Origin of the sequence: Bacteroides sp. ET336 (assembly GCF_024733815.1) — a bacterium.
In the GTDB taxonomy this organism is placed as follows: Bacteria; Bacteroidota; Bacteroidia; order Bacteroidales; family Bacteroidaceae; genus Phocaeicola; species Phocaeicola cellulolyticus.
The window spans coordinates 1-115343 of sequence record NZ_JANRHK010000005.1; the positions used below are offsets into that span (position 1 = coordinate 1).

Here is a 115343-nt window from a genome sequence, read left to right on the forward strand (position 1 = left end):
GGATAATAGTAAATACAAAAGTTCCTATTCTGAACAAGGTCTTTGGGATAAAATTGCAAAATTCGCAGGTAAAGCTGGGCGAGAACTGGTTGTAAATGTTTTAAAGTTATATTATGCGATGGCTTTAGGAAAAGCAACTCCAGCGCAGGTAGCAGCAATAATAGGTGCCTTGGGTTATTTTATATCACCTGTAGATGCTGTTCCTGATGTGTTGCCTGGTGGTTATGTAGATGATGCTGGTGTTATAGGTTTAGCTGTTTCTACGTTAGCATGTTGTTCAGATCCTGAAGTAGTACGTGCAGCTAAAGCAAAGGCTAGTGAGTGGTTTGATTAAATTAGTCTGTTATAAATTGAAAAAAATATGATTGATAAAATGATTTTTATATAGTAATATTAAAATAGTTAAAAATGAATAATAGTTTAATTTCACCAGAAAAAATTATAGAAATGGCCAAGAATGGTTGGGGGGCTATTGTTGAAATGTATAAGAATTCAACTCCAGAACAGCGCGAAAAAATTATTAAAGCATTATCAGGCTTAGTTGGTTTTGGAGCATTATTACGATATTTAAAGAGTTTATAGAATCTCATGAAGGTGTGTCGTAATTGATATGAACACACCTTCATTAATTAATAAAAGTTTGACTTCTATAGTTTACTGAATGCTTACTTCTATTTATTGTTGTATACAATAAAATATGCATAGAAATATTTTGATAATCTAATGTTTATCAGAATGTGTGAATTTCGGCTCATTTAATATGTTAGAATTTGACACAGTTTGAATTTTAGTCCCTTACAACATTATTTTATATTACCATTATTTTCGCAAGATATTCATAGGTGTTTTTTATAGCATATATTTTGTTTAAATGTTCAAACAGGTTAAAATTTTCATTCTTTTCTTGTGATAGCTTTTCTCTAATTTCGTTTATGTCAGATAAAATATTATGCTTAAGTATATCTGAGTTTACAAAAGGTAATTTCGAGAACCATTCATTTTTATCAAATAAATTTACAATATGTTCAATATTCTCTTTGTAAGGATAGTAAGGTAATAATTCCTGAGATATATAATATATATAAGGAATTATATTACTGTATGAATAGTTGAAATTTTGAATTTGATTTAGTAATATATTAAGATCTTCTGGTGTTACATTTTTATCTTTTTTTATAGATGTGTATATATTGTCTATACTATCTGCTAACGATGATAATTTATTATCTTCTATTATATTAGAGTATGATTTGCAAAATTTAATAATAAAATGATGATAATCTTGAAATTCATTATATAATACAGACAAGAATCTCCATCTCATATTTAATGTATTACATATCTTTCCTTTTGTAGCATTTGTTTTGTTTCCCCAGTCTTTCAATAAGTTAACCTTATTAAATGTTTCATGAATGTATTTATCTTTTAAGCTGTACTCATATAATTTATTTACGATTGAAATATTTAAGTCAAAAAAGTTAAAACTGTAATTAGGCTTTGTTTTTTTGTTGATTACTAAATAATTAATATGAAAATATGATATAAACAGAACAAAATAAGCTAAATTGTTAATATTTAAAATTTTATTACCATTTGAGGTTAAATCAACAGTCTCTGAGATATTTTCTGTTGGATTTATTGCTTGATTTAGTTCATTTAATTCATTTGAATAATCATAGATTGACCTCTTTAATAAACCAATGAAAGCTTCTTTAGTTGAGTTATTCAGATTTATTGAATTGTTGTTTTCTATTTCTTTGATTAGATATTCAAAAATTTCCTTTTTAGATTTTAAGCTAAATAAATATGAGAGTGAAAAATTATCTGAACCATTTAATAATTCGGAGATATTTCTTGAGAACTCACGGACATCTTTGTAATTCTGAAGGTCAATATAGTATATCTTTTCAATTAAATAAGTCTCAATTTTAGGTGCTACTGATGCTCCGGCTTCTAATTTATTTATAAACGATTGGTTAACTTTTTCTTCTTTTAGTGATAAAACTTCATTAAGTTCATTGGCTATATCTGTCTGGGTCAATGCAAACAATTCCCTAAACTCCGGTAGAAATTCCAATATATTTTTTCTTTCCATAATAATTATTATTTTTTTGCAAATATAGTAATAATAGTGATAATTTTATTCTTATCTAATTAATTTATTATATTCTTGTTTTTAATTATAATCGATGGTATTATAAATAATCAATTTATATGATAAAAATAAAAAACCGAATAAAAATATTGTGATTTTAAAAATAAAGCTGTAACTTTGTCCGCAAATGATTGAAAAAAAATAAAAATTATGGAAAAAGGAAATTGGTTAGTACTAACTGGTACTTTAGTGTCTGCCATTGGAGGCGGTTTAATTTATATTGGAAACGTTTTATTAACAGCTAAAAGAGATTAAAATGAAACTTAAAACTAAAAATCAGAATCTGGTCAACACCACAAGCAATGGTGTTCCATACATAAAGAAGTGTTTCATCCTTTACGGAATAGAAGTTTGTGGTGTATTCCCTGTGTTTGAGGGAATAAAAGTGACGTTAGACGGTACTGTTGATTCAATCTATAAGGAACTTGGTAACACGGATTATGCGTTTTATCATGGAACGATGAAATTGGCAACAAAAAAACTTAAACGGATTATTATGGAAAGACCTGACATCAGAAGACGGTTTTCAGCAGTGCAAATCAAAGATATTGAAGCTGAGAAAGAAAAAATATCAGGACTTATCTGGCATCATTATGAGGAACTGGATGGAGAAAGTCCTATTATGCAGCTTGTGGATGAGAAGTTACATACGGCATGTTCGCATACCGGTGGCTCATATACCTGGAACAGAAAACATCTGGTATAACAACGAAATATTGAAAGTATGAAAACAAGAAGTACATTCTAATAATTATGTTTTCGCTTGCCAACGAAACATGTGCAAGCCACCTATACCTTTGCATCATAGAACTAAAACTATTATAAATATGAAGAAAGTATTATTATTTATTGTATTGCTGCTTGGTGTAGTGGCAATCAATGCACAGGTAAGGAAGGAAACATTTAAGAATGTATTTGTTGCTAATGCCGCTATGGCTGGCATTAGTGGCGATGAAGCTTTGAAAAACACTCAATTGGTTACTTCTAAGGGGGCGACTGTTCTTTTTGACAAGGCTAATAAACAGATAACCATAAAGATTCTTCTGCCGGAAAAGACTGATGTGTTGAAGATTGAGGAAATTACAGAAGATGAGACTTATGTTATCTATTCGTGTACCGGTACCGAAGGTCAGGGTAAGGTGATGGTTTTTGAATATAAGAAGGAAGATTGTATAATGATGGGGTTTGCTGATGCAGGTGCGATATTCGTATTTACTGATTTGGATAAGGCGCAAATGTTGGGACTATATTAATATTTAGGGTGTTATGGAAGGTAAAGTGAAATTTGTGCGCCGTGATGTTTGGTTTATAGAAAACCAAGAATACAGTAATGATTCGGATATACACGCAAGAAGATGTACCGCCAATTATGCTGTACTGTATAATTATGACGAGGTGGAGATTGACGAGGATGATATTAGGGATTATTATGATACCAGGTATCTTACAGCCGGTGTAATCTCTGCATTGAACGAAAGTCTTCATAATGTATATATAGACTATTATGAGGACGAGGATGGGGATTATTGTCTTGATGGCTGTTTGGAAGATTATATTTAGCCCGAATTGATTGGCTGGAAACGAAATCTGATATTGTGTTTGTTTGTAATGCAGTATCGGATTTCTATTTTATCTCGTTTTGTCGATTGCATGTAATGTTTGCATCTGTTTGGTGATTATTCAGATGATAATACTGAGTAGCTGCAGAACAATAGAATAAAGTTTTATTAGTAGAGTTGCAATAATATGAAAACAAATAATCAAGGATCTATACTGTTCTATAAGAGTGAGGACGGTAACACTGAGTTGAATGTAAGATTAGAAAAAGATACTGTGTGGCTTACACAATCTCAAATGGCAAATCTGTTTGGGGTTGATAGAACTGTAATCGTCAGACATATTCGGAATATCTACAAATCGGAAGAACTATATGAAGATGCAACCTGTGCAAAAAATGCACAAGTTCAAGAAGAAGGTGGGAGAAAGGTCAGAAGAACTCTACCTTATTATAATTTAGATATGATTATTTCCGTAGGATATAGGGTTAACTCGAAAAATGCAACTCAATTCAGAGTTTGGGCAACTTCTATATTAAAACAATATCTTATCAAAGGTTATGCTCTTAACAACGAACGTCTTCAACAGCTAGGTGAAGTTATACGAATAATGAAACGCACCCAAAATGAGCTTGACGCCAAACAGGTGCTTAGCGTAATCGAGAATTATAATACTGCACTTTCTTTGCTTGACGATTACGACCATCAATGTATGAAACGTCCCGAGGGAAGTAAGGCTACATACATTTTAAGCTATGAGGAATGTAGAAGTCTGATAGACCAAATGCGTTTTAATCCAGATTCTAATCTGTTTGGTCATGAGAAAGATGATTCTTTTAAAGGTAGTATAGGTAATATTTACCAGAGTTTTGGAGGTGAAGAAATTTATCCTACGTTAGAGGAGAAAGCTGCCAATTTGCTTTACTTTGTTACCAAGAACCATAGTTTCAGTGATGGAAACAAGCGTATAGCTGCAACGGTATTCTTGTATTTTCTAGATAAAAACGGTATTCTTTATGATGAAGATGGTAATAAAAGAATAGCTGATTACACTCTTGTAGCACTAACAATCATGATTGCTGAATCAAGGATTGAGGAAAAGGAAATGATGGTAAGTATAATTATGAACTGTATCTGAAATATATCGAAGAAAGATAGCTGATTTGCGATATTTTATCTCTTATGCACATAATACATGTGCAAGCCCGCCGTACCTTTGCGTCATAATCAAGGAAGTAAATAACATTAATACTTATAATCATGAGCACAAAGCGTATGAATCTTTTGGAGTGTATAGAGGTGATTGCTGATAAGGCTGAGAATTCGCATCTGAGTGATGAGTTCTTCAATGAGGTTGAAGGACAGATTGGTTATGTATCGCGCAAGTTGGGTATCAACAGAATGCAGGCTGTTGTGCTGGCTCTGATGGTGAACAGAAGTTTTGATACAAGGATTGAACTCAATGATTTGTCGGACTACCTGAACTGTAAGTATATAAAGATGCTCAAGTACTCGGCCGATGTGGATGGACTTGTGAAATCTCATCTTATTGCCTGTACAAGGGGAAGAAGGGATGATAATCTTACTTACAGGGTACCTCCTGTGGTAATAGAGCATCTCAAGAATAACAAGGCGTATAAGTATGAGGTGCCTAAGAGTTTGACGACAAGTGAGTTTTTCGGCAAGCTCAACGAATATATTGATTGCCGTGTGAATGAGGAATGCAGTATAGAGGGCTTTCAGAACGATGTGGTGGAGTTAATTGAGAACAATCTCCATCTGGATTTTGCAAGCAGGACTAAGGCATTGGAACTTGACGTCAATAATCTGGCTCTCTTCTTGTTTGTGTGTGACGCGTTTATTCAGAACAGAGAGGAAAATGTAAGGCAGCAGGACCTTGCTGATATGTGTTGTAACAAATATCATTTCAAGTCTGTCTGCAATCTGCTGATGGAGGGTAAGCACTGTCTTCAGAAGTTGAATCTGATAGAGTTCTGTAATGAAGACGGGATGGTGAACAGGGAAGAATATAAGCTTACTGAGGATACGAAGAGAACTTTTCTGTTCGGGGTGAAGGCTGGTGGTTCGGACAACTCATCCGAAAATTTCTCCTCTTTGCTTATGGACTGCAGGTCTTTGCCCGCAAAGGAACTGTTCTATAACAGAAGGGTGACTGATTCTATAAACCAGCTGGCAGGTCTGCTGGAACAGAACAATTTTTCTGATATTTGCGGGCGTCTAAAGGAAAAGGGACTTCGCAGTGGATTTGCATGTCTTTTCTACGGTGCTCCGGGAACGGGAAAGACGGAGACGGTTTATCAGCTGGCGAGACGGACCGGGAGAAACATCATGCGTGTGAATATCTCTGAGATTAAGAGTAGCTGGGTGGGCGAAAGCGAGAAGAATATAAAGAATGTATTCAATAAGTACAGGTATCTTGTGGAGAGGTCGGAGGTGGCTCCTATTCTGTTGTTCAACGAGGCTGACGCTATTCTCGGCAAGAGAATGGAGGGAGCTGAGCGTGCCGTGGACAGGATGGAGAACTCTATTCAGAATATCATCCTGCAGGAAATAGAGAATATGGAGGGTATTCTGATTGCTACCACGAATATAGCGGGAAATCTTGACAAGGCTTTTGAAAGGAGGTTTTTATACAAGATTGAGTTTGAAAGACCGGATATTCAGGCGAAGTGTGCTATATGGAAGTCGATGATACCTGAACTGAATGAGGATGAGGCTGAATGTCTGGCATTGAGATATGATTTCAGTGGAGGGCAGATTGAGAATATCTGTAGGAAAAGAACTATAGATTCTATTTTATGGGGAAGCGAAAACCTGGATTTTGAAAAGCTGAAAGAGCATTGCGAATCGGAAATAATCCAGCCGGGAAAAACGGAAAGAAGAAAGATTGGTTTCAGGTAAATCAGTCTTTCTTTTTTTATAACCTTGCCAAAGAAACAGGTGCAAGCCGCACATACCTTTGTATCATCGAACTAAAACTATGTTGATATGAAGAAACTGATTAATTTTTTGTTTGTCGTGGTATGTGTTATTATGACAACAGCTTGCGAGAGTGAACTGAAGGATATGGCTTATAGCTATACCAACAAGTCGAATGGTGATGTTACTGTTATCCGTCTTTACAAGGATGGCAAGGTGCTTATTAATAGATTTACAAAATGGGATGTTGAAGACAAGGATGAGATTTATATGTATAAAGGTAAAAATATTATAGGGGCTTCTTATAGTAGGATAGACAGTATTATCAACATAAAGAATGAGTATGAAGTTTATGATAAGATTATTGTTCAGAAGGATGGAGGCATCAGGTATAAGGCTGATGTTTACAGACCGGACAAGCGTTTTAAGGATATAAAGCCTGTGGGTAAGTATGGAGGCAGGGCTTATGAATCGAAGGGTGATGACGGTAATATGTATATGTGCTTTATAGATGAAAAGACTGTGTTGCTGGCAACTGAGGGTGGATTGGATTATTATGATTATGAAATTTCAAATGGTAAAATTCTGATAAGTGGTAAAAATCTTATTTTTAAGCCTGAAGGGGATAATTACCTTGTCCTGGAGAGTAATTGGACTTCGCTTGTTATGAAGTATAAAGGAATTGTTGATGATTATAAACTTTGGAACTATGTCTTATCCGATTTCGAATAATTCTGTTGATGGTGGAATGACAGATTTAAGGGGTGATATGATGGAGGATTTTATAGCTTTGGGTATCATCTTTACTGTAAATTGTTATATCGCACTTATACTCTGTAATGTGATAGAAGGTATTGATGGGTTTATTCTATCATTAACTGGAATGCAAGCAATAGGAATGTTATTGGGTATTTCTTTGTTTCAATTAATGATAGAAATATGTGTAAGGCATATTAAAACGAGATTGGGGTTCGTCCTGGCAAGATTGATGTTGGGAGGATATATAATTTTCGCGAGTTATACTTTATGTCTTCTTACAGGTGGTACTTCCGGTTATGACGATAGAATAGGAGAAATGAGTGCTTGGGATTACCATAATCTTCTTGGTATTGAATTTATGTACTTTTGTATTGTTGTGATTTTGGGCAGAGTAAGGAGGCGCAAAAGTGTGAAATTAGATTTATAAATGTGGTGATCTGTCTAACTAAATGAATAACGAATATGTTTTGTAGTTAGAATTACCTTTTGAATGATGTTTGCAAAATGTTTGCAAAGGTTTTGCAAGGATTGGGTGGTTGTCGCAAATTTTGCGACAACCTGAATTTTTTATTTATACAACTCGTTCATTTCACCAATAGTCTTGCGGATTTCTTTAATCAGACAGTCAGGACTGAGAACCTGAAGGCTGGAACCGTATGATAATAGTTCCTGAACCAGGTCGAGAGTGATTTTCATATGCATCTTAAAGATGATAAAATTTTCATCGTGAGATATTACTTCCTGTGTATGGTGCAGCGGTCTTGTCTGTATGTACTGGCCTTGCTTGGTAGTGAACTTTAAAAGTATATCGTGGGCTTTGGTGTTTTCTTCGCCATGGATAATCCCGAAATTGTCATTATATAATACCTGTGGATAGTTCTTTTCCTTCATCGTGAAACTTTTGTCGCTTATGGTTGCACTGTCCATCCTGTCGAGTGAATATACACGTAGGGCATTTCTCTCGTGGCAATGGCCGATCAGATACCATCTCTGGCGGAAAAATTTAATGAAGTAAGGTTCTACAGTGAAGCTCTGTGCATCCATCCAGTACGAATGATAGGTGATGTTTATGCACTTGCTACGTGACATGGCGTCGGTTATAGCATCAAGATGTTCCTCACCTCCGAAAGTAGTTTCGAGGATGATTCTGTCGGCAAGGCGTTTACGTCTGGAAATAACATCTGTGGATGATGCAGCCTGTATAAGCCACTGGTTTATAGGGGAGTTGTTTATTTCCTCAGGATACTCGATATAATATTCGTTTGTGCTGCGGTTGCAATTGATGTTGATGTCGAACATCTCTTCGGCTTTTCGTTTGTACGACATGAAGGTGTTACGGTGCAATGTAATGCTGTAGTCAGCATTGTGTGCTCTCCATTCTTCCTGGATTTCATTAAGTGTCATTCTTTTTCTTCTTAGAAGTAGATTGACAAGCCAAATACATATTCTATTCTTCATTAATTCAGCTTTTTATGATAATGTTGCAAATTTACGGAATGTATGCACCGAAAACAAGTGCAAGCGATAACTTCTATAAAATAGGTTTCAGGATGAGATGTCAGAGAAGAAAAATCTTACTTATGATTTTAAGGACGGTTTTCGCTTTGTTTCAGATATGAAAAAAGATAAACAGCATTAACCCACAATTTTTATTCTTTTTGCAAAGCTTTTGAAAACCTTTTCTTTTTATTCTCTATTTTTTCTTATAAATTTGCAGCCTAAATTTAGGAAGGCTATATGCCAAGATATAAGATAATTAGATAAAACAACATAAACTATGAGTAGTAAATTTACTGAATATTCTCAGCTGAACCTGTCTGAGGTGAATAAAGAAGTGCTGAAGAAATGGGATGAGAATGATGTATTCTCAAAGAGTATGACTGAACGTGAAGGTTATCCTTCGTTTGTTTTCTATGAAGGACCTCCATCGGCTAACGGTATGCCAGGTATTCACCACGTTATGGCTCGTACTATTAAGGATACGTTCTGCCGTTTCAAAACCATGAAAGGTTTTCAGGTTAAGCGTAAGGCTGGATGGGATACACACGGATTGCCGGTTGAACTTGGTGTTGAAAAGGCTCTGGGTATTACTAAAGAGGATATCGGTAAAACTATCTCTGTGGCAGAATACAATCATCACTGCCGTACTGACGTCATGAAGTTTACTAAGGAATGGACTGACCTTACTCACAAGATGGGTTACTGGGTGGACCTTGAAAATCCTTATATCACATATGATAACCGTTATATCGAAACTTTGTGGTGGCTCCTGAAACAGCTTTACGGAAAAGGCTTGTTGTACAAAGGTTATACAATCCAGCCATATTCTCCTGCTGCAGGTACAGGACTTAGCTCTCACGAACTTAACCAGCCTGGTTGCTACCGCGACGTGAAGGATACAACTGTTGTAGGACAGTTCAAGATGAAGAACCCGAAACCTGAAATGGCTCAGTGGGGTACTCCTTATTTCATAGCTTGGACTACTACTCCTTGGACATTGCCTTCAAATACAGCTCTTTGCGTTGGTCCGAAGATTGACTACGTAGCTGTACAGACTTATAACGGTTATACAGGCGAGAAGATGACTGTAGTTTTGGCAAAACCTCTTCTTTACACTCATTTCAACAAGAAAGCTGAAGATATAGCTCTTGAAGACTATAAACCGGGCGACAAACTTATTCCGTTCAAGGTGGTAGGCGAGTACAAAGGTACTGACCTTGTAGGTATGGAATACGAACAGCTTATCCCATGGGTTAAGCCGGTTGAGGCTACTGCTGATGGATGGGTTGAGGCATCTGCTAAGGCTTTCCGCGTAATCCCTGGTGATTATGTAACAACAGAAGACGGTACAGGTATCGTACATATCGCTCCTACATTCGGTGCTGATGACGCCAATGTGGCTCGTGCGGCAGGAATTCCTTCACTGTTCATGATTAATAAGAAAGGCGAGACTCGTCCTATGGTTGACCTGACAGGTAAGTTCTATCTGTTGGACGAACTTGATGAGGCTTTTGTGAAGGAGTGTGTAAATGTTGACGCTTATAAAGAATATCAGGGACGTTGGGTTAAGAATGCATACGACCCTCAGTTCACTGTTGACGGTAAGTATGACGAAAAAGCTGCTCAGGCTGCAGAATCGCTTGATATCTATATCTGCATGATGATGAAGCAGAACAATCAGGCATTCAAGATAGAGAAGCATGTACACAACTATCCTCACTGCTGGCGTACAGACAAACCGGTGCTTTATTATCCGTTGGACAGCTGGTTTATCCGTTCTACTGCAGCTAAAGACCGTATGATAGAACTGAACAAGACTATCAACTGGAAGCCAGAATCAACTGGTACAGGACGTTTCGGCAAGTGGCTTGAAAACCTGAACGACTGGAACTTGAGTCGTTCCCGTTATTGGGGTACTCCTCTTCCAATCTGGCGTAACGATGAAGGCGAAGAGTTGTGCATCGGTTCTGTAGAAGAACTTTATAATGAAATAGAAAAGTCTGTAGCTGCTGGCTTCATGACAGAAAATCCATATAAGAAGCTTGGTTTCGTTCCAGGACAGTACAGCAAGGAAAACTACGATAAGATAGATTTGCACCGTCCTTACGTTGACGATATCATCCTTGTTTCTGAAAGCGGCAAGCCGATGAAACGTGAATCAGACCTTATCGACGTTTGGTTCGACTCTGGTGCTATGCCATATGCACAGCTTCACTATCCGTTCGAAAATAAGGAAATAGTTGACAACCGTACTTACTATCCTGCCGATTTCATTGCTGAAGGTGTTGACCAGACTCGTGGATGGTTCTTTACACTTCATGCAATCGCTACTATGGTGTTCGACAGTGTGGCTTACAAGAATGTTATCTCTAATGGTCTTGTACTCGACAAGAACGGTAACAAGATGTCTAAGCGTCTTGGTAATGCGGTAGATCCGTTCGCTACAATCGAGAAGTTCGGTTCAGACCCATTGCGCTGGTATATGATTACCAATGCTTCTCCATGGGATAACCTGAAGTTCGATACTGAAGGTGTGGACGAAGTGAGACGTAAATTCTTCGGAACACTTTACAATACATATTCATTCTTTGCACTTTATGCAAATGTCGATGGCTTCTGCTATGCAGAGAAAGATGTACCGATGGAAGAACGTCCTGAAATCGACAGATGGATATTGTCATTGCTAAACTCTTTGATTAAGGATGTTGATGCTTGCTATAATGATTATGAACCAACCAAGGCAGGTCGTCTGATTACAGACTTCGTGAACGACAATTTGAGTAACTGGTATGTACGTCTGAACCGTAAGCGTTTCTGGGGAAGCTCAATGTCAACAGACAAGCTTTCTGCTTATCAGACTCTGTATGTATGTCTTGAGACAGTTGCCAAACTGATGGCTCCTATAGCTCCGTTCTATGCAGACCGTCTGTATATGGATCTTGTAAATGTTACAGGACGCGACAATGTGGTTTCTGTTCACCTTGCTAAATTCCCTGTTGCTGACGAAAGTCTGATAAACAAGGAACTTGAAGCACGTATGCAGATGGCACAGGATGTCACTTCAATGGTGCTTGCACTTCGCCGTAAGGTTAATATCAAGGTGCGTCAGCCGCTGCAGTGTATCATGGTTCCTGTTGTTGACGAAGATCAGAAACGTCATATCGAGGCAGTCAAGGATTTGATTCTTAGTGAAGTTAACGTTAAGGAAATCAAGTTCGTTGAAGGAGCATCAGGCGTATTGGTTAAGAAAGTTAAGTGTGATTTCAAGAAACTTGGTCCTAAGTTCGGAAAACAGATGAAAGCTGTAGCCGCTGCTGTTGCAGAAATGTCGCAGGAAGCAATTGCAGAACTTGAAAAGAACGGTTCTTACACATTTGCTCTTGACGGAGGTAACGCCGTTATCGAAACTGCCGATGTTGAAATCTTCAGCGAAGACATTCCGGGATGGCTTGTTGCCAACGAAGGTCGTCTGACTGTGGCTCTTGAAGTGACTATAACTGAAGAACTCAGACGCGAAGGTATAGCACGTGAACTTGTAAATCGTATTCAGAACATCAGAAAGAGTAGCGGATTTGAAATAACTGATAAAATAAATATCACTTTATCAAGAAATTCCAACACTGATGATGCTGTAAATGAATATAATAATTATATTTGCAACCAAGTTTTGGCTAACTCACTTGAATTGGCAGATGAAGTTGCCGAAGGTACAGAACTTAACTTTGACGACTTCTCTCTGTTTGTGAAAGTTACCAAACAGTGATAAATGTTCTCATCTGCCGGGTGTTGTAACATCTGGCAGGTACTATTATTAATTTTAAAACTTAAACACTATGGCTGAGAAAACAAGGTATTCTGACGCAGAACTCGAAGAGTTCCGTGCCATTATAATGGAAAAGCTTCAGCTCGCAGAACGCGACTATGAGAAACTTAAAAGCAGCATTATGAATGCTGACGGTAATGATACAGACGATACATCACCTACGTATAAAGTATTGGAAGAAGGTGCCAGCACTTTGTCGAAGGAAGAAACAACGCGTCTGGCATCTCGTCAGCTTAAATTTATTCAGAACCTGCAGGCAGCTTTGGTACGTATAGAAAACAAGACATACGGTATTTGCCGTGAAACGGGTAAGCTGATACCTAAGGAACGTCTTCGTGCAGTACCACATGCAACATTAAGTATCGAAGCTAAACAACAAGGAAAGAAGTAATTTTTTATTATTTTATGAAATTGAGAATCGAAGTATTTCGGTTCTCAATTTTTTAGGATTATTTTCAGGTTTATGGTGTTTTAAGTTTTACAGACAACATAGGTATTGATATGAACAGAATTTTTTCTCAAGGCAGAATGTCTGCCGCCATAGTGGTGGCGGTATTGATTATCGATCAGATAATTAAGATATGGGTTAAAACATCAATGTTCCTGCATCAGAATTATAAGATAACAGACTGGTTTTATATTTATTTCACCGAAAACAATGGAATGGCTTTCGGTCTGGAAATATTTGCCAAACTTTTTCTCACCATTTTCCGTATTGTAGCGGTTATATTGATTACATGGTATATATCCAAGCTTGTGCGTCAGCCTGAAAAAGTGAAAAACGGATACATAGTCTGTCTGTCATTGGTGCTTGCCGGAGCGATAGGTAATATTATCGACTGTGTGTTTTATGGAGAAATTTTCAGCGAGAGTACCAGAACTCAGATAGCAAATTTCGTACCTCTGGGTGAAGGTTATGCCGATTGGCTGCACGGTAAGGTTGTCGATATGTTTTATTTCCCGATAATTGATACTTATTGGCCTGATTGGATGCCGTTTGTCGGGGGCGAGCATTTCATATTTTTCAGTCCTATATTTAATTTTGCAGATGCTGCAATTAGTTGTGGAATCATAGCATTGCTTGTTTTTTATAGCAAATATCTTAATTCTTTGTCTCATACAGATAAAAAATAACCAATACACATATATAATGAAGAAGTATTTACGTTTATTGTTTTTTGTAGCTGTCGTGTTTTTGGTATCTTGTGGAAAACAGATACCTGGTGATATTATACAGCCGTCAGAAATGGAAGAGCTGCTATATGACTATCACTTGGCTCTTACTATGGGCAATGATTTGAGTTATACAGAAAGATACAAACGTGAATCTTATAAGAATTATGTGTTCAAGAAACATGGTGTGACCGAGGCTGAGTTTGACTCTTCAATGGTTTGGTACACCAGAAACAGCAAGATGCTTACAGATATATACAAGAACTTGCAGAAGCGTTATGAGATGGAAGAAGAGCAGATGAGGTCTGAACTGAACAAACGAAGCGGACAGATTTCCGTATCCTTGTCTGGAGATTCTGTTGATGTATGGTCGGACAGAAACCTTTATTGGCTTACGTCATCACCTCTTACAAACAGGCTTATGTTTGACCTCAAGGCGGATACTACATTCCATGAAAATGATATTCTGGTATTCGAAGCCGATTATAAGTTCCTTTCATATGTTCAGAACAGTGCAAAGGCTGTAGTGGCAATGAATATAACATTCAAGAACGACAGCACCCTGGGAATTTCCAGAGTGATAGAAAAATCAGGTAAGGAGCAGCTTATTCTTAGTCCTGACTCTGCTTATGAATATAAGAGTGTCAATGGATTTGTGTATTTCAGCAATCCTGACAGTGCTGACGTTTCAGTTCTTGTAAACAATATCAGACTTGTGCGTTACAGAAAGGGAAGTTATAATGTCCGTTCTTCGAATGCTCCTGCAGCCGTGTCGAAAGAGCCCAAGGAAAGACGTGTAAAATCCGAAGAAGAAAAAACGGAAAAGGAAGAACTACGCGTATCCGACAGAAAAGTCAGGGTAATGGCAGAGCCTCAGGAAATAAAACAGGTGGCAAAATGATTGTACGATGAGAAAGTTTGCTTCCCATAGGTTGTATATTCCTCATTTGGACTTGTTACTTAGAAATCATACTGTAGAGATTGGTGATACAGGTCAAGTCGTTAGGTATTATCCGTTTGAAGGGGAAACCTGTTTCACAGAATGGCTTAACGGATTGATAGTGTTGTCATGTGATTCTCCTGAGATTTCTTTTGATTCAAGACATGATTCTGTAGCTTCTTCTACGGTATTGTTCGTAGATGAGAATAAAAATATCAGGAGTGTATTATCTGAAAATTCCGATAATTCACTCCTGACATTAAATGCATATTATGTAACCATGTTTAATGTTTCTGATATGTCTTTCTCGAAAGAAAGCAGAATCATACGTTTAGGTTAGAGTTGTCGTCTTCTGAATTCCGAACATACGATGGCTGTTGCTATTGCCACGTTTAGCGAGTCCGTCGTCTCGTTTCCCTGCGGGTAGTTTGGTATCAGAATTCTTTTGTTTATAAGTGCCGATACCTCTTTGCTTATTCCGTTTCCTTCATTTCCCATTACTATAAGTCCGTTGGCCGACAGTTCGCTTTCATATATGTTGTTCCCGTCAAGAAAAGTGCCGAAAACAGGTACGTCGTCAAGGTCTGAAATAAGTTTTTTAATGTCGCAGTAATGTATCTTTACCCTTGCCAGAGCTCCCATGGTTGCCTGTACAGTCTTCGGGCTGAAAGCATCTGCCGTACCATGTGAACAATATATGTTTTTTATTCCGAACCAGTCGGCTATCCTTATTATTGTTCCCAGGTTTCCAGGATCTTGTATGTCGTCAAGCGCCAGACATAATTCTTTTTTAGGATTATCGTTCGATGCCTCATAGTGAGGCATTTCGAATACAGCCAGAACATCCTGTGGGGTTTTAAGCAGGCTTGCACGCGACAACTCTTCTTTTTCTACTGCTATTGTTTCATCTGCATTTATGTTTTTGTTAGAATCCAGCCATTGCGAAGTAGCTACCAAAAGTTTGCATTTGAAGTGTGCCGAAAGTTCTGAAACAAGTTTGTTGCCTTCTGCCAGAAATACTCCGTTCTCCTTTCTGTTCTTTTTCATCTCCAGCGAACGGATGAATTTTATTTTGTTTTTACTGAGCATATTTGTATTTGAAATGTTTTGTCGGCAAAGCTAAGAAGATATTTTTAATTAATTGTTATCTTGCCGTTTATAAATTATATAAATTCATCCCTTACTATGTGTTGTTAGTGGATTTTTTGTACATTTGCAAATAAATTTGTTTACTTTTCGGAATGGTGGATTTGGTTCGTAAATATATATATATCGTAGTTACGGCATTATTGCTCGTCGGGTGTTCCGTAAGTAAATTTGTTCCTGAAGGAAAATATTTGCTCGATGAGGTGCATATCAGCAGTGACAATAAGGAAATCAAGTCCTCCGAAATGTATTCCTACGTACGTCAAAAGCCAAATTCCAAATGGTTTAGTCTAGTCAAGCTTCCAATGTACATATATTGTTCGTCTGGCAAGGATTCTACAAAATGGATTAATAAGATTCTTCGTAAGATGGGCGATGCTCCAAGGATATACGATGCCCGTGTAGCCGAGGAAACCCGTATGCAGATACTTGGTGCTGTTCAGAATAAGGGTTATCTTGGTGCTCAGGTATCTCTTGAAGAAAAGATAAAAAAGAACAAGCTTGACACATATTACAGGATATCATCCGGTAAGCCGTATATCATATCTTCCATAGATTATAATGTAGAGGATTATGTTATCAGAGATCTGCTTATGAATGACTCAATACATAGCGGACTGAAAGTGGGAGAGAGGTTTGACGTAAACCAGCTTGAAGAGGAAAGAAACAAGATAACCCAATTTCTGTTGAATAGGGGATATTATCGTTTTAACAAAGACTATATTACTTTTCAGGCAGATACAGTGAACGGAACTTACCGCATAGATCTTACTATGAATATAGGTCTGAACAATATGCCCAACAGTTCCGAGACTTCATTGCATCGTCAATACAGTATCAGAAATGTCAATTATCTTATGGATGTAGATTTTTCTCCCAATAATGGTGTTAATCTTGATACGATGTCTTACGGAGGAATAAATATCCTATATGACAAGAAACTGTTCTTGCGTCCGGGGGTTATTGACTCACACAACAGAATTGTTCCTGGAAAACTGTATTCTAACCGTGATGTAATGTCCACTTATTCTTCTTTGTCAAGATTGGGAATATTGAAATATTCTAACATAAGGTTTGTCGAACATCTGGAGAATGATTCTGCCTATCTTGACGCTTTTGTATCTTTGTCAAAAAACAAAAACAAGATGCTTTCTTTTCAGGTAGAAGGAACCAACTCTGCTGGTGATTTGGGAGCTGCAGCTTCAGTAACATATACACATCGTAATCTGTTCAAGGGTTCCGAGACTTTTACAATCAAGGTGAGAGGTGCGTACGAGGCTGTTACGGGACTTGAAGGTTATGCCAACAATAACTATACTGAATATGGAGTGGAGAGCAGTTTGGACTTCCCGGAATTTATGTTCCCTTTCCTGACATCGGATTTCAAAAAAAGAGTAAATGCGAAATCGGAAGTAAGCATAAAATATAATTGGCAGATCAGGCCGGAATTCGAGCGTACACTGGCTTCGGCAGCATGGAGCTACAGATGGAATAGTGGAAGAAGGGCCAATCACAGACTCGATGTGCTTGACATAAACTATATTTATATGCCGTACAGGTCGAACACCTTCATTGAATATCTTAATTATATGGACGAAGTCAATCCGTTGCTGAGATATAGTTATGAAGATCTGTTTATAGTAAGGCTAGGCTATACATATACGTATAACAGTGCCGGAGTCACAACCCAGCAGACAGCCAAGAAAAGTTCATATTCCATACGTTTCAATATCGAAGAATCAGGTAATCTGATATATGGATTTTCAAAACTGATACATAAAAAACCTTCGGATGGAGAATCCTTCAGGATGGGTAACATCAGTTTTGCACAATATGTGAAAACAGATTTCGATTTCGCCAAGAATATCATGATTGATGATAGAAACTCACTTGTATTCCATATAGCTACAGGAGTGGCAATACCATATGGCAATTCAAAGAGTTTGCCTTTCGAAAAGCTCTATTTCTCGGGAGGTGCAAATAGTGTAAGAGGATGGAGTGTGCGTTCGTTGGGGCCAGGCAGGTATCATGGCAATTCAGGATCATTGGATTATGTGAATCATACAGGAGATATAAAACTGGATTTGAACGTAGAATATAGGACACATTTGTTCTGGAAACTGAATGGAGCAGCATTCATCGATGCCGGAAATGTATGGACTCTGAAAAGCAGATATACGGATGATACCGGTCAGTTTGCATTCAACCGTTTCTATAAGGAAATTGCGGTGTCATACGGTCTTGGAGTCCGTTTTGATTTGGATTTCCTGATATTGAGATTTGATGGAGGTATGAAGGCTATAAATCCTATGGAAAGTGGAGCTGACAGATTTCCTGTGATCAGACCCGATTTCTCTCGTGATTTCGCATTCCACTTTGCGGTGGGTTATCCTTTCTAATTAATTCAGATAAACAAAAAAACAGTAATATGGCAAAAATAACATTGAAGTTATACACGCATGAAGAGCTTCTTGAACTGGAGGAATGGTTTAAAAAAATAGATCTTCCGGAGTCTATACAGCTTGATAAGGCTACTTATATCCCGGATTTGAAAGATACGATAAACCGACTTTTTGTACAGGCTGAGATAAATTATGAAAATCCTAAGATGCAGGGAGCCATATATCTTCTGGAACGCCTAAAGGCAAAGCTGGAAGAAACTCAAAAGTGAATATAATTGCATAAGTCAAAAACATGTACTAACTTTGTCGTTCAAAAGATTAAAAATACTCTTAATATGTTTAGAAGTCATACTTGTGGCGAGTTGAGACTTGCCGATGCAGGCAAAAATGTTACGCTTTCCGGATGGGTACAGCGTACACGTAAGATGGGAGGAATGACATTCGTTGACCTCCGCGACCGTTATGGTATCACACAGTTGGTTTTCAATACCGATGTGAATGCCGACCTTTGTGAAAAAGCCAATCATCTGGGACGTGAGTTCGTTATTCAGGTAAAAGGTACCGTGAACGAACGTTCAAGCAAAAACAATAATATTCCTACAGGTGATATCGAAATCATCGTTTCTGAGCTTAACATTCTGAATTCTGCTCAGACTCCTCCTTTCACTATCGAAGATAATACTGATGGTGGCGATGACCTTCGTATGAAGTACCGTTACCTTGACCTTCGTCGTACGGCTGTTCGCAAGAACTTGGAATTGCGTCACCGCATGACAATGGAAGTACGCCGTTATCTTGACAGCAAAGGATTCCTTGAAGTGGAAACTCCTATGCTTATCGGTTCTACTCCGGAAGGTGCGCGCGACTTTGTCGTTCCGTCACGTATGAACCCGGGACAGTTCTATGCACTTCCACAGTCACCTCAGACATTGAAGCAGCTGTTGATGGTTTCAGGTTTCGACCGTTACTTCCAGATTGTGAAATGTTTCCGCGATGAAGACCTTCGTGCCGACCGTCAGCCTGAGTTTACTCAGATTGACTGCGAGATGAGCTTCGTTGAACAGGAAGATATTATCAACATGTTCGAAGGTATGGCAAAACACCTGTTTAAGGAATTGCGCGGTGTTGAACTTACTGAACCGTTTATCCGTATGCCTTGGGCAGATGCAATGAAATATTACGGTAGCGATAAACCTGACTTGCGTTTCGGAATGAAGTTTGTCGAACTGATGGATATCCTCAAAGGTTATGGTTTCTCTGTATTTGATAATGCTGCATATATCGGTGGTATCTGTGCCGAAGGTGCCGCTACATATACACGCAAGCAGCTTGACCAGTTGACTGAATTCGTTAAACGTCCTCAGATCGGTGCTAAGGGATTGGTTTATGCACGTGTTGAGGCTGACGGTAATGTGAAGTCAAGCGTTGACAAGTTCTATTCACAGGAAGTACTGCAGAAGATGAAAGAAGCATTCGGTGCAAAACCGGGCGATTTGATTCTTATCCTCAGCGGTGACGATGTGATGAAAACTCGCAAGCAGCTTTGTGAACTCCGTCTCGAAATGGGTAATCAGTTGGGATTGCGCGACAAGAATAAATTTGCTTGTCTGTGGGTTGTTGACTTCCCGATGTTCGAGTGGAGCGAAGAAGAAGGCCGCTTGATGGCTATGCACCATCCGTTCACTCATCCTAAGGATGAAGATATCGCACTTCTTGATACTGACCCTGCTGCAGTTCGTGCAGATGCATACGATATGGTTATCAACGGTGTTGAAGTAGGAGGTGGTTCAATCCGTATCCACGACTCTCAGCTTCAGGCCAAGATGTTTGAAATCCTTGGATTTACTCCTGAAAAGGCACAGGAACAGTTTGGCTTCCTGATGAACGCCTTCAAGTTCGGTGCACCTCCTCACGGTGGTCTTGCATACGGTCTTGACCGTTGGGTATCACTCTTTGCCGGTCTGGATTCAATCCGCGACTGTATAGCATTCCCTAAGAACAACTCAGGAAGAGACGTTATGCTTGATGCTCCTGGTTATCTTGACCAGAAACAGCTTGACGAGCTTAACCTGGTAGTTGACATCAAGGAAAAGAACTGATAAAACTTCTTTAAATATAATTAGGCACGGATATAGGTGTGTTTGGATTATACCTGTTTCCGTGCCGTATTTTTGAATTTCATTAATGAAAGAAACAGTACGTATCATAAGGTTTGTCATAGTGGGTACTCTCAATGCGGTGATTGCTGCGTTGGTGGTATGGGTGCTTATGCATATTTGCAGACTTGACTATATGATAGCCAATATTTCTGCATATACGGCCGCACAGATAAACAACTTCCTTTGGTGCAAGTACTGGATTTTTCCTTTGGACAAGGAAACAAAAAAGAACAGCATCCAGCGTCAGATACTGTTCTTCCTTATAGCTTTTGTCATGGCCTACAGCGCCCAGTTTGTGTTCCTTCTTGTATTGGTGGAGCTTCTTCATATCAATGAATATCTTGCTCAGTTCCTTGGACTCTTTGTATATGGCGCTGTAAATTTTATAAGCAACAAGATGATTACTTTCAAGTAATTCATATTGCATTTGTTTATGCCATATTGTACAAGTCTTTATCTTCCAGATAACTCATATTGTTCTTTGTAATTACATCTCTTGTCTTTTCAGCATCGTCTGTGCGGAAAACAAGGATACCCTTTCCTGCCAGTAGGAATGAATACAGGTATGATATGCCTATGCCTGCGTCTGTGAAGCTTTTTATTGCATCGGCAGCTCTTCCCGGATAATTGTCGAGTGTTATGGCAAATACTTCCGAAACATTTGCTGAAATTCCAGCCTTGCTTAGTGTCTGAAAGGCTCTTTCAGGATCGGAGCATATTATTCTGTAGATTCCGTATTCCACAGTATCGGAAATGGTAGAGGCTATTAACTGAATTTCTGCCTCTTTCAGCAGTTCGAGAACTTTTAGGAGAGTTCCCGATTTATTTTCTACAAAAACAGATAATTGATGTACTGTCATGATGTATATGTCTTTAAATTAATGTTTTACGTAAATCTTTCACTCTCACAGCCTTTCCTTCCTGTTTTGGCAGACTTCCTTTCGGTATCAGTTTTACGATTGGGGTAATCAGAATTTCGTCTTTCAGCTGGCGAGTAATTTCCTTTGTAAGTTTCTGCAGTGAACCGAAATCGTCGGTAAATTCGTTCAGTTCCACTTCTACCGTCATCTCGTCGTTTGCATCAAGGTTGGTGAGTGTAATCAGATAGTCGGAACCAAGCTCCTTGAATTGCATCAGTATGGTTTCTATCTGGATAGGGAAGATGTTTACTCCCTTCAGTATTATCATGTCGTCACTTCTTCCCTTCATGCGGTCAAGGCGTCTGTGATGGCGTCCGCACTTGCATTCTCCTGGTAGGAATCTTGTAAGGTCTCTTGTTCTGTATCTTAACAGTGGCATTGCCTCGCGGTTTATTGTTGTAAGGACAAGTTCACCCACTTCGCCGTCCGGCACAGGTTCCAGTGTTTCAGGATCTACTATTTCAACTATATAATAGTCCTCCCATATGTGCAGACCGTTCTGTTCTGTACATTCGAAAGCCACTCCCGGACCGCACATTTCCGACATTCCGAAGGAGTTGTAGGCCTTCACTCCGAGCATTTTTTCTATTCTTTTCCTTTGTTCTTCAGAGTGTGGTTCGGCGCCTATTATCAGTGTTCTCAATTTTGTATCCTTAACCGGGTCTATTCCCATTTCTTCCATAACCTCATGCAGACGCCCTGCATAGCTTGGTATGGCGTGAAGTGCTGTGGTTCCGAAGTCTGTTATGAATTTAATCTGTCTTTTTGTGTTTCCTGCTGCAGCCGGTACGGTCAGCATTCCAAGTCTTTCAGCGCCATACTGAAATCCCAATCCACCGGTAAACATACCGTATCCGGATGAGTTCTGGAATATATCTCCGGCTCTCAGTCCAACCATGTGCAGACAGCGTGCCACGGCATTTGCCCATTCGTCAAGGTCTTTTTGTGTATGGAGTATTACTGTAGGTGTTCCTGTCGTACCGCTTGATGAATGCAGTCTTACCACGTCTTTCAGTGGTACTGCGGCAAGTCCGTAAGGATAGTTGTCGCGTAAATCCTGTTTTGTCGTGAACGGTATTTTTCTTATGTCGTCAAGTGATTTTATATCTTCAGGTTTCAGATTACACTCTTCGAATCTTTTCTTATAGAAAGGAGAGTTCATGCAATGTTTTACTGTCTTTTTCAGTCTTTCCAGTTGCAGCTTCTCTATTTCCTCTCTCGTCATTGTTTCCATCTCCGGATGGAGATATTTGCAGTCGTTTTCCATTATGACAATTATTTGTAAGGTTTATGTTTTTATCGGAATATTATTCTGAAATGTTATGTTGAAATTCCTATGACTGCAAAATTAGAAAAAATCATCAAAACAGCAAGGAAAAATTTCATTTTTACTGTTTTGATGATTTAATAATATCAATTTGTCTTCAATATGCGTTAGTTTTCTATCTTTTTTAAGTATCCTACCGGCATTTCCACTATTGCACACCCCAGCATATTCAGTCTGACTGATACCTGACATTTTCCGTCTGTTTCCATCAGTTCTCCTTTCAGTCCGTTCAGAGGTCCTTTTATAACCTCTACCTTTTCTCCAGGTTTAAGTGTTTCTGTAGTGAAAGAGACTGCACTTTCCGAATAGTCCAGCATAAACATGAATCGTTCCATCTCGTCATCCCTTATAACAGCCGGTTTGTGGGTTGTCCGGTCTATCATCGTACCGTTTATTGATGGTATGGTCTTCAAAATCTCAATTCTTGTTTTTTCATCCGTATTTATAAATATCATCATAGGTATTACCACTTCCTTTACCTTCTTTTTCCTGTCACTCCATTGTTTTACCCTTTCCTGTAGTGGTAGGAAGTTTCTTATACCCATATTATAAAGTTTTTCAGCTGTTTTTTTTTCGTGATGCATCTTTACATACATCGCATACCAGTGATTATTTTCCATCTTGTTCTTTATAAGTGGTTTAATAGTCGTTAGATTACCGTTCAATATATTCTACGGCGTATAAATCAATACAAATGTATAAATAAAAATCAATACCGTTATTTAAATCTGTAAAACTTTCTTTTTTGTTTGATGATATTATTCAGCCGAATATAGTATATACTATGTTTTTTTTATTAATTTTGTTCTATTATAAGTTTTGCTGTTGATTGTAAAATAGCAGCAAAATGTCATTTTAATCATATAAGGAGTTTATATATGAATGAAGTTGAGCTTCGTATAATAGGAGTGTCGGATTTGTTAAGGCCTTCTACATCGCATGCGTTGATATTGGAAGAAGTGTTTGGTTATGAAGAGAAAAGACGTTTGGCTTTGATTATAGGGGATAGGGAGGCTGCGGATATCAGGTTATGTATGCACAATTATGATACCCCCCGTCCTATGACTTTCGATTTGATGAATTCTATAATAACAGAAGCCGGTATGATAGTGGAAAAGGCTGTAATTTATGATGTGGACGGTGGTATATTCAGTTCATATATATATTTCACACGTTCTGACGGAAGTGAATTTAAAGTTGATTCCCGTACAACCGATGCTTTTTCCATGTCTTTAAAGATGGGTTTTCCTGTATATGTTCTTGAGGATTTGCTGGAAAAAGAAAAAATCCGTATCGTTAGTGCCGACGGTGCAGGCTTCAGTATGCCTCTTAATTCTGTAGGGACAGATATGCTGAAATTGGATTTGCAAGCGGCTATCAATAACGAGGATTATGAAAGGGCAGCAATGCTAAGAGATGAAATATCCAGAAGGGAGGGGAATAATAAGTGTTAATAAATATATTATAAAGCTATGATAAATTTCCTTATTATAAAATAAAGTTAAATATATGGGTTTTTCTTGATGTTTTATATGTTACATAACATAAAACCCGTATATTTGCACTGTGTTTTTCATGGTATTAGATTTAAGGTTAATGAAGATTGGGAGTCTGGGAAGATTCCCTTTTTTTATGCCTCATATTTTGCCGGAAAAACTACAGTTCATTTTTTTGAAACGTATCAACCGGATTATTATGGAAACAGAAACTATAAAATTATTGAAAGAGTGGGCAGCCACTTACCATTGTGCATCGTTCATTCCCGACGATCCTGTACAGTTCCCTCACAGATATACCGAACAGTGTGACATAGAGATTTCAGGTCTGCTTACGGCTGTCCTCAGCTTCGGCAACCGCAAGATGATACTCCGCAAGGCGGACGAGCTGGACGCAATTATGGGACATTCACCTTTGCAATATATCCTTTCTGAGAAATGGAGAGATGATTTCCGTGCCGATGACAAGAGCAGTTTCTACAGGATGGTGTCGCATTCCGATTTCCGTTTTTATCTTGAAAAACTTTATTCTGTCTATTCCGAAGGAAAGACTTTGGAAGACAAACTTTTGGAATATGCCGGAACACCTATGCAGAAACTATGCGCGTTTCTTGAGGCGTCCGACCGTTCGCCTCAGAAAAAGCTAAACATGTTCTTGCGCTGGATGGTGCGTCAGGACTCGCCGGTTGACTTCGGTGTGTGGAAAAGAATGTCTGCTTCCGACCTGATTATCCCTCTTGATACCCACGTATGCCGTGTGGCGCATCTTCTCGGTCTTACGGACAAGCCTGTGTTCTCACTCACAAACGCCAAAAGAATAACGAACGCCTTAGCCGAGATATTTCCCGGTGACCCTTGTATGGGCGATTTCTCTCTCTTCGGCTATGGGGTGAACAACAAGTATTAATAAGATATGTACAATCTATCCAATAACTGTACTTTTAGTTCAGTAATGAATGATTGAAAATGTGGCAGAAGAAATCATCAGTTCTTTTTATTTTTCTGCCTATTTTTGTATCTTTGTTCCAAACGTACATCGGTTTTGTTCCTAATTATTAATTTTTAATTCTTAATTGACCGACATGAAATATCCCATAGGAATCCAGAGTTTTGAACGTATAATCGAAGACGGTTATGTCTATATCGACAAGACCGACCTTATATACAGTCTTACCCACGGTGGCAGCATTTATTTTCTTAGCCGTCCGCGCCGTTTCGGTAAAAGCCTTCTTGTCTCCACACTGAAGAACTATTACCTGGGGAATAAGGAACTTTTCAAGGGATTGAAGATAGACCGTTTGGAGAAGGACTGGAATGTGCATCCTGTGTTTCATGTGGATTTCAACGGGGCGAATTTCACTCAGGCTGGTGTTTTGGAGACCATGCTTGATGATTATATTGATAAATGGGAAAAACAGTATGATATTCATACTGATCCGGGACTTGGGGTAGGACTTCGTTTTCGTGATATACTTTGCGCTGTACATGAGCAGACAGGCCGTCGTGCCGTAGTCCTGATAGACGAGTACGACAAGCCTATCCTTGATGTGCTTGATGTTGATACATTATTGGAAGACCGTCACCGCAATGTTCTTAAGGCATTCTATTCCGTGTTTAAGGTAGCAGACAGTCATCTCCAGTTCGTACTTCTTACCGGTGTGACCAAATTCTCTCAGGTGAGTGTGTTCAGCGGTTTCAACCAGCCTAAGGATATCAGTATGGATGTTCGCTACGAGACACTTTGCGGTATTACACAGGAAGAGCTTGACGGCTATTTTGTCGAGCCTGTATCTGCCATGGCTGAAAGGAACCGTTGCTCTTTTGAGGAAATGAAATCTCTTTTAAAACAGAAATACGACGGTTACCATTTCAGTGACAATATGACTGATGTCTATAATCCGTTCAGCCTGCTCAATGCCTTAGATAGTCTTCGTCTTCAGGATTATTGGTTCAGTTCTGGAACTCCTACGTACTTGATTCGTCTGCTTGCTCATTTCAAGGAGAACATGAATGAACTGACAGGCAGATATTATAGCCCGGAAGAATTCATTGATTATAAGGCCGATGTGGAACAGCCTTTACCCATGATTTACCAGAGCGGATACCTGACCATCAAGGACTACAATATGCGCCGTAATACTTTTCTTCTTGATTTTCCGAATAATGAGGTAAAGAACGGTTTTCTTACTGCCATTGCTACATCTTATCTACAGCCTAAGAAGCGTGTTGAGGGTTGGATTTTTGATGTGCTGGATACTTTGGAGGGTGGCGATACCGACAGACTGTGCAGCCTTTTCACCTCATTTCTTTCGAGCATCCCTTATACTATGCGCCGCAAGGATGATGAGAGGGAGCGCGAACGCTATTTCCAATATACATTCTACCTGATTCTCCGCCTGATAAGCGTCTATACGGTTTATGTTGAGAAGCAACAGAGTCACGGTCGTGTGGACTGTGTGCTGGAAACGCCTCAATATGTGTATATCTTCGAGTTCAAACTCGACGGAACTGCTGAAGAGGCCTTGCGTCAGATAGAAGAAAAGGGTTATGCTGGTGAATACGCCTCAGATACACGTACACTTTATAAGATAGGTGCGAGTTTCTCTTCCGAAACAGGAACGATAGGAGATTGGAAAACAGTCTGATGAAAATAAATATTACCTTTATCAGAAATTCATTGAAGCATAAACGCCGTAATGACGGTCACCTGCTACAGGGCTTATCGTAAGATTATGTTTCTTTGCAAATGGTCGTGTGAATATGTATGAGCTGGCTGTACCTATAACGGCTCCTGCCGCAACATCCCACCAGTCATGTTTCTTGCCATAAACGCGACTCCAGCCTACATACGTTGACAGTACATATGCCGGTGCTCCCCATTTCCAGCCATAGCGACGCTGGATGAAAGACGCTGCCGCGAATGATACTGACGTATGCATGGAAGGGAAGGAGTGGAAATCGCTATGATCAGGACGTTCTTTCTTTACGGCATATTTCAGTGCGTATGTCACTCCCAGTGTGGTTATGCCTGAAAATACTCCTTGTTTCAACCCCTGCCAATCCTTGTTTATAAGAATGGCTGTCAGTCCGGCTACAGGCAAAAGCACTGCACCTATATCGCCTGATGTTCGGACTGCCTTACGGCTACCGGTAATTTCGATGGTTTGTGCGCTTATGGAGAATGACAGCAGGCAAACCATAAATAATATGCTGATTCTTTTAATCATATTCTCTTTATCATTTTGTATAGAAACGCAAACTTCAGCGTGTCTGTTTAGCTGAATATTTCCATTATTTTAGGTATAAATATAATCAGTCCGACTATGGCTGCTGATATGGCAAGTATAAGCACTGCTCCTGCAGCAAGATCCTTGGTACGTTTGATAGCTTCATTATATCCCGGTGAAACAAGGTCTGCAATGGCTTCTATTGACGAGTTTACAGCTTCTGCTGCAAGTACTGTGCCTATGGCGAAAGTTACAGCTATCCATTCAGTAGTGGATATGTCGAAAGCAAATCCCGCTATTATTACGCATACAGCCGCAAAACAATGTATCCATGCATTGTGTTCACGGGTAATGAGCAATATTATGCCGTTAAAGGCAAACTTGAAGCTCTTCAGCCTTTTTTTGAGTGTAAACCCGTCGTTCTTCATCTCTATATTATAAATCGATGGTTACTTCCACCGGACAGTGGTCCGAACCGAATATTTCTGTATGTATTTTTGCTCCCTGAAGTTTATCAGCAAGGCGTGCAGAAGCCACGAAATAGTCAATACGCCACCCTGCGTTCTTTTCGCGTGCCTTGAAACGGTATGACCACCAGGAATAGATATTCTCCATGTCAGGATAGAAATGGCGGAAAGTATCAATGAAACCGGCATCGAGTAATGTCTGGAATTTTTCTCTTTCCTGGTCGGTAAATCCGGCATTCATACGGTTAGTCTTTGGATTTTTCAGGTCTATTTCCTTGTGTGCTACATTCAGGTCTCCGCAAACCAGTACCGGTTTTTTGCTGTCAAGGTTCTTGATGTATGCCCTGAAATCGTCTTCCCATGTCATTCGGTAGTCAAGACGTTTCAAACCGTCCTGTGAATTAGGAGTATATACTGTTACAAGGAAAAAGTTTTCCATTTCTAGTGTTATCACACGTCCTTCGTGGTCATGTTCGTCAATGCCTATGCCGTATGTTACGTTCAGAGGCTGGTGACGAGTGAATATTGCTGTACCTGAATAGCCTTTCTTTTCGGCATAATTCCAGTATGATGTGTATCCTTCGAAACTGAGGTCAAGTTGTCCTTCCTGCATCTTTGTTTCCTGCAGGCAAAAGAAATCGGCATCAAGTGCCTTGAATGAATCACGGAAACCCTTGTCGCAGCAGGCGCGGATTCCGTTTACGTTCCATGAAATAAGGCGCATATTTAATTAATAATTAAGAATTAATAATTGAAAGTTACGGGTTGTTGGTTGTTAGTTGTCATAACCATTCGGACAGAAACTAACAACTAAAAACTAACATCTCACTTCGTTATATCAAAAAGATAAGTGATTTTACCGCATATGTAAGTATGTGCTGAACGTGAGAAATAATCTTTCTTTGTTGTGTTGAAGAAATCGCTAAGTCCGAAATAGTATCTGCCTTCAAGAAGGAAATGTCCTATGCCGGTACGTATCTCCAGACCTCCACCTCCAATCAGTCCATAGTCGAAACCGTTTTCTGCAGCTTTGCCGTATTGCTCATTTTGTATTGAAGGAATGGCATGAGTTTCCTTTTCATTAAGAAGGAAACCTATTTGCGGACCGAGGTTAAGGATGAAACGTGCTCCGTTGCCATATTCTTTTCCGAACGCCAGATGAGCCATGAGCGGTATTTCTACATAGTTCATAGCTCGTTGATAGCTGTCACCGCTTCCGTCTTCTATCACCTCTTTCCATCCACGCTGGGAGTAGTTGACCTCCGCCTGAATACCGCAAATCATGCTGAAATATTTCTCTGATATATATCTGGCGGTAAATCCCATTTGCGGGCCTATTAAGTAACCTTGTTTTATTCTTGGGGAGAAATCAACGTTTCCCAGATTGACTCCTCCGCTTATACCTACGGAAAAGTTATGTTTCTGTTCCTGCAACTGAGCGTTGGCTGTAGAAACATTAAGGCCAAGGATAATACCAAGCAAATAGAGTATATATATTTTTTTTATCATTCAAAGTCAAGTTTTATCAGTTCATAATCCTTAGAGAAGTGTACGAAGAATACTTTTCGGTTAATAAATCCTCCCCAGTTGTTTACCCTTTCAAACTTGAAACCGGTCTGTATAGGTGTCACCTGTATTGAGTTCAGATTTTCCTCCATCTTGTTTCCGTATTTAGACAGACCTTTTAGGAAGAAATATCCTGTGTCGTATCCCAACATTCCGTATTTCGGGTATATGTTTGCCATGTCCTTACTATACCAGCGGCGGTATGAGTTGGTGAAATGGACAGCAGCTGGGAAAAGATTGTTTGTATAGAATGACGAATAGAAATATGTATCTATTTCGTAAAAGCTTGCAAGATAGTCGTTTGTATAAGTCTGCCATTCAGGATAGCCGAACAGGTTCATCATATAGTTTGGATGTTCGCGTCGGATCTGTGTCAATTGTGGAAGAATTTTTACCAGTGCGGTACTTTTTCCTGAAGTAGGTATGAATATGTTGTTTCTCAGCGTATCCATAACAGTGGTTATCTCATAAAAATTATCAGTTACGGTAAAATCGCGATAGCTTATGCCATTGTTCCTTAATTCTGTCTTCATACCTTTGATGAACTCATCCTTTTCTCTGTCACCATTGCTTGCGTTCAGGAATATCACGTTGCTGTCGCTGAACTTGCGTGTAAAGTGTTCGTAAACCTCGGAATACAGATATGACTGTGGAGTATTTATCTGATAGATGTGAGGATTTTTGAAAACCTCATCTACCTTAGGAGCAAACGGGACTACCAGGCGTATGTTGTTATTGTCGGCGAATGTTGCCAGAACATCAATATCCTGTGCCTTTGCCGGACCGAATATTATGTCCATATTCTTCATTTCCTTTTTTGAGAGGATGCTGTTCAGGGTAGCTTCTCTTCCTTTCGTGTCGTATGTGTAAAGATCTATGGATACACCTTGTTTTTTCAGACTATCCACTGCCATAAGGAAGCCTTCGTAATATTCCACCATTCGTACTTGCTCATCCATATTGGTGCTTGTACCTGCCATAAAAGGTAACATTACTGCCGCTTTGATAGTCTTTATGTCTTTTTTCAGTTCTTCGTTCTGGCTGAAAACCTCTTCGTTGGTAAGTTCTTTTGTTGTAGGTTGTGATTCTGACTCTTGTTTCTTGTCATTCTTTCCGTATGGTATGAAAAGGAATGTACCTTTTTTCAGTTTTCCTGTCTTTAATTCAGGGTTTGCTGCTATCAATTCTTCTTCTGTTATGCCATATTCGCGGCTGATGCTGAAAATGGTTTCTTTCCTTTCCACTTTATGCATGTCTTTCCAGTCGTTCATCTTCACGTTTGTGTTCTCCTGTTCTTCGATTTTAGGAGTCTCTTTTTGTGGCTTGGAATCAGACTGTACCGGAATTATTATTACCTGTCCCGAGCGGAAATTCTCTGTACTCAGTCCTGGATTGGCTTCGCATATAGCCTGTGTGGTGACATTATATTTCACCGATAGACGGTATAAAGTCTCGCCTGCCTGTATTGTGTGGAATACAGGTTTGTCGGAGTTTGTTGTAGCTGCCTGTGGAATTTTAAGTGCAGCTCCCTCTCGGATTTGCTTGTCGCTGCCTGGATTGAGACGTACAATGTCGTCAATGGTGACATTATACATACTTGATATAGAGTATAGGCTTTGGCCTTTGGTTACTGTGTGAAGGAAATATCCGCTCTCGGCTGTAGCCTGAGCCATTACTTTGATGCTGCTTCCGGCAATGATTGCCAGTGCAAGAAATACAGATTGAATAAATTTCATTTTTCAGCTATATGATTATTTACGGGCAAAAGTACGAAAAAAGCATTATCTTTGCAATGTTTCACTGAATATTAAGATATGACAGAAGGAAAAGAAACGATAAGCGTGCAGGGAGCACGTGTACATAATCTGAAAAATATAGATGTCGAAATACCGCGTAACAGCCTTACGGTTATCACTGGGCTGAGTGGAAGCGGTAAGTCGTCGCTTGCATTCGATACAATCTTCGCCGAGGGACAGCGCAGGTATATAGAGACATTCTCCGCATATGCCAGAAATTTCCTTGGTGGAATGGAACGTCCTGATGTTGACAAGATTACAGGACTGAGTCCGGTTATCTCAATTGAGCAGAAGACGACCAACAAGAATCCGCGTTCCACTGTGGGTACAACTACCGAGATATACGACTATCTGCGTCTGCTCTATGCGCGTGCAGCTACGGCATATTCCTATCTTTCGGGAGAGAAGATGGTGAAATATACCGAGGAACAAATCATAGAACTTATAAACCGTGATTATAAGGGGAAGCGTATATTTATACTTTCTCCATTGGTTCGTACCCGAAAGGGACATTATAAGGAGCTGTTCGAACAAGTCAGGAAAAAAGGCTATCTTTATGTGAGAGTTGACGGTGAAGTGAAGGAAATCACTCACGGAATGAAACTGGACAGATACAAGAACCATGACATAGAAGTTGTGGTAGATAAAACAGTTGTAACCGAGAAAGAGGATAAAAGGTTGCGACAGAGTGTGGCCACTGCCATGCGACTGGGAGACGGTTTGCTTATGATACTGGATGCGCAGACAGAAAGTGTGCGTCATTACAGTAAGCGTCTGATGTGTCCTGTGACAGGACTTTCTTATCGTGAGCCGGCACCACACAATTTTTCTTTTAACTCTCCGCAGGGTGCATGTCCGCGATGCAAGGGATTGGGATATGTCAATCTGATAGATGTTGACAAGGTAATTCCGGACCGTACGCTTTCTGTGTATGAAGGGGCAATAGCACCACTTGGAAAATATAAGAATGCTATGATCTTCTGGCAACTCAGCGCATTGCTCGAACGTCATGAAGCTACACTGAAAACTCCTGTAAGCGAATTGCCTGACGATGCCATAAATGAAATCCTTTACGGTTGCGACGAGCGCCTGAAGATAGACAGATCGCTTGTACACACTTCGTCCGACTATTTTGTGGAGTACGAAGGTATAGTGAAATATATACAGATGATGCAGGAGAAAGACGCTTCTGCCACTGCTCAGAAATGGGCTGAGCAATTTGCCAAGACCGATGTATGTCCTGAGTGTAAGGGGATGAGGCTGAATAAGGAGGCTCTTCATTTCCGTCTGCACGACAAGAATATCTACGAACTGGCTTCGATGGACATAAATGAACTTTATGAATGGTTGCAGGGAGTGGAGGAACACCTTGACAGCAAACAGAAAGTAATAGCGCAGGAGATTCTGAAAGAGATACGTACCCGACTGAAATTCCTGCTCGATGTGGGACTGGATTACCTCTCTCTCAACCGTACTTCCGTCAGTCTGTCGGGTGGTGAGAGCCAGCGTATCCGCCTTGCAACACAGATTGGTTCGCAGCTTGTAAATGTACTTTATATCCTTGATGAACCTAGTATCGGACTTCATCAGAGAGATAATGTCCGACTGATAAACTCCCTGAAAAGTCTTAGAGATATAGGCAACTCGGTAATAGTAGTAGAGCATGACAAGGACATGATGCTTGCATCGGACTATATTGTAGATATGGGACCGAAGGCAGGACGATTGGGCGGTGAAGTGGTATTTGCAGGAACTCCGCAGGAGATGCTGAAGACACACACTATGACATCGCAGTATCTGAACGTAGAGATGAAGATAGAGGTACCGACGCAGAGAAGACCGGGCAACGGCAAGAAACTTTCTCTGTTCGGAGCAAGAGGAAATAATCTGAAAGGAGTGGACGTGGAATTCCCGTTGGGAACACTCATCTGTGTGACAGGTGTTTCGGGAAGCGGTAAGTCAACTCTTATCAACGACACTCTCCAACCTATACTATCGCAGCATTTCTATCGCTCACTTCAGGACCCTTTGCCGTACGACCGTATAGAAGGACTTGAGAATATAGATAAGGTGGTGAATGTGGACCAGTCGCCGCTTGGACGTACTCCGCGTTCAAATCCTGCTACATATACCGGAGTGTTCTCGGATATAAGAAATCTGTTCGTAGGTCTGCCGGAAGCAAAGATACGTGGTTACAAGCCTGGACGTTTTTCGTTCAATGTAGCCGGAGGACGCTGTGAGGCTTGCGGAGGAAACGGATATAAGACCATAGAAATGAACTTCCTGCCTGATGTGCTTGTTCCTTGCGAGGTATGTCATGGAAAGCGATATAACCGTGAGACATTGGAAGTAAGATACAAAGGCAAGTCGATAGCCGATGTGCTTGATATGACCATAAACCGCGCTGTGGAGTTTTTCGAGAATGTTCCACAGATTCTGAACAAGATAAAAGTGCTTCAGGATGTAGGATTGGGATATATCAAGTTGGGGCAGCCTTCGACAACACTTTCGGGCGGAGAAAGCCAACGTGTGAAGCTTGCTACCGAACTCTCGAAGAAAGATACAGGAAAGACTTTCTACATCCTTGACGAACCTACTACTGGATTGCATTTCGAGGATATCCGTGTATTGATGAACGTACTCAACCGTCTGGTGGACAAAGGAAATACAGTTCTTGTGATTGAACATAACCTTGATGTTATAAAGATGGCAGACTATATTATTGATATGGGACCTGAAGGCGGAAAGGGTGGAGGACAGCTTCTTTCGTGCGGAACACCTGAGGAAGTGGCTATGTCTGATAAAGGATATACACCTAAATTCCTTAAAGAAGAATTAAATCAGAAATAAATTGTTTAATCTATACAAACGTAATTATGAATGCTGTTTAACCAGCTTTTAAAAAGTATTTAAATAGCTTTTAAACGGCATTTAAACATTGTTTAAAATTATACATTATAAATTATGGCTAAAGAAAAAATATCCAAGACCAATGTGGCAAGACTGTTGGACAAGGATAAGATAAAATACGAACTCGTGCCATACGAGGTCGATGAGAATGATTTGAGTTGCGTGCATGTAGCCGCTACGCTCGGTGAGAATATAGAACAGGTATTCAAGACACTTGTCCTTCATGGCGATAAGTCTGGATATTTCGTATGTGTGATTCCGGGAGAACATGAAATAGACTTGAAACTGGCAGCCAAGCTGTCCGGAAACAAGAAATGCGACCTTATCCCGATGAAAGAACTTCTTCCGCTTACGGGATATATTCGCGGTGGATGCTCGCCGATAGGTATGAAGAAACATTTCCCTACGTATATCCATCACACATGTAATGATTTCGATTATATCTATGTTAGTGCCGGAGTACGCGGATTGCAGGTTAAGATAGCTCCTGCAGATTTGATTAAGGTGAGCCGTGCGGAAGTCTGCACATTATTTGAGTGATGTGTTTCAAACCTGACATAACCTGATGTGCTCATGTCTCTGGCTTCAAACTATAGTTTTACACACTTCAAACTACAGTTTTACGCATTACAAACAATAGTTTTACGCACTTCACACTACAGTTTTACGTAAAAAACGAACAGTCGTTTTTCCTATTTTTTATAATAACCATAATTAAAAACTATAACAATGATATTTACAGCAGAGAATATCCTTTTGATAGGATCGGTACTTATTTTCACCAGTATATTGATAAGCAAGACTGGTTATCGTTTCGGAATACCTACGTTGTTGCTTTTCCTCCTTGTCGGAATGCTGTTCGGTAGCGATGGATTAGGGTTGCAGTTCAACAGTGCCGAAGATGCCCAGTTCATAGGAATGATGGCACTCAGTATCATTCTTTTTACCGGAGGTATGGAGACTAAGTTCACAGACATTAAGCCTGTTCTTAAAGAAGGTATAGTTCTTTCTACCGTAGGAGTTCTTCTGACGACTTTACTTACCGGACTGTTTATCTTCTATATTTCGGGATGGAACAGCACGAATATCGAGCTGACATTCATGGTATCGCTGCTTCTGGCGGCTACAATGTCTTCTACCGATTCAGCCTCTGTGTTCAGTCTTCTTCGTTCGCAGAAAATGAATCTGAAGGAAAACCTTCGTCCTATGCTGGAGTTGGAAAGTGGAAGTAACGATCCTATGGCATATATGCTTACTATAGTTCTGATTCAGGTTATTTCAAGCGGCAGTTCTCTCAGTATTGGTCTTCTGATTAAAGACTTGTTTGTGCAGTTTCTTATAGGTGGTGCTTTGGGATATTCCATGGGACGATTCATGTCGTGGCTTACCAATAAGATAGGACTGTCAAATTCATCTCTTTATTCCATACTTCTTCTCAGTATGGTATTCATCACCTTCACGGCTACAGATATGCTGAAAGGAAATGGCTATCTGGCAGTTTACATTGCAGGTGTTGTGGTAGGCAACATGAAACTGTCATACCGAAAGGAGATAAATACATTTATGAATGGTCTCACATGGTTGTTTCAGATTATAATGTTCATTACTTTGGGATTGTTGGTAAATCCTCATGAGATGCTTGATACGGCTGTAGTGGCATTGCTTATCGGTGTGTTTATGATTGTAGTTGCGCGTCCGTTGAGTGTATTTGCATGCCTGCTCCCTTTCAGAAAAATAAGTACCAAGGCGAAACTTTTTGTGTCGTGGGTAGGACTGCGCGGTGCCGTGCCTATCATATTTGCCACATACCCTGTTATTGCGAATATCGAGGGTTCGAACCAGCTTTTCAATATAGTGTTCTTCATCACTTTGCTTTCACTCGTTATTCAAGGCATGACAATCTCTTCTGTGGCACGCTGGCTTAAACTTGATTTACCCTTGGAGAAGGAAGGAAACGAGTTTGGAGTGGAATTACCTGACGAGATAGATTCGCAGCTGCATGATATTACTCTCAATGAAGAAATGTTGGTACACGGTAACCGTCTGGCTGATATGAATATTCCTAAGGGGTCGCTAGTGATGCTCATCAAACGCGGAAACGAGTTTCTGATTCCGAACGGACAGATGGAACTGCATGTGGGTGACAAATTATTGTTTATAACGGAGAATACGAAAGATTAAATTTAAAATATGGTATTTTATTTTTCAGCTACAGGCAATTCTTTATGGGTTGCACAATACATATCCAATGCTTTCAATGAACCTTTATGTGAAGTCTCCGGGTTTATACGGAAACATTCGGCTGAAGGTCTGAAATATACGTTGCGTGATGAGGCGGAAATGTTGTTTTTCGTATTCCCTGTACATTCCTGGGGACCGGCATTGGTCATGCTGCATTTTATCAGGGAGTTACAGTTGTCCGGATTGAAAGGAAACTGTGTATTCGCCATTGGTACATGTGGTGACGATTGTGGATATACAGACCGGATAGTGCGTAAGGAACTTGCAGACAAATGTATTCCTCTGGAAGCCTTCTTTTCGCTGAAAATGCCAAATAACTATATTCTTATGCGTGGTTTCGGTGTAGATCCTGAGCCGGTGAAGGATGAAAAACTTGCTATGGCTCCAAGTAGTATGGAACAGATTGTAAAAGCTATAAATACACGTAGTTATTCTGAATCTCAGATTCTCCGTACAGGAATGTCGTGGCTGAAGAGTTATGTGGTCTATCCTGTATTTAAGAGATTTGTTATAGGCAGGCAGTCTTTCCGGAGTACTGATGCGTGTATTTCCTGCGGACTGTGCGCTAAGGTCTGTCCAACAGGTATGATAGTTATGCAGAACGGCAAACCGGTATGGCAAGGAAGGGATTGTGTACAGTGTACGGCATGCATACACCGTTGTCCGGCTAAGGCTATTGAGTTTGGCAAGGTGTCGGTGGGCAAGGGAAGATATGTTCATCCGGTACTTGCAGGAAAATGATAATAAATAAACCATAAACTATAGATATGAATAACACATTGAAAAGCGACAGAATAGAAGTTGTCGATGCCTTACGAGGTGTTGCATTGTTTGCAATAGTGATTTTACATTGTTTTGAGCACTATAATCTTTATTATATGCCGGATTGTCAGCCTCATTGGCTTACGGCTCTTGATAAAGGGGTTTGGGATACGGTATGGTTCTTGTTTGGAGGAAAAGCCTTTTCCACTTTTTCTATTCTTTTTGGACTTAGCTTTTTTATTCAGTTTGATAATGCAAAAAAACGTGGACTTCCTTTCCGATGGAGATTTGTGTGGAGAATGATTCTTTTGATGCTTTTTTCTCAGCTTCATTCCTTATTTTATAACGGGGATATTCTTTTGTTGTATTCCGTTATGGGAATTTTCCTTGTATCAGTATCAGGTCTTTCCACAAAATCTGTGCTTATATTGGCTTCGGTTATGATTATTCAGCCTGTTGAATGGATAAGACTGATTTGTATCGGATGCGACATTCCTTTTCTGGAATATGGGAATAACTGGGTAGTGTATGGTAATCTGGCAAAGCCTGTAATGGAGTCCGGTAGTTTTCTGGAAATTCTGAGGTCAAATATCACCGACGGGCAGTTGTATGGTAATTTATGGCAGATAGAAAACGGTCGTGTTTTTCAAATAGGAGGACTGTTTCTGTTTGGAATGGCAGCGGGAAGGCTTTCTTTATTCAAGAAATCTGATTATTCTGTCATGATATGGAAAAAAGTATTGTTGTGGTCTGTAAGCCTGTTTGTAGTTTTCAATATAATCAAGATGACATATCCGGAAATGGTAGCCGGTAATGAAGCTCTAATGGTACCGTTGAATATTGCAGTACCGTCTATATGCAACTTTCTTTTTATGGCATTGCTGGTTTCATTCTTTGTTTTGATATGGTGGTTCGGAGTAGGAAACGGATATAGATTCCAACGTATATTTATCCCTTATGGGAAAATGAGTCTGACAAACTATATTGTGCAGTCAATAATAGGTGTATCTTTATTTTATGGCTTCGGCTTTGGATTATATAAATATACAGGAGCAACTTCGTGCTTGGTTATAGCGATATTTGTATTTATGATACAGTTGTCATTTAGCAGGTGGTGGCTTTCATCTCACAGACATGGACCGTTGGAGTGGATATGGAAGAAACTTACATGGATTACTGTCAGGTAAGTGTATTGTATTTAATAATTATATAAGCTTTTAAAGAAATGACTGAAAAGGAAAAATGCCATAAAGGGCTGCTCTATGATGCTAATTATGATGAAGAACTGTTGCGTGAGAGGGCAGTATGTAAAGATTTATGCTATGAATATAACTCTTTGAGACCGTCAATGATTGCCGAACGTACTGAAATAATACGACGACTGTTCGGAAAAACGAGAAATAACTTTCTGATAGAGCAGCCTTTTTATTGCGACTATGGCTATAATATCGAAATAGGTGAGAACTTCTATATGAATGTGAATTGCGTCATTCTCGATGGTGCAAAGGTGACATTTGGTGATAATGTTTTTGTCGCTCCTAATTGTGGCTTCTATTCGGCAGGTCATCCTCTTGATGCTGAGAAAAGAAATATGGGACTGGAATATGCTTTCCCTATTACAGTAGGTAATAATGTTTGGATAGGGGCAAACGTGACTGTTCTGCCTGGAGTGTCGATAGGCGATGATGCGGTTATAGGAGCGGGAAGTGTAGTTACAAAAAAGATACCTTCGGGAGTTTTGGCAGCCGGTAATCCTTGCAGAGTAATTCGTGAACTGACCGAGGATGATAAAAACAAATACAGAATGGAATAAACACATAAAGCATTATAAATATGAAGAAACTGATTTTAAGTTTGTTTGGAATTATGGCTCTTTCGTCGGTAGCGGCGCAGAGCCTTGAAAAGATGAACTGGTTCAATGAGCCGGAAAAATGGGAGATAAAGGACAGCAAAACCATGACTATGTTTGTTACTCCTCAGAGTGACTATTGGCGTATATCACATTATGGTTTTACTGTAGACGATGCTCCTTTCTACTATGCTACATACGGAGGTGAGTTTGAAGCAAAAGTAAAGGTGTCGGGAGAATACAAGACACGATTTGACCAGGCTGGTATAATGTTGAGAATAGACCATGAGAATTACATCAAGGCAGGAATTGAATTTGTCGATGGCAAGTACAATCTTAGTACAGTGGTTACTCATAAGACATCCGACTGGAGTGTCATTACTCTTGACAAACCTGTTCCTTATATCTGGATTAAGGCTGTAAGAAGACTTGATGCTGTAGAGGTGTTCTATTCTTTCGATGATAAAGAATACACAATGATGCGCAATGCGTGGATGCAGGACAATGTTCCGATGAAGGTCGGTATCATGGCAGCATCTCCTGATGGAGACGGATTTGAAGCCAAATTTGAGAACTTCACTGTGAAACATTTGCCGGACATGCGCAGATTGGAATGGCTGAAAAAGAATGCGGCAGAATAATTACATAACAAATGTTATAATGTAAATAATTGATAGGATTAATCATTCAGATGATTAATTTTGTCAATTATTTTTTTGTATCCTTTTAATGTAAAAACATAGATGAAAACAAAATCAGTTGCTTTTTTATTATTGTCTTTTATCTCGATTATTGTAAAAGCTGGTCCTTTTTCTTCACTAAGAAATGAAATAATACACAGTATAGATAAATACGATGCAAAAGTTGGTGTAGCTGTAATGATAAACGATACTGATACTCTGACAGTGAATAATAGCGATAAATATCCTATGATGAGTGTCTTCAAGTTTCATCAGGCATTAGCTGTATGTCATCTTCTACAGATGAAAGGAATACCATTGGACTCTGTAATCAATATATCAAGGAAAGAGTTAAGGGAGAATACTTATAGTCCATTACGTGACAGATTTCCGGAAGGAAATATCCGCATAAGCTTATCGGAACTTATGGAATATACACTCCAACTTAGCGACAATAATGCATGTGATATTCTGTTCAACCGTATTCTTAGTATAAAAGAAACAGACAGGTATATTCGCTCATTGGGTATTGATGATTTTTCAATAGAAATGGATGAAAACGATATGCATGAGAATCTTGACAACTGTTACAGCAACTGGACTACACCTATGGCTGCCGTACGACTGATAAATTTATTTCTAGAAGGAGGTGCAGTTTCTGCTGAATATTATGATTTTATTAAAAGAACAATGACGGAATGTACTACGGGTATCGGCAGATTGCCATATCCGTTGAAGAACACTGCAGCTGTGATAGGTCATAAAACTGGAACAGGCGACAAGAATTCCGATGGGCGGTATATTGGCATAAATGATATAGGTTTTATTGATTTGTCGAATGGTGACCGTTATCTGATAGCCGTATTTGTGAAAGATTCTGCCGAGAACTATGAGACTACGGAAAAAATAATAGCAGAAATATCATCTATAGTATATAAGAATATTAGTAATCAATAAAAAATGTATTATGAAAAAAAACAATCTTTTATTTTTACCTGCATCATTAATGATTATGATGTCGTGTGCTGAAGGGGAAAATATGTTTAATGAAACATCATTCATTGGCGAATGGCACGAGATAATGCCTGTAAACAAGCATATCCTTCAGGGTGTCGTGTTTGAAAAGGACGGAAAGGCTTCGTCTGTGGGTATGGCTACTCTGAAATATAACGGTTGGGAGTTGTTGAAGAAAGGAAAAGAGTGCAATATTGTGTTGTCAGGCGAAAGTATTGGTAACGGCCAGACTATACAGTTCTCAGATACACTTAATGTCATATCACTGAATAATGATACTTTGACCTTGGGAAAAGGAGATATGTATCGTATTCAGTATGTTAAATTTGAAAATTCTGAAGGACAGGTTATAGGAGGAAGTGATGCTGCCATGGGATATACTTATTCAAAAGTACTCGATAAGAAAATCAGGATTTTTGAGGAAGGTTGCCGTTTGCTGTCGGCTACAGATCCGAATGACACTATGGCTGCATATTCAGTGTTTTCTGTCGATTCATCAAAGGTAGAGCTGTTTTTGCCTGGAGGGGCTGTGGTATTGGACAAGCGTGTCAGACCTGATGGAACTGCGGTATGGAACGTAGAGGATGATGATACTTATATGGTAGAGAAGTATAACGATGAATGGCTCGTTACCAGAAGAGGCAAGTTGCTTTATGCTACATCTGGAACAGAGAATACCATTAATGCAGAATTTACAGGAAAAGGTGGTGAGAATCTGTTCGTTACATTTTTCAATAATGCAGGAGTGGCTCAGATGAATTATAACGGTGTTGATTATTTGCTTTATCAGTATCGTACTGCTTCCGGTTACGGATATAAGAATGCTTTTGCCGATATTCGTGGAAAAGGCAAGAATATGACACTTACTTTGGCAGGAAGTGAATCTATCGAATTTACTGAAAAATGATAGGACTTTAATTTAGTAATGTCAGTTGATATATAAAAAATCCCGGTTCGGAATTGTTTTTTAACTTTCCGAATCGGGATATTCTTTTTTGTTATAATTGTGGTAATGTTGTCAATTACATATTGTCATTAGTAAGAGTCTTACCCTTGTATTCACCTGTAAGAGTTTTCAGGAACTTCACGATGTTGGCAGTTTCAGTTTCTGTAAGTGTGATACCTACTTCGTATTTAGCCATATCGTTTACAGCTTCTTCAAGTGTCTTCTTTGTACCGTCGTGGTAGTAAGGACCTGTCAGCTCGATGTTTCTCAGACCAGGAACCTTGAATCTGTGCATGTCGCGTTCTGTCTTGGTTTCCTTGTTGCGGCCATGGTCTTCGAATGTGATTTCAGTACCTCTGTCGCCGAAGTAGTCAGCTCTGACTCCCATAAGCTCGTATGACTGTCCTCCCAGGTTTTCACCCACGTGACAAGTAGCACAGTTGTACTCCTTGAACAGTTCGTAGCCGTTTATCTCTTCTGCTGTAAGGATATTCTTGTCGCCTTTCAGATATTTGTCGAACTTAGAGTTTGGTGTAATCAATGTGCGTTCGAATTCCTGAATAGCATCAGTGATAGTTTCCTGAGTAAATCCCTCAGGATATACTTCCATAAATGCTTTTTCAAAGGCTTTGTCTTCTGAAAGGACTTTACATATATCATCGAATGATTTGTGTCCCATTTCTATAGGGTTGAGTGGAGGACCACCTGCCTGTGCTGCCAGTGTAGCGGCACGTCCGTCCCAGAACTGAACGAAATTGTAGTGAGCATTGAACACCGTAGGTGCGTTTACACCTCCAACCTGTCCGTCAACACCTTCTGAGAAACGCTTGTTGTCCACACCTGCAGTGTTCAGAGCATGACAAGTTGCACACGATACGGTATTGTCTATAGAAAGACGCGTGTCGTGGAAAAGCATATCTCCAAGGATAACCTTTCGGATATCTACAGGAATAGAATCGTGTATAGGGCGTATTGGCTCGTTTGCAAACTCAGCTGCAGCCAGAGTATTTGGATATGCCTGAGCTCTGTAATTCTTTACCCAGTCAAGAGCAATCTCTGTTTTCTTGCCAGTCATAGACGAACCCCAGTGTACAAGGTAATATTTAGCCAATGGCATTGTACCGTCCTTTATTACCTTTTCTACTTTAGCCAAATCGACTTCGCCCACTTTCTCACCATTCTTGAGAGCTGTCACCATAGGCTCTACGTCAAACTCTCTGTATCCTTTCTCGATATCCTCTTTCACCACTTTTCCTGCAATAGGGAAGTTGGCATAGAAAGGAAGTTTAGGATTTGCCGAGTGGCACTCCATACATCCTCCGTCAGTAAGTATTGCAAGCATTCTTTCGTTTGCTGCAAGCGATTCTGATGGAGCTTGATTCACAAGGCGGTAAACTGCCACAGCTCCCGCTGCAATCAGTAATGCTGCCAAGATAATCTTTTTCTTCATAATCTCACTTTTTTAAATGTTAGTATTAGTAGTTTCCTTTTGGGATTATTGTCTATTATATAAATGTACACTCTTCTGTGCTGCCGGAAGATAGTTTACTCCATACCAGCACATCTGCAGTGATACGAATCCTGCTATGAGAAGTCCGTACAGTAGTCTTTTACTCTTGTATGTTCTTTGCAGTCGTATATGTATGTATAGCAGGTAAATAGTCCATGTTATGGCTGCCCATGTTTCCTTAGGGTCCCAGCTCCAGTAGTTGCCCCATGCATCCTTTGCCCATATAGCTCCCGTCAGCATACCTATGGTGAGGAAAGCAGTTCCTGTATATACTAGCTCGTCCGCAGTAGTGGTATATATCTCTTTATGCTTTTTCATTCCTATACATCCTATGATGAATGCGCATCCAAGTACTGAGTATGAAAACATATATACAGTCACATGAGGAATGAACCATGCGCTTTGCAGGGCAGGCATCAAAGATTGGTCGTGTATCTCCGGCTTGAGTATGTTGATGATGCAGAACACTGCAGATACCAGAGTAGAGAAGGATAGTATCCATCTGTATTTCCATCTCCAGTAGGTGATAAGTCCTGATATTCCCATGAAGAGCGAATACCATAGTCTGGTTTCTCCCATTGTTCTGAGCGGAGGCCTTTGCAGATAAATCCACAGTCCTATGATAAACGCCAGAAAAACGATGCTGCCTGACAGGCTTGCAGCAACGGCTGTTTTTGAGATATCGTTTTTCATGGCAGAGGTAACCGCACTTATAATCCACAGGATTACAGAGACGATGGTGAATATATAGAAAACATCCCAGTTGATTGTCATTTTTTTATAGTTATAAGGGTTATTGTTACTGCTTTGAAGTCTGTTTTTGTGGTCCTCCGATAAACATTCCTACAGCTCCGGCTATTGTCATTATTATACCTATGAGCTGGATATATTTCCATGGCTGACGTACTATCTGCAGGACACAGTATTGTGGCTTGTCACTGCGTGTATCGTAGCTTACCAGATATATGTCTTCACCGAACTTATATTCGTAAGGATGGTTCACCTCAAGACTTATTTGTGATGAATTCTCGGAATGTCTGTCTGAAACTTTTACCTCCGCTACATAGCTTTTGGGCATTCCGTTCTGATAGTAATCTGCATCGAAACCTGTCAGCTGCAGGTCGTAGTCAAGATAGAAATGCTTGCCTTCCATTGTAAGAGCTTCATTGTTCTCTTTATCGAAAAATACGGGAATTCTTGCTGTGATAATGTCGCTGCTACCCATGAAACCGCCAAAGAGTGCAAGCCATACTCCGGCATGGTTGAGCAGAAATCTCCATCTTTTCTTTTTCCTTGATTTAAATCCTCTTATGGTTATGGCTGCAAGATGTGAGAGCAAAATAAACAGTATCGATACAAAAATCCATGAGGACATGAAATTGTAGAATCCAAGTTGTCCCAGAATTCCTTCTTTTTGCTCTGCTTCTATAGCTGACAGTTGTGGAAACAGTCCAATGACGAGTGTTCCGCAAACGAACAAGAACAGGCTGAATGCTGTAGTTTCGGGAGATACAAGAACTCTTGTTATATTATTGGTACAGTTATTTTTGCGTAAGAGCATATAAACGGAATAAATCCATATTGCCCCAAGAATAATATTCAGTGGGAACTCAAAGAAATGGAACGGGAAATTTCCTGCAAAATATTGTATAATGACTGCTGCCATTATAGGATATAATAATATCAGGTAGATATTTTTCGCCATTTTTGTGTCGTTATAAGTCTTAAGAAAGTTGTTTCTGTGTATTTGAGTGCAAAAATAGTAAAAACAATCTATTTTCAATATATTATTATGTGAAAATTGTATTTGTTACAAAAAGGTAATAGTGATACTGCTGAAAACAGATAATGAGAATGGATATATAAAACGAAAAGCAATGACACCTATTGTTGTGTATAAGAGTCATTGCTTTATTTTTTATATAGTTTTAGTTGTATTACATGCTTTTCAAAGCCTTGCAAAGCTGGTCTGGACATGAAGTGTTCTTGTTTCCGCAACGGATACCTTCAAGGCGAGAGATAACTTCATTTACTTCCATTCCTTTTACGAGCGAGCAGATGCCTTTAAGATTTCCGTTACATCCGCCAGTGAAGCTTACTTCTTTAATCTTGTTGTTTTCTACTTCAACTTCGATAAATGAACTGCATGTTCCTTGTGTTCTGTAGTTTATTTTCATCGTTTTTGCTTTTTATCTTATTATAAAAAAAACAGATTTCACACGAAGAAAACTTTATGCGAAATCTGTTTTTGTAATTATCATTAAGAATGATTACTCTTCTTCCGGTTTCATGTTAGTGTAAACATTCTGCACATCGTCGAATTCTTCAAGACGTTCTACCATCTTGTCGATAGTTTCGCGCTGTTCAGGAGTAACTTCTTTCAAATCGTTTGGTACGTATGTGAACTCACCACCGACATCCTCGAAACCACATTCTTCAAGGTGTTTCTGGATAAGAGAGTAGCTCTTAGGATCACCGTAGATAGTGATTGTTCCTTCTTCAGGATCTTCGTCGTATTCATCTTCTACGTTGTAGTCGATAAGGTCAAGGATAAGTTCTTCCATGTCGAGACCGTCTTTCTTCTTGAAAGTGAATACACACTTGTGGTCGAACAAGAAAGCAAGTGAACCTGTAGTTCCAAGGTTACCGGCAAATTTGTTGAATACTGAACGAACGTCTGCTACTGTACGAGTAGTGTTGTCAGTAAGAGTATCAACAAATACAGCAACTCCGTGAGGACCATATCCTTCGTAAGTCATGCTCTTGTAGTCGCTCTGGTCTTTACCCTGTGCGTTTTTGATAGCACGTTCGATGTTGTCCTTCGGCATGTTTTCACGCTTGCAGACAGCGATGATAGAACGTAGTGTAGGGTTGTTTTCAGGTTCAGGACCACCTGCTTTTACAGCAATTGCGATTTGTTTACCCAGACGTGTAAAGGTCTTTGCCATGTGACCCCATCTTTTCAATTTGGCAGCTTTTCTATATTCAAACGCTCTTCCCATTGGTTTATAATTTTATATTGTTATTTTTATTATTGTAATGTTATCTCAATTTAGCATCAAGCTTGTTCTGCAGGTTTGTAATAAGTTTCTGCATGAACTTGTCAATCTGCTTGTCGTTCAGAGTGGCATTCTCGTCCTGAAGCATGAAGCTAACAGCGTAGCTCTTCTTGCCTGCTTCGAGGTTCTTGCCTTCGTAAACGTCGAACAGTTCTACTGATTTCAAGAGCTTCTTGTCTGTTTCGTAAGCTATCTTTTCGATTTCAGCAAACTGAACGTTCTTGTCGATGAGCAATGCGAGGTCACGTTTTACGGCAGGGAACTTGGATATTTCCTTGTAAGTTACTCTGTTGCCTTTGATTGATTTCATCAGTTCGTTCCACATGATGTCGGCAAAGTAAACTTCATTGTCTATATCGAATGCCTTCTGAATCTTCTTGCTTACTACTCCGAATGTAGCCAACAGTTTTCCTCCACGAGTATGTACTGATATCGCTACAGAGTAGATATCGTCTGTAAGATTTCCGAATACAAGGCCACCGAAGTTTACACCAAGACGACGGAAGATATTGAGAACGTATGCTTTAAGCTCATAAACAGAAGAATTTTCGTCAGCATGTGCCCATGAGTTGCTTACGCGCTTACCTGTAACCCACATACCTAGGTGAAGTTCTTCAGAATATGCGGCAAGAATCTTTTCTGGGTTCTTCTTTTCTTCGTTGAAGTGGTAGCACTTACCGAATTCGAAGAATTTCAAATCTGCATTCTTACGGTTTGCATTGTGCTGGATGCTTTCAAGGCCACCGAACAGCAGAGTTGCACGCATTACGTTCAAGTCGTTGCTCAATGGGTTCATCAGGCGAACCAAGTTTTCAGGCTTGTAAGTTTCAAGTCCTTCGTAATAGGCAGCAGCAGTAAGCGAGTTGTTCATTATTTCATTGAATCCGCATCCTACGAGCTGTTCAGAAACGATGTTCTGAAGTTTTACAGACTTGTCTTCAGCACCTTTGACGTTGATGCTTGATTTCAGGCTGGTAGGGATCTCTACATTGTTATATCCATAGATACGGAGGATATCTTCCACTACGTCGCATGGGCGCTGTACGTCAACACGGTAAGGAGGAACAAGAAGAGAAAGACCTTCAGCTGTTTCGTTCACAATCTTCATTTCAAGACTGCTTACTATGCTCTTGATTGTTTCGGCAGGGATAACCTTTCCGATAAGTGTATTTACATAATCGTATGAAAGTTCGATAGCGAAATCAGCGATAGGAGCAGGGTAGTTGTCCTTGATTTCAGAAGCTATTTCACCGCCGGCAAGTTCTTTTACCAGCATTGCAGCTTCTTTCAGTGCATAGATAGTGATGTTAGGGTCGATACCACGTTCGAAACGGAATGAAGAGTCTGTGCTCAGTCCGTGACGGCGTGCAGTCTTACGAACACAAGTAGGGTTAAAGTATGCACTTTCAAGGAATACGTCTGTTGTAGATTCAGTAGTACCTGAATCAAGACCACCGAATACTCCGGCAATACACATTGGTTCTTCTGCGTTGCAAATCATGAGGTCGCGTTCAGAAAGTGTACGTTCCACTTCATCAAGTGTAACGAACTTAGTACCTTCAGCACATGTTCTTACTACTATTTTGCCACCTTTAATCTTGTTTGCATCGAAACAGTGCATTGGCTGTCCGTAAGCATGAAGTATATAGTTTGTAATATCGACGATATTGTTGATAGGTCGAACACCGATAAGGCGAAGTTTGTTCTGAAGCCATTCAGGACTTTCCTTTACGGTTACGTTCTTGATGGCGATACCAGCGTATCTTGGACATGCTTCAGTGTTTTCCACTTCGATGTCGATATTCAGATTGTTGCTATCTACTTTGAAAGCATCTACTGAAGGACGTTTCAGTTCAGCCTTGTAGCCATTCTGGATTAACCACGCATAAAGGTCGCGAGCCACACCATAGTGTGAGCATGCATCCGAACGGTTTGGAGTGATATCGACTTCAAGTACGTATTCGCTCTTTATATTGTAGTATTCTTTTGCAGGAGTTCCCGGAACAGTGTCTGCAGGAAGAACGATGATACCGTCGTGGCTTGTTCCCACACCGATTTCATCTTCCGCACAAATCATACCGTTTGATTCTACACCACGGAGTTTTGATTTCTTGATGGTGAAACATTCGTCGCCATCGTAAAGCTTTGTTCCAAGAGTTGCTACGATTACTTTCTGACCTGCTGCTACGTTAGCTGCACCACAAACTATCTGTACAGGCTCTCCCTGTCCCAAGTTTACAGTAGTGACGTGCATGTGGTCTGAGTTTGGATGAGGCTCGCAAGTCAGGACTTCACCTACTACAAGTCCTTCGAGACCTCCTTTTATAGTCTGAACTTCCTCTACGCCTCCGGTTTCGAGACCGATTGAGGTAAGTGCGGCTGCTACTTCATCTGGAGTCAAATCGAAATTGACATATTCTTTCAGCCAGTTATAAGAAATATTCATATATAGATAGTTTTATGTATTTTTATGAATGATGCGCAAAGTTAATATAAATATTTGGTTTACAAGACTGCGTAAAAGTTTTTTTGCGAAATCAGAACGGTACGTCAGGCAATGGTCCGCCAAACGGATTTCCATCCTGCACAGGAGCCATATCTGCCGGTGGGGGAGGTATGGAGCCATTTCCCTTGTTCATCTTCGAACGTATGACCGGTGTCGCATTCTCTTCGGTAGGCAATGGTACAATCATTTCGTCTTCCGGATTTTGGAATCGTGCAAATTCGCCGCGGAATCGCAGAAGCACGTCGCCCACGGCACCATTACGATGCTTTGCAATAATGATTTCGGCCATACCGTGTAGGTCATTACCCTTTTCGTCGGTATATATCTTGTAGTATTCAGGACGGTGGATGAAGCAAACCATATCGGCATCCTGCTCGATGGCTCCGGATTCACGGAGATCGCTCAACTGCGGACGCTTGCCATCTACACCCTCACGGTTTTCCACACCACGGTTCAGCTGACTCAGGGCTATGATAGGTATGTTCAATTCCTTGGCAAGACCTTTGAGCGAACGTGATATAGTGCTGACTTCTTCCTGACGGCTGCCGAACGACATACCGCTGGCATTCATCAGCTGCAGGTAGTCGATGATGATGATTTTCACATCATGTTCTCTCACCAGACGGCGCGCTTTTGTTCTTAGTTCGAATACCGACAGTGAAGGAGTATCATCGACATATAGAGGAGCATCATACAGTTCCTTTATCTTATAGTCCAGCTGTCCCCATTCGTATGGAGCAAGCTGTCCGCTTTTGATTTTCTCGCCAGGTATCTCACACACGTTTACAATCAAACGGTTGACCAACTGGACGTTACTCATTTCAAGCGAGAATAATGCTACCGGCACCTTATTGTTTACGGCTATGTTCTTGGCCATAGAAAGCACGAACGCGGTCTTACCCATCGCAGGACGTGCTGCAATGATGATAAGGTCGGAGTTCTGCCATCCGGAAGTCATCTTGTCAAGTTTATGGAAACCGCTTGCAAGACCACTCAAACCGTCGGTACGGGCGGCAGCAGTTCGAAGCATCTCATACGCTTCCTGTATCACAGGATTGATCTGAGTATAGTCTTTCTTCATGTTCTGCTGCGAGATTTCGAACAGACGTCCTTCGGCTTCCTGCATTATATCGTCCACGTCTTCAGTATCGTCGAAAGCCTTTTTCTGAATGTTGCTTGTGAAAGTTATAAGCTCTCTGGCGAGGTATTTCTGTGCTATTATGCGTGCGTGGTATTCGATATGTGCAGACGATGCCATCATACCGCTCAACTGAGTAATATAGAACGGACCTCCAACTTCATCCAGATTTCCCATGAATCGCAGGTGTTCTGTCACTGTAAGCAAGTCGATAGGTTTCTGCTGTATTGCCAGATCTGTTATGGCTGCATAAATCAGCTGATGTCTGTGCTCGTAGAAAGATTCCGGTTTAAGAATCTCACTCACAAGCGAGTAGGCATCCTTTTCAATCATCAGTGCACCAAGTACAGCCTTCTCCAACTCCGGAGCCTGAGGCTGAAGGTGTCCATATTCATCCGTAAGTTTTTCTTTACTTACCTTTGTTGTTCGTGCGGGTCTTTTCTGTGTAGTAGCCATTATCTATGGTATAATTTTTTTGCAAAGATAAGATTTTCCTATTTATTGTGATTTATCTAAAAACTAAATATGAAAAAAAATAGGAAGAAAGCCATATCAGCTATCTTCCTATTTTTTATATTGTTATAAGACAAGGATTATTTTACTGGAATCTTATCTATTCTTTTCTGATGACGTCCACCTTCAAATTCAGTATTGAAGAATTCTGTCATAATCTTGTCTGCCATTTCAGTGTCAATAAATCTTCCAGGCATAACAAGAACGTTTGCATTATTATGCTGGCGTGACAGTTTAGCTATTTCAGGAATCCAGCAAAGTGCTGCACGTATTCCCTGATGCTTGTTCAGTGTGATGCCAATTCCTTCGCCACTACCGCATATTGCAATTCCCGGATAACATTCGCCAGCCTCTACAGCTTCTGCCAATGGGTGTGCGAAGTCAGGATAATCGCAACTTTCAGTAGAGTAAGTTCCAAAATCTTTGTATTCTAATCCTTTTGCTTCCAACCACTGCTTAACATACTGTTTCAGTTCAAATCCTGCATGATCGGATGCGAGTCCTACTATTTTCATTATAACATTGCTTTTACTTGGTTATATACATTTTCTGCTGTGAATCCCAATTTTTCGTCCAATACTTTGTATGGTGCAGAGAAACCGAATGATTCAAGACCCCAAACCTTTCCGTTAGGACCTACAAGTCCTTCAAGGTTTACAGGAAGACCTGCTGTGAGTCCGAATACTTTAGCTCCAGTCGGGATAACGCTTTCCTGATATTCCTTGCTCTGGCTGCGGAACAGACCTTCAGAAGGAACAGAAACGATACGTGTCTTGATACCGTCTTTGTGCAACAGTTCAGCACCGGCAACAAGTGTAGAAACTTCAGAACCTGAAGCAACCATGATAACGTCAGGAGTACCTTCAGCATCAGTTACAATGTAACCACCTTTGGCAGCTTCAGCATAATTTGTACCTTCAGGAAGGTCGTTGATGTTCTGACGAGAAAGGATCAATGCAGATGGAGTGTCGATGTTTTCCATTGCAAGTTTCCAAGCCTCAGTAGTTTCCTTAGCATCAGCAGGACGAAGAACAAGCATAGAGTTCTTTCCGTGGTGGTTTTTCAGTTTTTCCATCAGACGGATCTGTGCTTCCTGTTCAACAGGTTCGTGAGTAGGACCGTCTTCACCTACACGGAATGCGTCGTGAGTCCAGATGAACTTGACAGGCAACTGCATCAAAGCAGCCATACGCACTGCAGGTTTCATATAGTCTGAGAATACAAAGAATGTACCGCAAGCAGCGATTACACCACCGTGAAGAGCCATACCAAGGCAGCAGCATGCCATAGTAAGTTCTGCAACGCCAGCCTGGAAGAATGCTCCACTGAAGTCGCCTGACTGGAATGCATGAGTTTTCTTCAAGAAACCGTCAGTCTTGTCAGAGTTAGAAAGGTCGGCAGAAGAACAGATCATGTTAGGAACCTGTTCAGCAAGAGCACCAAGAACAGTTGCAGATGCGTTACGAGTAGCATCATTAGCTTTCTGCTGTATTCCGGCCCAATTAACTTTAGGAGCAGCACCGCTGAACCATTCTTTCAACTGAGCAGCTTTTTCAGGATTTGCAGCAGCCCATGCTTTTTCTTCTTCATATCTTGCAGCTACAATAGTTTCAAGTTCCTGTGCACGTTTTGCGTAAAGTTCTTTTACGTCGTCGAAGATTACGAATGGGTTTTCAGGGTCAGCACCAAGATTTATCATTGTATTCTTGTATGCATCGCCACCAAGAGGAGCACCGTGAGTCTTGCAATTGTGTTCGTAAGAAGAGTTGTCGTCTTTACGTGCACCCTTACCCATGATACATTTACCTATGATAAGAGTTGGGCGTTTTGTCTCAGCTTTAGCTGCGTCAAGAGCCTTGCGGATTTCGTCGCAGTCATTACCGTTGATTTCAATAACATACCATCCCCATGCACGGTATTTCATGGCAGTGTCTTCTGTCATTACATCTTTAGTTTCAGTAGAAAGCTGGATGTCGTTAGAGTCGTAGAACATGATAAGGTTATCAAGTCCAAGGTGACCTGCTATACGTCCGCTACCCTGAGAAATCTCTTCCTGGATACCACCGTCAGAGATATATGCATAGATAGTTTCTTTAGCGAAAGTAGGGTTACCTGTACGAGCAGCAAGGAATTTTGCAGCGATAGCAGCACCCACAGCAAAAGTATGTCCTTGTCCAAGTGGTCCGGATGTATTTTCAATACCGCGTTCTACGTCAACTTCTGGATGTCCCGGAGTAGGTGAGCCCCACTGACGGAGTTGTTTAAGTTCGTCGATAGTGAATTTTCCGGCCAAAGCCAATTGAGAATACAGCATAGGAGACATGTGTCCCGGATCGAGGAAGAAACGGTCTCTTCCTTCCCATTTAGGATTTTTAGGGTCGTACTGCAGATATTCTGAATACAGAACGTTGATAAAGTCTGCACCACCCATAGCACCACCTGGGTGTCCTGACTTAGCTTTTTCTACCATTGAAGCTGCCAGAATACGGATGTTGTCGGCAGCATGGTTCATTACTTGTTTGCTGTTCATATTAATTGATTATTTTGTTGAATGTTTCTATCAGTTTTCTTATGTTCTCTGAATTTTTGAGCAAAAATATAACATTTATATGTAAATAACAACCTGAACAAAAGCTTTTTTTATCATTAATTGAATAGAAATATCAGATATTCAGGCTGTTTCATGCCTACTTATTGTCAAAAATACTCTTTACTTTTTGTATTTCACAGCGGCCTCTTCAACAGGTATGCAAGCCTTGTAGTTTTCTATGTATTTGTTGAATCCTGCTACATCTTCTGCAGTAGGAGATACTTCTGTACCTGTATTTCCGGCAAATACCTTTTCATCCAGGAAGTCGGCAAGTGATTGTTTTTTGTCATTGTTCACTAAATAAGAACCAAGTAGTGCTATTCCCCATGCACCGCCTTCGCCTGCTGTTTCCATTACCGATATAGGAGAGTTGATGGCTGCGGCAAGAACTCTTTGTCCTACACCTTTAGTTCTGAACAGACCACCATGGCCTGTGATTCTGTCAACCTTGATTTTCTCTTCATTGAACAGGATGTCGTTACCTATTTTCAACACTCCTACAGAAGCATACAGATGTGCGCGCATGAAGTTGGCAAGATTGAATTTATCACTTGCATTACGAACGAACAGAGGGCGGCCTTCTTCAAGTCCTGTTACAGGTTCGCCTGAGAAGTAGTTGTATGAGATAAGTCCGCCGCAGTCGGCATCACCTTTCAGGGCGTTGTTGTAAAGTTTTCCGAATATCTCGTCCATATCTACAGGAATACCCATCAGCTCCTGATATTCCTTGAAGATGTTTACCCATGCGTTTAGGTCGGAAGTACAGTTGTTGCAGTGAACCATTGCCACAAGGCTTCCGTCAGGAGTAGTGACCATATCAATCATTTCGTATGGTTTCGACAAATCTTTTTCCAATACAATCATTGAGAAAGAAGAAGTACCTGCAGATACGTTACCTGTGCGCTGTTTAACAGCATTTGTAGCTACCATACCTGTTCCGGCATCGCCTTCAGGAGGGCAAACAGGAATACCTGCTTTCAGATGTCCTGAAACGTCGAGCATTTTTGCACCTTTTTCTGTAAGGCAACCTGCATTTTCGCCAGCCAGAAGTACTTTAGGAAGAATATCTTCAAGAGTCCAGTTAAATCCGTATGGAGCTACGAGATTGTTGAATTTCTTTACCAATTCGGCAGAATAGTTCTTTGTTTCTGGATTGATAGGCAGCATGCCGGATGCATCACCTATTCCAAGAACTTTTTCCCCTGTTATCTGCCAGTGTACATATCCTGCCAATGTTGTCAGGAATGTTATGTCTTTTACGTGTTCTTCCTTGTTGAGGATAGCCTGATAGAGATGTGATATACTCCATCTTAAAGGAATGTTATATACGAACAGCTCAGACAATTCTGCGGCAGCCTTGCCTGTGTTGGTGTTTCTCCATGTGCGGAAAGGTACGAGGATTTCTTCTTTGTCGTTGAAAGCCATATAGCCATGCATCATTGCACTTACGCCGATTGCAGCCAGGGTTTCAATTTCAATTCCGTATTCCTTGTTTACGTTTGCGCGGAGGTCTGCATAACAGTCCTGTACTCCGTTCCATATAGCATCAATACTGTATGTCCACAAACCGTTTTCAAGTTGGTTTTCCCATGTGTGGCTTCCTTGGGCGATGGGTTTATTCTCTTCGTCTATCAATACGGCCTTGATTCTTGTAGAACCGAATTCGATACCCAAAATGGCTTTCCCGCTTTCTATTGTTGATTTAGCATTAAGACTCATAGATTTTAAGTTTTTAAGTTCTAAAAAAATAAAAGTGCTACAAACGATTGCTCGCCGAGCACTTTTAATTAAGGCAATATAATCAATTTATTAGCAAAGAGCTTTGTTCAGCATGTAGTAAACTTCATTCATGCGAAGCTCTTTCTTGAACTCACTGATAGTAGTATCTTTGTTGATATGAACCATTTCGATACCTGCGATTTCTGCATAGTCTTCCCAGTATTCAGCTGTCAAGTCATATGAGAAACAAGAGTGGTGAGTACCACCTGCAAGAATCCATGCACCTGCACCAACTTCGAAGTCAGGCATTGGTTTCCAAAGTGCGGAAGCAACAGGAAGTTTTGGCAATGGTTTTGGCTCGATACATTCTACATCATTTACGATGAGGCGGAAACGGTTTCCGAGGTCAACAACTGTAGCTGTACATCCTGTACCAACCTTTGAAGTAAATACAAGACGAGCTGTCTGGCTCTTGCGGATACCTATGCCGAGGAAGTGAACTTCCAGACGAGGTTTCTTGGCAGCAATCAACGGACAAACTTCCAGCATGTGTGCCTGAAGAATAGAACTGTTCTTTCCGTCGAAGTTCAAAGTGTAGTCTTCAAGGAATGAGCAGCCGTTTGCAAGTCCCTGGTTCATTACCCATACAGTACGGTAGAGGGCTGCTGATTTCCAGTCACCTTCAGCACCGAAGCCGTATCCTTCTGCCATCAGACGCTGTGAAGCAAGACCCGGAATCTGGTCGAAATGGCTTCCGTCTGTCTGTCCGAGGTCGTCGAAGTTTGTAGTAAAACCTTTGGCACCTTTAGCTTTCAGGATAGCGCGTAGTGCAAGTTCAGCCTTGGCAGCGTTCCATACTTTATGATATGCTTCAGTTGATTTGTCTTCAAGTTCTGCATCATGGTCATATTCGCTGAAGTAAGTTTTAACCAAAGCTTCAACTTCTTCATCCTTGACATTTTTATGGTATTCCATCAGTTCGCTTACCGGGCAGTAGTCAACATGGTATCCCATACGCTGTTCTGCTTCAACCTTGTCACCGTCTGTTACGGCTACATTGTTCATCTGGTCGCCGAAACGCAAGATGAGCATATCCTGAGAATCAGCCCATGCAGCACATACTCTCATCCAAACGGCAATCTTGCTGAGTGTTTCTTCGTCTTTCCAGTAGCCTACAACAACTTTGCGGCGTACACGCATACGTGTGCAGATATGACCGAATTCGCGGTCGCCGTGTGCGCTCTGGTTCAAGTTCATGAAGTCCATATCCATAGTGTCCCAAGGAATTTCCTTGTTGAACTGAGTGTGTAGATGCAGCAAAGGTTTCTTCAACTGCTGAAGTCCGTGAATCCACATTTTGGCAGGAGAGAATGTGTGCATCCATGTGATTACACCGATACATTTTTCATCATTGTTTGCTGCCTTGAATACTGCTTCTACTTCTTTTGAAGAGTTTGCAGTGCCTTTATATACAACCTTAACAGGAAGTTTTCCACTTTCGTTAAGACCTGCTACCATTTCATTACTGTGTGCATCGACTGCTATTACTGCGTCGCCTCCGTAAAGGAGCTGTGCTCCGGTTACGAACCATACTTCATACTGACTGAATGCGTTCATAATTTTTTATTTTATTAATAGGTAATAATTTGTTTATTTCAGTATTTATTAATTTCAGATGTTTTTACTTTTTCTGTCCGTAATAAGCGTTAGGACCATGCTTGCGGTTGAAGTGTTTTTCCACCAGCAGAGGATTCATCGTAAGGTTTGGGTTAGCTGCATATGCAATGCTTGCCATTTTGGCTACCTGTTCCATAACTACGGCATTGTGAACTGCATCGTTGGCATCCTTACCCCATGAGAAAGGACCGTGGTTTTTCACCAATACTCCCGGAGTGTGTACCGGATTCATTCCTTCGAAACGTTTTACTATCACATTTCCTGTTTCCTTTTCGTATTCACCTTTCACTTCTTCTTCTGTCATATCTGCAGTGCAAGGAATAGCTTCGTGGAAATAGTCGGCATGAGTCGTTCCTATGTTTGGAATGTCAAGTCCGGCCTGTGCCCAGGCAGTGGCATAAGTGGAGTGTGTATGTACCACACCGCCAATTTCAGGGAATGCCTTATAAAGTACAAGGTGAGTAGGAGTGTCGCTTGACGGACGAAGATTGCCTTCTACTACTTTGCCTTCCAGGTCAACTACTACCATGTCTTCTGCTTTCATCTCGTCGTATGAAACGCCACTAGGCTTGATTACTACAAGTCCTGTTTCGCGGTCAATGGCAGAAACGTTTCCCCAAGTGAAAATAACAAGTCCATGTTTCACCAAATCAAGATTGGCATGGAATACTTTTTCTTTTAATGCTTCTAACATATTTGAGTCGTTTTTTTTAGTCAAATTTTGAATTTCGGATCCTTTTCGTATGCCTTGTCATTAAATTTGAACAGGCGTGCACCTCTTTTCGATCCGGTTTTGTCTATTTTGTCTGTCTGTTCTATAAAGTCCATTTCGGCTATGCGCTTGCGGAAGTTTCTCTTGTCCATGGTTTCACCGTAAATGGCTTCATAAAGATTTTGCAGTTGTGTCAGGGTGAACAGTTCAGGAAGCAGGTTGAAGCCTATAGGCTTATGCGATGCCTTTTCCTTCATTATCTTCCTGGCTTTCCTTACCATTTCCGAGTGGTCGAAAATCAATTCGGGAACTTCGTTAATGTTTACCCAGTGTGCATTGTGCTGCTGAACCAGTTCGCAGTCGTATTCGTTAATGTTTATAAGTGCGTAATAGGCCAACGATATAACTCTTTCTCCCGGATCTCTGTCAACATCTCCAAAAGCACCGATTTGTTCCATATAGACGTTTTCCAGTCCTGTAAGTTCGCTCAACACACGTTTTGCGGCATCATCGGCGCTTTCATTTTCCTGTATAAACCCTCCCATAAGAGACCATTTCCCTTTAGCTGGCTCAAAATTTCTCTTTAACAGTAGGAGGTTCAGTTCGCCTTTGTCGAAACCGAATATTATACAGTCAATGCCGACGTAGAATTTTGGATTTTGTTTGTAATAAGCTGTCATGTAAATACAGATTTTATATTGTTCTACATTGAATATGCAAATGTAGAACAATATTTATTTTTATTACCAGAAATATGCATAGAATAATCCGCAAAGGACTATAACTCCAAGTGTTGCTATTACGTCCCACTTGTTCCAGCTCTTTCTGATAAGTTCTTTATAGCTGTCTGTAAATGTTATTGCTTCTATCTGTTGTGCTGATGGTTTAGGAGTGAAGCAAGACACAACAATCATGAATACAATCAGGAATACCAGTAACCATATTTCGAATATCAACCAGTTGGTCTGCCAGAACCAAGCTGTAGCATCCCAGAAAGAGCCTTCCATGGCTGCTGTACCACTCTTTGTTATTACGTTTGTAATGAGTCTTATCATACCTATGATGAAACCACCGATAAGTCCCCATTCACCTGCTTTAGGAGTGATTTTCTTAGAGAATATACCGAGAGTGAACACTGCTACCATTGCAGGTGCCAACAGTGACTGGATGTCCTGCAAGTAGCTGTACAGATTGTCCATGTTCATCATGATAGGTAACCATAGCAATCCGAGGATAACAACCACTACTGTAGCTACGCGTCCTACGAATACATAGTGTGCTTCGCTCTTGCCCTGACGCATTGGTTTGTAGAAGTCTTCTGTAAACAGAGTTGCACAACTGTTGAAGAATGCTGCAAGAGATGTAACCAAGGCACATATGAAACCGATTGTCACCAATCCTTTCACTCCTGCAGGAAGAATATTTTTCACCATCATTGCAAATGCTCCGTCAGTGTCGTGCTGGTTTGTAAGATCCATTACAATACCGCTGTTTGGATCTTGTGCCAAAGCAACAGCTACCATACCTGGGATAAGGAACATGAATACAGGAAGAAGTTTGAAATAACCAGCAGCTATACTACCTCTGCGGGCACGTTTCATTACTACGTCGTCCGATTCGCCTTTCTGCTGTCCGAGTACACGCTGAACTATGTGCTGGTCTGTACACCAGTACCAGAAACCGATGATAGATGCTCCGATGAATACTGCAAATCCAGGGAATTTAGGATACATAGGATCGCCTTCGTCCCAGTGGAACATATGGTTTATTCCATATCCGTCGTGAGCAGAACGTGCATAGTCCATCATGTTGCTCCATCCATCTACAATGCTTCCATGTCCAAGTGCAGATAATCCTAAGAATAGTACAAGGAACGAGCCTATGATAAGGATAGGTGTCTGAATAGCAGACATTGTCATAACTCCTTTCATACCTCCCAATACTGTAAATACGGCAGTAATGGCAATCAGTCCCAAAGCTCCCCACCAGAAAGGAAGGCCGAGCAGATATTCGAAGAAGATACCGCCTGTGAAAGCTGTAACGCTGACTTTTGTAAGAATATATGCAATCAATGTGATGATACTCAACCATGAACCTGTTCTCTGAGTATAACGGTATTTCAGGAAGTCAGGCATAGTGATAATCTTGCCCATTTTGTTGTTCAATAACTGATAGAATGGAACAAACAACCATCCCAAAATAAGAATCATCCAACCCTGCATTTCCCAGTGTGCCATACCTACACCGTCTTTTGCTCCTGTACCTGCAAGTCCTACTAAGTGTTCTGAACCGATGTTGGCTGCAAAGATTGCAGCACCGATAACGTACCATGGTTCACCTTTTCCAAACAAATAATCCTGACTGTCGGCTCCCTGCATTGCAAGCTTGTCCTTACGTACTGCACGCCAAACAGCCCATGCTACTCCTAAAATACCTATGACCAGAACAGCCCAGTCCAACCAAATAAATTCTTTTGAACTCCAATTCATGATAAAAGTGTTTTTATGATATTATACTATATGTTATTTCTCAGTTCCGAATTTGAAAATGCAATGGCTGTAATATGTTTCACCAGGTTTCAGTATTACAGAAGGCCATTGTGGTTTGTTTGGGCTGTCAGGATAATGTTGTGTTTCAAGACATACTGAAGCACGCTGTGGGTATGCTATACCTTGTTTTCCTTTAACTTCTCCTGTAAGGAAATTTCCTGTATAAACCTGTATCCCCGGTTCGTTAGTATAAACTTCCAGTGTTATGCCGCTTATAGGACTTGTAAGTCTGGCTGCCACTTTTGTATCATCACCTTTTGTGTTCAGTACCCAGTTGTGATCGAAGCCATTTCCGAATTTCACCTGTTCGTTGTCGAATGCAGTTACGTCAGGAGCAATTGTTTTTGGTGTATTGAAGTCGAAAGGAGTATCTTTTACTGCCATCATTTCACCTGTGGTCATGTATGTACTGTCAACTGGAGTTATACTGTCGGATGCTACATATAGTATATGGTCAGTTGCAGGTTTCGACATATCTCCGCTTAAGTTGAAATAAGAGTGATTAGTCATGTTTATGACAGTCGTCTTATCTGTTGTAGCATCATATTTAATGTCTATTGCATTGTCTGATGTCAGAGTATATGTTACGTTAGCTGTAACATTGCCAGGGAAATTGTTGTCTCCATCAGCCGATTTCATTGTAAGTACGATAGTGCTGTCGTTTGTTTGATTTGCCTCATATACCTGATATTGCCATCCGGTAGGTCCGCCATGCAGGCAATGTCCGAAGTTGTTTGTAGGAAGTTGTATTTCCTGTCCGTCAATATTTATTTTCCCCTTGTTTATTCTGTTTGCATATCTGCCTATGCTTGCTCCGAAGTCACTTGGTATATTCTGATAGTCATTTATATTATCGAATCCAAGTACCACGTCAGTCATTTTTCCGTTCTTGTCAGGTACCATGATGGAAACTATTCTACCTCCGAAGTTTGTTACACAGACCTCCATTCCGTTATTGTTGGTAAGTCTGTATAGACCCGTTTTCTTGTTTCCGTCAATAATAGTTTCAAATTTAGCTGGGTCAAGTCCTGAAAGTGTCAACTCAGTTTTCTTCTCTTGTGAGGCGCATCCACTCAATAGTATGATTGCAGCTCCCATACTTAAAAATGACTTTTTCATGTTTCTCATTAATATATTAAATGGTAAATGTTTTTTCACGGTGTAAAAGTAACACTTATTTTATTCCATTGTTCAAAAAAATATATGTTATACAGCATTAAAGTGTTGTTTTTACACTTATCGATTTAAGGTTGATGTTTTATCGTATTTTCTTCCTATCAGCGATGTGAATATCTGTTAAAAAAATGACAGGTCGTTTTTTAAAAACGTATGAATTGCTGATTTTTGTGGAAAATAAGAGTAGAATTATAGTAAACTATGATAGTTTTTCTGTGTTGGATATCTTGATATGGTTTGATGTCCGGAGAGATGAGGCTTCCTTTCTGTTCAGACTATCGAAAATTTATGCCTAATTTCAGAATCCCTCAGGTTTTTACGTTGATCCAAAATTGTGTCCGACATTTGTCCGACCTCTAAAACAGCAAAAGCCGCAACTTATTGAGTTACAGCTTTTTACTTCTGCACGGGAAGAGAGGCTCGAACTCTAATGACATTTTCTTTAAGATAGTCATATCTGATTATCAATATATTACGCTTTATAATACTATGTTTTTTATATCTCTTGAGTCCTGAATCAGTCCGTCAGGTATGTTTTGTAAGTAGCTGATTTACATTTTCTAATAGCTTGATACGCTCATCTTTCTCTTTTATGATTTTTTCAAGAAGTTCAATTTTCTCTATATAATATAAGGTATCATCGTTTTTTGAAATTCCTGTTTGTTTAAAAGGTTTCTCCCTTTCAAAAAATGTGTCCATAGAAACACCGAAGAAATCTGCTACTTTTTCCAGACGTTTTACTGTAGGATTCCCGTTTACGATTTGGGCCAGTGAAGCATTTGCTTCAGTGCCGATGTATCTTAAAAGTTCCTTATTTGGTACTTTCTTGTCTAACAATAATTGTTTGATAACATTACCATTATACATTGTATTATCTTTTATATTTATGTCTCTTTCAAAGAATATATCAATAGGTACGTTGAAAAAGTCAGCAATCTTCTCCAGTGTATTACAGTTAGGTATGTTTGTTCCTTTAATTATATTATCAAGCGTAGCCTTTTGTATATTAGCAAAACGATAAATTTCAGCCTTTTTGACTCTTCTTTCGTTTATTAATACTTCTATGATATATCCTTTAAACATATCTTGATTTATTTATCTTTCATAAGAATCTGTATAGTCCTTTCTTTTTCGGCGAGTAACTCTTTGAGATATACTATTTCTTTTTCATATTCATTTATGCTTATGTTACCATTGACTTTGTTATAGTTTCCTGTGATATTGTGTCCAATATTATGTAAAGCTTGTTTGTCTCTATCAAAGAAGTAATCCATAGGTACATTAAAGTAGTCTGCTATGCGTTCTAACTTTATGCAACCTATTTCTGAACCTCTTTTAAGTACATTGTCAAGGGTTTGTACTGCTATATCTACAGATTCGCAAAAGTCTTTTTTTGATATTCTCTGTTCGTCTATAAGTGATGCAATTCTTTCAGGTTTGAACATAATAATTTAATTATAATGGTTCTAAATAATATATTATTATGTAATTTAATCACAGAATAATATGTGATTAATCACATTATTTTGTATGTTTGCATTATAAAATTAATAATTAAATCAATAGTAAATAATATAATCATCTAAAAAGTAACAAAAATGGTAATATCTAACTATTATTCATCACTTACGGGCAAAGACAAGAGTAAGTTCATTCGAGATGTTCTCGAGCTTTGCGACATTTCTTACCCTTCTTTCTTTACTAAAATGAAGAAAGACTCTTGGACTAAACTCGAGCGTGAGGCGATAGAGAAGTTTATTAAACAAGAAAATGAAAAATCAACTTGAATTCTACAACACTCCTTCAGGTTATGTAATGTATGATGACGGACAGAAGACATCACTTTTATCTGAATCCAGCCGTGATGTTGTTGATGATATACTTGATACCATACGCGAGTGTTATTCAGATGCGTACCGTGCACTTGATAAATGTTATTCTAAGGCTTCTAAGAATCCAAGGTTCAAGAACTATAAAATGGTACACAGGTTCCTAAGATGTAATTGCGGTGAGTTCGACACTCAGAAGATTGATTTCATTAATGGTAATATTAATCTCGAGCAAGTACATTGTCCTCTAAGAGGCACAAAAGATTGTGAATACGAAAACATAATATGCAATCCGAAACGAACTTCAGTTCTTGGTGTAAGACAAATGCAGATAGCTGCAGCACTGGCTGAAGGACTGACACCACAAGAGATTTCAGATAAGCTATTTGTTTCAATCCATACGGTCCACAATACAATACAGGCCATTAAGGTTAAGTTAGAATTAAAGAACACAAGCCAGATTATAACCTGGTATAATAACTTGAATATATGAATACACAAAAAGTTGTCTATTATAAGGATAAGACGGAAATATTACGGGAAAGAATTTTTTCAATTTATTCGGAAAAAGATTTATCCATTATTGATGTTACAGATTATGATGATGACAAAGATTTTGTCATCCTTACTATTCAATATTCCAGTCCTGACATGTTGATTAGATTAGGCGAAGAAATTCAGTATGTAAGAACTTATTATCAACATCTATGATTACTTCAGATACAATTTCAATGACAAAATCAGACATTCACAAGATTGGTGATCTGATTAAAATAACTGCCAGGAAATGCAGTGATAAGGTTCAACCTAAAATCAAAGTTGGACAGCTTTTCAAGATACTTGGTATAAGAAATCTTAAATCAGGCGCTACAGGTCTGTCAGTACAGCTATCCGGAACTAAACGGAAATATAAAATCAATTCAGATTCATTCTCATGGGTGATTACTACTATTGGAGAAATCCAAAAGGAGACATTCAAGGTTATGATGGAGAATGATGAGAAACGTTTGAATATGGTACTTTCTCCTGATGAAAAAGGCATGATGGCCGTTACTCCACTAATCATTTACCAGTTGGCATGGGAGTACGCAATGGATGTTGTCAAGATGTGTGCCGATAACAAGATTAGCTTACTTAGAAATACTACCAGAGAGATACGCAAACTGCGTGATGAATATTACTATTTCGTAAAGCATGATCTTGATTTCGCACATCAGCAACGAGTAATCGATAAAACGCTTGAGCTTAAGAAGACATTTAATTGTGATCTTACACTGATGTTACTATACCATATCCAATATATGGTTAAAGTATCATCCTGATTGGCCATACACTCAGATAAGAGTAACTGCTATAATGGTTCAGATAATAATTTCAATTTGCGATGTACATAATCATTACATGGATATCCTTCTAAAAGAGAAACTTGGCGGTTATCGACAGAGCAAGCGTATTCCGATTATGGAGAAATTATCAAATCTTATGGATGTTATTCATGGTGAAAGTAACAAGATGCGATTTAAGGATTACAACCTGGATAATGCAATCCGTGTGGTTTCTAAGAAAATATTATCAATCGAATACACATTTAACGAAGTTCAATAAGGTGCTATGGTAAAGAAAAAAAATGTAATTCATATCAATCGACTTAAGTATATCAAAAAACGTAGGATGCAGAAATATCATGCAAGAAAATGGATGCGATTCTTTCGTGAACATGGTGTTGATCCGTTGTGGATTAATTCATTGAAGAAGGTTTTAATCTTATTGAATAAAAGTTTTTGATTATGACAAACAAAATAAATATTAATGAATTAAGAGATAGAGCCTATGAGTGCGCAAAAGCTCATGGTTGGCATGATACAGAACTAAGTGATGAGCATTTTCTCTGGTTAGTTATTACAGAACTGGCGGAAGCGACTAATGCTAATAGGTGTGGTAAAAGAGCAAAAACAGAAGACTACAACAGTCGAATGAATTATTTTGATACGCAGAATCTTGAACCTGATGTTTATAATTATGCGTTCAAAAATCAATATAGTTTCTTCATTAAGGATTCATTTGAGGATGAGCTTGCAGATACATGTATTCGGTTGTTAGACCTTGCTGGATTACGTAATTTAGACCTTTCATATATTAATAATATGATTGGTCAGATGAAAACTGTTACTGATACATGGACTGAATTCTGTCTGAAAACAGCATTCATGTTATCACATGAAGAGCAGCCATTACAGGCTAAGATATTATATATCCTTGGTGGCACTATAGACTATTCATCTCAGAACAATATTGATATACTATGGTATATCGAACGTAAGATGAAATATAATGAATTACGACCTTATAAACACGATAAACTGTATTAATTATGATAACACGTATAAAAATAACACTAAAGAACGGTAAGACAAGATTATTGAATTTTGGTATCAATAACATTGAAAAAGTGGATAAAACAAGACCTTTATTTATACAGTTAGAGAATGGTTCTTCATTCATTAATGTTACTAGCGAAGGTATTTTAACCGATAAGAAAGAGCTGTGTATTAATGAGGTTAATAGTGAACGCAGTTTTAGTATTCCCGCTTTTAAGATTTTCGGATGGTGTTACGTTGATTAAACGAATGATATATGGGGGCAAAACTACACAACATAGCAACATGGGAGAAAATCTTCCCGACAAAACAGATTGAGCATGTATATTACACTACCGATATGCTTGTACGCAAAGTTACCGGTTACATAACTGTCACCAGGCGCACGCTGATGAACGGCATGGTCACAAATATAACCAGGCGAAAACGTGTCCGATGGGATGGATGTGGCCGATGTTACAACATCAACAATAATAACAGATTGCGTGATTATGATATTCACTTCACCGACTGAAGTGTAATTTTTAATAGCCGGCAAATTATCCATATTTGCCGGACACTCCTAAAACTCTAAAACATGATATCTAATTCAGACATAGAAAAAATCCTCGACCGTGCCGATATTGTTGATGTTGTCGGTCAGTTCGTCCAGCTGCAGCGTGCCGGTGTGAGGTATAAGGCATGTTGTCCTTTTCATTCCGAGGATACACCTTCGTTCATGGTGGACCAGGCACGAGGATTGTGGTACTGCTTTGGTGCCTGTAAGGAAGGTGGGAACGTGATACGGTTTGTTCAGAAGATTAATAACATGAATTTTCCTGAAGCCTGTCATTGGCTGGCTGATAAGTACGGTATCGATATCGAGGACAAAAACGAAAAGAAAAGCCCGGATGAATTGAAAGCTATCCGCAAACGTGAGTCTATGTTTGCCATTAATGCTTTTGCTTCGGATTTCTTTATCTCAAATCTTGCAAAACCTGAAGCTGATGCAGCCCGTTCAAAAATTAAACAAAGATGGGGCGAACAATATCCTCTGGAACAGGGTATCGGTTACGCCTTGCCTTCATGGTCATCATTGGCAGATGCAGCTTTAAAGGCCGGGTACTCAGCAGAACTGATGGTTGAATGTGGACTGATCCGACAGCGTAAGGAAGGTGGTTATTATGATTTCTACCGTGACCGAATCATGATACCTATCCGTGATCGCTTTAGGAATATCATTGGTTGGACTGCTCGAGACATGAGCGAGGTTGAAGGTACTCCCAAATATCTCAACTCTTGCCAGAGCGAGATATATGATAAATCAGATAGTATATTCGGTATTGATAATGCAATTCGTCAGGCTGCAAAAGAAGAGAAGTTCTATTGTGTTGAAGGTGCACCTGATGTTATTCGCTTGCAAAGCCTTGGCATAAACAATACCATTGCGTCACTGGGTGCAGCGTGGACAAAGAAACAGTTCTATCAGCTGAAGAAATATGCCACATCGATATGCTTTCTTCCTGATGCTGATGCAGTCAAACAAGGCGAACAATACGGTACCGGAATAGCTGCTGTTATCAAGTCCGGGCAACTGGCCATGGAGTGCGGTTTTTCCGTATCGGTTAAAGAGATTCCTATAGGTGATGGCAACACTAAGAATGATCCGGATTCATACTGTACAAATCGTACTAGGTTCAAGGATCTTGAAGAAGTTGATTTCATAACCTGGTATGCCGGATATGCTTTCAAGGCTGACGGTACCACTGAAGACAAAAGTTCTGCAGTAACCAAGATTGCTCAGATGGTTGCCATGGTAGGCGATGATGTAAAGGAGCAGATGTATCTTGAACAACTGAAGAAAATTTATAACCATGGTAAACTATGGCAAACGGCCATAAACCGTGAGAAACAAAAAATCTCAGAATCCAAAGCCGACAAAACAAAGACTATTAATCGTGACCTGTTGGCCAAATATGGTTTCTTTGAGTCAAACAACTGCTACTATAGCACAAATGACGGTAAGGAATTTCAATGGTCTAACTTCGTGATGCAGCCTATGTTTCATATCAAGGATAGCTTGAACCCTAAGCGCTTGTATCGTATCAGGAATCAGAACAAACAGGAAGAGATTGTTGAGATGAAACAAGAAGACCTTGTGTCGTTATCAAAGTTCAAGCAAAAGGTTGAAGGTCTTGGTAACTATATCTGGTTGGCTACAGAAAAAGAAATGACCAGGTTGAAAATGTATCTTTATGAGCAGACAGAAACAGCAGTTGAAATAACTCAGCTCGGTTGGCAACGCAAAGGATTCTATGCTTTTGGTAATGGAGTTTTCGACACCGAATGGCATCAGGTTGATGAATATGGTATCGTTCGCCTGGCAGATAAAGGTAATTACTACTTGCCGGCATCAAGCATGATATATCGTGATGATGATAAGCTGTTCCAGTTCGAACGCAGATTCGTTCACTTGAACTATTCCGGGATATCTATGAAGGAATACTTCACAAAACTTGTAGCTGTGTTCGGTGATAATGCCAAGGTAGGTATATGTTTCCTTCTTGCTACATTATTCCGTGATGTCATTACAGGCTATACCAAGAGCTTCCCGATACTCAACCTTTTCGGACCTAAAGGTTCTGGTAAGTCTGAACTCGGACACAGCCTTATGTCATTATTCATCATCGACAATACACCGCCTAACATACAGAATGCTACTATTCCGGCATTGGCAGAACTGGTCGCTCAGTGTTCCAATGCCCTGGTACATATCGATGAGTTTAAAAACAACATCGACATTGACAAACGTGAGTATCTAAAAGGTTTGTGGGATGGAGCCGGACGAAGCCGTATCAATATGGATCGAGACAAGAAACGTGAGATAACAGCCGTTGATTCCGGTGTTATCCTTTCCGGTCAGGAAATGGCAACTGCTGATATCGCACTCTTCAGCCGTCTTGTATTCCTTACCTTCTCAAAATCGGAGTTTTCCGATGCTGAGAAGAAAAGATATAGTGAACTGGTTGATATCCGCAAACGTGGCTTATCACATTTAACCCTGCTGATATTGCGTCATCGTGCCAAAATGGAGCAACAGTTCGTAAGCAACTATCATTCATGCCTGTCTGATATTATCGAGGGGCTTGGAGCGGAAAAGGTTGAAGACCGCATTCTCCGTAACTGGATAATACCTCTTGCTGCTTTCAGAACACTCGAGGGTGTCCTCGACTTGCCGTTCTCATACCAGGATATCCGCAAGGTTACACTCGAAGGCATAGTACGTCAGAACGCTGAATGTAAGAGTAACAACGAGCTGGCCAACTTCTGGAATGTCGTTTCGTTCCTTCAGCAGGATGGAGAAATCTTTATCGAAGGTGACTACCGTATTGAATATGTCAATAAGTTAAAGACTAACCTGATTAAAATAGAACAACAGTTCCAGGAACCCAAGGCAGTATTGATGATGAGACGCAGTCGAATATTTATGCTTTATAAAAAGTTCGGCAAACAGGTAGGTGACTCAGTCCTTCCTGAAGGTTCACTGAATTACTACCTCGAGAACTCTAAGGAGTATATGGGTAAAAAGAACTCTGTTCGTTTTAAGAACATACAGAATGGTGTCGAGGTACAGAAAGCAGAACAGACAGGTACAGGCGGTATCACTTACCGCAAGACATCAACCCCGGATATCGCACTATGTTTCGATTATAAGATGATACGTGATACATATAATATCAACCTCGAGGTAGAGGTTGAAGGTAGAGAATCTACCGATGATGAATTAGATTGAACATTTTAATATTAAAGAATTATGGAAACAAAAATTATTACAAGAGTAAACAATGTGGACATCGTTGCCACAAGTGATGAACAGTTAGTGCCTATCCGTCCGATATGCGATGCATTGGGTATTGACTACAAGGTTCAATGGCAAAAGCTGAAAGATGACGAAGATTTGAGTTCAACTATGGTGCTGAGCACCACGGTTGGAGCCGATAGAAAGGAGCGTGAAATGTGCTGCCTTCCTATCCGCTATATTTTCGGATGGCTCTTTACTATCAACCCCAAGAATGTGAAACCTGAAGCTCAAGAGGCGGTTCGTGCTTACCGCCGCAGTTGTTACGATGCTCTTTACGCTCACTTCTTCGGATCGCAGAAACGCCAGATAGAACAGAATCAGATTGAGATTAGATTGCTTGAAGAAATTGCTGACCTTAACCAGCAACAGCAGCAGTTGAAGCAGACTATATCTGAGAAGCGTAGAAAACTGGATAAGTTGCGTGAAGAGAGATTAAAGAACGAACCTCAATTGTTTGATTAAGATTGGTTATAATTAATGTTTTTAGAGTTTATAAGGGCAATCGTTGTGAAACGCTTGCTCTTTTTTTATGTTTATTCTTTGCTATTCCAAAATAAATCACCATATTTGCAGTGCTAATTCATTTTATTTCAGGAAATGCAGGACGATTGGCTTGCATTTATTGCAGGCATTTTTTATGTCCGAATATTTGGTAGTACCATTAAAATATTGGTATCCGTGTACCCCCGTCGCAGTGCGTTAATGCGCCTGCTAGCATTTCCTGATAGATGTGAATTAGCAGCGGGACAGGCACGGATACTTTTTTATTATTATGTTACATACTTATCAGGATTCCAATACAGCTATGCTAAGCTGCTTCGGAACGTCAATCCACGAAACGGATATTCGTTCATTCAACAGTAATGCTTTGAGAGTTTATAATCCGGTAACCGGTGTTCGTCATCGCAAGGCAAGTACCACTTCTGAAATAAGACAGAAGATTTGCAGCTACTTTCTTGATGCGTTTCCGGATGTACGTCGTATCAAGATAGTTGATACTGGTCAAAAGTTCTCAGCTCGTGTATGGTTTAAGTCCGGCAGGACATTTTGCGAGAAAGCATATTCTGTCAGTAATCTTTATGGACTATTAGATGAAAGGATTCGTAATGTATTATACCAATAATAATATTGTAGAAAGATGCCTGTACGGTTTTCCGTATGGGCATTTTTCATATATGTCAAGGTCTATTCTTACCTTTTCCTACGGGGTGAAAATGGCTTCTACACCTTCTACACTTTCTACAATGTTGAAAATGAGTGTTTTATATATTCTACATCTATTCTACAAACCTTCTACAAATTTCTACAAAATGATGAAATTGTTAAAACCTTCTACAAATTACTTCATTTTCTACAGGATTTCTACAAATGTAGAAGCCTTAGAAAATTATAAACTATTGATAATCAATAGTTTTTGTAATTTGTAGAAAGTGTAGAAGGTGTAGAAGGCAAAAAGTATGTCATTCTTGGAGAAATACTTTTTGCTTAAGACTTAATTCGTGGTAGATTTATATGTCTAAAAAGTAATATAAATATTATCTTTGTGATATGTAATCTTCTTATTATGAGCAACATCGTTTTTTACATCAAACTTGAGCCTTATTTGAAACAATGGCTGCATAACAGCCTTGGTAATCCTGTAGTGTTTCCACCTCAGAGTAATGAGAATGCTGTTATCCGTCGTTTCCTTCGTAAACGGCCACCTGAAGTTCTACCGGAATTGGCAGATGATGAACTCACTGCTATTGTTATTCCAGACTCTAAAGCAAAACCGCCCCAGTATTACAACTACCTTGGTAAAAAAGCCAAAGCTGCAGTAAAGGAAACAATCGAAGATCTGTTCCGTGCAAATCTTTGGAATGAGATGAGTGATCTTACCAGACGTGAATGTGGACTTAACAAGACCATTGCAGCCTGGTGCGAAATGCACGGTATTGATGATGACTATTCTGAAACTGTTCGTCAGAAATATTATCGTATGCGTACTTCCTACAGTAGGAGAGGAATATTTTTAGGTTCTTTAACGCGAAAACACTCGGATGAGTGATGCGTTTTTGTACTGAACCGAACAACACCGAACACAATAATATAAACACCTATAATTATGATACACATCATTAATAACATCCGAAAAGTTGAGTGCATCGAAGCCTATCACCTTCAGCACTCTGATATAATTGCCGACCGTGGAGTGTTCCTCAATGTTTATCAGCAATTCGAAAAAATCTCAACTATCGGACTGAGTTCTGTAGAGATTTCCGACAAAATTGAGAATAATCTGAGAGTTTTCACTACTAAACTTACCATGACCCGTTGTGAAAAACTTCTTCCAGGATCCAAAAAATATTGTTTCAAGGTTACAACTGTTACCGGTTCTGAGTTTCTTATCGGTTCAGCAGATAAACCATATCCGGTTATCGAAAACAGCGAAAGTTTTCCTTCTGCACCTGGCGGAAAGTCCGGTGCTACCGTAACTGTTACCTATACTTCTACAATTCCGATGCTTGCCATATTAGATTAGAGTCTTTTTATACAATATATATAAGGTATAATATTGCATATACAAATTTTTGACTATATGGAATATAACCTTAGTATTGATTCGCACATCGGCCCTTGGGGATATTCAAAGAACTTTATCCGCAATCAGATGTCAGGCTTAAAGAATAAGCCTGTCAATGTGCGTGTATCGTCACTCGGTGGTTCCGTTGACGATGCACTTGATATTCGCCAGCAGTTCATCGACCATGGCAATGTTACTTGCTATCTTTATGGTTATGTAGCCAGTGCTGCTACAATTCTTGCTACAGGTGCAAAGAAAACCTGCATGTCACAATACGCTTTCTATCTTATTCATAAGGTTTCAAACTGGATAGATGCCTGGGGCAATTATAATGCAGACCAGATTCAGCAGCTTATCGACGACTTGAAGGCAAACAAGCTCGAGAATGATAAGATGGACTTGGTTCTGGCTAATCTTTATGCCAACAAGTGCAAGAAAAAAGTTGATGAGATTCTTCCGATCCTGAAAGAAGGCCGTTGGCTGACAGCTAAAGAAGCACTTGAATATGGTTTCATTGACGAGATCATTGAAGACGGTACAAAGCTGAATTTTGACGATGACATGAAGATCCGTTTCAACATGTTTCATCTTCCGGAACTTCCGGCTCAAGATAAGAAAACTGAAACAAAGGATGATGAAGCACCTAACTGGTTCAATAACTTCGTTAATAAATTTCTGAAGCCACAAAACATAGAAACAACACAGGCTCAAAATAAGACACAAATAAATTCTACTCAAAAGTTTATGAAAAAGGATTATCAGAAAGTCAATTCCATCTTGAAAATCGATGGTATGGAATTTGACAAAGATGGTAAGGTAACTCTTACTGAAGACCAGGTCAAAGCCATCAACGACCACATTGCCAACATTGAGAAGGAATCTTCTGATAAAGACAATGAAATTTCAGACCTCAAGACTCAGAACGAAAACCTGAAGAAGAATGATGGTGATGAAACAACACACATCAATGGTGATGAAGGTGATGACAATGATGACATCACAAAACTGAATTCAGCTAACGAAATGTTTAACAACGTAAAAGATTTGTTGTAATATGCCAGACGAAAAAGGATACGTAAAAATTACTGATGAGCAGCTTTCCAAGTCTGCTGTCAAGTATAGAAAAGAATTGCTGATGATGCCGGTTTTTGCCATGGCTACTACTTTGAAGCACATGACACAGAGACCTGGTGTTCGTGGTAAGGAAGTTGTTGGCGAACTTGCCGGTAATATAGAACTGGGACCATACGATGAAGGTCGTGAGGATACTGATGCAGTTGCTATCAATCCACGCGTTTTGGAGACATTCCTCGGTTCTGTTGTCAAGAAGTTTTCTCCTAACTCTGTATGGCAGACTGTTTATGGTAACTTGATTTCTAAGGGTGATGCATTAAAAAATGTTGACATCACTCGCCAGGTATTGACTTTCCTTTCCGCAAAACTCGGGGCAAACCTTAATGCGCACCTTTGGAATGCGGTTCGTAGTGATGCCGGTACTAAATCAAAAGACCTTTTTAATGGTTTTGATACAATTACCAATACAGAGAAGACAGCAAACAAGATTTCTGCCGACCTTGGCAATATGTTTGTTATCGAGGCTATAAGCAAAGATAATGCTGTAGATGTACTAAAGGCATTCTACCGTGCTGCAGACCCTGTATTGCGTGAAACTCAAACTAAATTGTTTATACCTCAAGGTGTATATGATAATTACGTTGATGATTATCAGGCTACAGTTGGTCATGTTCCTTATAATACATCATTTGAGAAGACCGTTCTCGAGGGCTCTAACGGCAGATGTGAACTGGTTCCTTTGGCTAATAAGGCTGGCTCGCCTTATATACATCTTACTCCAAAGAGTAACATGTTGGTTGGTTTTGGTAATGGAGCGGACAACGAAAAGATTCTGGTTGAAAAACACCATGCTTTCAAGCTTGATTTCATTGCCACTACTTATTTCGGTGTTGAGTTTGAATCAATTTCAAAAGAGCGACTTCTGGTCGGTACTATTGATGGTACAACTTCTGTTGTCGCTGGTATAGGAGGCTAATATATGTCAGTAGATTGTACAAGTAAAGGGATGTACGAATCCCTTGCCTGGTGTCCTGGTCAGACCTCGACACCGGGTATAAGACGCAAGGTTTATTTCATTCCAAAAAGCTGGATTACAAAGTGGCCTGTACTTCCTGAGATTAGTGGTGCTGAAGATATGGCATCATTGGCTACATACGAGGGTGATTTCGTTTTGGCTGCAGATAAGAAATGGCAGTACATTGAATTGCTGACTACTAAGTCATCAATCAATTCCGATTCTCAGGGCGAAATGCCTTCCAAGACATTCCTGAACAAAGCTACACTTGTTCATGCCGGTACCGACGAAGAAGCATCAGGTTTTTGTCGTCAGGCTAATATCGATGAATTGATATTCCTTTGTCAGCAGAAAAACGGTAAATTCCGTGTCGTAGGATCTGAAGCTTTCGATCCTTCAGTTACCATTTCACAGACTTCCGGAGAAGGTGATACCGGTACTGCAGGAACTACGCTCGAGGCTCAGTGTACTGATGTATGTCCTTCTCCATTCTACACTGGTAAGATTGAAACTGTAGATGGTGACATTTCCGGAGCTGACGGTAGTGCTATAGAATCGGGTGGTTAATTAAATAGGAGATAGGTTTATGTTTATAGATGATAAATTAACTACAGACATGCAAGGCTGGCTCAATACTGAGCCGGCTAAGCGTGATTTATTGAAGGGTGCTGAGATGGTTCTGAAACTTACACGTAACCGTATATTGTTTCAGAACATTTCACGCAACCCTCAGAAGTTCGCTTCTAAAATAGAATACGAACTGAATAAATATCTTAAAATCCGTCTTGACCGCAAGACTATTCAGGATGTTGTTCAAATGGATAAAGTGTTGGTTCCATCTGTTGAAAAGACATTGGAAACATTCAAACCTACAGAGATAAGTTCTGATGACGATGTACCTCAAGAGGCTGTCATCGCAAAAGGAAAGCGTGAAGACCATGATTCTTTGCCCGTAGAAATCCAACAGTTATGGGAATCTAACAAGGATATATATTTCCGACTGAAGGAAACTTTCGAAACATTGAAAACCATGAGAGATGCTCTTCCTTGCGACAGGTACGAATACCTGAAGCAATTGGAAGAGCTGGATACTAAATATCGGGATAACATGAACAAATACGACCATTACAAGCCGGGTGATCAGGAAGATATGGGTGCTGAAGGTGAATCTCCTGAAGATCCTGCTGAGATGGCCAAGAAAGTCAGTGCTGCAAGGGGCTACCTTTCAGACAACAAGAAAAAACTTGCTGAACTTAAGGAAGCAGAAGACCAGGAAAAGTACGAAAAACTGCTTGCCAAGATGCAAGCCAAGTACGACTTCCTGATATCCACTGGCAACAATGTTAGTGATGACCAGGTTAAAGCTTTACAAGATTTAGGGCTTAAGGTATGAAGATTGTAAACCGATTGTTGAAGCCGATATCCGATATGCCGTTACAAGCCTATCTGGATAATCGGCTTCAACTTTTTGATGTTCTCGAGTTCATTCTGTTGCAGACCGATCCGGCAAAAGTTTATGTATCTACATTCTCTACTTCAGAAGAGTTCTTACGCAGACTGTTTTCACTCCGTAAACGTGAACTGATTCTTCATGCTGTTCTTATGGCCGACCTGAAGGCAGCCAAGAAGACCGTGAATCTTTCTACATTTATGGGTGTCGTTTTCGATGATGTATATCTAACAGAGAATCATTCCAAGGTTCTTTTAGTTGAAAACGACAAATGGATGGTTACTGTAGTTACCAGTCAGAACCAGACTCGAGGTAACAGAACTGAATGTTCTATTATTACAACGCAACCTGATATCTTCCTTACATTGAGAGACCAGTTTTCCGATATTATTAATACACGCAGCTTGCATCTACATGGAATTAACTTCAACACAGATTAACCGTATAAAGGAGCTGGCTTCTATGCTTACTCCGGTGTCGGACATTGCAGTTCTGATGGATATTGACGAACGCGGATTCCGTGAAATCCTTTCAGACAAATCTCATCCTGCAAGTCTGGCTTACCGCAAGGGTAAAGCAGAACGCGCCCTTCAGATCCGAAAGAACGAACTTGAACTGGCTGAAGCCGGAAGTCCGCTTGCCGTTCAGCTTATAGGTTCATATCTTCGTGATATGGACTCAGACGAAGATTTATAATGATTTATGCCACTACCAGCAACTATAGATATAGCCAAAGAGTATCTTTTCGCATCGGTTGATGAGATGAGAGAGAAGAATATCCCAGAGATAATACAGCAGCGCCTGTTGCGTCTCAGGGATATGTATAATTATTGGCTTCAATACCCTCGCATACGTGAACAGGAAATCGTGCTTGAACTGCAGAAACGGTACAATATACAGAAATCGGCAGCTTATGAGGATATCCGTATAATCAAGTATCTTCTTGGTGATCTGAACAAAGCCACCAAAGATTATCACCGCTATCGTTTCATTCAGCGCAACGAAGAGAGTTATGAGATGGCTAAACGTATGAAGGATGCCAGGGCGATGGCAGCTTGTGACAATTACTATGCCAAATACATGCAGCTCGACAAAGAGGATGCTAAGGATCTTGGTTACGACAAAATTGTTATCCAGCCATTCCAACCATCTACAGACCCGACTATCCTCGGTATTCGCCCTATTCCGAATATCCGTCAGCGTATTGCTGATAAGATTAAGCAGTACATGAACGAGGATATCCAAGACATCAGGTTTGAGGATGCAGACTTTAACGAAGATGATATTTTCAACCCTAAAAAGGTGGAGGAGCCTGAACCATGAGAGAATACTTTCACGAAACACAGCAGCAGGTTCTTTATACTCCGGCAAAGGATATTGTACTTTGTGCCGGACGTGGTTGGGGTAAAGGCCCAATACATGCGGCTATCAACTTGAGAAACATGCAGCGTATGCCTGGTAGTATTACCGGCTTTGTCGCTGCCAACTGTAAACGTGCCTTGACAAATACCATTCCTTCAATGCTTATACATTGGCAGAAATGGGGCTATAAGCGTGATGTTCATTGGACTATCGGTAAGAAACCGCCCAAATCATGGGGATGGGGTGAACCTATATTCCAGCCGGACAACTGGGAAAATGTGATTTCCTTCTACAATGGTTCCATAGGTTACATCATCAGTCAGGACCGTTCCGGAACTTCCAACTCCTTTTCTCTTGATTATCTCGATATTGACGAGGCAAAGTATATTGACTTTGAGCAGCTGAAGGATGAAACACTTCCTGCTAATCGTGGTAATAAGCAGCACTTTGGGAATCATTACTTTCACCATGGTATGCTTATCACTTCCGATATGCCTGTTACAAAAAAAGGTTCCTGGTTCCTGGACTACGAAAAGAAATGTGACCCGGAACTTATCGAAGTCATTCAGGCTACAGTTCATGAAATATGGCGTACCAAGCAGCGCATACGTGACCTGCAGGCAAAGTCTGAGCCTGTACCTTTATATCTGAAGGATTATCTTCGTACACTGAATCGTGATGTGTGCCGTTTAGGTTCTGCAGCTGTATTGTACCGTGAGTTCTCCACAATCGAGAATATGCAGCTGTTGGGTGAAGCCTTTATCAACCAGATGAAACGTGACTTGCCACCGCTTACCTTCCAGACGGCTATACTTTGTAAGCGCATAGGTATAAGCAAGGATGGTTTCTACTCGAGCATGACTGAAGGACATAAGTACAATGCAACCGATTTCAGCTATCTTGATAGCCTCGAATATCAGTTCGATAAAATCAAGGAACCTTCATGCCTGATGGACGCTGACCTTGATAGGGATAAGCCTATCTGCATAGCATTTGACTTTAATGCAAATATCAACTGGTTGGTAGCCGGGCAGCCGGACAGGAACAGACTCAAGGTTATCAAATCCTTCTGGGTAAAGTATGAACGTAAGCTCGAAGCTTTGGTTGATGACTTCTGCAAGTATTATCGACATCAGCGACGTAAGGAAGTCATCTTCTATTACGACAGCACTGCACTCGGTTCCAACTATGCAGTCAATGACGAAGACTTCCATTTCGTAATCGAACGTGCGTTCCTGGATAGAGGATGGGAAGTGCGTTCTGTCTATATAGGCCCACCGATGAAGCACATCGAGAAATGGCTGCTCCTCAACCGTATGTTTGCTGGTAAAGCAAAGCTCATTCCTTTCTTCAATGTGCAGAATAACGAAGACCTTCTTATCTCAGTCCAGACAGCAGGTGTGTATAATGGTGGTAAGGATAAGCGAGGTGAGAAACTTGCAGAGACTGAAGAAGATCAGCTTCAGGCGAGAACTGACGGTTCAGATGCTTTCGATACTCTCTGTATCGGTTGCGAGCGTTTCCCTCAGATGACTTTCGATATGTTTGTTACATCTTCTATGTAGTTTTCTATAGCTAATTAGATTTTTCTTAATGTAAGCCCTGATGACCGTGCATGATGGTTGTCGGGGCTGATTTTTTATGCGTGCGATGGCGAGTACCGCGCGTGTAGAGAATGTATCGTTACATATTCCGCATTTTTCAAAGGTGCTAATTAGGTTTTTGGCGTAGGGCGGTGGGGGGTCAACTCGTTGACTTCCGCATAAAATGCGGACTTGACTGGATGTATTCAGCTGATTATGTGCGCTTTTCTTCATTGAGGAGCGGAATTTTCCAGCAAATTCTACTTTTTAGCCTGCTTTTCGGGCGCTAATATGTTGTAAAACAGTTTGCTGGGCGCCCGAAAATTGCCCCTTTCGCCATACCGTAAAGCCGTTTTTATGGCAAAAGGAGCAATTTTCGGGAGTTTAAGGTAGAAAGACTTTGGCAAGACTTTCTGTTGTATTCTTACTGCTATTCTTTTCTGCTCTTCGGCTCTTTTTTCTATCCCCTTCAGTCAGTTATCGCCTTTTCTCACAGCAAAGGTAAATGTTGTATTTCGTATGCCAAGTTCAGGCTCTGTTCACTATAAAAATCTCCACCCTTTTAGGGTAGTATTCAAGGCTCCGCTTTATGGTGAAAACTTGTCGTTATACGCTCTACAACACCTTTTGAAGCTGTGTAAAAGGCGAACAAAACCGACCGAGGTGATTGAATGAAAAAAAACCTCAGAGCAGGAATAGCATGAAAAGGCTCTCTTCCTCTCTCAGCGCTTGAATAAATTTTTAATTCCTACCGATATGAGAACTTATAGCAGTGAATACCAAAAGCAGTGGAGTAAATTGATGTATAACTTTTTTGATTACTTGCCTACAAAGTATAAACAGGCTACAAAAAAGGATTGGGAAATTAGACGCTTAATTTGGGATTTCAAGGACGGAAAAAGAAGTTTATCAGTTGCAAAACTTGTTGCAGAAAAATTAATACAACTTTTCGGAAATGAAGCTCAAAACATTGTTTTTGCGTGTATTCCAGCCAGCAGTGAGCAGCGCAATTTAACAAGATACAAAGTTTTTGCTGATGAAGTTTGCAGACTAAGCGGAGCAAAAAACGCATTTAACCATATACACGTACATGGCGAACGTCTTGCCATCCACGAAACGAAATGCAGTAAAAATCTTGAAAACGTACAGACTATAGATTTCGACCAGGAATTTTTCAACGGAAAGAAAATTTTGGTTTTTGACGATATCCTAACTCAGGGATATTCATATGCAAAGTTTTCGTGTATGCTTGAACGTTTTGGAGCATCTGTAATCGGTGGTTTCTTTTTAGGCAAAACTTTAATGTTAAACTAAATATTTATAATTTTGTAAGATTTATTCGAAGTATGTGGCGAATGTCGCCACCTCAGTGACGCAGAAGTTATTTATCATGTGACCAATTCAGAAAAGACATCTAAAGAAGTTGAAAGAATGATGATGCAGGATGATAAGGTTACTATTGATGAAATATGTGATATGCTTACACCGGCACGCAGAGAGATGGCAAAGGCAGTTATTGAACTATACAAGAGACTACAAGCCAAGCAAACAAATTTTGTTCAGATAAAATGTAGTAACGACATTTATAATGTGGTAAAACCTTATTTGTCGGATATGCAGCATGAGGAATGTTGGGCTATTTATTTGAACCAGGCATCAAGAGTCATAAGGAAACAACGAATAAGCACTGGCGGACTTGCTTCAACTCAGGTGGATGTAAGGGTAGTTCTTCGGGAAGCATTGAAAAACAATGCTACAAGTATGATACTTGTACATAATCATCCATCAGGGAATATACGACCGAGTTCAGATGATGACAGATTAACACAAGCTATGTTTCAAGCAGCTAAAACTCTTCAAATACGTATGTTAGACCACGTAATTTTTTCGGATGATAACTATTATAGTTATGCAGACGAAGGGCGCATATAAGGGCTGCAAATGGCTGTAATGCAGTTTTAGGGTAGGTGGGTAGCTATGCAGCCGCCCGCCGCCCGATTTTCCCGTTTATCACTACGTTGACGGAAAAATCGGGCGGCGGGATAAAGCGGAATTTGTTGTTTACGCAAAATATTTGCGAGCTTAGAAAAAAACTTTAGTTTTTATTTGATATTAAAATTAATATCATTATCTTTGTGTTGTTAATCAAACAAAGCGTTATATGAAGTATAATGAACTACATCGCATCCTTTCCAGGGCGGGATGCTATGAAACCGGAAAACAAAGGGCTGGTCATCCTGAATGGTTCAGTCCGATGACCGGAAAAAAATTCACTACAAGCAATCATGGTTCTGCTGAGGTGAAGCCCGGTACATTAAAATCAATAATCAGGGATGCAGGGGTTAAACTTTAACCCCTCCCTTTAATAAATATATAGTTATGGTAGTTACGGTTAATATTGAATTGGGTAATGACGGTACTTATGGTGCTTATATAGCTGGTGATAATCCGTTAGGTTTCGGAGTTATCGGTGAAGGTAATACCGTCAATGAAGCGAAAGAAGATTTTTTGAACGTGTTTAATGCTTATAAAGCTGATGGCGAATATGTGCCTGAAGGTTTGGTTTTCGATTTCTGTTATGATGTTCCTTCTTTCCTTGCTTATTATAGCAAGAGATTGTCTTTGGCTGGATTGGAACGCATTACAGGTATTGCACAAGGTCAGTTAAGTCATTATGTTACTGGCAGAAGAAAGCCAAGTAAAAAGACTGTAGAAAAAATACAGGATGCGCTGCACGCATTTGGTAACGAATTAAGTCATGTGAACTTTGTTTGATTAACAACTACAATTTTCATCTTGACATCATGGTCACTGTTTAATTCAACACTTTACTTTGACATGAACGATAGGAACCTCTTATATCTTGAGGTTCCTTTTGTTATAGGCTATATTTTTAATAATTATTTTTATACTCCTTTTGTATTTTTTTATAGCTTTGTATCCGACATTAATGTATAAAAACAATTATTAGGGTACAAATATAAAAAATGATTATTATGAAATTAGTAAAATTTAAAGAGGTCAAATTAGAAGATCCATTCTTCGATAGTTTGAAAGCTGATTATGAAGATTTTGAAGGATGGTTTAGTAGAAAAAGCGAAAATGATGCATACATACAGAAAAAAGATGATGGTTCTTTGCAGGCTTTTCTTTATCTAAAGATAGAAGATGAAGCCATAACTGATGTAACGCCTAATTTTCCTGAAGCTAAAAGACTGAAAGTTGGAACTTTTAAGATAGAAGCTCACAATACGAAATTAGGTGAAAAGTTTGTTAGGATGATAATGCATCATGCTTTATATGAGAAGGTCGAAGAAATTTATGTGACAATATTTGAAAAACATGTAGGTCTTGTAAATCTTCTGAAAAAATACGGGTTTGAGAAGAAAGCCATAAAAGGAGATCCTGCTAATCCTGAAAGTGTTTATGTCAAGTCAATGAAATGTCATACTGATGATATTTGTAAAGATTTTCCTTTTATCCATTCTGCTGGAAAGAACAAGTATGTGTTATCTATATATCCTAAATTTCATACTTCATTGTTCCCAGACTCTATTTTGAATACAGAAATAAGGGATAAGGATGCGCTTGTCAAAGACGTTTCTCATACTAATAGTATTCATAAAATTTATTTGTGTAAGATGGAGGATGCTAAGCAAATGAACCCGGGTGACCTTGTTGTTATTTATCGTACATCTGATAAGCCGGGAGCTGCAGAGTATAGAAGTGTAGTAACTTCTGTTTGTGTCGTTGAGGAAGTGAAAACTCCAAAAGATTTTAAAAACTATGATGAATACATTAGATACACCAATTATTACAGTATCTTTGATGAAAATATACTAACTGATTATTTTAATGATGAAAAAACAGTTATTATTAAAATGACATATAATGCTGCTTTTAATCGTAGAATAATTAGGAAAGAATTGATAGAAGAAATAGGTATTTCTCGTGGAGTATATTGGGGCTTTTTTAAGTTAACTGATGAACAGTTTAATAATATTATAGAAAGAGGTCAAATAGATGAAAGTCTTATTGTCGATTAAACCGGAATTTGTTCGTGAAATTTTTCAGGGACGAAAAAAATTCGAATATAGGAAAAGCGTGTTTACAAAACACGTTACTCAGGTAGTCGTATATTCAACTAAACCTGAAGGAATGATTGTTGGAGAATTTTCTGTAAAAGAAATATTAAGTGATACTCCGGAAAAATTATGGGAAAAAACATCCCTCGTTTCCGGTATCACTAAAGAGTTTTTTGACCAATATTTTGAAGGGCGTGACAAAGGTTATGCATTACAGATAGAGAATCCTGTTTTGTATAAGAAACCGATAAATCCATTTGATGTTTTTACTTCATTTGTGGCTCCTCAATCATTCAAATATCTTGAAGAAGATGATATAAATGAATCTGTTTTGAATTTTGTTGGACTATGAAAAATGATATTATATTTATTGGCGAATATTAATAGTTATGATTTGGATAATATTTGTAGCAGTATTGGTTGGTATGGTGTTTGTCTCATACCTCAAGAAAACCAATAAAGACCAATATTCATATAATGAGACAAACACAAGTTCTTACAGTAGTAACGTTCAGTCGTCTGGTTATACTTTAAGTACAAAACCAGAATCTCCGATACCTCAGAATGCAAAAAGAGTGAACTTTGCAGTTAAGGGTACTACATATCGTTCTGCATCTGATATAAATGCTGCAAGACGTGTCCGTGTTGGTGATGAACTTACCCTGGTTCATGAGCCATATAACGATAAGGATACATTTGCCATGATGGTTATGACTGCTGATGGTAGTCAAATTGGTTATGTAGAGAAGAAGTATTCCATGTGTTTCTTTGTATATAGAGATAATATATATAAATGTATTGTTTCCAAAGTTACTAATGACGATGTGCCATTTATATACGCGAATGCTTTTTTGCCGTTTGACGCACGTATTCCAGATGATGATTTAAAAGTTAAAAAGATGATGTCCAAAGACGGGCAATATATAGGTAATGGAGTAACTGTAAAGATTACTACAGAACGTAGTTTGGCACAAGAAGCTAATCCTGATTTGGATATTGCCGAGAAATTGAAATATAGTGATCCGGAAAAAGCTGTTGAAATATTTTTGTCATGTGCAGCAAATGAATCTGGACTATATTCATTACACCAGGCATGTATCTGTTATCGTAAAATGAAGGCTTATGATAAAGAAAAAGAATTGATACTACAGATTTTAGGGATTTGTAAGGAAGAAGGTTTTGATGAATCCATTGCAACTTATGAATCTCGTTTGTCAACTGTAGAATCTTTGATTAATAAAGGTGCTGAAAAAGGTAGTATAGCAAAAGCATATAAATTGCAGAAAGAAGGTAAATATATTGAGGCTTTAGAAATATTTAATAATATATTTTCTGAAGAAAAATTTATTTTACCCCTTACAGAACACATGATTCAGTGTTATAGAAAATTAGATGATACACCTAATGAACTAAGAATGCTTGAATATGCATTAAACAATAAATTGTCAGAAGCCAATAGACAGAAATATGAGAAAAGATTGAACATATTGAAGAATAAATAAAAACATAATAAACAATTTCTTTATGAAAGCTAAATTCCTTTTTCTAATTCCATGTAGTGCCATCCTATTATCTTGTAATAATAGTGAATTGGAGCGTAAGATTCAAACTCTTACTGCTGAGGTTACGCTACTTAGAGATTCTTTGAACAAAGTAATCCCAGAACTTGAAGGGTATAGAAATGATCCTGATAAGTTATGTTCTAATGTAGATGAACTATATAAGAGCGGTAATGTAGATGAACTTAACGTTATCAAAGATAAATTAGCTAAATATCACCCTGAGTCAGAGCAATACACAAAAGTTTCAAATCTGATAGAGAAGTACGAAGCAGAGCAAATAAAGAAAGCTGAAGCAGAGAAAAAAGCGAGGTTGAAGGCTGTGAGTAAATTGAGAAAGGAATATGATGACATAAATCATATAACTTGGTACTATAATCCATATTTCACTCATTATAATAATTCAAATCATACTTCTATTTATATCGGACAGAATGATAATACTGTTTGGTTGCGCTTAAGGATGTCTTACGAAGGTGATGATTGGATTTTCTTCACTTCTGCTTATCTTTCTTATGATGGAAACACTAAGTATATACCATTTGATGAGTATAGAGAAAAGAAGACTGATAATAATACACGGGTTTGGGAATGGATTGATGTTGGTGTTGATGATGACTTAATTTCTTACCTTAACAATATGGTCAATGGTAAGAATGTAAAAATGCGTTTAAGCGGTAAATATACACATACAAGAAATCTTACAAGTACTGAAATAAAAGCTATAAAAGATGTTCTGCTTGCTTATGATGTGCTTGTGGATGAAAAAATATTGTCTAATAAAGAAAAGTTGACTAAGATGTTGAAAGGAGAATAATTATATAAAATTCAGTTTTAAAACAAAGAAATAAAACGCCCTGTCATTCCAATCAAAACGCTTTGTCATTCAAAATCGAACGACAAAGCGTTTTTTCGTGCCATAATTTTTGCATATTCAAAACAAATCCATACATTTGTATCGACTTCCATTTGATACAGGCGACGACGGCTCGCCAATTAGTTTTGCTGCGGGCATTTTTTATGTCCATAGCTCATGCTATATAACTTATAGGTTCCGACCCCCGTGTGGAGTGTTAATGCACCCACTGCCTGTATCAGGTGGAAGTCAACGGGAAAGCGGGACCTTTTCTTGTACCCTTTCCCGTATTAATTAACTTTATTGTTTCATTTTAAATGACTTCCAAAATGAAAAAACAAACAACAATCCCTGCTAATCAGGCAAATTTCAGCACATTGGAAATGTGGCTGAACAGTGAAAGCAAGTTATTCACTACATTCTTTGCCGACAAAGGCGAATCGATTTCACGCAAAAAGGCTTTGGCCGATTTTCAGATGATCTTATCATTGGTCATTCTTCTCACATTCAGTTTTGCGAATCCTGTTATGACACTTATTTGTGCATTATGGTTTGCATCGTCTGTTATTCTCGTTAAGATGGTTGAACGTAGTTCTGACAAGGAAGGGGGTAAATGATGGATGAAGAAATTACTGAATTCAAGGTACAGAAAACAGCATACTATAATGACAATGGTCTGTTTATCGAGGAGTACCAGATATTCATGAATGGTCGCCCTGGTATCATGTGCGGTCGTGACGATTTCGAGAGATTATATAAGATTATGGGTAAAGCACTTAACGACAGAAAGGAAAACAATTATGGCAAAGCGTGATATAGCATTCGGTCAATTTATTTTGATAAGATACTGCGAAGAATATCTTCCTGCAGACAAAGGTTCAGAGAATGTTATTTACAAAACTTCTCAGCAGATACAGGATGAACTATCGGAAATGGCTGAGATAAGTCTTAATGAGATTGCTCAGAAAATGGTTGAACTCGGTTATGAGATAGGCATTTCGCCTGACGGTAAACCATCATGGCTCATACAGAGAAAATAACAGCTTCTCTTTTTAGATGATTTTTTTATTACATTTTATATTCCAAGGCGTGGCGTCGTGATGACGTTGCGCCTTTTGTCTTTTTAGGCTTTTCCGGCGCAGCATATCTTTGAATAAAAACAAAGATTTATGCTTTCAATAATTCAAGATATACCGGATTTCGTTCTCTCTTCACAACTCGACATCGTGATAGGTGCAGACAAGCAGGTTACATTTTCGTTGAGCAAAGACGGTAATGTGATTCTGCAGGAAACATATACACCGGACTCAAAGAATCAGGTACATATTCTTGACCTGTTCTCACTCATGGAGCCATATCTTCTGACAGCTCCATTAAGTCAGTTTTCATACACCTGCAGCGCATCGAGTGAAACTTCGATCAGCAAGACATTCATTGTGCTGTTATCGCAATACCTGATACCTGGTAGTGCTACTGATTTTGTAAACAATTATTTTCTTACAGCTCTTGCAAGTCGTGATAAGATTACATCTTTCGACCGCAAGGAAAATCTATATCTTACAACAGGCAAGATTTCTTCAGGTGGTACATCTATCTCTGTAAGTGCCGAATGTGTTTTTGTCAATGAATCGAATAAGATATATACTTCAGTTCGTTCTCTTGGTACCGTTCCGGATTATAATATCCGTTCAGTGGATGTTTCGCCTTCACGCTTCACTCAATCCGGTTACAAGCTGTTACGATATACTGTTACTGCAGGAGCCAGAAAGCAGGTGTACAGGCTTGACCATGACGAGCCGGATTCAATCGGTATCAAGTTCCGGAACTCATTCGGCTGTATGGAGACATTTTATTTCATCGGAACTGATAAGCTGGAGCCGGAACTTACTCGCAGTGCAGCTTATTTCAACGGTACATACAGAACCTACCATATCGATGAGCAGCGCAAACACACACTCTCTACTGGTTATATCCCGGAATCAATGTACACTCTGGTTGATGATGTGGCACGTTCGCAAGAGGTATATCTGATAGATGCTTCTGAAGAAATCCCTATTACAATTATTGATAGTGACACGCAGCGCGATACTTCGAATGACGGCCTGTTCTCTTTTACTATTACTTATATCCTTTCATCACGCTGTCAGAATCGCCTGAAGCTGCTGCCTGACATCTTCGATGATACGTTTGACGATACTTATAATTAATGCTTATGAATGTAATACATATCAAAGATGCTATGAGGTTGCTCGAGTCCGGGCAACCATGCAACCTGAAACTGTGGAAACTCAGTACAGGTGATATTCTCGAGTACAAAGGTGCTGTCTGTGTTGGCTCGCACTGGAGAAAAGGTATTCACCGTGTTCGCCTTCCTGCATCCGGTCTGATTCGTTCCTTTCGTGATATATCGCTTTTCGAGATTAATAATATGACTATATACCTGTAAACTATGGATAAAATAATTCAACAATACGATGACAACTTCATTCCTGGTGAGATATTCGATATCAGTGTTTCGAATGTAGCTACAGAGATGGCTTCTGTCACTGACAGTTCCCTTGTCTTTGATGAAGACGCGGATATTCAGACTACGCCTGTTCCCGGAAGAAACGGTATGGCATACGTCAATTTTGGAGATGATAACCAACTTCCTTTTGAAATAATAAAGATGATAGGTGTTGATGAAGTGATGAGTCAGAACAAACTGTTCAACGTCATCACTTGTTATGGTGCCGGACTGAAGTATATGGATGTCGATACAAAAGCCCCGACTACTCATCCTGAGATTAAACGGTGGTTGGTGCGAAACAGCCTTCCATTGTTCCAGCTCGAGCAGGCTACAGACATGAAGTATTTCTTCTTCTGTGTGTCGGTAATCATTCTTTCTCAGGACGGTCAGAAAATTAACCGCCTTATACACAAAGAAGCCTGTTATTGCCGCTTCGAAAAGGCAAGAAACGGCAAAATCAATCATGTGATTTATGCCAATTTCCGCCAGAACGCTTCTCTCAGCGATAAGGATTACGAAGTTATCCGCTTGCTTGATCCGCGTGATCCTATGGGTGACCTTATGGTTCTGATGGGGCGTGAACCGGGGCGTGACGGGCAGACTAAAGTTAGAACTACAGAACGTAAGTTTGCTATCCTGGTACGTTTCCCGACTCCGGGATATCAGTATTACCCGATACCTTATTACACAAGTATTTTTCGTGGCGACTGGTACGACATAAAGCGACTTATCGGCAAGGGCAAGAAGGCAAAGCTACGCAATCATGCCAGCGTGAAATATCAGGTTGAAGTACACAAGGATTACTGGAGTAACATTTGTGCAGAGGAACATATCACAGACCCGCTGCAGAAAATGGAGCGCATCAAAAAGGAGAAACAGAATATCAAGAATTTCGTTTCCGGAATAGAGAACTCCGGCAAGGTTTGGATAACCGGTTACTACATTGATCCGAACGGACGAGAGGTGAAGATGGTCCGTATCAATGTCATTGAAACAGGCAAGGAAGGTGGCGACTGGAGTGAGGATATTCAGGAAGCCAGCAATATCACTTGTTATGGCGACAACATCCATCCGAACCTTGTAGGTGCAACTCCGGGCAAAAGTCAGAGTAACAACTCCGGCTCCGACAAACGTGAGCTGTTCACTCTCAAACAGGCGCTCGAGATTCCTTTCCACGACCTTATGAATATACCTCATAATATCGTGATTGAGTATAACGGCTGGGGCGAAAAGGTTTATCCTGATGTACCTATGGTTCTGCTTACTACTCTTGACCAGAATACCGATGCAAAGATAAAGACAGCTTCAGATCTTGAAAGTAAATCCTAAAACATATTACCATGGCAATAGTATTTTCACAAGAATTATTCGAAAAGATTTGTTCCTCGGCTACTAATTCAACTGCCGAGGTCTATGATATGATTGCTCCTCACCTCGAGGACACACTGCAGAGTATCAATGTAGAGCTACTTGGCACGATGGCCGATAATCTCGATACTATTCCCGGTCTTGAGCAGGCTGTAACAAAATTGGTCTGTTTACGTACATACGCAGAACAGATTCCGGAACTTGACCTTGTGCTTACGCCTACAGGCTTTGGTATTGTATCAAACCAAAACCTTGCTCCGGCTTCAGCTGACAGAGTAAAGAACCTGCTGCAGAAGGTGACTAATGCGTATGATGATACATACGACAGATGTCTGGAACTGCTTGTCGGTACAGATTGGGCTGATACACCGCAAGCGCGTATCAATATCCCGAATCTGATTTATACCGCAAAGCAGCTGAAGATGTACGTCGATTTCCCTTCATCAGATGTACATCGTTCTAAACTCGTTGAGTTCCGGACAAAGATGTATCATGCAGAAGAAAAACTTATGCAGCACGTATCGGCCGAGTTCTTCGATCATATTCTCGAACAGGCTCGACACAATGCTTTCACTAAAGAAGAATCCGCTATGGCAGACTACATGTGTCGGTTTATTGGTTTCTGCATTGCTAAAAACTGGTCTGCTGCAAAGAGTATGCTTGAACGCATAGAAAATTATGCAGAGAGCAAACTTGATGCTTTCACAAGCTATAAGAATTCAGCAGCATATAAGGTCAAACATTTTGAGACATACCAGAATGAGCAGGAAGATTCCACATACTTTTTCGGATAGGGTGCTTGACTTCAGGTTTCCGACATCATGGCAGGAACTCAACCAGGAACAGTTGAGATATGTGTTCTTTGCCATTACCTTGTTCGCGCCGGCAAAGGCAAAGACATACATCTTCATACGCTTTACAGGCATTCGGATGAAGAAGAAAGTCAAGGGTGGTTGGCTGTGTACTTTTCGCGTAAGCTGGCGAAAGAAACTCAGATTCATCATGCACGACTGGCGGATTTGTAGCTTTATCCGTCAGCTTGATTTCATATCCAAGCCGAACGGATATCCGGTCAGACTTGACTGCATAGCCGGACGATATGCTATCAACGCTATGTTACATGGTCTATCATTCGAAGAATACCTTTGTTGTGAGAACCATTACCAGGGCTATCTGTATTCGCAGGATATCAATCATCTTAAATCTCTGTATGGTTTCCTTTATAAGAAACATCCGGGATTGAAAGGTACTCTGAAGGCATTCTTATCACGCCAAAAAGAATATGAACTGATGTCGGTTTTCCTTTGGTGGGGTAGCATCAAACTGTATTTCTCATCAATGTTTCATCATTTCTTTCAGCCTATCCAGAGCATTGGCGACGCTGATCAGCCGGAGATACCCGACCTGATGGGTGCGATGAACGCTCAGATACGCGCCTTGACAGGTGGCGATGTAACTAAAGAAAAAGAAGTTCTGCAGATGGACTGCTGGCGCGCCCTGACAGAACTCGATGCTAAAGCACACGATATTCAGGAACTAAAATCAAGACAGAAAAATGGACGCAATTAATTTCTTTGACGGACACGAATATTTTAAAGTTCTGACGGAAAAGAATAAGCTGGCTAAAGCCAACGCTTTCTTTCCGTGTTCCTGCAGTGGAATAAATTCACTTCAGGATGTACTCGAGAATTTCCGCAAGCAGTCTGCTTTCGTCTGTATCGATGATACAAACGATGCATCCACTGAACAGATAGGTGGCGGATGGTTCAAGAAACGCACCTTCACGGTGTTTCTTCTCATCCGCTATAAATTCGATGATATGAAAGACCGTGCCGAGAAACTTGATATCTGCAGACAGATATTCAGACAGTTTCATTCTCGCATGATCCGCGACAAATATCTGTATGAGGATATGGATAAATCATTCCTCAATGTATCACGGATTTATGCCCGCGAACTGGGTGAGTATTTCATTTCCGGTTGCACAGGGCTGTATTTCATGACTGAGATTTCTGAACCTATTAATCTATGTTATAAGGAGGACGAATGGGATGGCTAAAGGTTGGCATGGTATAAAGAGTGGTTGGCATAGTTTCGACTCTAAAGAAAAACAGAGAAGATCTGAGAATGCCACTCCTGAAGACCGATTGAAATATATGAACGCCTGGTCAGACATGATGATAAATATCTGGCGTGAGAAGATTGAACGGCTACATGTTATAGACACTTACAGGCTTCATCAACAAATAAGTGAGAATGTTGCAGGCTCTCCTGACTTTGCTACCATTCAGCATAAATTTATGCAGTATGGTATTTATCAGGATTGCGGTACTGGTGTAGGTTATAAAAGAGGAAATCAAGGATATCTTGAGGTTCTTGATTGGAGTTATAGAGAAGAGAACAGGCTTGATGTTCCTCGTAAAAGAGGACCTGGTTGGGGTGGCGGTTATACCTCAGGAGAAACGAGATATCCTCGTGAATGGTTCTCTCGCCCATATTTTGCATCAGTTATGGTGCTAAAAGAACAGATGGCATATATGTATTCCGAAGAGTTTTGCGGTTTGATTGTTGATGCAATCCAATACAACGAAAGAGTGAGAGGTACTTCTATGCGTAATCGTCTATGGGGTTCACACTGGAGAAACAAGAATAAATACTCTTATTGATGTCTTTTTGTAGAATAGCTCGGAAAACTTACTTCGTAAAAAACTAAGGATTATGGCAAAAACATTTAGTGAATTACAGGCATTAGCTTTACAAATTAGAGATGAAATTCTCGAGAAAAAGAACACTGCTCCACGTGTTGGTGCAGCACTTCTTGATATGATTGATAATACAATCCAAAATATCACAGACATCAACCAAAAGCTCAGTGTTTTTGAGCATGTCTGCAGTGGCTTCAAAAGAGTACAATCAGAATCACAATTACCGGTTACTCCACCAGAGGATGAAAAAGCTGTAGGGTATCTTGTTGGCAAGAATCTGTATCTTTATGTTGGTAAAGACGGTAATGCTGTTAATGGCAGGTATTTCAATGTTGGTGATATTACAGGTCCTCAGGGCGAGCTTGGTCCTCAAGGTCTTATTGGTCCTGTTGGTCCAAAAGGCGAACAAGGTAATTCTGGTGTTTCTGGCTCAACCGATAATATCGAGGTCGTCAATAATCTTGATGGTGGTGAATCTACTCCGGAGAGGATTAAGGTATTGGCAGCAGAACAGGGTAAGGTGTTGAAGGAGAAGCTATCCGAGTTAGATAGTAATATCGTAAAAGTAGAATTTACTGATAATAAAGAGATAAATACTTATATCAAGGAGATGTACATTGATATTGAACAAATAGATACGGAGAAACTTAATTCAATATCAAGATTGCAAATAGTAGGAAACTCTGAAACAAGTAAAATGGTGAGATTTACTGATAATCAAAATGGTCAGAGTTATATATTTATCACATTAAAAAATACAGATGATAATTTTGATTTGACAAAATGTAATAATAAAGTTTATTATTACGAGGGAATTTATATTGTATTTAAAAACTTAGAAAATAAATATGTAGCTAAGGATTTTACAGTTTTAAATAAAATACCATTATATAATAATTCAGATATATCTTGCTATATAAATGATGATGAGTCGTTTAAATATAATGATTTATCAGTTGGGATTTTTGAAATTGCTTTAAATACAACTAATAAGCCTAGAATAATTCAATTTACAGATTGCAATATATGTAATAAAATAGAACTTGTATTTAACAACGGAGCGACATTAAATCTATATCCTCCATATAAAGATTATTACCTACCTGATTTGGGCAATAATAAAATTAAATTACATATAGAAGAGCGAGGTAATATCAATATAAAAGTTAAGAATGTAAATTTCATTGAACCGAATTCTATTGAAAATGAATATTATAAAAAAATTATAGAGTCTCTGGAAATAGATAGAAATATTTTCCCTAATGCAAGTGGATATAAATTTAGACTGTATAAGACATTTACAACAGATGATGAAGTAAGATTACAATCATTTTTAATAGATAAAGAAAATCAAAATATAAAAGAATTTTCTAGCTATGCTAACTACAATACTGAGAGTACTTTAGTATTAGAAGCTAAAGGTTTTAAAGCAATAATCAGTATAAAAGATATGCCTATAACTGATAATACTGGACCTGTAAAAAATATTGTAAAATTATCTAATAGGAACTTTTTATTAAGTAGAAAGAAATTCGATACTCCATCTTATTATTCATCAAATACATTACAACAAAATTACTTTGATGATAAGCAGACAGAAAAAAAAGGGCAAATGCTTAGAACTGATAATATAGTTTGGAATCAAGGTAATATAGGAATTTTTGGAACAGAGAATAAAAATCTTGGCCTTAACTACATAGGAGATGATACTTGTAACACTAGTTATAGATATTTTTATTGGCTGGATGTACAAAAAGAAGAAAACAATTATGATTTTTCCCCTATTGAAGAATATCTTACTACTTGCTATGGTAAAAAACAAAGAACAGCCCTAAGATTGTTTCCGTCATGTATAAGTAGTAATTATGAAACATTTGAAAGTTATAAAATTTCTTTCCCTTCATACGTTGCAGAACTTATGAAGAATAATAATGGACAATCTGCAACATATACAGACAGTGATGGTAATAATCATTTATTGTTGGATGTGAATTTAGACGTTGTGTATACGGAGTATGAAAAACTTTTAAAAGCATTCGGGAATTGGATTAATACAACAGTTATAGATGAAGAAAATAATATAACTGCAAAAGATTTAATTCTTTTCATAGATTTTGGTTTTCTTGGTCCATGGGGAGAGGGGGCATGGGGTAATTTAGAATTAACAACAAATGTAGAAAATATAAATAGATACGTACAAGCCTTTTTAACAAACGTACCAGATCTTCAAATTAACATAGGACTTTCATTTAATGATGGGTATCAATATTTTGAAAGAAATAAATTTTTTATTGATAGTAAAGAATTATATAATAACGCTGGCTATCTTGGTATTTTTATAGATAATATAGGAGCAAGAAATCCAACTATTTTTGACAAAAATCGCTATATTGCTTTGAATATAACATTCTATGATTTATTAAAAAAATATGCTGAAAGAGGTGATTTTATAACTGGTGAGTTTGCAATGTGGACTAATAATGCTTATTTTGGAGATAATTGCGGATTATGGGCTTATGATTTATTTAGATTAACAAAACAACCATTTGTCAGAGCACATAATATAGCCGTTAGAACTCCTAATGCAAAACAAAATGTTCAATTAAGAGATATTAGCCCACAAAGTTATTACGTAATTAATAATATATTATCATGCGTTGGTTTCAGATATGTATTATCTATATTGAATGCTAACATAGCTGATGGTAAATTATCAATAGGATGGGAATTGACTAACATAGGTCTTAACAAATGCTATTTTGATATTTACGAACTCTATTATAGAATTAAGAAAAATACAGGAGATATACAAGATATAAAAATAGAATATGATTTGAAAACGCTTATGCCAGTAGGTAACCAAGAGCCATTGCTGTTTGCAATAGGAAATGGAAAATATTTTAAATATGATACAGTAGTTGATGATACATTTAAAAGCATATCTTTGATTGTAAAAGATAAAAAAGGAATACAAAATCCTTTATACCTTTCTAATTATGAAAGGCAGGAAGATGGCAGTTATATGCTGTATGAGGTGGTAGAATAGCTCGGAAAACTTAACAATTTATATTTATGATTTCATTGATATTAATTTCATTCTTGACTATAGCCACATACACGGCTATAATATCAATTAATTCCGGAATACCGTATTCCATCAGTGAAACATATTATCGTATCAACCATAAAAAATGGTTCACATTCGTAATGTTGTTTACAGCCATTACATTATTACCTGAAGCCCTGGAGAACAGTTCAGAGAACAGCCAGTTCTTGATCTTCCTGAGTGTTGTCGGAATGGCAATTGTTGGTTTATCACCAAATTTCATTCATGGTGAAAAATCTGAACGAATAGCTCATTATGTCGGTTCCGGCATGTTGCTGTTGTTTTCCCAGTGCTGGGTATGGTGTAATCTATCATGGGCATTAACTTGGTGGATTGTATATGTCATGTGGATTGTTTTCAATTATAATAAGTCATCTACAGAACTGACCATTTATGATAGATTAGTCAGTACAAAACCTGTATTTTATGCAGAGTTGATTATAATACTTACGGTTTATTTAACAGTTCTGAGAGATTATATATTCTATTAATATTCATTCAAAGCCCTAACTGTTATTGGGGCTTTGTCTTTTTACACACTATTCCTGCTTAATACATTTGAATATCAAACTATATTAAGTATGAATAGTGTTTTTAATTTATTTGGATGGCTGAAGATTAGTAACCGTCCAAAACATCTAAAGGCAGGTATCGTGATATTAGTTTTATGGATTATTTGTACAATGATTCTTACGAATATGACGATGCTGCAATCTGCATTTACCGGATTGGTTTGTGTGTTCGTTGCTATGTGTTCTGTTGAATATATACAAAAGACATCAGGTAGTAAGTGGGATTGGCTTGATGTTCTTGCCGGCATTATTGTTCCTGGTATTCTAACTCTTTTACTCTGGATATGGACTTTATTAAGCCTATAATTGAGATTATTAGCGGTATTGTTTCTTCGATACTGCTACCTCTAATAAGTATTTTCTTATTCTATGATTCTCGTAAACGTAAGGAAGAAGCGACTGCAAATAAAGAAGAAGCTCAAGCTCGAAAAGAAGAACTTGCTGCAAGGAAGGTGGAAACTGACAATATAACTTCTTATGCTGCAGAATGGAAGGAACTTTACGAGAAGAAAGAAAAAAAAGTTATTGACCTCGATGCTAAGATTGACCAGCTTTATCTGGAGAAGAATGAAGACAGAAAACAAATTCGTGAGCTGATGGAGAAAAACACTGCATTGGAGATTGAGAAACTTAAACTGGAATATCAGAAATGCTTACGAGATGACTGTGGTAAAAGATTACCACCACGCACAAACCAAATTCTTGTTAATGATAAACAATAAAACAATCAGATTATGACAAAACTACCAAGAGGATTACGAAACAACAATCCGGGCAACATACGAAACAGCCAGCGCACTGACTGGCAGGGTGAAGTAGATGAATCAGTAAAGAATGACAATTCATTCGAAGAGTTTGAAACGATTGCATATGGCTACAGAGCTTTAATCAAGCTGCTGCAGAACTACCGTAAGGTACATGGTTGTCAGACGATAGCGGATTTTATAAACCGTTGGGCTCCAGAAACAGAAAACAACACATCCGGCTACATCAAAAGAGTATGTACAGAGATGGAAGTTCCTTCAACCTTCGTTCCGAACGTTGATGATAAAGATACTATGTGCGCTTTTGCTGCTGCCATTTCTCAAGTAGAAAATGGTGTTCCGGCTGTATTGTCAGATGTTGAATCAGGATGGCAATTATTATGAGAGCTTTCATTTATATATTCTTGATGTTTATTGGTTGTTCGGTGTTTCTCGGTTGCAAGACCGGGAAGCACCTTACATCTACAGACAGTCATACACAGATCATCGTGCATGAGAAATTGATTCCTGTGTTCAGACCTTCAGACTCGGCATCAATAAGAGCATTGTTAGAGTGTGATTCAAACGGCAAAGTATTGTTGTCATGGTTCGATATGGCTCAGTCAGAAAATGCAAAACTAAGATTCCAGTTGGATTCAATGGGTAATCTTCTTGCCGACTTCAAAGTTCCTTCAGATACAGTGTATATTCATGGTAAAGACAGCACGATTATTAAAACTGAAGTTAAACATATTGAAGTTGAACGCAAAAGAAATTCCTGGGAGAAGTTTTGCATAGGTTTCACTATAATTGCGTTACTCTCTATTATAGCGTTTGTCATTCTAAAATTACGTTCAATAATTAAATTCTAAGATATGGCTATTAACGAAACGGCTACCGTCGAGGTTAAGGTGAATGGTGAAGAAGCCAAACAGGAACTCAAAAGTCTTGAAGGCATAGCCTCAGGACTAAAGAAGGAGTTGGCCGAAGCCTACAATGCTGGTGATAAATCCAAGATTAAGCAGGTGACTTCTGAACTTCGAAAAACAGAAGCTCAGATAAAGACACTCAAAAGAGATACTACTGCCTTGACAGAGGTTATGAATAATCTAGACAAGGCAACACCTAAAGAACTTCGTGCTACACTGACAGCTATCAATAAGCAGCTAAACAGTGGATACATAAAGAGAGGTTCTGCAGAGTGGAAGATGTACCAGCAACAGGCCAAACTTGTTACTGCTGAACTCCAGAAAATCAAGATGGAAACCATGGAAACTACTTCATGGCTTGAACGCATGAACAATGGTATCACCAAATGGGGCGGTATGATTGCGACTGGTGCTGCAGCATTGACCGGTGTGTCGTTTACGATTAATAAGTTACGCAGTAACCGTGATGATAAGGAAGAAGCCCAGGCAGAACTGAAAGCTCTTACCGGTCTTGATGACGATTCTATCCAGTGGCTGACTCGCCAGGCTGAGATTCTTTCTACCTCTATGGAAGAGTCAGGCCTTCGTATCCGCCAGTCATCTGACGAAATCCTACAGGCGTATATGCTTATCGGTTCTAAGAAACCGGAACTTCTTGGTAATAAAGAGGCACTTAATGCAGTAACGGTTGAAGCCATGCGATTGGCTGCAGCTGCAAAAATTGACCTGAAGGATGCTGTTACAGCAACTACCATTTCACTGAATATGTATGGTGAGTCTGCTGATCAGGCGGCTAAGTACGTGAATGTCCTTGCTGCAGGCTCAAAAGAGGGTGCGGCTGATGTTTCTGCACAGGCGGCTACAATCAAGAATGCAGGTGTAGCTGCAGCTTCAGCTGGTGTCAGTATAGAACAGTTTCAGGGAACTATTCAGACTCTTGCCGAAAAAGGTGTGGAAGCAGAGGTCGCTGGTACTGCTTTGCGTAAATTCTTCCTGGTACTGCAAACCGGTCCGGATGAAACTAATCCTAAAGTTGTCGGGCTCCAGACTGCACTCGAGAACTTGAATAAAAAGGGTATGACTGCAGGTGACATACAGAAGATGTTTGGTGAAGAAGCATATACTGCAGCATCCATTTTGATACAAAATGTTGATGCTGTAGATAGATATACTCAGGCGGTTACAAATACAAATATCGCAGTAGAACAAGCAGCCATCAACTCAGACACAAACCGGGCAAAACTCGAGCAGCATAAAAATGCTATTAAAGAAGCAGGTATAGAACTGGCTGAAAGATTGAATCCTTCAATAATGACATTGAGTAGTCTTACTACTAAAATCATTACTGTACTTCCTAAGCTAATTGATTTTGCAATAGAATATCGTACTGTAATAATAACGAGTACTGCAGCTATAGGTGCATATACTATTGCTGTTAATGCAGCAACAATTAAGACCAAACTTTATGACACATGGACTAAAGTTGCTACTACATCTACTGCAGCATTCAATAAAGTGCTAAAATTGAATCCGGCTGGACTCATAATAGGTGGTATAACAGCGTTAGGTACGTATTTAATTACTAAACTTGTACCAAACACAGATAAAGCAACTGAAGCTCAACGCAGATATAACGAAGAATTACAGCGTACTAATGATGAGTTGAAGAGATATCAGGACATCGAGGATAGATACAAGAATATTAATAATCTCAATGACCGCCAGAAACAGACGTTGAAACAGGATGCTCAGACAGAACTTGCAAATGTTGAAGATAAACTCACGAAAGAAACAATCGCATATCAAAAGTACTATGCTGAGCAGAAGAAGATTATCATGGAAAGAAATGATGTTGATGAATCTCAGCGTCAGGCATTACTTAAATCATTGAGTAATCAGGCTGAAGAAAAGGCAGATGAACTTGAATATCTTCTTAAACGCAAAGAAACTTTGAAGAATATTATTTCATCAATAAAAGATCCTGAACCTGTTAAAGATAATGTAATTGCAACTGTTGATGATAATAAAGACAAGCCTTCAGCAGTAGAGGTTGCCACAAAAGCAGAAACAGAAAGATATTACGAAGAGTTATCCCAACTCAAAAAGTCATATATCAATTCTGACACAATGACTCAGAAGGATTACCAGGCATTGTCTGAAGACCTCGAGCGTCAGCATCTCGAGAAGATGCTTGAAATTGTTGGTTTGGAGCCTGAGAAGCGAAGACAGATTCAGGATAAGCTGCTCGAGATGCAGATTCAATATAAAGAACAATGTAAGCAACTGGATGAACAGGAGAAAGAAGAAAACTCTGATATTGCTTTCTCAAAACTTGAGAAAGAAGCACAACTCAAAATTGAAAGTGCAACACGTAGTCATTATGAAGGTTTGACTTCAGAGAAAGAATATAAGCAACAACTGCTAGATATTCAGGATGAATTTTATAATCAGGTTCTTGCATCAACAGAGATTTCAGAAGAAAAGAAGGCTGAGATAATGAATAAGAAACAAAAAGAAGGACTTGAACGTTCCAAGCGTAATTATGATGAGTATCAGGCTAAACTTAAAGAGCAAATATCATTTGCACAAGGTATTGGTCAGCAGTTCGGTGAGGTTTTTGCAGAGATGTTAACAGACTCTGAAGCGTCATTGGGCGATTTTATGAAAGCTACTCTTGTTCTTATTCTTGACACGTTGAAAAAAACAATGATTGCATATATAGCAGAATCAACTATGTCAGCTTTGGCTGAAGGTGGTATAAATGTTTTTGGTGCTTTGGCAGCTGCTGCTGCAAAAACAGCCTTGATTACTGCAGCATTCGAAACTGCCAAAGCTGCAATAAACGGATTCGAATCTGGCGGTTATACCGGTTACGGCAAGCACGATGAACCTAAAGGTATTGTACATGCCGGTGAGTTCGTTGCCAACCGCTATGCAGTCAGCAACCCTTCTGTTCGCCCAGTCCTTGACTTGATTGACCGCGCACAAAAGAACAACACCATTGGCAGCTTGACTGCCAAAGATGTTTCGGCTGTTCTTTCCGGTGTCAGCTCGACAACAAACAATACCTATTATCAGCAGGCTGCACCTGTAGATAACGGTATGTCTGCTGTCATGCTCGAGGCTGTAAAAGTTATGGGTGCTCTCAACAAGCGACTGAACGAACCGATATATACTTATACCAAGGCTACAGGCAAAATGGGTATCAACGAAGCACAGGATCTTGTAACTAAAATGAAGAATAACGCATCAAGGAGAATAAGATTATGACACGATTATTCATAGATGGCCAGGAAGTAGTTCTTCCGGAACAGTTCGAGCTTGAACTTATTACGGAGAATCCTTATTTCACCAGGAATGGGGAATATACCTATGATATAGATATAGATCTTCGAGTCCCTCAGAACAGACAGATTTATAAAAATATACAGCGTTCTGACGTTACAACCAAGATTAATAACCGCACTGCTGTAATTACTGCAGGAGCTTTCGAATTGATTCATGGAATAGAAGTTGTTCTTTCTGTTGATAATTACACAGCAAAAATTCAGATTTTAGCCGGTAATTCTCAGCTCAATTATAATGGAGAACAGCGCATAAGGGAGATTGAAATAGACGATGTGAACTACAGTGACGATGAAGCTGTTCAATCATTATATGGTACATCTAAAACTCATCATGCTGTTTATACACCTGTAGTAGCTTACAAGACATACTATAATAACTATGTTAATGGTTTGGATCTAAGAAATAATGCACCGGTATTTAATCATGATACAAGCATGGTTCCTCAATATTACCTTTTGTACATCCTTGAAAATATTATCGAGAAACTAGGTTTCGTTAAAGGAAGAGATTATATAGAGGATTATTTTTGGCAACGTGTATTTATAGTTAATACTCGTCCAGAATTAAAACCGCAGGAAATACTTCCGGATTGGACTGTTAATGAGTTTTTTGATGAAATCGAAAAATACCTTCATTGCATTATAGTAGTAGATAAGTTTACCGGTATCTATAATATATACAAGCGATCATCCTATTTTGATTTTTCAAGCATCATATATATAGATGATGTGCTTGATGATAATATTGAAAAAGTTTATGATCCTGATGTAGATTATGCTTATAACTATGATGCTGTATCTTATGACTTTCCTAGTAAGGATATATATAAGTATTTTCGTCTTGACGAAAATGTAAAACCACTTTCCACTGTTGTTAATGTAAGTTCAAGCGAGAATGTTGATCCGGCTAATTATCAGACTTATTACGATAATCCATACCTTATTCATTCTGATAAATATGGTATAGATTATGCAATGGTTAAGTTAGTCAATTATGATACAACGCAACAGGAGTATCTGACATTAAGAGTGGTAAACAGATTTGCAGATGGAGGAAATAATGATATAGAAAATAAAACAACATTCAAAATTGTACCTGCTGATATTGGTAGAGCTGAAATATGGAACTATGATGGTATGTCTGGTACGTGTCCGGCCGTAAAGAGTATTACTGATATAAATCAGTCTGAAGAGAAAGTTGGTATTACAGACCTGATTAACGGAAATGCTAAGATTGAAAGTTATATCCCTGATAGGATATATATTGGAATTTATTACGGTATGCAGAAAGTCACTGTAATGATCAATGGTAAATATCAATTATCAAATTATGATTTTCCATGTTCTTATGTAGATCATTATTTTATTGATGAATATAATCCAAGAGAAGAAGCTATGCCAACTCATGTTAATATGAATCATACATTGTCATTTAGCGGTGACACAGGTCTGATGTCATATTATCAGAATGATGAGAAAATAGACACTTCAATAGAATACAGCTTTAAGTTTATAACAAATAAAACTTATGATTTACGACAGATCTTTGTAATACGGAACAAAAAATATTTCTGCAAAGAAATACGATATACTATAACTCCAAAGGGATTGGATAAGGTAGCTGAAGGTATTTTCTATCTTGTTGAATGATATTCTCATATCGGTTATTTCGTGGTACTCCGTTGGGAAACGCAGTACCACATTTTTTTAGAACTCACCCTCAAAATGCTTGGTTTCCTCATGAACAGTCATATTGGTACCTTTGAGATATTTATTTGTAGTAGATACGTCAGCATGGCGAGCCTGGTCACGCGCGATGACAATTCCTTCAGCATTTGCCAAATCACGTATTCCGGAATCCTTCAGGGAATAGAATTGATAGCTGTCTGGAAATTTCAGTTTTTCACGTACCTTGTTAAAGTAATTCCTGTAAACCTTTGTGGTGACTTTTTCCTTTGATGGCTTGAACCCTTTACCGAATAGATAATAATCACCGGGATTTTTAAAGATATCAAGGTCAAGCATTGTCTTGATGAGCTTGTCATTAAGACCTACCATGCCATCCTTGCGGTTCTTGCTTATGCTCGAAGCTATAAAGACCTTCTGTTCCTTCAGATAGATATCAGATAGTTTTATATTGGTTATTTCGTCCGGACGGATGAAGGTATAATACGCGAACTGGCATAAGAACAGGAAGTGTTGATTCTCTTTCTTGAGATATTTCTTTAGCTTCTGTATGTCTGCAGACGATAGGGCAGAGCGTTTCTTCTCATCTTCCTGCAGCATACGGATGTTTTCAACCGGATTCTTTACCAGGTACTGCTTTTCCATCATCCAATTGCAGACTGATGATAGCCATGTACGATAGTTATTCCTGGTTCTGGCTGATGAATCACGGTCTAACAGCACATAGTCAAGAAAATCGGAGATGAAAGATTGGTCTATCTGGTAGGCATAGACTATTGCCGGAATACGTTTAGAAGTGTATTCTTCAAACACTCTCAGACGTTTCTCATAATCCTTGATGGTGTTCTCTTTTATTGTTCCTGCAGCATACAATTTCTCTAGATATATATGATACCTACGCATAATATCTATATACGGTGTGTATTGTCTGGAATTCTCGACATCAGCCCACGGGTTCCAGCCGGAACGGAGCTTAATATTAAGGTTTGTGATGATTTCGTTTGCACGACGACGACGGTCGGTAACTTTAGGTATTCCATCAAGCATATACTTCTTTCTTTTCATTTTTTGCTCGACAGGATCGTATGACTTGAAGTCAATATACCATGTTTTACCAGTGTGAAGTTTTGGTTCAGTGTACGAAATAATGCTAAAAATCGATGCGCTTTTCTTTCTTGATGAAAACATTTTTTTATTACGTTTTTCGAGTTCGAAAGCGTAATACGGTTTGACATTCAGAAAATTCGTGTCCGACATTTGTCCGACCTCTAAAACAGCAAAAGCTGCAACTTATTGAGTTACAGCTTTTTACTTCTGCACGGGAAGAGAGGCTCGAACTCCCGACACTCGGTTTTGGAGACCGATGCTCTACCAACTGAGCTATTCCCGTGTTTGCGTGTGCAAAGGTAGTACTTTTTTTTATATTGGCAAGCCTTTAATGAAATAAAAAATGAAAATATTTTGTTCTAAATATCTAAGTCATTGAAAGCCTGACGATATAGTTCTGATTTTTTTTCCAGCTTTAATGGATATGCTCTACTGGATGATGGCATTCTATACAGCAGAAGCTTTCTGTCGTGGAATAATATTTCTGTTTTGTTGCCTATGGATGGTTGTTTGACAGAAAAATATTCGCATATAATATCTGTAGCCTTTTGTCCTGTTGTGATTATGGCTTTGCATTTCGGCAGCTGTCTTAACAGTAGTTCGATATCTGTTGCTTCTACAACTTCCAGAAATTTGTCAGAAGCATTGTCCTGAAGTCTTATTACTGCTGTAGCTGTATCATATAATGCAATACCTTTTTCTGTTAGGAATGATTCAAGTTGCTCTTTGTTGAATGCTTTTTTGTCTTCAGTAAGAAAATGTTCTTTATCGTTGAAGAAAATGTAACCGAATATTCTCCACATATCGTTCTGGAGGTTAGGGTAGAAGAAATCCATACTCCATCTTTTACGTTGAGGTGGAAAACTTCCTAACATAAGTATTGAGGCATTGGCCGGAAGGAATGGTTCCAACGGATGTTGTTCAATGTCTTTAGGGTTTGTCATCATACCTATAATATTAAGGCGGGGTTGATTGCTTATGATTTACCAACTCCGCCTATAGTTCGTTCTATATTTAATCTTATGCTTTTGGTTTTGGCTCTTTCTTAGCCAGAAGGACAATGTTATATACATAATCATTCATCCATTCTTGTGAATATCCTAATGCGTGTTTGTATTGACGGATATTATTACAAGTCTTACGTACTCCATCGTCTTTCCAGTCTGTTTTCGTAAGTATATCGTTTATGGCTTTTTCTGTCATGTTGCGAAGCATCTTTTTCAGAAGGCTAGGCATACGGAATTTCCATTGCATCAAATTACCGATAACCATCATCAGGTCTTGGCTGAAACCTTGGAACATGAACAGGTATGATTTGATGTCGTTTACGTTTTTACAGTTCTTCTTTACTGATGCATCTATTTCCTTAAAGAAACCGTCATTCAACCCGTAAATATCAATAAGCATTTTTTTGCAGCGTGATTTTTCTGCAATACCAAGCTTGTTGTTTTGAGTAGGTACTTTAAGTGTACGTTTGAATACTGCCAAGTCAGGCAAAAAGTTTATATTGCTTATGCCCATCTGTGATGCCATTACGGCTTGGTAATACACACGTATAAGGGTCATAAAATCTTCCATTCCACCTACTCTTACAGGTTCTTCTGCATTTTCGGCATTTTTTTTCCCGAATAGTTTTGAAAATATGCTCATATATTTAAATGTTATTTATTTTTTACTGGTGCAAATATACGGAAATAAATTGATTTTGAACACTATTGTTTCCAATGTATCTGTTAACTGTGTATTCTAATTATATTGTTTCGTTGAAATTGCAACAGAATATCACCAACAAGTGATATCTTCCTCAATGTCTTTCATCTTATCTTTAGAAAAGACTGGGCTTTTTATTCCGTTTTTCTTTTGTGTCAGATAGTCATCAAGTAGTCTGAATGCATATTTGCCAAGCATAATGATTGCTATCAGATTACATATAGCCATCAGTGCCATTGTGACGTCTGCAAGGCTCCATACAAATTTTAGACTTGCTATAGAACCGAAAAACACCATTCCGCCTACAAGTATTCTATATATATGTATAACTTCTTTTCTTTTGGTGATGAACCTTATGTTGGCCTCACCGTAATAATAGTTGCCTAGAATGCTGCTGTATGCAAAGAACAGTATCGCTATTGCTATATATGTGCTTCCAATGTTACCTATCTGGCTGTTCAGTGCAGCTTGTGTGAGCTGTATTCCGTCAAGGTCAGTGTTGAAATGTTTCCCACTGAAAAGAATTATAAATGCAGTACATGTGCAGATGAGCAGCGTGTCCGTGAAAACTCCAAGGGCTTGAATGAAACCTTGTTTGGCAGGGTGGGTGACGTGTGCTGTAGCTGCTGCATTAGGCGCAGAACCCATTCCGGCTTCGTTGCTGAACAATCCTCGTTTAATGCCTTGCATTAATGCCGCGCCTATACCTCCTCCTAAGGCTTGCTCAAAGCCAAAAGCGTTCTTTATTATTATACCGAAGATGTCAGGAAGATGGGTAATATTGCTTATCACTATATATAATGCAAGAATTATATATCCAAGAGCCATTATAGGAACAAGGATACTGCTGACATTGGCTATCCAATGTACGCCCCCGAATATAATAATGATAGTAAGTATCGTAATTCCTATTCCCATATATATAGGAGGAATGTTGAATGCACTGTCGAAAGCGGCGCATATAGTGTTACTCTGTACGGAGTTGAATGCGAAACCGAATGTGATGGTTATCAGTATGGCGAAAATTACTCCCATCCATCTTTTTTTAAGACCTTTTTCCATATAATAGGCAGGTCCGCCAATGTATGAATGTTTGCTTCTCACCTTAAAAAGTTGTGCTAAAGTAGATTCAACGAAAGCGCTGCTTGCACCAAGCAATGCTATTACCCACATCCAGAATATAGCTCCAGGGCCTCCTACGGTTATAGCAGTTGCAACTCCTGCCAGATTTCCGGTTCCGACTCGGCTTGCCAAAGATATTGTAAATGCCTGAAAGGAAGATATATGTTTCTCGTGACCGTCAATTTTTGCTGTTGAATCGCCTAGGAGTCTTACCATTTCAGATATCATTCTGAACTGTACAAACCTGGTCTTGAAACTGAACCATAGGGCACATCCTAGCAACATAGCCACAAGTATGTATGTCCAAAGTATATAATTAGCCTGGTTTATTAATTCTGTAATGAAATTCATGTTTGTTCCTTGAATTTAAAAATGCATATTATTTTGTATTTTCTTCTTTAAGTCTGAAATAGAATGTGTGCTCTCTGAAGATTTGTTCCACTAAATCAAAGCGTATGAAATCGGCCAGTAATCTGCTTGTTGTTATACGTGGAATTCTTGAGAGTCTGCTGCATTGGTTTAATGTAAGTTCCTTGTTTTTTGACAGGATATCAAGAAGATATTTTTCCCTTTCAGAGTATGTTACAATTACCTTTTCTTCCTGTTTGTTGTGTTTCCATCTGTTTAGGAAAACAGTGTCGGCAAGAATATTCTCGTCATTTATTCTAACGTAAGCCCATGGCTTATTGTTCTCGTCAATTGCACAAACAGGCTTGTTTTTGCTTTCTTCTATGCTGACTTCCAGAACATCTTTACCTTGGACTCTGAATATTTTGTTTGATATGTTGACTTCAGGGGTGCAGTACATTTTGGCTGCAGCCTCTATCATGTATATTTCTTCTTCTGAGCGTACACCGGCTATTTTGCCGTTGTCTTTTACTCCAACCAACAGCCTTCCGCCTTCCGTATTCGAGAAGGCGGATATGCTTTTGGCTATTTTTCTTGCATCCGAAATAGCGAATTTAAAATCCTGATGGACATGTTCTCCTTCGTCTATCAGTTTTTGGATATAGTATTCGTCAGTAGGGAGCATAATATTTCGTTTAGTCTTGCGCTTGTGTGTGGTGTATTAATGTATTTTTAGTATTCACATGTTTTATGTGTCATTATGTCGAGTACAACCTTATCTGTCTCGTTCATACCTACAGAGCCTATTCTTGTGAGGTTTCTTATACTTAGATCTACGTTGTCTTCAATGATACCTTCTACAGATGTCACACACTTTTCTTCCATAGCCATTATGGCAGAGAATACCGCAGTTGATACTCCACTTGTTACTTTCAGTGCGCAACTAGGCTTTGCACCGTCGCAAATCATTCCTGTGAGGTTTGCAATCATGTTCTGTACAGCATATACTATCTGTTTGTATTTTCCCCCCATCAGATATGTTATTCCGCAACTGCTTCCTGTGGCTGCAACTACACATCCGCACAATGCTGAAAGGCGACCAAGGCTTTGTTTTATATATATAACAGAAAGATGACTCAGGACAAGTGCACGTATAAGTTTCTCTTCAGACTTGTTGTTGTCTTCCGCATAAACTACAACAGGTAGAGTGGCTGCTATACCCTGGTTGCCACTGCCTGAATTACTCATTACTGGAATCATCGCTCCTGCCATTCTGGCGTCGCAAGCGGCCGATGTATAAGACAAGATATGAGTGAAGGTATTGTTACCCATTATCTCTCTCTCGTTTTTGCATTCCATCAGGGTTTTACCTAATTCATGTCCATAATGTCCGTTAAGAGAGCGTTCAGCTGCCTGCTTGTTCAGTCGTTTTGACTCAAGTATGAATCGTATTTCATCAAGAGGGGCAGTTGTGGCAAATTCGTAAACCTTGTATAGGTTGAGGTTTAGTTCTTCCTCGTTTGTTTCATTGTTTTCTGAAACTTTTTCATTCAGAAGTATTTCCTCGTTCTTGCTTACATATATGAAGTGTGTGTGTCCGCCGCTTATTATTGCTGTTGCTTCGCCTTTATCAGATGAACATTTCACTTCAATATAAAGTTTCTCTTCTATTCCATACTTCAGACTAATGTCTATAGTCTGCGATTCAATCATTTTTTTACCTTCTTCCACAGCCTCTGGAGTACAGTCTTTCAAGACTTCAAGCTGGTATTCCGATTTTCCTATGATTGCCCCCAGTGCTATGGCTATCGGAAGACCTATCATACCGGTGCCGGGTATTCCTACCCCCATGGCATTTTTTAGTATGTTAGCACTTAGAAGTACAGAAATCTTTTTAGGTCTTTCACCTAGTGTCTCAGTGGCTTTTGCTACACAAAGAGCCACAGCAATAGGTTCTGTACAACCTATTGCCGGGACTACTTCTTTTTTTATGAGTGCTATTATTTGCTCTCTTTCTGATTTTGAAATCATTTTCGGATTTTTATTTTTTGTAGTTCTTTAATCCTGTTTCGAGGAAATCTATATAAAGTTTAATATCCTCATCGTAAGAATATGATTTGTTCAGAGGCATACCTTCATTGTCAACCAATACGTAGAAAGGTTGGGCGTTTGCTCCGAACTTAGAACGTTGCAGATAGCTCCACTTGTCGCCTACAGTACGCAATGTACGTTCCTTACCGTTTTCTGTTACAGTAATAGGCTCAGCCAATTTAGTCTTGTCGTCAACGTATAGTGTGATAAGTACATAATCTTCTGTCAACAGTTTGCTTACATTCTGGTCTGTCCAAACTGCCAGTTCCATCTTTCTGCAGTTTACGCATCCATATCCTGTGAAGTCTAGCATTACAGGTTTATTATTCATACGTGCGTATTCCATACCTGCTTCATAATCTGTGAATTTTGCATGTACTTCATTTTTATATAAGTTGAAATCCTGTGTCTGCATAGGTGGAGCAAAAGCACTGACAGCCTTTAGAGGTGCACCCCAAAGACCAGGAATCATATATATGGCAAATGACAGTGATATAAGCGCCATGAAAAATCTCGGTACACTTACTTTCTGGTCATCATCGTCGTGCGGGAATTTGATTTTACCCAACAGATACATACCAAGCAGACCGAATATAACAATCCACAATGCAAGGAATGTCTCGCGGTCAAGTATTCTCCATCCATATGCAAGATCGGCTACAGAAAGGAATTTCAGTGCGAAAGCCAGTTCAAGGAAACCTAATGTCACTTTGATGACATTCATCCATCCACCTGATTTAGGCATTGATTTAAGCCATGACGGGAATAGGGCGAAGAGTGTGAACGGTAAGGCAAGAGCTATGGCGAAACCAAGCATACCTATGGCAGGTGCAATAACGCTGCCAGTAGTAGAAACTTCTACCAGCAAGAAACCGATTATAGGACCTGTACAAGAGAATGATACAAGTGACAATGTGAATGCCATGAGGAATATGCTTAACAGACCTGTTGTCTGTTCTGCCTTGCTGTCAACTGCATTGCTCCATTTTGAAGGAAGTGTTATTTCGAAAGCTCCGAAGAATGATGCGGCAAAAACAAGAAGCATCAGACAGAAAAGTATATTGAATACAGCATTAGTTGATAATGCGTTAAGGGCACTAGCGCCGAAAATAAGTGTGATGGCAAGTCCAAGGGTAAGATATATAACTACTATTGAAGCACCGTATGTCCATGCGTCGCGTATTCCTTTCTTCTTGTCCTTAGTACGTTTGAGGAAGAAACTTACTGTCATAGGTATTATAGGCCATACACAAGGAGTGAACAGTGCAAGAAGACCTCCGGCCAAACCTGTCAGGAATATATATATCCACGACATTGATTCTTCTCCAGCATGCTCGCCGAAGCTGTTAAGTTCATTGATTACAGGTTTCCAATAGTCAGTTTTTTCAGATGAAGCAATTTTTAGAGGAGTCATGCTTATTTCAGAGCTGCCACCCGCATTATTTGTAATATCTTCTTTACTTTCACTTGCTGTAGCAGGACTTGTACTTGTTCCGTTAAAGCTGAAATCCACGCTGGTAGGAGGGAGGCAATTTTCATCATTACATGCACCGTATTCCAGATAACCTTTAATACTATAGTTCTTATCTGTTATTTTTATTTTCTGTATGAATGTAGCCTTATCTTTGAAATATCTTACTTTCATACCGAAAATAGGATCCATTTCGTTTATCTCATTTCCAACAGGAGTCAGTTTACCTATAGTTTCAGCTCCTTGGATTTGATCAATGTTGAAAGATGCGGAAATCGGACCACCTTCTTCTAATTCTGTTGAATAGACATGCCATCCTTTATCAATTGTGGCATTGAAAATAATTTCAGCCTCACTGTCTGAATTTTGTTTCCATTCAGTTTTAAATTTTATTGGCTCTTGTATTTGAGCTAGAGCCGGTAAGGCTAAGAGGACTGACAATAGCCAGTAGAACAATAGTCTTTTCGTCATTTTTTTACAATAAAATTAAGAGTTGATAATTTTTCTGCAAAGATACGTATTTTTTATATGATTTATAATTTTGCTAATTCTCTTATATGATTTTTTATGTGTTTTACTGGTGGTTTAGACCTTTTTTGAGAAAAAATGAATGATTTTTTCTGTAAAAGTTTGCAGATTCAAAAAAAATCCCTACCTTTGCATCGCTTTTGAGAAATAAAGCACTTCGAAGGGAGTTTTGGAGAGGTGGCAGAGTGGTCGATTGCGGCGGTCTTGAAAACCGTTGTACCGCGAGGTACCCGGGGTTCGAATCCCTGTCTCTCCGCATGAAAATCCGTTAAGCTATTGCTTGACGGATTTTTTTTGTATATGCTGTACTTATTTATTGAGATAGTCATATCAAATAAAAAAATAGAAAACGCACATTTCTGCCATTGTTGGGTAACTATTTTTTTGTATAGTAAGTTACCCAACTAGAAACAGTGAATTATAATTAAAATGTGATGATATTGTTCCAGAATTAAGATTGTTTAATTTGTCTTGTTCAAAAAGGTTTCCTTCTAAATTTTATTGAAGAAGTTCTTTTAACCTATTGGCGAGTTCTTCTCCTAAAATGTTTTCTCCTATCATTACACCTTCTGAATCAATCAAGTATGTAGTCGGTACAAATCTTACCTTATAAAGGCTGGCTACACCTGTTTCGTCTAAAAAGTTAGGCCAAGCAAGTTGTTCTTCTTTTAAAGCCTTTTCCCATTCTTCTTTTTTCTTGTCGATGGAAATACTGACAATTTCGAATCCTTTTTCGCTATATTGAGCATATAGTTTTTTTAGATTAGGTATTTCCTTTCGACAAGGATTGCACCAGGATGCCCAAAAATCAATTAGTAAATATTTCTTTCCTTGACGCAAAGTAGAAAGAGTAACATCGTTTCCGTTTTTGTCTTTAACGGTAAATTCAGGGACTTTGGTTCCTTCTTTTCCGGCAGGATAGAGTTCTTCCTTTACCTTCTGTCCGTAGTAAGATTGCTTGGCTGATGGAGAAAGTGCTTCATACCATGGTTTCATGTCTTCGCTTAGATATCTCGTAAATGATATCATCATTAAAGGTCCCCAGAATGAGTCTTTATTAGCCATTACAGTCTGATAATATATAGAATCTACTATGTTAAAGAATTTCTTGTCAGCTGTCATTCTGGCTTTTCCTCTTTCGCTTTGTTGTAGCTCCTTAATTCTGTTCTGGTCCTTCTGCTGGTATGCTTTCATCATCATGCTATCGTAATCTGCAAACTTGCGTGCATTATCAGCATACAGTGAATCCAAATAAGTACGGGCAGACAATAACGAATCATACTTTGTGCTGAGTGGCGAACCGCTAACTGATAAATCAGAAAGATTGTAAGATAGATTACCGTTTGTCTCTTGTTCAGTTACAGCTCCACTTATTTCTATTGGTGTGTTTTCCAAAATAAGGCTACGCCATCCGTAGGCATCTTTCACTATCAGGCGCACAGCCCTTGGTTCTTCCACTTTTCCTTGAAATATAAACTGTCCATTGGTTACTGTTGTGTCTGCCATTGGGGCTTCGTTGTCGTGGCTCACTGGTACCAGTTGTACATGTGTTCCATCAGGTAATCCTTCAATACTTCCTTTCAATACATATCCATCGGTTACAGGCTGACCTGTACATGCCATCATGGCCAAACTTAAAAAGGCCATCCAAGAGAGATTTTTCTTTTTCATAACGTGGTTTTATTTAGATACATTCTGTTCAATAGTTCCGTTTCCAGGATTATTCAAAGCGCCGGCTGGGAAAGGCATAGTCCACAAATGTGAAGTCGGGCTTAGAGTATATTCTGTTCCATTGTAATTTTTTGTCATTCTACGTAAGTATTTTCCTTCGCTGTTAAAACGACGGGCATCTGCAAAAGGAACTATGGAGAATATCAACTCATTGTCTTTAGTGTCCCGAATTAAAGAAAGAGCTTCCTCAAGTGTACTTGCAGTTGCAGGACGATACATCTCGGGGCGGATGCGTGTAGCGCGTACTGCATTGAGCGTATTCATCGCTTCTGTAAAATCATTTTGCGTTGTTAGTCTTGCCTGACATTCGGCTTTGATGAGATATGCCTCGCATGTGGTTAGTCCTCCATGATTGAAGAAACCGGAAGTCAAAGCCGCATAATATGTGTCGTTATTATCTACCTTAAGTTTCCAGCGTGAAAGGAATCTGGCATCTCCATCCTCAAAGCGTGCGGCTCTTTCTGCAGGAATATTATATTCATAGCTGTCGTAGTTTGACTGTCCACCGTAGCGTAAATAATAGTTTTCCACGTAATCATATTGCATAGGGGTGGCGAGCTTGTCGTAGTTATCGGGGTCTTCAATAGCGGCCTGATGTTCTTCGTAAAAAGAGTTCCAGTCATATAGCTGATTGTTCTGTTGCAAGGCTAAATTGGAATAACGTAATGCTTCTTCATAATTTTGCATTTGCAGATATATCCTGGCAAGTAAAGCATAACCAGCCCCTAAATTAGGATGAATTGCTGTCATTGATTGAGCTGGTAATCCCATTTCAATGGCTTCTTTAATATCATTCAACATGAAGTCATACAAATATTGAATAGAAACCTGTTTATAGGGTGCATCAATATTGGCACTTGTAATAAGGGGTACACTTAGCTTTTCTTCGGCAGTAGAGGCATCGTAGGTATCTGCATAATAGTTAGTCAGGACATCATAGCAAAGCGACCGTATCACTTTGGCGTATGCTATCACCTCGTTCCGTTCTGCGTCTGTAGCTTCAGTGGCCGTCGGAGCATTTTCTACAATCAGGTTACAGTTGGATATTGTCGCATATAGTGCATAATAAGTATCTTCATCTGAATTGTTCAGCATGATACGGTCGGCAGACTCATCCCACATGTAGTTGGCCCGATTGAGGCTTGGTGAGTTGACTTGTGCATTTTTCAGGTAAACGTCGTTCAGCAGATACAAAGCGTTCAAAATAGGTGTACGGCCATTTGTGTACTGGTCTCGTAACAGTGCTTCGAAGTCAGCCAGTGTAGTTGGTATTTTGGAGCCTTTCGGCGGTATGTTCAAGTAATCGTTGCATGCACTGCATATAATGCATGTGAGTACAATCAAAAGATTTATAAATTTAGTCATAAATGTCATGCAATATAAATGGTTAGAAATTCAGGTAAACGCCACACAGGTAGTTAGGCTTGGTATATCCGCCAAGCAAATACTTGGCATTGCTGCTTTTGGCCATTGTAAACACATTCTCCATGCCCAGCATGATACGTGCATTCTTCAGATATAGTTTATGACACCATTTTGAAGGAATGCGGTAGGTCAATGAAAGGTTTCTTAAACGCCAGTTTGTTGCATCAATTACGTTTATAGAGGAGTTGGCATACATACTTTGGTAGTTATAGTTGTATAGTGGGCTTTCAGTAGATATATAGCGTGGTATATCAGTATGAGCTTCGTCACCAGGTTCACGCCAGCGATTTTCTATGTCTTTGCTGACTACTCCCATACCCGACGAAATAAATGCTGTGTTTGTGTTACGCATTTTATGTCCGCCTTCAAACAGAAACTGAGCAGCCAGTTCCCAGTTCTTCCAGCGTAGATTTGTACTGACAGAACCATTATATATTGGTACGGTAGTTCCCAGGTAAACGAGGTCCTCAATTTCCGAAGGAGTCATATCTGTATATAATTTTCCTTCTGCGTCATATACTTGCGGAGTTCCGGTCTCACTCAATCCTGCCCATTGATAGCCATAAATGGCATTGTATGGATTTCCTACCCGTGGATATGCGGTAGGGTAGTCAATTACCAGATATGCTACCGGAGCTTTCACATTTACATACGTTACTTTATTTTTGTTGTAACCTAATACACCGCTTACATTCCAGTTCCAGTCGTTATTGCGAATAACATCTCCCGACAGTGTCAGTTCAAAACCTTTATTCGTCATTTCTCCGTTATTGATGGAATATGTGCTATATCCCCATCCTTCAGTCGGTACGCCATTGGTATTGGCAAGAAGGTCTGTTCCTTTTTTATTGTAATATTCAATAGAACCGTTGAGGCGATTACCTAACAATGCAAAATCTATTCCTACATTGAGAGTTGTAGTCTTTTCCCAACGTAAATTGGGATTCGGACGACTTGAAATAGTACCCTGAATACCTCCTACCTGGTTGTTATTGTTATAATATGCTATCATGTAAGGAGCTGAGTTCTTTGCAATGTTACCGCCGATACCATAACTTGCACGAAGTTTTAGCATGTTGATCCATGCAACATTGAAGAATGCTTCACGATCAATATTCCAGCCGGCTCCTACCGACCAAATAGGTCTTTTCTGATATTTGGAACCGGTTGAGAACAGATTCGTTTTGTCCCAACGAATACTTCCACTTACCATGTACTTTCCGTCATAAGTATAGGCTGCATTGCTATAGACCGATACATAACGGTTTACAAGTTCACGAATGTAAGCAAATTTTTGTTGGCTAAAGGACGCATATCCCCATTGCCCATTGAAGTTGCTTAGTTGTCCGGCATTAATCATGCTGTAAGTCAGCAGTTGTGGATCATAATTGTAGAGTGTACGGTCGTTATATTCCATTTTGTTTTCTCTGGTTTCCGTACCCAGAATCATGGTTATATCGTGTTTCCCGGCAATTGTTTTGTTAAAATCCAACTGTTGACGGAAATTATAAGCATGTGTTGTATTTGCTGATGTAAAAAATACATTGCCATAAGGTAAGGCAAATGTGGAAGTACCGTCATTATTTGATGTAGAAAATGTATTTACCATGTTTCTCACCTCAAAAGAGTCTTTTCCTTTCAATTGCTCAGTTTTATATTCTGCATATTCATACTGGAAGGACGCTGTGTATTTTAGCCAGTCGGTAAACTTGAAAGTGAGTCTGACGAATGTACGGTTGCTGAAATCACGGCTTTTCGTCAGATTCATTCCGATTTCATCCAGCGGTGTTATGTCCAGATTATATAAGCCGTTGTTGTGCAACAGATTCAGATTGTACAGACTGTAACGGTCTTCTTCTGTATTTGTATAATACGTACCGTCACTGTTCATCAGTCCGTCATAAGGCATATAAGTATAGCCCGGCGAAAAGAGATTAAATGATTGTGTGGTTCCTTTTCCATAATTCAGGTAAGTTCCTACATCCAGAGTAAGCCACGAAGTCATTTGTGTTGAGTTCTGCAAATTAATACCGATAGTGTTATTTTCTGAGAACTTATCCTCCAGCTGGTTTTGGCGATATGATACGGATGCGTTGAAAGTGTTTTTCTCTGTTCCTTTTCCGATGTTCAGGTTATATTGTTGAGAAAACGGATTACGTTTGCCGTATTTTTCTATATCCTTGTAATAACGGTAACCTTGTGAAGCCAGTCCTTTCAGATTGCTTTCAAGTTGGTCTTGAGTGATATTCCCGGCATAATAGTTTAGTATATTGCGTATTCCCTGAGTTGAATATGACATGTTATCCAAAACTGTATTAGCGTAGCTTCTTACATCACCTTCATGTAG

114 protein-coding genes, 2 tRNA genes and 2 pseudogenes (1 of these 118 running past the window's edge) are annotated in these 115343 nt (G+C 39.3%); 78 read left to right on the forward strand and 40 right to left on the reverse strand.

The features are described from left to right. Together NW213_RS06695 and NW213_RS06700 are read left to right on the forward strand one after the other, a co-directional pair. On the forward strand, positions 1–334 hold a 334-nt coding region (locus tag NW213_RS06695; protein WP_258322247.1), incomplete at its 5' end, for a YkvA family protein. A gap of 74 nt (positions 335–408) precedes the next feature. After that, positions 409–582, forward strand: coding sequence for a hypothetical protein (locus tag NW213_RS06700; protein ID WP_258322248.1), 174 nt, complete (start codon positions 409–411; stop codon positions 580–582). A 226-nt stretch (positions 583–808) separates the two neighbouring features. Here NW213_RS06700 and NW213_RS06705 read toward each other — a convergent pair whose 3' ends face one another. Next, positions 809–2095: a hypothetical protein gene (locus NW213_RS06705; RefSeq protein WP_258322249.1), complete on the reverse strand. Its 1287-nt coding sequence runs from the start codon at positions 2093–2095 to the stop codon at positions 809–811. 316 nt (positions 2096–2411) lie between these two features. On the opposite strand from NW213_RS06705, the gene NW213_RS06710 reads away from it, so the two are divergent. From NW213_RS06710 to NW213_RS06740, 7 genes are all read left to right on the forward strand, one after another. Next, complete coding sequence (locus NW213_RS06710; protein WP_258322250.1) at positions 2412–2861, forward strand: HNH endonuclease; 450 nt, start codon at positions 2412–2414, stop codon at positions 2859–2861. A 121-nt stretch (positions 2862–2982) separates the two neighbouring features. Beyond that, positions 2983–3408, forward strand: coding sequence for a hypothetical protein (locus NW213_RS06715; protein WP_258322251.1), 426 nt, complete (start codon positions 2983–2985; stop codon positions 3406–3408). Positions 3409–3421: 13 nt separating this feature from the next. Then, positions 3422–3715 carry a hypothetical protein gene (locus tag NW213_RS06720; protein ID WP_258322252.1) on the forward strand — a complete coding sequence of 98 codons (294 nt, stop codon included), beginning with the start codon at positions 3422–3424 and terminating at the stop codon, positions 3713–3715. A gap of 186 nt (positions 3716–3901) precedes the next feature. After that, positions 3902–4849, forward strand: a complete 948-nt coding sequence (gene rhuM, locus NW213_RS06725; protein ID WP_258322253.1) for a virulence protein RhuM/Fic/DOC family protein — start codon at positions 3902–3904, stop codon at positions 4847–4849. A 122-nt stretch (positions 4850–4971) separates the two neighbouring features. Then, positions 4972–6633: an ATP-binding protein gene (locus tag NW213_RS06730; protein WP_258322254.1), complete on the forward strand. Its 1662-nt coding sequence runs from the start codon at positions 4972–4974 to the stop codon at positions 6631–6633. An 87-nt stretch (positions 6634–6720) separates the two neighbouring features. Further along, entirely contained in the window at positions 6721–7383 is a 663-nt protein-coding gene (locus NW213_RS06735; RefSeq protein ID WP_258322255.1) for a hypothetical protein, read from the forward strand. After that, complete coding sequence (locus NW213_RS06740; protein ID WP_258322256.1) at positions 7361–7837, forward strand: hypothetical protein; 477 nt, start codon at positions 7361–7363, stop codon at positions 7835–7837. Before NW213_RS06735 ends, NW213_RS06740 begins: the two co-directional genes overlap by 23 nt. Positions 7838–7977: 140 nt before the next feature. On the opposite strand, the gene NW213_RS06745 is transcribed toward NW213_RS06740, so the two are convergent. Further along, a complete protein-coding gene (locus NW213_RS06745; protein WP_258322257.1) occupies positions 7978–8868 on the reverse strand; it encodes a WYL domain-containing protein in 891 nt (296 codons plus the stop codon). 319 nt (positions 8869–9187) lie between these two features. Between NW213_RS06745 and ileS the strand changes: the two genes are divergently transcribed. From ileS to NW213_RS06770, 5 genes are all read left to right on the forward strand, one after another. Next, positions 9188–12673, forward strand: a complete 3486-nt coding sequence (ileS, locus tag NW213_RS06750) for an isoleucine--tRNA ligase (RefSeq protein ID WP_258322258.1) — start codon at positions 9188–9190, stop codon at positions 12671–12673. Between the two features lie 70 nt (positions 12674–12743). Beyond that, the gene (locus tag NW213_RS06755) at positions 12744–13124 is read left to right on the forward strand and encodes a TraR/DksA C4-type zinc finger protein (RefSeq protein WP_204393956.1); all 381 of its coding nucleotides are present in this window, start codon (positions 12744–12746) and stop codon (positions 13122–13124) included. 110 nt (positions 13125–13234) lie between these two features. Then, positions 13235–13867, forward strand: a complete 633-nt coding sequence (locus tag NW213_RS06760; protein ID WP_204393954.1) for a lipoprotein signal peptidase — start codon at positions 13235–13237, stop codon at positions 13865–13867. 16 nt (positions 13868–13883) lie between these two features. Then, positions 13884–14807 carry a DUF4296 domain-containing protein gene (locus tag NW213_RS06765; RefSeq protein ID WP_258322259.1) on the forward strand — a complete coding sequence of 308 codons (924 nt, stop codon included), beginning with the start codon at positions 13884–13886 and terminating at the stop codon, positions 14805–14807. A gap of 7 nt (positions 14808–14814) precedes the next feature. Continuing rightward, entirely contained in the window at positions 14815–15186 is a 372-nt protein-coding gene (locus NW213_RS06770; protein WP_258322260.1) for a hypothetical protein, read from the forward strand. On the opposite strand, the gene NW213_RS06775 is transcribed toward NW213_RS06770, so the two are convergent. Continuing rightward, the gene (locus NW213_RS06775; protein ID WP_258322261.1) at positions 15183–15935 is read right to left on the reverse strand and encodes an RNA methyltransferase; all 753 of its coding nucleotides are present in this window, start codon (positions 15933–15935) and stop codon (positions 15183–15185) included. The genes NW213_RS06770 and NW213_RS06775 overlap by 4 nt on opposite strands. A 152-nt stretch (positions 15936–16087) precedes the next feature. On the opposite strand from NW213_RS06775, the gene NW213_RS06780 reads away from it, so the two are divergent. The 4 genes from NW213_RS06780 to NW213_RS06795 all read left to right on the forward strand — a co-directional run bounded on the left by NW213_RS06780 (position 16088) and on the right by NW213_RS06795 (position 20968). Continuing rightward, positions 16088–18391, forward strand: a complete 2304-nt coding sequence (locus tag NW213_RS06780; RefSeq protein WP_258322262.1) for a BamA/TamA family outer membrane protein — start codon at positions 16088–16090, stop codon at positions 18389–18391. Between the two features lie 29 nt (positions 18392–18420). Continuing rightward, positions 18421–18663, forward strand: a complete 243-nt coding sequence (locus NW213_RS06785) for a DUF6965 family protein (RefSeq protein ID WP_154044103.1) — start codon at positions 18421–18423, stop codon at positions 18661–18663. Between the two features lie 66 nt (positions 18664–18729). Next, complete coding sequence (gene aspS, locus NW213_RS06790) at positions 18730–20493, forward strand: aspartate--tRNA ligase (RefSeq protein ID WP_154044102.1); 1764 nt, start codon at positions 18730–18732, stop codon at positions 20491–20493. Positions 20494–20578: 85 nt separating this feature from the next. Beyond that, entirely contained in the window at positions 20579–20968 is a 390-nt protein-coding gene (locus tag NW213_RS06795; RefSeq protein ID WP_154044101.1) for a GtrA family protein, read from the forward strand. Positions 20969–20984: 16 nt separating this feature from the next. Here NW213_RS06795 and NW213_RS06800 read toward each other — a convergent pair whose 3' ends face one another. From NW213_RS06800 to NW213_RS06810, 3 genes are all read right to left on the reverse strand, one after another. Then, the gene (locus NW213_RS06800) at positions 20985–21413 is read right to left on the reverse strand and encodes an amino acid-binding protein (RefSeq protein WP_154044100.1); all 429 of its coding nucleotides are present in this window, start codon (positions 21411–21413) and stop codon (positions 20985–20987) included. A 13-nt stretch (positions 21414–21426) separates the two neighbouring features. Further along, a complete protein-coding gene (locus tag NW213_RS06805) occupies positions 21427–22740 on the reverse strand; it encodes a phenylacetate--CoA ligase family protein (RefSeq protein ID WP_258322263.1) in 1314 nt (437 codons plus the stop codon). Positions 22741–22907: 167 nt separating this feature from the next. Continuing rightward, positions 22908–23420: a UpxY family transcription antiterminator gene (locus tag NW213_RS06810; protein WP_154044098.1), complete on the reverse strand. Its 513-nt coding sequence runs from the start codon at positions 23418–23420 to the stop codon at positions 22908–22910. Positions 23421–23678: 258 nt separating this feature from the next. Here NW213_RS06810 and NW213_RS06815 point away from each other — a divergent pair, with 258 nt between their 5' ends. The 3 genes from NW213_RS06815 (at position 23679) to NW213_RS06825 (ending at position 26941) form a co-directional block, all read left to right on the forward strand. Continuing rightward, positions 23679–24254, forward strand: a complete 576-nt coding sequence (locus NW213_RS06815) for a bifunctional nuclease family protein (RefSeq protein ID WP_154044116.1) — start codon at positions 23679–23681, stop codon at positions 24252–24254. 241 nt (positions 24255–24495) lie between these two features. Further along, on the forward strand, positions 24496–25203 hold the full coding sequence (locus NW213_RS06820) for a TIGR02757 family protein (RefSeq protein ID WP_258322264.1): 708 nt from the start codon (positions 24496–24498) through the stop codon (positions 25201–25203). Positions 25204–25378: 175 nt separating this feature from the next. Then, positions 25379–26941: an ATP-binding protein gene (locus NW213_RS06825; protein ID WP_258322265.1), complete on the forward strand. Its 1563-nt coding sequence runs from the start codon at positions 25379–25381 to the stop codon at positions 26939–26941. A gap of 21 nt (positions 26942–26962) precedes the next feature. Here the strand turns inward: NW213_RS06825 and NW213_RS06830 are convergent, their stop codons facing one another. The 5 genes from NW213_RS06830 to NW213_RS06850 all read right to left on the reverse strand — a co-directional run bounded on the left by NW213_RS06830 (position 26963) and on the right by NW213_RS06850 (position 31292). Continuing rightward, positions 26963–27496, reverse strand: coding sequence for a phosphatase PAP2 family protein (locus NW213_RS06830; protein ID WP_154044115.1), 534 nt, complete (start codon positions 27494–27496; stop codon positions 26963–26965). Between the two features lie 74 nt (positions 27497–27570). Continuing rightward, entirely contained in the window at positions 27571–27951 is a 381-nt protein-coding gene (locus NW213_RS06835; protein WP_154044094.1) for a diacylglycerol kinase family protein, read from the reverse strand. 7 nt (positions 27952–27958) lie between these two features. Next, the gene (locus NW213_RS06840) at positions 27959–28714 is read right to left on the reverse strand and encodes an exodeoxyribonuclease III (protein ID WP_154044093.1); all 756 of its coding nucleotides are present in this window, start codon (positions 28712–28714) and stop codon (positions 27959–27961) included. Positions 28715–28815: 101 nt separating this feature from the next. Next, positions 28816–29499 (reverse strand): porin family protein, encoded by a 684-nt coding sequence (locus NW213_RS06845; RefSeq protein WP_154044092.1) that lies wholly within the window; start codon positions 29497–29499, stop codon positions 28816–28818. Then, entirely contained in the window at positions 29496–31292 is a 1797-nt protein-coding gene (locus tag NW213_RS06850) for a LysM peptidoglycan-binding domain-containing protein (protein WP_154044091.1), read from the reverse strand. Before NW213_RS06850 ends, NW213_RS06845 begins: the two co-directional genes overlap by 4 nt. A gap of 78 nt (positions 31293–31370) precedes the next feature. On the opposite strand from NW213_RS06850, the gene uvrA reads away from it, so the two are divergent. The 9 genes from uvrA (at position 31371) to NW213_RS06895 (ending at position 41715) form a co-directional block, all read left to right on the forward strand. Beyond that, entirely contained in the window at positions 31371–34202 is a 2832-nt protein-coding gene (uvrA, locus tag NW213_RS06855; RefSeq protein WP_258322267.1) for an excinuclease ABC subunit UvrA, read from the forward strand. Between the two features lie 114 nt (positions 34203–34316). Continuing rightward, positions 34317–34802, forward strand: coding sequence for a Cys-tRNA(Pro) deacylase (gene ybaK / locus NW213_RS06860; RefSeq protein ID WP_154044089.1), 486 nt, complete (start codon positions 34317–34319; stop codon positions 34800–34802). A gap of 189 nt (positions 34803–34991) precedes the next feature. Beyond that, on the forward strand, positions 34992–36443 hold the full coding sequence (locus NW213_RS06865; protein ID WP_154044088.1) for a potassium/proton antiporter: 1452 nt from the start codon (positions 34992–34994) through the stop codon (positions 36441–36443). A 9-nt stretch (positions 36444–36452) separates the two neighbouring features. Beyond that, on the forward strand, positions 36453–37244 hold the full coding sequence (locus NW213_RS06870; protein ID WP_258322268.1) for an EFR1 family ferrodoxin: 792 nt from the start codon (positions 36453–36455) through the stop codon (positions 37242–37244). A gap of 26 nt (positions 37245–37270) precedes the next feature. Continuing rightward, entirely contained in the window at positions 37271–38452 is a 1182-nt protein-coding gene (locus NW213_RS06875) for a DUF418 domain-containing protein (protein WP_258322269.1), read from the forward strand. A gap of 38 nt (positions 38453–38490) precedes the next feature. Then, on the forward strand, positions 38491–39078 hold the full coding sequence (locus tag NW213_RS06880; protein ID WP_258322270.1) for a sugar O-acetyltransferase: 588 nt from the start codon (positions 38491–38493) through the stop codon (positions 39076–39078). A 20-nt stretch (positions 39079–39098) separates the two neighbouring features. Continuing rightward, positions 39099–39755, forward strand: coding sequence for a DUF1349 domain-containing protein (locus NW213_RS06885; protein WP_258322271.1), 657 nt, complete (start codon positions 39099–39101; stop codon positions 39753–39755). A gap of 102 nt (positions 39756–39857) precedes the next feature. Beyond that, positions 39858–40751, forward strand: a complete 894-nt coding sequence (gene bla / locus NW213_RS06890; protein WP_258322272.1) for a class A beta-lactamase, subclass A2 — start codon at positions 39858–39860, stop codon at positions 40749–40751. A 10-nt stretch (positions 40752–40761) separates the two neighbouring features. Next, complete coding sequence (locus tag NW213_RS06895; RefSeq protein ID WP_258322273.1) at positions 40762–41715, forward strand: lipocalin family protein; 954 nt, start codon at positions 40762–40764, stop codon at positions 41713–41715. 115 nt (positions 41716–41830) lie between these two features. On the opposite strand, the gene NW213_RS06900 is transcribed toward NW213_RS06895, so the two are convergent. The 17 genes from NW213_RS06900 to NW213_RS06980 all read right to left on the reverse strand — a co-directional run bounded on the left by NW213_RS06900 (position 41831) and on the right by NW213_RS06980 (position 62348). Then, the gene (locus tag NW213_RS06900; protein ID WP_258322274.1) at positions 41831–43204 is read right to left on the reverse strand and encodes a cytochrome-c peroxidase; all 1374 of its coding nucleotides are present in this window, start codon (positions 43202–43204) and stop codon (positions 41831–41833) included. Positions 43205–43249: 45 nt separating this feature from the next. Next, positions 43250–44032, reverse strand: a complete 783-nt coding sequence (gene ccsA, locus NW213_RS06905) for a cytochrome c biogenesis protein CcsA (protein ID WP_375338122.1) — start codon at positions 44030–44032, stop codon at positions 43250–43252. Positions 44033–44063: 31 nt separating this feature from the next. Beyond that, entirely contained in the window at positions 44064–44969 is a 906-nt protein-coding gene (locus NW213_RS06910; protein WP_258322276.1) for a cytochrome c biogenesis protein ResB, read from the reverse strand. A gap of 232 nt (positions 44970–45201) precedes the next feature. Further along, positions 45202–45441: a TIGR03905 family TSCPD domain-containing protein gene (locus tag NW213_RS06915; RefSeq protein WP_204392230.1), complete on the reverse strand. Its 240-nt coding sequence runs from the start codon at positions 45439–45441 to the stop codon at positions 45202–45204. A gap of 93 nt (positions 45442–45534) precedes the next feature. Continuing rightward, entirely contained in the window at positions 45535–46266 is a 732-nt protein-coding gene (locus NW213_RS06920; RefSeq protein WP_154044077.1) for a YebC/PmpR family DNA-binding transcriptional regulator, read from the reverse strand. A gap of 40 nt (positions 46267–46306) precedes the next feature. Further along, complete coding sequence (pheT, locus tag NW213_RS06925; RefSeq protein ID WP_258322277.1) at positions 46307–48769, reverse strand: phenylalanine--tRNA ligase subunit beta; 2463 nt, start codon at positions 48767–48769, stop codon at positions 46307–46309. Positions 48770–48860: 91 nt separating this feature from the next. Then, complete coding sequence (gene dnaB, locus NW213_RS06930; protein ID WP_258322278.1) at positions 48861–50423, reverse strand: replicative DNA helicase; 1563 nt, start codon at positions 50421–50423, stop codon at positions 48861–48863. A 137-nt stretch (positions 50424–50560) separates the two neighbouring features. Next, positions 50561–50995, reverse strand: a complete 435-nt coding sequence (gene rpiB / locus NW213_RS06935; protein ID WP_204392222.1) for a ribose 5-phosphate isomerase B — start codon at positions 50993–50995, stop codon at positions 50561–50563. Further along, complete coding sequence (locus tag NW213_RS06940; RefSeq protein WP_235339321.1) at positions 50995–53010, reverse strand: transketolase; 2016 nt, start codon at positions 53008–53010, stop codon at positions 50995–50997. Before NW213_RS06940 ends, rpiB begins: the two co-directional genes overlap by 1 nt. Positions 53011–53190: 180 nt before the next feature. After that, the gene (locus NW213_RS06945) at positions 53191–54789 is read right to left on the reverse strand and encodes a xylulokinase (RefSeq protein ID WP_258322279.1); all 1599 of its coding nucleotides are present in this window, start codon (positions 54787–54789) and stop codon (positions 53191–53193) included. Positions 54790–54879: 90 nt separating this feature from the next. Continuing rightward, a complete protein-coding gene (araA, locus tag NW213_RS06950) occupies positions 54880–56406 on the reverse strand; it encodes an L-arabinose isomerase (RefSeq protein WP_258322280.1) in 1527 nt (508 codons plus the stop codon). A gap of 64 nt (positions 56407–56470) precedes the next feature. Continuing rightward, positions 56471–57160: an L-ribulose-5-phosphate 4-epimerase gene (locus tag NW213_RS06955; protein WP_204392214.1), complete on the reverse strand. Its 690-nt coding sequence runs from the start codon at positions 57158–57160 to the stop codon at positions 56471–56473. A gap of 20 nt (positions 57161–57180) precedes the next feature. Next, on the reverse strand, positions 57181–57858 hold the full coding sequence (locus NW213_RS06960; protein WP_204392213.1) for an NUDIX domain-containing protein: 678 nt from the start codon (positions 57856–57858) through the stop codon (positions 57181–57183). A 63-nt stretch (positions 57859–57921) separates the two neighbouring features. Beyond that, a complete protein-coding gene (locus NW213_RS06965) occupies positions 57922–59667 on the reverse strand; it encodes a sodium:solute symporter (RefSeq protein ID WP_258322281.1) in 1746 nt (581 codons plus the stop codon). A gap of 33 nt (positions 59668–59700) precedes the next feature. Next, complete coding sequence (locus NW213_RS06970; protein ID WP_258322282.1) at positions 59701–60855, reverse strand: aldose epimerase family protein; 1155 nt, start codon at positions 60853–60855, stop codon at positions 59701–59703. 573 nt (positions 60856–61428) lie between these two features. Beyond that, entirely contained in the window at positions 61429–61986 is a 558-nt protein-coding gene (locus NW213_RS06975) for a helix-turn-helix domain-containing protein (RefSeq protein ID WP_235339316.1), read from the reverse strand. Positions 61987–61994: 8 nt separating this feature from the next. Continuing rightward, positions 61995–62348 carry a helix-turn-helix domain-containing protein gene (locus NW213_RS06980; protein WP_235339315.1) on the reverse strand — a complete coding sequence of 118 codons (354 nt, stop codon included), beginning with the start codon at positions 62346–62348 and terminating at the stop codon, positions 61995–61997. Positions 62349–62501: 153 nt separating this feature from the next. Here NW213_RS06980 and NW213_RS06985 point away from each other — a divergent pair, with 153 nt between their 5' ends. The 47 genes from NW213_RS06985 (at position 62502) to NW213_RS07215 (ending at position 101427) form a co-directional block, all read left to right on the forward strand. After that, positions 62502–62690 carry a hypothetical protein gene (locus NW213_RS06985; protein ID WP_258322283.1) on the forward strand — a complete coding sequence of 63 codons (189 nt, stop codon included), beginning with the start codon at positions 62502–62504 and terminating at the stop codon, positions 62688–62690. Continuing rightward, positions 62674–63225, forward strand: a complete 552-nt coding sequence (locus tag NW213_RS06990; protein ID WP_235354652.1) for a response regulator transcription factor — start codon at positions 62674–62676, stop codon at positions 63223–63225. Before NW213_RS06985 ends, NW213_RS06990 begins: the two co-directional genes overlap by 17 nt. Beyond that, positions 63222–63443: a hypothetical protein gene (locus NW213_RS06995; RefSeq protein WP_258322284.1), complete on the forward strand. Its 222-nt coding sequence runs from the start codon at positions 63222–63224 to the stop codon at positions 63441–63443. Before NW213_RS06990 ends, NW213_RS06995 begins: the two co-directional genes overlap by 4 nt. Continuing rightward, complete coding sequence (locus tag NW213_RS07000; protein ID WP_258322285.1) at positions 63440–64054, forward strand: hypothetical protein; 615 nt, start codon at positions 63440–63442, stop codon at positions 64052–64054. Before NW213_RS06995 ends, NW213_RS07000 begins: the two co-directional genes overlap by 4 nt. Before the next feature lie 34 nt (positions 64055–64088). Next, positions 64089–64337, forward strand: coding sequence for a hypothetical protein (locus NW213_RS07005; protein ID WP_258322286.1), 249 nt, complete (start codon positions 64089–64091; stop codon positions 64335–64337). A 182-nt stretch (positions 64338–64519) separates the two neighbouring features. Further along, on the forward strand, positions 64520–65101 hold the full coding sequence (locus NW213_RS07010) for a hypothetical protein (protein WP_258322287.1): 582 nt from the start codon (positions 64520–64522) through the stop codon (positions 65099–65101). A gap of 2 nt (positions 65102–65103) precedes the next feature. Continuing rightward, positions 65104–65355, forward strand: a complete 252-nt coding sequence (locus tag NW213_RS07015) for a hypothetical protein (RefSeq protein WP_258322288.1) — start codon at positions 65104–65106, stop codon at positions 65353–65355. A gap of 11 nt (positions 65356–65366) precedes the next feature. After that, positions 65367–65624: a hypothetical protein gene (locus NW213_RS07020; RefSeq protein ID WP_258322289.1), complete on the forward strand. Its 258-nt coding sequence runs from the start codon at positions 65367–65369 to the stop codon at positions 65622–65624. 63 nt (positions 65625–65687) lie between these two features. Continuing rightward, on the forward strand, positions 65688–68882 hold the full coding sequence (dnaG, locus tag NW213_RS07025; protein WP_258322290.1) for a DNA primase: 3195 nt from the start codon (positions 65688–65690) through the stop codon (positions 68880–68882). Between the two features lie 21 nt (positions 68883–68903). After that, positions 68904–69413 (forward strand): phage antirepressor N-terminal domain-containing protein, encoded by a 510-nt coding sequence (locus tag NW213_RS07030; protein ID WP_258322291.1) that lies wholly within the window; start codon positions 68904–68906, stop codon positions 69411–69413. Between the two features lie 310 nt (positions 69414–69723). Beyond that, positions 69724–70074: a hypothetical protein gene (locus tag NW213_RS07035; protein ID WP_258322292.1), complete on the forward strand. Its 351-nt coding sequence runs from the start codon at positions 69724–69726 to the stop codon at positions 70072–70074. Between the two features lie 441 nt (positions 70075–70515). Continuing rightward, positions 70516–70998 carry a hypothetical protein gene (locus NW213_RS07040; RefSeq protein ID WP_235339304.1) on the forward strand — a complete coding sequence of 161 codons (483 nt, stop codon included), beginning with the start codon at positions 70516–70518 and terminating at the stop codon, positions 70996–70998. Positions 70999–71055: 57 nt separating this feature from the next. Next, complete coding sequence (locus NW213_RS07045; RefSeq protein WP_258322293.1) at positions 71056–71472, forward strand: hypothetical protein; 417 nt, start codon at positions 71056–71058, stop codon at positions 71470–71472. A gap of 57 nt (positions 71473–71529) precedes the next feature. Continuing rightward, positions 71530–72567, forward strand: coding sequence for an ATP-dependent Clp protease proteolytic subunit (locus tag NW213_RS07050; RefSeq protein WP_258322294.1), 1038 nt, complete (start codon positions 71530–71532; stop codon positions 72565–72567). 1 nt (position 72568) lies between these two features. After that, on the forward strand, positions 72569–73564 hold the full coding sequence (locus NW213_RS07055) for a hypothetical protein (protein WP_258322295.1): 996 nt from the start codon (positions 72569–72571) through the stop codon (positions 73562–73564). Positions 73565–73567: 3 nt separating this feature from the next. Next, positions 73568–74170: a hypothetical protein gene (locus NW213_RS07060; RefSeq protein WP_235353136.1), complete on the forward strand. Its 603-nt coding sequence runs from the start codon at positions 73568–73570 to the stop codon at positions 74168–74170. Positions 74171–74189: 19 nt separating this feature from the next. After that, positions 74190–74996: a hypothetical protein gene (locus tag NW213_RS07065; RefSeq protein ID WP_258322296.1), complete on the forward strand. Its 807-nt coding sequence runs from the start codon at positions 74190–74192 to the stop codon at positions 74994–74996. Then, the gene (locus NW213_RS07070; RefSeq protein WP_258322297.1) at positions 74993–75493 is read left to right on the forward strand and encodes a C4-dicarboxylate ABC transporter; all 501 of its coding nucleotides are present in this window, start codon (positions 74993–74995) and stop codon (positions 75491–75493) included. The genes NW213_RS07065 and NW213_RS07070 overlap by 4 nt, the downstream gene beginning before the upstream one ends. After that, positions 75468–75749 carry a hypothetical protein gene (locus tag NW213_RS07075; RefSeq protein WP_258322298.1) on the forward strand — a complete coding sequence of 94 codons (282 nt, stop codon included), beginning with the start codon at positions 75468–75470 and terminating at the stop codon, positions 75747–75749. The genes NW213_RS07070 and NW213_RS07075 overlap by 26 nt, the downstream gene beginning before the upstream one ends. Positions 75750–75755: 6 nt before the next feature. Then, on the forward strand, positions 75756–76376 hold the full coding sequence (locus tag NW213_RS07080; RefSeq protein WP_258322299.1) for a hypothetical protein: 621 nt from the start codon (positions 75756–75758) through the stop codon (positions 76374–76376). Continuing rightward, entirely contained in the window at positions 76373–77980 is a 1608-nt protein-coding gene (locus tag NW213_RS07085) for a hypothetical protein (RefSeq protein ID WP_258322300.1), read from the forward strand. Before NW213_RS07080 ends, NW213_RS07085 begins: the two co-directional genes overlap by 4 nt. 774 nt (positions 77981–78754) lie before the next feature. After that, a complete protein-coding gene (locus tag NW213_RS07090; protein WP_258322301.1) occupies positions 78755–79312 on the forward strand; it encodes a phosphoribosyltransferase in 558 nt (185 codons plus the stop codon). 78 nt (positions 79313–79390) lie between these two features. Then, positions 79391–79930, forward strand: coding sequence for a RadC family protein (locus NW213_RS07095; protein WP_258322302.1), 540 nt, complete (start codon positions 79391–79393; stop codon positions 79928–79930). Positions 79931–80159: 229 nt separating this feature from the next. Next, positions 80160–80351, forward strand: coding sequence for a type II toxin-antitoxin system HicA family toxin (locus NW213_RS07100; protein WP_235340913.1), 192 nt, complete (start codon positions 80160–80162; stop codon positions 80349–80351). Positions 80352–80377: 26 nt separating this feature from the next. Continuing rightward, entirely contained in the window at positions 80378–80773 is a 396-nt protein-coding gene (locus NW213_RS07105) for a helix-turn-helix transcriptional regulator (RefSeq protein WP_235340912.1), read from the forward strand. A 221-nt stretch (positions 80774–80994) separates the two neighbouring features. Then, positions 80995–82044 (forward strand): N-acetyltransferase, encoded by a 1050-nt coding sequence (locus NW213_RS07110; RefSeq protein WP_258322303.1) that lies wholly within the window; start codon positions 80995–80997, stop codon positions 82042–82044. Beyond that, entirely contained in the window at positions 82022–82435 is a 414-nt protein-coding gene (locus NW213_RS07115) for an ASCH domain-containing protein (RefSeq protein WP_258322304.1), read from the forward strand. The genes NW213_RS07110 and NW213_RS07115 overlap by 23 nt, the downstream gene beginning before the upstream one ends. Positions 82436–82472: 37 nt before the next feature. Continuing rightward, positions 82473–83585, forward strand: coding sequence for an HIRAN domain-containing protein (locus tag NW213_RS07120; protein WP_258322305.1), 1113 nt, complete (start codon positions 82473–82475; stop codon positions 83583–83585). A gap of 22 nt (positions 83586–83607) precedes the next feature. Then, on the forward strand, positions 83608–84459 hold the full coding sequence (locus NW213_RS07125) for a hypothetical protein (protein ID WP_258322306.1): 852 nt from the start codon (positions 83608–83610) through the stop codon (positions 84457–84459). A 368-nt stretch (positions 84460–84827) separates the two neighbouring features. Then, complete coding sequence (locus NW213_RS07130; RefSeq protein ID WP_258322307.1) at positions 84828–85115, forward strand: hypothetical protein; 288 nt, start codon at positions 84828–84830, stop codon at positions 85113–85115. Next, complete coding sequence (locus tag NW213_RS07135; protein ID WP_258322308.1) at positions 85112–85312, forward strand: hypothetical protein; 201 nt, start codon at positions 85112–85114, stop codon at positions 85310–85312. Before NW213_RS07130 ends, NW213_RS07135 begins: the two co-directional genes overlap by 4 nt. Next, the gene (locus tag NW213_RS07140) at positions 85299–85538 is read left to right on the forward strand and encodes a hypothetical protein (protein ID WP_258322309.1); all 240 of its coding nucleotides are present in this window, start codon (positions 85299–85301) and stop codon (positions 85536–85538) included. The genes NW213_RS07135 and NW213_RS07140 overlap by 14 nt, the downstream gene beginning before the upstream one ends. Positions 85539–85667: 129 nt before the next feature. Beyond that, a complete protein-coding gene (locus tag NW213_RS07145; protein WP_258322310.1) occupies positions 85668–86705 on the forward strand; it encodes a hypothetical protein in 1038 nt (345 codons plus the stop codon). A gap of 5 nt (positions 86706–86710) precedes the next feature. Beyond that, positions 86711–86944 carry a maintenance system killer protein gene (locus NW213_RS07150; protein WP_235353950.1) on the forward strand — a complete coding sequence of 78 codons (234 nt, stop codon included), beginning with the start codon at positions 86711–86713 and terminating at the stop codon, positions 86942–86944. Between the two features lie 3 nt (positions 86945–86947). Then, positions 86948–88336, forward strand: coding sequence for a hypothetical protein (locus tag NW213_RS07155; RefSeq protein WP_258322311.1), 1389 nt, complete (start codon positions 86948–86950; stop codon positions 88334–88336). An 11-nt stretch (positions 88337–88347) separates the two neighbouring features. Further along, positions 88348–89169 (forward strand): DUF6712 family protein, encoded by an 822-nt coding sequence (locus NW213_RS07160; protein WP_258322312.1) that lies wholly within the window; start codon positions 88348–88350, stop codon positions 89167–89169. Then, positions 89120–89944, forward strand: a complete 825-nt coding sequence (locus NW213_RS07165) for a hypothetical protein (protein WP_258322313.1) — start codon at positions 89120–89122, stop codon at positions 89942–89944. Before NW213_RS07160 ends, NW213_RS07165 begins: the two co-directional genes overlap by 50 nt. Beyond that, complete coding sequence (locus NW213_RS07170; RefSeq protein WP_258322314.1) at positions 89931–90434, forward strand: hypothetical protein; 504 nt, start codon at positions 89931–89933, stop codon at positions 90432–90434. The genes NW213_RS07165 and NW213_RS07170 overlap by 14 nt, the downstream gene beginning before the upstream one ends. After that, the gene (locus tag NW213_RS07175) at positions 90427–91041 is read left to right on the forward strand and encodes a hypothetical protein (protein WP_258322315.1); all 615 of its coding nucleotides are present in this window, start codon (positions 90427–90429) and stop codon (positions 91039–91041) included. Before NW213_RS07170 ends, NW213_RS07175 begins: the two co-directional genes overlap by 8 nt. A gap of 52 nt (positions 91042–91093) precedes the next feature. Continuing rightward, on the forward strand, positions 91094–94126 hold the full coding sequence (locus NW213_RS07180) for a collagen-like protein (protein WP_258322316.1): 3033 nt from the start codon (positions 91094–91096) through the stop codon (positions 94124–94126). Between the two features lie 26 nt (positions 94127–94152). After that, the gene (locus NW213_RS07185; RefSeq protein ID WP_258322317.1) at positions 94153–94677 is read left to right on the forward strand and encodes a glycosyl transferase; all 525 of its coding nucleotides are present in this window, start codon (positions 94153–94155) and stop codon (positions 94675–94677) included. 90 nt (positions 94678–94767) lie between these two features. After that, positions 94768–95064: a hypothetical protein gene (locus NW213_RS07190; RefSeq protein ID WP_258322318.1), complete on the forward strand. Its 297-nt coding sequence runs from the start codon at positions 94768–94770 to the stop codon at positions 95062–95064. Beyond that, positions 95043–95480, forward strand: coding sequence for a hypothetical protein (locus NW213_RS07195; protein ID WP_258322319.1), 438 nt, complete (start codon positions 95043–95045; stop codon positions 95478–95480). The genes NW213_RS07190 and NW213_RS07195 overlap by 22 nt, the downstream gene beginning before the upstream one ends. A 12-nt stretch (positions 95481–95492) precedes the next feature. Beyond that, positions 95493–95906 carry a structural protein P5 gene (locus NW213_RS07200; RefSeq protein ID WP_258322320.1) on the forward strand — a complete coding sequence of 138 codons (414 nt, stop codon included), beginning with the start codon at positions 95493–95495 and terminating at the stop codon, positions 95904–95906. Continuing rightward, the gene (locus tag NW213_RS07205; protein ID WP_258322321.1) at positions 95903–96373 is read left to right on the forward strand and encodes a hypothetical protein; all 471 of its coding nucleotides are present in this window, start codon (positions 95903–95905) and stop codon (positions 96371–96373) included. The genes NW213_RS07200 and NW213_RS07205 overlap by 4 nt, the downstream gene beginning before the upstream one ends. Positions 96374–96376: 3 nt before the next feature. After that, positions 96377–99700, forward strand: a complete 3324-nt coding sequence (locus NW213_RS07210; protein WP_258322322.1) for a phage tail tape measure protein — start codon at positions 96377–96379, stop codon at positions 99698–99700. Next, positions 99697–101427, forward strand: a complete 1731-nt coding sequence (locus NW213_RS07215; protein ID WP_258322323.1) for a hypothetical protein — start codon at positions 99697–99699, stop codon at positions 101425–101427. Before NW213_RS07210 ends, NW213_RS07215 begins: the two co-directional genes overlap by 4 nt. Before the next feature lie 57 nt (positions 101428–101484). Here the strand turns inward: NW213_RS07215 and NW213_RS07220 are convergent, their stop codons facing one another. The 9 genes and pseudogenes from NW213_RS07220 to NW213_RS16985 form a co-directional block, all read right to left on the reverse strand. Continuing rightward, positions 101485–102651 (reverse strand): site-specific integrase, encoded by a 1167-nt coding sequence (locus NW213_RS07220; RefSeq protein WP_258322324.1) that lies wholly within the window; start codon positions 102649–102651, stop codon positions 101485–101487. 129 nt (positions 102652–102780) lie between these two features. Then, positions 102781–102853: transfer RNA gene (locus NW213_RS07225), tRNA-Trp, on the reverse strand. Between the two features lie 76 nt (positions 102854–102929). Next, on the reverse strand, positions 102930–103514 hold the full coding sequence (locus NW213_RS07230) for a uracil-DNA glycosylase family protein (protein ID WP_154044114.1): 585 nt from the start codon (positions 103512–103514) through the stop codon (positions 102930–102932). Between the two features lie 76 nt (positions 103515–103590). Further along, positions 103591–104220, reverse strand: coding sequence for a hypothetical protein (locus NW213_RS07235; RefSeq protein ID WP_154044066.1), 630 nt, complete (start codon positions 104218–104220; stop codon positions 103591–103593). 132 nt (positions 104221–104352) lie between these two features. Beyond that, positions 104353–105753 carry a sodium:alanine symporter family protein gene (locus NW213_RS07240; protein ID WP_154044065.1) on the reverse strand — a complete coding sequence of 467 codons (1401 nt, stop codon included), beginning with the start codon at positions 105751–105753 and terminating at the stop codon, positions 104353–104355. A 28-nt stretch (positions 105754–105781) separates the two neighbouring features. Continuing rightward, positions 105782–106435: an RNA-binding domain-containing protein gene (locus tag NW213_RS07245; protein ID WP_258322325.1), complete on the reverse strand. Its 654-nt coding sequence runs from the start codon at positions 106433–106435 to the stop codon at positions 105782–105784. A 47-nt stretch (positions 106436–106482) separates the two neighbouring features. Continuing rightward, positions 106483–107781 (reverse strand): serine dehydratase subunit alpha family protein, encoded by a 1299-nt coding sequence (locus NW213_RS07250; RefSeq protein WP_258322326.1) that lies wholly within the window; start codon positions 107779–107781, stop codon positions 106483–106485. A gap of 10 nt (positions 107782–107791) precedes the next feature. Further along, positions 107792–109219 (reverse strand): annotated as a pseudogene (locus NW213_RS07255) (protein-disulfide reductase DsbD family protein); the annotation flags it as partial. Between the two features lie 114 nt (positions 109220–109333). Next, positions 109334–109783: pseudogene (locus NW213_RS16985) on the reverse strand (protein-disulfide reductase DsbD domain-containing protein); the annotation flags it as partial. Positions 109784–110011: 228 nt separating this feature from the next. Between NW213_RS16985 and NW213_RS07260 the strand changes: the two are divergent. Further along, positions 110012–110096: transfer RNA gene (locus NW213_RS07260), tRNA-Ser, on the forward strand. 242 nt (positions 110097–110338) lie between these two features. Here the strand turns inward: NW213_RS07260 and NW213_RS07265 are convergent. The 3 genes in view from NW213_RS07265 to NW213_RS07275 are tightly spaced (at most 22 nt apart) and all read right to left on the reverse strand, a layout consistent with a single transcriptional unit that may run on beyond the window. Beyond that, entirely contained in the window at positions 110339–111511 is a 1173-nt protein-coding gene (locus tag NW213_RS07265; protein WP_258322328.1) for a TlpA disulfide reductase family protein, read from the reverse strand. A gap of 9 nt (positions 111512–111520) precedes the next feature. Beyond that, positions 111521–112936, reverse strand: coding sequence for a RagB/SusD family nutrient uptake outer membrane protein (locus NW213_RS07270; RefSeq protein WP_258322329.1), 1416 nt, complete (start codon positions 112934–112936; stop codon positions 111521–111523). A gap of 22 nt (positions 112937–112958) precedes the next feature. Further along, positions 112959–115343, reverse strand: partial view of a SusC/RagA family TonB-linked outer membrane protein gene (locus tag NW213_RS07275; RefSeq protein ID WP_309148288.1) — the 3' portion only. Its footprint extends 801 nt past the window's final position; 2385 of the gene's 3186 nt are visible here — the last part of the coding sequence; the start codon falls outside the window, past its right edge; it ends in the stop codon at positions 112959–112961.

What these genes read in the sequence shown, in the direction of transcription:
- NW213_RS07240 (WP_154044065.1), bottom strand. Translation starts at nt 105,753, where the DNA reads ATGAATTTCATTACAGAATTAATAAACCAGGCTAATTATATACTTTGG.
- pheT (WP_258322277.1), bottom strand. Translation starts at nt 48,769, where the DNA reads ATGAATATTTCTTATAACTGGCTGAAAGAATATGTCAATTTCGATTTG.
- NW213_RS06740 (WP_258322256.1), top strand. Translation starts at nt 7,361, where the DNA reads ATGTCTTATCCGATTTCGAATAATTCTGTTGATGGTGGAATGACAGAT.
- NW213_RS07015 (WP_258322288.1), top strand. Translation starts at nt 65,104, where the DNA reads ATGATAACACGTATAAAAATAACACTAAAGAACGGTAAGACAAGATTA.
- NW213_RS07075 (WP_258322298.1), top strand. Translation starts at nt 75,468, where the DNA reads ATGGAATTAACTTCAACACAGATTAACCGTATAAAGGAGCTGGCTTCT.
- NW213_RS07030 (WP_258322291.1), top strand. Translation starts at nt 68,904, where the DNA reads ATGGAAACAAAAATTATTACAAGAGTAAACAATGTGGACATCGTTGCC.
- NW213_RS07270 (WP_258322329.1), bottom strand. Translation starts at nt 112,936, where the DNA reads ATGACTAAATTTATAAATCTTTTGATTGTACTCACATGCATTATATGC.
- NW213_RS07120 (WP_258322305.1), top strand. Translation starts at nt 82,473, where the DNA reads ATGATTTGGATAATATTTGTAGCAGTATTGGTTGGTATGGTGTTTGTC.
- NW213_RS07180 (WP_258322316.1), top strand. Translation starts at nt 91,094, where the DNA reads ATGGCAAAAACATTTAGTGAATTACAGGCATTAGCTTTACAAATTAGA.
- NW213_RS06870 (WP_258322268.1), top strand. Translation starts at nt 36,453, where the DNA reads ATGGTATTTTATTTTTCAGCTACAGGCAATTCTTTATGGGTTGCACAA.
- NW213_RS07145 (WP_258322310.1), top strand. Translation starts at nt 85,668, where the DNA reads ATGCTTTCAATAATTCAAGATATACCGGATTTCGTTCTCTCTTCACAA.
- NW213_RS06795 (WP_154044101.1), top strand. Translation starts at nt 20,579, where the DNA reads ATGAAAGAAACAGTACGTATCATAAGGTTTGTCATAGTGGGTACTCTC.
- NW213_RS07080 (WP_258322299.1), top strand. Translation starts at nt 75,756, where the DNA reads ATGCCACTACCAGCAACTATAGATATAGCCAAAGAGTATCTTTTCGCA.
- NW213_RS06975 (WP_235339316.1), bottom strand. Translation starts at nt 61,986, where the DNA reads ATGTTTAAAGGATATATCATAGAAGTATTAATAAACGAAAGAAGAGTC.
- NW213_RS06830 (WP_154044115.1), bottom strand. Translation starts at nt 27,496, where the DNA reads ATGGTTTGCCTGCTGTCATTCTCCATAAGCGCACAAACCATCGAAATT.
- NW213_RS06805 (WP_258322263.1), bottom strand. Translation starts at nt 22,740, where the DNA reads ATGGAAAACGACTGCAAATATCTCCATCCGGAGATGGAAACAATGACG.
- NW213_RS07000 (WP_258322285.1), top strand. Translation starts at nt 63,440, where the DNA reads ATGATTACTTCAGATACAATTTCAATGACAAAATCAGACATTCACAAG.
- NW213_RS07035 (WP_258322292.1), top strand. Translation starts at nt 69,724, where the DNA reads ATGTTACATACTTATCAGGATTCCAATACAGCTATGCTAAGCTGCTTC.
- NW213_RS06755 (WP_204393956.1), top strand. Translation starts at nt 12,744, where the DNA reads ATGGCTGAGAAAACAAGGTATTCTGACGCAGAACTCGAAGAGTTCCGT.
- NW213_RS07100 (WP_235340913.1), top strand. Translation starts at nt 80,160, where the DNA reads ATGAAGTATAATGAACTACATCGCATCCTTTCCAGGGCGGGATGCTAT.
- NW213_RS06710 (WP_258322250.1), top strand. Translation starts at nt 2,412, where the DNA reads ATGAAACTTAAAACTAAAAATCAGAATCTGGTCAACACCACAAGCAAT.
- araA (WP_258322280.1), bottom strand. Translation starts at nt 56,406, where the DNA reads ATGAACGCATTCAGTCAGTATGAAGTATGGTTCGTAACCGGAGCACAG.
- NW213_RS06840 (WP_154044093.1), bottom strand. Translation starts at nt 28,714, where the DNA reads ATGCGCCTTATTTCATGGAACGTAAACGGAATCCGCGCCTGCTGCGAC.
- NW213_RS07235 (WP_154044066.1), bottom strand. Translation starts at nt 104,220, where the DNA reads ATGAGCATATTTTCAAAACTATTCGGGAAAAAAAATGCCGAAAATGCA.
- NW213_RS06705 (WP_258322249.1), bottom strand. Translation starts at nt 2,095, where the DNA reads ATGGAAAGAAAAAATATATTGGAATTTCTACCGGAGTTTAGGGAATTG.
- NW213_RS06810 (WP_154044098.1), bottom strand. Translation starts at nt 23,420, where the DNA reads ATGGAAAATAATCACTGGTATGCGATGTATGTAAAGATGCATCACGAA.
- NW213_RS06895 (WP_258322273.1), top strand. Translation starts at nt 40,762, where the DNA reads ATGAAAAAAAACAATCTTTTATTTTTACCTGCATCATTAATGATTATG.
- NW213_RS06955 (WP_204392214.1), bottom strand. Translation starts at nt 57,160, where the DNA reads ATGTTAGAAGCATTAAAAGAAAAAGTATTCCATGCCAATCTTGATTTG.
- NW213_RS07245 (WP_258322325.1), bottom strand. Translation starts at nt 106,435, where the DNA reads ATGCTCCCTACTGACGAATACTATATCCAAAAACTGATAGACGAAGGA.
- NW213_RS07200 (WP_258322320.1), top strand. Translation starts at nt 95,493, where the DNA reads ATGACAAAACTACCAAGAGGATTACGAAACAACAATCCGGGCAACATA.
- NW213_RS07205 (WP_258322321.1), top strand. Translation starts at nt 95,903, where the DNA reads ATGAGAGCTTTCATTTATATATTCTTGATGTTTATTGGTTGTTCGGTG.
- NW213_RS06770 (WP_258322260.1), top strand. Translation starts at nt 14,815, where the DNA reads ATGAGAAAGTTTGCTTCCCATAGGTTGTATATTCCTCATTTGGACTTG.
- NW213_RS06745 (WP_258322257.1), bottom strand. Translation starts at nt 8,868, where the DNA reads ATGAAGAATAGAATATGTATTTGGCTTGTCAATCTACTTCTAAGAAGA.
- NW213_RS07020 (WP_258322289.1), top strand. Translation starts at nt 65,367, where the DNA reads ATGGGGGCAAAACTACACAACATAGCAACATGGGAGAAAATCTTCCCG.
- NW213_RS06985 (WP_258322283.1), top strand. Translation starts at nt 62,502, where the DNA reads ATGGTAATATCTAACTATTATTCATCACTTACGGGCAAAGACAAGAGT.
- NW213_RS06765 (WP_258322259.1), top strand. Translation starts at nt 13,884, where the DNA reads ATGAAGAAGTATTTACGTTTATTGTTTTTTGTAGCTGTCGTGTTTTTG.
- NW213_RS07065 (WP_258322296.1), top strand. Translation starts at nt 74,190, where the DNA reads ATGTTTATAGATGATAAATTAACTACAGACATGCAAGGCTGGCTCAAT.
- NW213_RS07160 (WP_258322312.1), top strand. Translation starts at nt 88,348, where the DNA reads ATGGCAATAGTATTTTCACAAGAATTATTCGAAAAGATTTGTTCCTCG.
- NW213_RS06835 (WP_154044094.1), bottom strand. Translation starts at nt 27,951, where the DNA reads ATGAAGAACGACGGGTTTACACTCAAAAAAAGGCTGAAGAGCTTCAAG.
- NW213_RS07135 (WP_258322308.1), top strand. Translation starts at nt 85,112, where the DNA reads ATGATGGATGAAGAAATTACTGAATTCAAGGTACAGAAAACAGCATAC.
- NW213_RS06880 (WP_258322270.1), top strand. Translation starts at nt 38,491, where the DNA reads ATGACTGAAAAGGAAAAATGCCATAAAGGGCTGCTCTATGATGCTAAT.
- NW213_RS06900 (WP_258322274.1), bottom strand. Translation starts at nt 43,204, where the DNA reads ATGAAGAAAAAGATTATCTTGGCAGCATTACTGATTGCAGCGGGAGCT.
- NW213_RS06980 (WP_235339315.1), bottom strand. Translation starts at nt 62,348, where the DNA reads ATGTTCAAACCTGAAAGAATTGCATCACTTATAGACGAACAGAGAATA.
- NW213_RS07195 (WP_258322319.1), top strand. Translation starts at nt 95,043, where the DNA reads ATGGACTTTATTAAGCCTATAATTGAGATTATTAGCGGTATTGTTTCT.
- ileS (WP_258322258.1), top strand. Translation starts at nt 9,188, where the DNA reads ATGAGTAGTAAATTTACTGAATATTCTCAGCTGAACCTGTCTGAGGTG.
- NW213_RS06995 (WP_258322284.1), top strand. Translation starts at nt 63,222, where the DNA reads ATGAATACACAAAAAGTTGTCTATTATAAGGATAAGACGGAAATATTA.
- NW213_RS06720 (WP_258322252.1), top strand. Translation starts at nt 3,422, where the DNA reads ATGGAAGGTAAAGTGAAATTTGTGCGCCGTGATGTTTGGTTTATAGAA.
- NW213_RS07105 (WP_235340912.1), top strand. Translation starts at nt 80,378, where the DNA reads ATGGTAGTTACGGTTAATATTGAATTGGGTAATGACGGTACTTATGGT.
- NW213_RS06915 (WP_204392230.1), bottom strand. Translation starts at nt 45,441, where the DNA reads ATGAAAATAAACTACAGAACACAAGGAACATGCAGTTCATTTATCGAA.
- NW213_RS07040 (WP_235339304.1), top strand. Translation starts at nt 70,516, where the DNA reads ATGAGCAACATCGTTTTTTACATCAAACTTGAGCCTTATTTGAAACAA.
- NW213_RS07085 (WP_258322300.1), top strand. Translation starts at nt 76,373, where the DNA reads ATGAGAGAATACTTTCACGAAACACAGCAGCAGGTTCTTTATACTCCG.
- bla (WP_258322272.1), top strand. Translation starts at nt 39,858, where the DNA reads ATGAAAACAAAATCAGTTGCTTTTTTATTATTGTCTTTTATCTCGATT.
- dnaB (WP_258322278.1), bottom strand. Translation starts at nt 50,423, where the DNA reads ATGGCTACTACACAGAAAAGACCCGCACGAACAACAAAGGTAAGTAAA.
- NW213_RS07265 (WP_258322328.1), bottom strand. Translation starts at nt 111,511, where the DNA reads ATGAAAAAGAAAAATCTCTCTTGGATGGCCTTTTTAAGTTTGGCCATG.
- dnaG (WP_258322290.1), top strand. Translation starts at nt 65,688, where the DNA reads ATGATATCTAATTCAGACATAGAAAAAATCCTCGACCGTGCCGATATT.
- NW213_RS07110 (WP_258322303.1), top strand. Translation starts at nt 80,995, where the DNA reads ATGAAATTAGTAAAATTTAAAGAGGTCAAATTAGAAGATCCATTCTTC.
- NW213_RS06990 (WP_235354652.1), top strand. Translation starts at nt 62,674, where the DNA reads ATGAAAAATCAACTTGAATTCTACAACACTCCTTCAGGTTATGTAATG.
- NW213_RS06735 (WP_258322255.1), top strand. Translation starts at nt 6,721, where the DNA reads ATGAAGAAACTGATTAATTTTTTGTTTGTCGTGGTATGTGTTATTATG.
- NW213_RS07055 (WP_258322295.1), top strand. Translation starts at nt 72,569, where the DNA reads ATGCCAGACGAAAAAGGATACGTAAAAATTACTGATGAGCAGCTTTCC.
- NW213_RS06875 (WP_258322269.1), top strand. Translation starts at nt 37,271, where the DNA reads ATGAATAACACATTGAAAAGCGACAGAATAGAAGTTGTCGATGCCTTA.
- NW213_RS07170 (WP_258322314.1), top strand. Translation starts at nt 89,931, where the DNA reads ATGGACGCAATTAATTTCTTTGACGGACACGAATATTTTAAAGTTCTG.
- NW213_RS06700 (WP_258322248.1), top strand. Translation starts at nt 409, where the DNA reads ATGAATAATAGTTTAATTTCACCAGAAAAAATTATAGAAATGGCCAAG.
- NW213_RS07175 (WP_258322315.1), top strand. Translation starts at nt 90,427, where the DNA reads ATGGCTAAAGGTTGGCATGGTATAAAGAGTGGTTGGCATAGTTTCGAC.
- NW213_RS06940 (WP_235339321.1), bottom strand. Translation starts at nt 53,010, where the DNA reads ATGAACAGCAAACAAGTAATGAACCATGCTGCCGACAACATCCGTATT.
- NW213_RS06815 (WP_154044116.1), top strand. Translation starts at nt 23,679, where the DNA reads ATGAATGAAGTTGAGCTTCGTATAATAGGAGTGTCGGATTTGTTAAGG.
- NW213_RS06850 (WP_154044091.1), bottom strand. Translation starts at nt 31,292, where the DNA reads ATGAAATTTATTCAATCTGTATTTCTTGCACTGGCAATCATTGCCGGA.
- NW213_RS06780 (WP_258322262.1), top strand. Translation starts at nt 16,088, where the DNA reads ATGGTGGATTTGGTTCGTAAATATATATATATCGTAGTTACGGCATTA.
- NW213_RS07070 (WP_258322297.1), top strand. Translation starts at nt 74,993, where the DNA reads ATGAAGATTGTAAACCGATTGTTGAAGCCGATATCCGATATGCCGTTA.
- NW213_RS07125 (WP_258322306.1), top strand. Translation starts at nt 83,608, where the DNA reads ATGAAAGCTAAATTCCTTTTTCTAATTCCATGTAGTGCCATCCTATTA.
- NW213_RS06800 (WP_154044100.1), bottom strand. Translation starts at nt 21,413, where the DNA reads ATGACAGTACATCAATTATCTGTTTTTGTAGAAAATAAATCGGGAACT.
- NW213_RS06885 (WP_258322271.1), top strand. Translation starts at nt 39,099, where the DNA reads ATGAAGAAACTGATTTTAAGTTTGTTTGGAATTATGGCTCTTTCGTCG.
- rpiB (WP_204392222.1), bottom strand. Translation starts at nt 50,995, where the DNA reads ATGAAAATAGTAGGACTCGCATCCGATCATGCAGGATTTGAACTGAAA.
- uvrA (WP_258322267.1), top strand. Translation starts at nt 31,371, where the DNA reads ATGACAGAAGGAAAAGAAACGATAAGCGTGCAGGGAGCACGTGTACAT.
- NW213_RS07005 (WP_258322286.1), top strand. Translation starts at nt 64,089, where the DNA reads ATGGTTCAGATAATAATTTCAATTTGCGATGTACATAATCATTACATG.
- NW213_RS07185 (WP_258322317.1), top strand. Translation starts at nt 94,153, where the DNA reads ATGATTTCATTGATATTAATTTCATTCTTGACTATAGCCACATACACG.
- NW213_RS07140 (WP_258322309.1), top strand. Translation starts at nt 85,299, where the DNA reads ATGGCAAAGCGTGATATAGCATTCGGTCAATTTATTTTGATAAGATAC.
- NW213_RS06960 (WP_204392213.1), bottom strand. Translation starts at nt 57,858, where the DNA reads ATGACAGCTTATTACAAACAAAATCCAAAATTCTACGTCGGCATTGAC.
- NW213_RS06760 (WP_204393954.1), top strand. Translation starts at nt 13,235, where the DNA reads ATGAACAGAATTTTTTCTCAAGGCAGAATGTCTGCCGCCATAGTGGTG.
- NW213_RS06910 (WP_258322276.1), bottom strand. Translation starts at nt 44,969, where the DNA reads ATGGCGAAAAATATCTACCTGATATTATTATATCCTATAATGGCAGCA.
- NW213_RS07150 (WP_235353950.1), top strand. Translation starts at nt 86,711, where the DNA reads ATGAATGTAATACATATCAAAGATGCTATGAGGTTGCTCGAGTCCGGG.
- NW213_RS07210 (WP_258322322.1), top strand. Translation starts at nt 96,377, where the DNA reads ATGGCTATTAACGAAACGGCTACCGTCGAGGTTAAGGTGAATGGTGAA.
- NW213_RS06715 (WP_258322251.1), top strand. Translation starts at nt 2,983, where the DNA reads ATGAAGAAAGTATTATTATTTATTGTATTGCTGCTTGGTGTAGTGGCA.
- NW213_RS07215 (WP_258322323.1), top strand. Translation starts at nt 99,697, where the DNA reads ATGACACGATTATTCATAGATGGCCAGGAAGTAGTTCTTCCGGAACAG.
- NW213_RS07090 (WP_258322301.1), top strand. Translation starts at nt 78,755, where the DNA reads ATGAGAACTTATAGCAGTGAATACCAAAAGCAGTGGAGTAAATTGATG.
- NW213_RS06920 (WP_154044077.1), bottom strand. Translation starts at nt 46,266, where the DNA reads ATGGGAAGAGCGTTTGAATATAGAAAAGCTGCCAAATTGAAAAGATGG.
- NW213_RS06775 (WP_258322261.1), bottom strand. Translation starts at nt 15,935, where the DNA reads ATGCTCAGTAAAAACAAAATAAAATTCATCCGTTCGCTGGAGATGAAA.
- NW213_RS07220 (WP_258322324.1), bottom strand. Translation starts at nt 102,651, where the DNA reads ATGTTTTCATCAAGAAAGAAAAGCGCATCGATTTTTAGCATTATTTCG.
- NW213_RS07010 (WP_258322287.1), top strand. Translation starts at nt 64,520, where the DNA reads ATGACAAACAAAATAAATATTAATGAATTAAGAGATAGAGCCTATGAG.
- NW213_RS07045 (WP_258322293.1), top strand. Translation starts at nt 71,056, where the DNA reads ATGATACACATCATTAATAACATCCGAAAAGTTGAGTGCATCGAAGCC.
- NW213_RS06730 (WP_258322254.1), top strand. Translation starts at nt 4,972, where the DNA reads ATGAGCACAAAGCGTATGAATCTTTTGGAGTGTATAGAGGTGATTGCT.
- aspS (WP_154044102.1), top strand. Translation starts at nt 18,730, where the DNA reads ATGTTTAGAAGTCATACTTGTGGCGAGTTGAGACTTGCCGATGCAGGC.
- NW213_RS07250 (WP_258322326.1), bottom strand. Translation starts at nt 107,781, where the DNA reads ATGATTTCAAAATCAGAAAGAGAGCAAATAATAGCACTCATAAAAAAA.
- NW213_RS06785 (WP_154044103.1), top strand. Translation starts at nt 18,421, where the DNA reads ATGGCAAAAATAACATTGAAGTTATACACGCATGAAGAGCTTCTTGAA.
- NW213_RS07115 (WP_258322304.1), top strand. Translation starts at nt 82,022, where the DNA reads ATGAAAGTCTTATTGTCGATTAAACCGGAATTTGTTCGTGAAATTTTT.
- NW213_RS06965 (WP_258322281.1), bottom strand. Translation starts at nt 59,667, where the DNA reads ATGAATTGGAGTTCAAAAGAATTTATTTGGTTGGACTGGGCTGTTCTG.
- NW213_RS06970 (WP_258322282.1), bottom strand. Translation starts at nt 60,855, where the DNA reads ATGAGAAACATGAAAAAGTCATTTTTAAGTATGGGAGCTGCAATCATA.
- NW213_RS06825 (WP_258322265.1), top strand. Translation starts at nt 25,379, where the DNA reads ATGAAATATCCCATAGGAATCCAGAGTTTTGAACGTATAATCGAAGAC.
- NW213_RS07060 (WP_235353136.1), top strand. Translation starts at nt 73,568, where the DNA reads ATGTCAGTAGATTGTACAAGTAAAGGGATGTACGAATCCCTTGCCTGG.
- NW213_RS07230 (WP_154044114.1), bottom strand. Translation starts at nt 103,514, where the DNA reads ATGACAAACCCTAAAGACATTGAACAACATCCGTTGGAACCATTCCTT.
- NW213_RS06865 (WP_154044088.1), top strand. Translation starts at nt 34,992, where the DNA reads ATGATATTTACAGCAGAGAATATCCTTTTGATAGGATCGGTACTTATT.
- ybaK (WP_154044089.1), top strand. Translation starts at nt 34,317, where the DNA reads ATGGCTAAAGAAAAAATATCCAAGACCAATGTGGCAAGACTGTTGGAC.
- rhuM (WP_258322253.1), top strand. Translation starts at nt 3,902, where the DNA reads ATGAAAACAAATAATCAAGGATCTATACTGTTCTATAAGAGTGAGGAC.
- NW213_RS06820 (WP_258322264.1), top strand. Translation starts at nt 24,496, where the DNA reads ATGGAAACAGAAACTATAAAATTATTGAAAGAGTGGGCAGCCACTTAC.
- NW213_RS06945 (WP_258322279.1), bottom strand. Translation starts at nt 54,789, where the DNA reads ATGAGTCTTAATGCTAAATCAACAATAGAAAGCGGGAAAGCCATTTTG.
- NW213_RS07155 (WP_258322311.1), top strand. Translation starts at nt 86,948, where the DNA reads ATGGATAAAATAATTCAACAATACGATGACAACTTCATTCCTGGTGAG.
- NW213_RS06845 (WP_154044092.1), bottom strand. Translation starts at nt 29,499, where the DNA reads ATGATAAAAAAAATATATATACTCTATTTGCTTGGTATTATCCTTGGC.
- NW213_RS07130 (WP_258322307.1), top strand. Translation starts at nt 84,828, where the DNA reads ATGAAAAAACAAACAACAATCCCTGCTAATCAGGCAAATTTCAGCACA.
- NW213_RS07050 (WP_258322294.1), top strand. Translation starts at nt 71,530, where the DNA reads ATGGAATATAACCTTAGTATTGATTCGCACATCGGCCCTTGGGGATAT.
- NW213_RS07190 (WP_258322318.1), top strand. Translation starts at nt 94,768, where the DNA reads ATGAATAGTGTTTTTAATTTATTTGGATGGCTGAAGATTAGTAACCGT.